This is a genomic window from Streptomyces sp. NPDC058307 (genome assembly GCF_042880295.1).
Lineage (GTDB): Bacteria > Actinomycetota > Actinomycetes > Streptomycetales > Streptomycetaceae > Streptomyces.
Genome location: NZ_JBHVYZ010000001.1, coordinates 143,295 through 236,785 on the forward strand (window position 1 = coordinate 143,295; position 93,491 = coordinate 236,785).

88 protein-coding genes, 4 pseudogenes and 1 riboswitch are annotated in these 93,491 nt (G+C 71.4%); of the genes and pseudogenes, 47 read left to right on the forward strand and 45 right to left on the reverse strand.

What is annotated here, in order from left to right; translation table 11 throughout:
• Positions 1–126: 126 nt before the first annotated feature.
• Positions 127–2,076 (reverse strand): glycosyltransferase family 2 protein, encoded by a 1,950-nt coding sequence (locus tag ACFVYN_RS00645; RefSeq protein WP_389990548.1) that lies wholly within the window; start codon positions 2,074–2,076, stop codon positions 127–129.
• Between the two features lie 571 nt (positions 2,077–2,647).
• On the opposite strand from ACFVYN_RS00645, the gene ACFVYN_RS00650 reads away from it, so the two are divergent.
• Positions 2,648–3,148: a metallophosphoesterase family protein gene (locus tag ACFVYN_RS00650; protein WP_389990550.1), complete on the forward strand. Its 501-nt coding sequence runs from the start codon at positions 2,648–2,650 to the stop codon at positions 3,146–3,148.
• Positions 3,149–3,471: 323 nt separating this feature from the next.
• On the opposite strand, the gene ACFVYN_RS00655 is transcribed toward ACFVYN_RS00650, so the two are convergent.
• The gene (locus tag ACFVYN_RS00655) at positions 3,472–4,572 is read right to left on the reverse strand and encodes an XdhC family protein (protein WP_389990552.1); all 1,101 of its coding nucleotides are present in this window, start codon (positions 4,570–4,572) and stop codon (positions 3,472–3,474) included.
• A gap of 119 nt (positions 4,573–4,691) precedes the next feature.
• On the opposite strand from ACFVYN_RS00655, the gene ACFVYN_RS00660 reads away from it, so the two are divergent.
• Positions 4,692–6,551, forward strand: coding sequence for an endoglycosylceramidase (locus ACFVYN_RS00660; protein WP_389990554.1), 1,860 nt, complete (start codon positions 4,692–4,694; stop codon positions 6,549–6,551).
• Positions 6,552–6,608: 57 nt separating this feature from the next.
• Here ACFVYN_RS00660 and ACFVYN_RS00665 read toward each other — a convergent pair whose 3' ends face one another.
• The gene (locus tag ACFVYN_RS00665; RefSeq protein ID WP_389990556.1) at positions 6,609–7,853 is read right to left on the reverse strand and encodes a YncE family protein; all 1,245 of its coding nucleotides are present in this window, start codon (positions 7,851–7,853) and stop codon (positions 6,609–6,611) included.
• Between the two features lie 185 nt (positions 7,854–8,038).
• Between ACFVYN_RS00665 and ACFVYN_RS00670 the strand changes: the two genes are divergently transcribed.
• Entirely contained in the window at positions 8,039–8,701 is a 663-nt protein-coding gene (locus ACFVYN_RS00670; protein WP_389990558.1) for a helix-turn-helix domain-containing protein, read from the forward strand.
• 30 nt (positions 8,702–8,731) lie between these two features.
• On the opposite strand, the gene ACFVYN_RS00675 is transcribed toward ACFVYN_RS00670, so the two are convergent.
• From ACFVYN_RS00675 to ACFVYN_RS00685, 3 genes are all read right to left on the reverse strand, one after another.
• Entirely contained in the window at positions 8,732–9,955 is a 1,224-nt protein-coding gene (locus ACFVYN_RS00675; protein ID WP_389990560.1) for a glycosyltransferase, read from the reverse strand.
• 63 nt (positions 9,956–10,018) lie between these two features.
• Entirely contained in the window at positions 10,019–10,909 is an 891-nt protein-coding gene (locus tag ACFVYN_RS00680; protein WP_389990562.1) for a bifunctional 5,10-methylenetetrahydrofolate dehydrogenase/5,10-methenyltetrahydrofolate cyclohydrolase, read from the reverse strand.
• Between the two features lie 22 nt (positions 10,910–10,931).
• Positions 10,932–11,014: riboswitch (ZMP/ZTP riboswitch) on the reverse strand.
• A gap of 102 nt (positions 11,015–11,116) precedes the next feature.
• Complete coding sequence (locus ACFVYN_RS00685; RefSeq protein ID WP_389990564.1) at positions 11,117–11,482, reverse strand: nuclear transport factor 2 family protein; 366 nt, start codon at positions 11,480–11,482, stop codon at positions 11,117–11,119.
• Positions 11,483–11,655: 173 nt separating this feature from the next.
• Here ACFVYN_RS00685 and ACFVYN_RS00690 point away from each other — a divergent pair, with 173 nt between their 5' ends.
• Positions 11,656–11,946 (forward strand): hypothetical protein, encoded by a 291-nt coding sequence (locus ACFVYN_RS00690; RefSeq protein WP_389990566.1) that lies wholly within the window; start codon positions 11,656–11,658, stop codon positions 11,944–11,946.
• A 60-nt stretch (positions 11,947–12,006) separates the two neighbouring features.
• On the opposite strand, the gene ACFVYN_RS00695 is transcribed toward ACFVYN_RS00690, so the two are convergent.
• A complete protein-coding gene (locus tag ACFVYN_RS00695) occupies positions 12,007–13,761 on the reverse strand; it encodes an ABC transporter ATP-binding protein (RefSeq protein ID WP_389990568.1) in 1,755 nt (584 codons plus the stop codon).
• A gap of 189 nt (positions 13,762–13,950) precedes the next feature.
• Here ACFVYN_RS00695 and ACFVYN_RS00700 point away from each other — a divergent pair, with 189 nt between their 5' ends.
• The 3 genes from ACFVYN_RS00700 to ACFVYN_RS00710 all read left to right on the forward strand — a co-directional run bounded on the left by ACFVYN_RS00700 (position 13,951) and on the right by ACFVYN_RS00710 (position 16,674).
• The gene (locus tag ACFVYN_RS00700; RefSeq protein WP_389990570.1) at positions 13,951–15,036 is read left to right on the forward strand and encodes an S-(hydroxymethyl)mycothiol dehydrogenase; all 1,086 of its coding nucleotides are present in this window, start codon (positions 13,951–13,953) and stop codon (positions 15,034–15,036) included.
• Positions 15,036–15,665, forward strand: coding sequence for an MBL fold metallo-hydrolase (locus ACFVYN_RS00705; protein WP_389990572.1), 630 nt, complete (start codon positions 15,036–15,038; stop codon positions 15,663–15,665). Before ACFVYN_RS00700 ends, ACFVYN_RS00705 begins: the two co-directional genes overlap by 1 nt.
• Positions 15,666–15,759: 94 nt before the next feature.
• Positions 15,760–16,674: an SDR family oxidoreductase gene (locus tag ACFVYN_RS00710; RefSeq protein WP_389990574.1), complete on the forward strand. Its 915-nt coding sequence runs from the start codon at positions 15,760–15,762 to the stop codon at positions 16,672–16,674.
• A 148-nt stretch (positions 16,675–16,822) separates the two neighbouring features.
• Here ACFVYN_RS00710 and ACFVYN_RS00715 read toward each other — a convergent pair.
• Positions 16,823–17,056 (reverse strand): annotated as a pseudogene (locus ACFVYN_RS00715) (hypothetical protein); the annotation flags it as partial.
• 49 nt (positions 17,057–17,105) lie between these two features.
• Between ACFVYN_RS00715 and ACFVYN_RS00720 the strand changes: the two are divergent.
• Both ACFVYN_RS00720 and ACFVYN_RS00725 read left to right on the forward strand, forming a co-directional pair.
• A pseudogene (locus ACFVYN_RS00720) lies at positions 17,106–17,908 on the forward strand (SDR family NAD(P)-dependent oxidoreductase).
• Between the two features lie 103 nt (positions 17,909–18,011).
• Positions 18,012–18,707, forward strand: a complete 696-nt coding sequence (locus ACFVYN_RS00725) for a L,D-transpeptidase family protein (RefSeq protein WP_389990576.1) — start codon at positions 18,012–18,014, stop codon at positions 18,705–18,707.
• Positions 18,708–18,736: 29 nt separating this feature from the next.
• Here the strand turns inward: ACFVYN_RS00725 and ACFVYN_RS00730 are convergent, their stop codons facing one another.
• The 4 genes from ACFVYN_RS00730 to ACFVYN_RS00745 are packed head-to-tail and all read right to left on the reverse strand — an operon-like array spanning position 18,737 to position 23,231.
• Entirely contained in the window at positions 18,737–19,939 is a 1,203-nt protein-coding gene (locus ACFVYN_RS00730) for a Gfo/Idh/MocA family protein (RefSeq protein WP_389990578.1), read from the reverse strand.
• 29 nt (positions 19,940–19,968) lie between these two features.
• On the reverse strand, positions 19,969–21,309 hold the full coding sequence (locus ACFVYN_RS00735) for an ABC transporter substrate-binding protein (RefSeq protein ID WP_389990580.1): 1,341 nt from the start codon (positions 21,307–21,309) through the stop codon (positions 19,969–19,971).
• 10 nt (positions 21,310–21,319) lie between these two features.
• A complete protein-coding gene (locus tag ACFVYN_RS00740) occupies positions 21,320–22,249 on the reverse strand; it encodes a carbohydrate ABC transporter permease (RefSeq protein ID WP_389990582.1) in 930 nt (309 codons plus the stop codon).
• A gap of 16 nt (positions 22,250–22,265) precedes the next feature.
• Complete coding sequence (locus ACFVYN_RS00745) at positions 22,266–23,231, reverse strand: carbohydrate ABC transporter permease (protein WP_389990584.1); 966 nt, start codon at positions 23,229–23,231, stop codon at positions 22,266–22,268.
• Positions 23,232–23,397: 166 nt separating this feature from the next.
• On the opposite strand from ACFVYN_RS00745, the gene ACFVYN_RS00750 reads away from it, so the two are divergent.
• Complete coding sequence (locus tag ACFVYN_RS00750) at positions 23,398–24,558, forward strand: ROK family protein (RefSeq protein WP_389990586.1); 1,161 nt, start codon at positions 23,398–23,400, stop codon at positions 24,556–24,558.
• A 135-nt stretch (positions 24,559–24,693) separates the two neighbouring features.
• Entirely contained in the window at positions 24,694–24,879 is a 186-nt protein-coding gene (locus ACFVYN_RS00755; protein WP_007386663.1) for a hypothetical protein, read from the forward strand.
• A 77-nt stretch (positions 24,880–24,956) separates the two neighbouring features.
• On the opposite strand, the gene ACFVYN_RS00760 is transcribed toward ACFVYN_RS00755, so the two are convergent.
• A complete protein-coding gene (locus ACFVYN_RS00760) occupies positions 24,957–25,223 on the reverse strand; it encodes a hypothetical protein (RefSeq protein ID WP_389990588.1) in 267 nt (88 codons plus the stop codon).
• Between the two features lie 259 nt (positions 25,224–25,482).
• Here ACFVYN_RS00760 and ACFVYN_RS00765 point away from each other — a divergent pair, with 259 nt between their 5' ends.
• Complete coding sequence (locus tag ACFVYN_RS00765) at positions 25,483–25,692, forward strand: hypothetical protein (RefSeq protein ID WP_389990590.1); 210 nt, start codon at positions 25,483–25,485, stop codon at positions 25,690–25,692.
• A gap of 11 nt (positions 25,693–25,703) precedes the next feature.
• On the opposite strand, the gene ACFVYN_RS00770 is transcribed toward ACFVYN_RS00765, so the two are convergent.
• Complete coding sequence (locus ACFVYN_RS00770) at positions 25,704–27,074, reverse strand: S1 family peptidase (RefSeq protein ID WP_389990592.1); 1,371 nt, start codon at positions 27,072–27,074, stop codon at positions 25,704–25,706.
• 334 nt (positions 27,075–27,408) lie between these two features.
• Here ACFVYN_RS00770 and ACFVYN_RS00775 point away from each other — a divergent pair, with 334 nt between their 5' ends.
• A complete protein-coding gene (locus ACFVYN_RS00775; protein ID WP_389990594.1) occupies positions 27,409–27,789 on the forward strand; it encodes a PPOX class F420-dependent oxidoreductase in 381 nt (126 codons plus the stop codon).
• A gap of 61 nt (positions 27,790–27,850) precedes the next feature.
• Here ACFVYN_RS00775 and ACFVYN_RS00780 read toward each other — a convergent pair whose 3' ends face one another.
• Positions 27,851–30,595, reverse strand: a complete 2,745-nt coding sequence (locus tag ACFVYN_RS00780) for an alpha/beta hydrolase family protein (protein ID WP_389990984.1) — start codon at positions 30,593–30,595, stop codon at positions 27,851–27,853.
• A 209-nt stretch (positions 30,596–30,804) separates the two neighbouring features.
• Between ACFVYN_RS00780 and ACFVYN_RS00785 the strand changes: the two genes are divergently transcribed.
• Positions 30,805–32,157, forward strand: a complete 1,353-nt coding sequence (locus ACFVYN_RS00785) for a Gfo/Idh/MocA family protein (RefSeq protein WP_389990596.1) — start codon at positions 30,805–30,807, stop codon at positions 32,155–32,157.
• A 51-nt stretch (positions 32,158–32,208) separates the two neighbouring features.
• Here ACFVYN_RS00785 and ACFVYN_RS00790 read toward each other — a convergent pair whose 3' ends face one another.
• Both ACFVYN_RS00790 and ACFVYN_RS00795 read right to left on the reverse strand, forming a co-directional pair.
• Complete coding sequence (locus ACFVYN_RS00790) at positions 32,209–32,622, reverse strand: Zn-ribbon domain-containing OB-fold protein (RefSeq protein ID WP_389990598.1); 414 nt, start codon at positions 32,620–32,622, stop codon at positions 32,209–32,211.
• 170 nt (positions 32,623–32,792) lie between these two features.
• Positions 32,793–33,482, reverse strand: a complete 690-nt coding sequence (locus tag ACFVYN_RS00795) for a TetR family transcriptional regulator (RefSeq protein ID WP_389990600.1) — start codon at positions 33,480–33,482, stop codon at positions 32,793–32,795.
• Between the two features lie 131 nt (positions 33,483–33,613).
• Here ACFVYN_RS00795 and ACFVYN_RS00800 point away from each other — a divergent pair, with 131 nt between their 5' ends.
• From ACFVYN_RS00800 to ACFVYN_RS00810, 3 genes are all read left to right on the forward strand, one after another.
• Positions 33,614–34,456, forward strand: a complete 843-nt coding sequence (locus tag ACFVYN_RS00800) for a hypothetical protein (RefSeq protein ID WP_389990602.1) — start codon at positions 33,614–33,616, stop codon at positions 34,454–34,456.
• Between the two features lie 77 nt (positions 34,457–34,533).
• Complete coding sequence (locus ACFVYN_RS00805; RefSeq protein ID WP_389990604.1) at positions 34,534–35,205, forward strand: peptidoglycan-binding protein; 672 nt, start codon at positions 34,534–34,536, stop codon at positions 35,203–35,205.
• Between the two features lie 9 nt (positions 35,206–35,214).
• Complete coding sequence (locus ACFVYN_RS00810; RefSeq protein ID WP_389990606.1) at positions 35,215–35,706, forward strand: flavin reductase family protein; 492 nt, start codon at positions 35,215–35,217, stop codon at positions 35,704–35,706.
• Between the two features lie 34 nt (positions 35,707–35,740).
• On the opposite strand, the gene ACFVYN_RS00815 is transcribed toward ACFVYN_RS00810, so the two are convergent.
• The 4 genes from ACFVYN_RS00815 to ACFVYN_RS00830 form a co-directional block, all read right to left on the reverse strand.
• Positions 35,741–38,191 carry a SpoIIE family protein phosphatase gene (locus ACFVYN_RS00815; RefSeq protein ID WP_389990986.1) on the reverse strand — a complete coding sequence of 817 codons (2,451 nt, stop codon included), beginning with the start codon at positions 38,189–38,191 and terminating at the stop codon, positions 35,741–35,743.
• A 163-nt stretch (positions 38,192–38,354) separates the two neighbouring features.
• A complete protein-coding gene (locus ACFVYN_RS00820; RefSeq protein ID WP_389990608.1) occupies positions 38,355–38,921 on the reverse strand; it encodes an antibiotic biosynthesis monooxygenase in 567 nt (188 codons plus the stop codon).
• Between the two features lie 49 nt (positions 38,922–38,970).
• A complete protein-coding gene (locus ACFVYN_RS00825; RefSeq protein ID WP_389990610.1) occupies positions 38,971–39,357 on the reverse strand; it encodes a hypothetical protein in 387 nt (128 codons plus the stop codon).
• 353 nt (positions 39,358–39,710) lie between these two features.
• Entirely contained in the window at positions 39,711–40,634 is a 924-nt protein-coding gene (locus ACFVYN_RS00830) for a MurR/RpiR family transcriptional regulator (protein WP_389990989.1), read from the reverse strand.
• A 168-nt stretch (positions 40,635–40,802) separates the two neighbouring features.
• Between ACFVYN_RS00830 and ACFVYN_RS00835 the strand changes: the two genes are divergently transcribed.
• Entirely contained in the window at positions 40,803–40,967 is a 165-nt protein-coding gene (locus ACFVYN_RS00835) for a hypothetical protein (protein ID WP_389990612.1), read from the forward strand.
• A 40-nt stretch (positions 40,968–41,007) separates the two neighbouring features.
• Positions 41,008–41,409: a DUF3662 domain-containing protein gene (locus ACFVYN_RS00840; RefSeq protein WP_389990614.1), complete on the forward strand. Its 402-nt coding sequence runs from the start codon at positions 41,008–41,010 to the stop codon at positions 41,407–41,409.
• Between the two features lie 29 nt (positions 41,410–41,438).
• On the opposite strand, the gene ACFVYN_RS00845 is transcribed toward ACFVYN_RS00840, so the two are convergent.
• The 3 genes from ACFVYN_RS00845 to ACFVYN_RS00855 all read right to left on the reverse strand — a co-directional run bounded on the left by ACFVYN_RS00845 (position 41,439) and on the right by ACFVYN_RS00855 (position 46,238).
• A complete protein-coding gene (locus tag ACFVYN_RS00845) occupies positions 41,439–43,118 on the reverse strand; it encodes an ArnT family glycosyltransferase (protein WP_389990992.1) in 1,680 nt (559 codons plus the stop codon).
• A 93-nt stretch (positions 43,119–43,211) separates the two neighbouring features.
• Positions 43,212–45,143 carry a phosphatase PAP2 family protein gene (locus ACFVYN_RS00850; protein WP_389990616.1) on the reverse strand — a complete coding sequence of 644 codons (1,932 nt, stop codon included), beginning with the start codon at positions 45,141–45,143 and terminating at the stop codon, positions 43,212–43,214.
• 195 nt (positions 45,144–45,338) lie between these two features.
• Positions 45,339–46,238, reverse strand: a complete 900-nt coding sequence (locus tag ACFVYN_RS00855) for an N-acetylglucosamine kinase (RefSeq protein WP_389990618.1) — start codon at positions 46,236–46,238, stop codon at positions 45,339–45,341.
• 319 nt (positions 46,239–46,557) lie between these two features.
• Between ACFVYN_RS00855 and ACFVYN_RS00860 the strand changes: the two genes are divergently transcribed.
• The 6 genes from ACFVYN_RS00860 to ACFVYN_RS00885 all read left to right on the forward strand — a co-directional run bounded on the left by ACFVYN_RS00860 (position 46,558) and on the right by ACFVYN_RS00885 (position 54,794).
• Positions 46,558–47,679 (forward strand): ROK family protein, encoded by a 1,122-nt coding sequence (locus ACFVYN_RS00860; protein WP_389990620.1) that lies wholly within the window; start codon positions 46,558–46,560, stop codon positions 47,677–47,679.
• A gap of 278 nt (positions 47,680–47,957) precedes the next feature.
• The gene (locus tag ACFVYN_RS00865; RefSeq protein WP_389990622.1) at positions 47,958–49,280 is read left to right on the forward strand and encodes an extracellular solute-binding protein; all 1,323 of its coding nucleotides are present in this window, start codon (positions 47,958–47,960) and stop codon (positions 49,278–49,280) included.
• 133 nt (positions 49,281–49,413) lie between these two features.
• A complete protein-coding gene (locus ACFVYN_RS00870) occupies positions 49,414–50,334 on the forward strand; it encodes a carbohydrate ABC transporter permease (RefSeq protein WP_389990624.1) in 921 nt (306 codons plus the stop codon).
• Positions 50,331–51,233 carry a carbohydrate ABC transporter permease gene (locus ACFVYN_RS00875; protein WP_389990626.1) on the forward strand — a complete coding sequence of 301 codons (903 nt, stop codon included), beginning with the start codon at positions 50,331–50,333 and terminating at the stop codon, positions 51,231–51,233. The genes ACFVYN_RS00870 and ACFVYN_RS00875 overlap by 4 nt, the downstream gene beginning before the upstream one ends.
• 2 nt (positions 51,234–51,235) lie before the next feature.
• Positions 51,236–52,945 carry a hypothetical protein gene (locus ACFVYN_RS00880; protein ID WP_389990628.1) on the forward strand — a complete coding sequence of 570 codons (1,710 nt, stop codon included), beginning with the start codon at positions 51,236–51,238 and terminating at the stop codon, positions 52,943–52,945.
• Positions 52,946–52,958: 13 nt separating this feature from the next.
• A complete protein-coding gene (locus ACFVYN_RS00885; protein WP_389990630.1) occupies positions 52,959–54,794 on the forward strand; it encodes a hypothetical protein in 1,836 nt (611 codons plus the stop codon).
• Between the two features lie 31 nt (positions 54,795–54,825).
• On the opposite strand, the gene ACFVYN_RS00890 is transcribed toward ACFVYN_RS00885, so the two are convergent.
• Complete coding sequence (locus ACFVYN_RS00890; RefSeq protein ID WP_389990632.1) at positions 54,826–55,473, reverse strand: nucleoside/nucleotide kinase family protein; 648 nt, start codon at positions 55,471–55,473, stop codon at positions 54,826–54,828.
• A 47-nt stretch (positions 55,474–55,520) separates the two neighbouring features.
• On the opposite strand from ACFVYN_RS00890, the gene ACFVYN_RS00895 reads away from it, so the two are divergent.
• From ACFVYN_RS00895 to ACFVYN_RS00915, 5 genes and pseudogenes are all read left to right on the forward strand, one after another.
• Positions 55,521–55,955, forward strand: coding sequence for a YybH family protein (locus ACFVYN_RS00895; protein WP_389990634.1), 435 nt, complete (start codon positions 55,521–55,523; stop codon positions 55,953–55,955).
• 42 nt (positions 55,956–55,997) lie between these two features.
• Positions 55,998–56,735, forward strand: a complete 738-nt coding sequence (locus tag ACFVYN_RS00900; protein ID WP_389990635.1) for a beta-phosphoglucomutase family hydrolase — start codon at positions 55,998–56,000, stop codon at positions 56,733–56,735.
• Positions 56,732–59,086: a glycoside hydrolase family 65 protein gene (locus ACFVYN_RS00905; RefSeq protein WP_389990637.1), complete on the forward strand. Its 2,355-nt coding sequence runs from the start codon at positions 56,732–56,734 to the stop codon at positions 59,084–59,086. The genes ACFVYN_RS00900 and ACFVYN_RS00905 overlap by 4 nt, the downstream gene beginning before the upstream one ends.
• A gap of 138 nt (positions 59,087–59,224) precedes the next feature.
• Complete coding sequence (locus ACFVYN_RS00910; protein WP_389990639.1) at positions 59,225–60,712, forward strand: hypothetical protein; 1,488 nt, start codon at positions 59,225–59,227, stop codon at positions 60,710–60,712.
• Between the two features lie 112 nt (positions 60,713–60,824).
• A pseudogene (locus ACFVYN_RS00915) lies at positions 60,825–61,450 on the forward strand (proteasome subunit beta).
• Positions 61,451–61,704: 254 nt separating this feature from the next.
• Here the strand turns inward: ACFVYN_RS00915 and ACFVYN_RS00920 are convergent.
• Entirely contained in the window at positions 61,705–62,664 is a 960-nt protein-coding gene (locus ACFVYN_RS00920) for a hypothetical protein (RefSeq protein WP_389990641.1), read from the reverse strand.
• A gap of 11 nt (positions 62,665–62,675) precedes the next feature.
• Positions 62,676–64,148: an APC family permease gene (locus ACFVYN_RS00925; RefSeq protein WP_389990643.1), complete on the reverse strand. Its 1,473-nt coding sequence runs from the start codon at positions 64,146–64,148 to the stop codon at positions 62,676–62,678.
• 359 nt (positions 64,149–64,507) lie between these two features.
• Here ACFVYN_RS00925 and ACFVYN_RS00930 point away from each other — a divergent pair, with 359 nt between their 5' ends.
• On the forward strand, positions 64,508–64,990 hold the full coding sequence (locus tag ACFVYN_RS00930) for a DUF5709 domain-containing protein (protein ID WP_389990645.1): 483 nt from the start codon (positions 64,508–64,510) through the stop codon (positions 64,988–64,990).
• A gap of 6 nt (positions 64,991–64,996) precedes the next feature.
• On the opposite strand, the gene sthA is transcribed toward ACFVYN_RS00930, so the two are convergent.
• Together sthA and ACFVYN_RS00940 are read right to left on the reverse strand one after the other, a co-directional pair.
• On the reverse strand, positions 64,997–66,400 hold the full coding sequence (gene sthA, locus ACFVYN_RS00935) for a Si-specific NAD(P)(+) transhydrogenase (RefSeq protein ID WP_389990647.1): 1,404 nt from the start codon (positions 66,398–66,400) through the stop codon (positions 64,997–64,999).
• Between the two features lie 55 nt (positions 66,401–66,455).
• Positions 66,456–66,662, reverse strand: coding sequence for a hypothetical protein (locus ACFVYN_RS00940; protein ID WP_389990649.1), 207 nt, complete (start codon positions 66,660–66,662; stop codon positions 66,456–66,458).
• A 227-nt stretch (positions 66,663–66,889) separates the two neighbouring features.
• Between ACFVYN_RS00940 and ACFVYN_RS00945 the strand changes: the two genes are divergently transcribed.
• Entirely contained in the window at positions 66,890–69,139 is a 2,250-nt protein-coding gene (locus tag ACFVYN_RS00945) for an MMPL family transporter (protein WP_389990651.1), read from the forward strand.
• Here the strand turns inward: ACFVYN_RS00945 and ACFVYN_RS00950 are convergent.
• On the reverse strand, positions 69,096–70,175 hold the full coding sequence (locus ACFVYN_RS00950) for a PP2C family protein-serine/threonine phosphatase (protein WP_389990995.1): 1,080 nt from the start codon (positions 70,173–70,175) through the stop codon (positions 69,096–69,098). The genes ACFVYN_RS00945 and ACFVYN_RS00950 overlap by 44 nt on opposite strands.
• 56 nt (positions 70,176–70,231) lie before the next feature.
• Positions 70,232–71,422, reverse strand: coding sequence for a glycoside hydrolase family 64 protein (locus ACFVYN_RS00955; RefSeq protein WP_389990653.1), 1,191 nt, complete (start codon positions 71,420–71,422; stop codon positions 70,232–70,234).
• Between the two features lie 333 nt (positions 71,423–71,755).
• Between ACFVYN_RS00955 and ACFVYN_RS00960 the strand changes: the two genes are divergently transcribed.
• A complete protein-coding gene (locus ACFVYN_RS00960; protein ID WP_389990655.1) occupies positions 71,756–72,652 on the forward strand; it encodes a GNAT family N-acetyltransferase in 897 nt (298 codons plus the stop codon).
• Positions 72,653–72,755: 103 nt separating this feature from the next.
• Here the strand turns inward: ACFVYN_RS00960 and ACFVYN_RS00965 are convergent, their stop codons facing one another.
• Entirely contained in the window at positions 72,756–73,655 is a 900-nt protein-coding gene (locus ACFVYN_RS00965) for a Gfo/Idh/MocA family protein (protein ID WP_389990657.1), read from the reverse strand.
• A gap of 259 nt (positions 73,656–73,914) precedes the next feature.
• On the opposite strand from ACFVYN_RS00965, the gene ACFVYN_RS00970 reads away from it, so the two are divergent.
• The 3 genes from ACFVYN_RS00970 to ACFVYN_RS00980 all read left to right on the forward strand — a co-directional run bounded on the left by ACFVYN_RS00970 (position 73,915) and on the right by ACFVYN_RS00980 (position 76,567).
• Positions 73,915–74,772 carry an aldo/keto reductase gene (locus tag ACFVYN_RS00970; protein ID WP_389990659.1) on the forward strand — a complete coding sequence of 286 codons (858 nt, stop codon included), beginning with the start codon at positions 73,915–73,917 and terminating at the stop codon, positions 74,770–74,772.
• 102 nt (positions 74,773–74,874) lie between these two features.
• Positions 74,875–75,693 (forward strand): SAM-dependent methyltransferase, encoded by an 819-nt coding sequence (locus ACFVYN_RS00975; RefSeq protein ID WP_389990662.1) that lies wholly within the window; start codon positions 74,875–74,877, stop codon positions 75,691–75,693.
• A 148-nt stretch (positions 75,694–75,841) separates the two neighbouring features.
• Entirely contained in the window at positions 75,842–76,567 is a 726-nt protein-coding gene (locus ACFVYN_RS00980; RefSeq protein WP_389990663.1) for a class I SAM-dependent methyltransferase, read from the forward strand.
• 14 nt (positions 76,568–76,581) lie between these two features.
• Here the strand turns inward: ACFVYN_RS00980 and ACFVYN_RS00985 are convergent, their stop codons facing one another.
• Positions 76,582–77,499, reverse strand: a complete 918-nt coding sequence (locus ACFVYN_RS00985) for a helix-turn-helix domain-containing protein (protein ID WP_389990665.1) — start codon at positions 77,497–77,499, stop codon at positions 76,582–76,584.
• Positions 77,500–77,630: 131 nt separating this feature from the next.
• Complete coding sequence (locus ACFVYN_RS00990; protein WP_389990667.1) at positions 77,631–77,861, reverse strand: DUF397 domain-containing protein; 231 nt, start codon at positions 77,859–77,861, stop codon at positions 77,631–77,633.
• 211 nt (positions 77,862–78,072) lie between these two features.
• Here ACFVYN_RS00990 and ACFVYN_RS00995 point away from each other — a divergent pair, with 211 nt between their 5' ends.
• From ACFVYN_RS00995 to ACFVYN_RS01005, 3 genes and pseudogenes are all read left to right on the forward strand, one after another.
• Positions 78,073–78,624 (forward strand): ATP-binding protein, encoded by a 552-nt coding sequence (locus ACFVYN_RS00995; protein ID WP_389990669.1) that lies wholly within the window; start codon positions 78,073–78,075, stop codon positions 78,622–78,624.
• 25 nt (positions 78,625–78,649) lie between these two features.
• The gene (locus ACFVYN_RS01000) at positions 78,650–79,192 is read left to right on the forward strand and encodes a hypothetical protein (RefSeq protein WP_389990671.1); all 543 of its coding nucleotides are present in this window, start codon (positions 78,650–78,652) and stop codon (positions 79,190–79,192) included.
• Positions 79,193–79,313: 121 nt separating this feature from the next.
• A pseudogene (locus ACFVYN_RS01005) lies at positions 79,314–79,477 on the forward strand (ABC transporter ATP-binding protein); the annotation flags it as partial.
• Between the two features lie 17 nt (positions 79,478–79,494).
• Here ACFVYN_RS01005 and ACFVYN_RS01010 read toward each other — a convergent pair.
• Positions 79,495–79,842, reverse strand: coding sequence for a hypothetical protein (locus ACFVYN_RS01010; protein WP_389990673.1), 348 nt, complete (start codon positions 79,840–79,842; stop codon positions 79,495–79,497).
• Between the two features lie 174 nt (positions 79,843–80,016).
• Between ACFVYN_RS01010 and ACFVYN_RS01015 the strand changes: the two genes are divergently transcribed.
• Positions 80,017–80,259, forward strand: a complete 243-nt coding sequence (locus ACFVYN_RS01015; RefSeq protein ID WP_389990675.1) for a DUF5133 domain-containing protein — start codon at positions 80,017–80,019, stop codon at positions 80,257–80,259.
• Positions 80,260–80,285: 26 nt separating this feature from the next.
• On the opposite strand, the gene ACFVYN_RS01020 is transcribed toward ACFVYN_RS01015, so the two are convergent.
• Positions 80,286–81,260 (reverse strand): GlxA family transcriptional regulator, encoded by a 975-nt coding sequence (locus ACFVYN_RS01020; RefSeq protein ID WP_389990677.1) that lies wholly within the window; start codon positions 81,258–81,260, stop codon positions 80,286–80,288.
• Between the two features lie 177 nt (positions 81,261–81,437).
• Between ACFVYN_RS01020 and ACFVYN_RS01025 the strand changes: the two genes are divergently transcribed.
• A complete protein-coding gene (locus tag ACFVYN_RS01025; protein ID WP_389990679.1) occupies positions 81,438–81,893 on the forward strand; it encodes a hypothetical protein in 456 nt (151 codons plus the stop codon).
• Between the two features lie 117 nt (positions 81,894–82,010).
• Positions 82,011–82,226 (forward strand): hypothetical protein, encoded by a 216-nt coding sequence (locus ACFVYN_RS01030; RefSeq protein WP_389990681.1) that lies wholly within the window; start codon positions 82,011–82,013, stop codon positions 82,224–82,226.
• Positions 82,227–82,233: 7 nt separating this feature from the next.
• On the opposite strand, the gene tgmB is transcribed toward ACFVYN_RS01030, so the two are convergent.
• The 3 genes from tgmB to ACFVYN_RS01045 all read right to left on the reverse strand — a co-directional run bounded on the left by tgmB (position 82,234) and on the right by ACFVYN_RS01045 (position 83,864).
• Positions 82,234–83,208, reverse strand: coding sequence for an ATP-grasp ribosomal peptide maturase (gene tgmB / locus ACFVYN_RS01035; protein WP_389990685.1), 975 nt, complete (start codon positions 83,206–83,208; stop codon positions 82,234–82,236).
• A 16-nt stretch (positions 83,209–83,224) separates the two neighbouring features.
• Positions 83,225–83,416, reverse strand: coding sequence for a putative ATP-grasp-modified RiPP (gene tgmA, locus ACFVYN_RS01040; protein WP_352385061.1), 192 nt, complete (start codon positions 83,414–83,416; stop codon positions 83,225–83,227).
• A 130-nt stretch (positions 83,417–83,546) separates the two neighbouring features.
• Complete coding sequence (locus ACFVYN_RS01045) at positions 83,547–83,864, reverse strand: YkvA family protein (RefSeq protein WP_389990688.1); 318 nt, start codon at positions 83,862–83,864, stop codon at positions 83,547–83,549.
• Between the two features lie 213 nt (positions 83,865–84,077).
• On the opposite strand from ACFVYN_RS01045, the gene ACFVYN_RS01050 reads away from it, so the two are divergent.
• Complete coding sequence (locus tag ACFVYN_RS01050; protein ID WP_389990690.1) at positions 84,078–85,106, forward strand: hypothetical protein; 1,029 nt, start codon at positions 84,078–84,080, stop codon at positions 85,104–85,106.
• A 6-nt stretch (positions 85,107–85,112) separates the two neighbouring features.
• On the opposite strand, the gene ACFVYN_RS01055 is transcribed toward ACFVYN_RS01050, so the two are convergent.
• Genes ACFVYN_RS01055 through ACFVYN_RS01065 form a run of 3 tightly spaced genes read right to left on the reverse strand, consistent with a single transcriptional unit; the run spans position 85,113 to position 88,766 of the window.
• Positions 85,113–87,230, reverse strand: a complete 2,118-nt coding sequence (locus ACFVYN_RS01055) for a xanthine dehydrogenase family protein molybdopterin-binding subunit (RefSeq protein ID WP_389990692.1) — start codon at positions 87,228–87,230, stop codon at positions 85,113–85,115.
• A gap of 10 nt (positions 87,231–87,240) precedes the next feature.
• On the reverse strand, positions 87,241–88,233 hold the full coding sequence (locus ACFVYN_RS01060) for an FAD binding domain-containing protein (protein ID WP_389990694.1): 993 nt from the start codon (positions 88,231–88,233) through the stop codon (positions 87,241–87,243).
• Complete coding sequence (locus ACFVYN_RS01065; RefSeq protein ID WP_389990696.1) at positions 88,230–88,766, reverse strand: (2Fe-2S)-binding protein; 537 nt, start codon at positions 88,764–88,766, stop codon at positions 88,230–88,232. The genes ACFVYN_RS01060 and ACFVYN_RS01065 overlap by 4 nt, the downstream gene beginning before the upstream one ends.
• Positions 88,767–88,877: 111 nt before the next feature.
• Between ACFVYN_RS01065 and ACFVYN_RS01070 the strand changes: the two genes are divergently transcribed.
• Positions 88,878–89,537, forward strand: a complete 660-nt coding sequence (locus tag ACFVYN_RS01070; protein WP_389990698.1) for a maleylpyruvate isomerase N-terminal domain-containing protein — start codon at positions 88,878–88,880, stop codon at positions 89,535–89,537.
• Here the strand turns inward: ACFVYN_RS01070 and ACFVYN_RS01075 are convergent.
• Complete coding sequence (locus tag ACFVYN_RS01075; RefSeq protein WP_389990700.1) at positions 89,530–90,648, reverse strand: hypothetical protein; 1,119 nt, start codon at positions 90,646–90,648, stop codon at positions 89,530–89,532. The genes ACFVYN_RS01070 and ACFVYN_RS01075 overlap by 8 nt on opposite strands.
• A 553-nt stretch (positions 90,649–91,201) precedes the next feature.
• Here ACFVYN_RS01075 and ACFVYN_RS01080 point away from each other — a divergent pair.
• From ACFVYN_RS01080 to ACFVYN_RS01090, 3 genes are all read left to right on the forward strand, one after another.
• On the forward strand, positions 91,202–91,570 hold the full coding sequence (locus tag ACFVYN_RS01080) for a hypothetical protein (protein ID WP_389990702.1): 369 nt from the start codon (positions 91,202–91,204) through the stop codon (positions 91,568–91,570).
• A 234-nt stretch (positions 91,571–91,804) separates the two neighbouring features.
• On the forward strand, positions 91,805–92,077 hold the full coding sequence (locus ACFVYN_RS01085; RefSeq protein WP_389990704.1) for a PadR family transcriptional regulator: 273 nt from the start codon (positions 91,805–91,807) through the stop codon (positions 92,075–92,077).
• Positions 92,074–92,763: a hypothetical protein gene (locus tag ACFVYN_RS01090; protein WP_389990706.1), complete on the forward strand. Its 690-nt coding sequence runs from the start codon at positions 92,074–92,076 to the stop codon at positions 92,761–92,763. The genes ACFVYN_RS01085 and ACFVYN_RS01090 overlap by 4 nt, the downstream gene beginning before the upstream one ends.
• A gap of 63 nt (positions 92,764–92,826) precedes the next feature.
• Here ACFVYN_RS01090 and ACFVYN_RS01095 read toward each other — a convergent pair whose 3' ends face one another.
• Together ACFVYN_RS01095 and ACFVYN_RS01100 are read right to left on the reverse strand one after the other, a co-directional pair.
• Complete coding sequence (locus ACFVYN_RS01095; protein WP_389990708.1) at positions 92,827–93,318, reverse strand: lamin tail domain-containing protein; 492 nt, start codon at positions 93,316–93,318, stop codon at positions 92,827–92,829.
• Between the two features lie 83 nt (positions 93,319–93,401).
• Positions 93,402–93,491 (reverse strand): AbfB domain-containing protein (locus tag ACFVYN_RS01100; RefSeq protein ID WP_389990997.1); only part of this gene is annotated, 90 nt, incomplete at its 5' end.

The following is a 93,491-nucleotide window of genomic DNA, read 5'->3' on the forward strand; positions in this document are numbered from 1 at the left end:
GCGCGCCTCCACGCGGTCCCGGCGGGGGCCGCCCCGCCCCCCCCGCCAGCCCCACCCCTCCGCGGCGGCCCGCGCGCCGGGGGGGCGGCGGGGCCCCCCGGCCCCCCCCCCCCCCCGGCTCTGTTCCTACCTGCCGCGTGCCCTGAGCCGGGCGGCCAGCTTCCCGGCCAGCCGTCTCGCCCTGCGGACCAGCGGCTTCCCGACGGCGGGCCGGGGCGGGCGCACGGCCACGACCTGGACCCCGCCCCCCTGCACCCGCAGCTCGAACGGCAGCGGATGGAAGCGGGGCTCCTCGGCGTCGGGCGCCGGGCTCAGGGCGACCCGCCAGGCCCCGCCGGTCAGGTCGCCGACCGGCAGCACCGCCTCCAACAGGGCCGCGGAGCCCTGGGGACGCAGCATGCCGGGCACCTTCGCGGGCGCGGCGCCGGAACCACGCGTGAGCTCCAGCAGCACCGGCGTGTCACCGGGCACATGGAACGGCACCGGCACCTCGACGCGGTCACCGGTGATCGTGACCTCCCCGGACGTGATCCGCCCGAGGTCCAGACGCTTGCTCGCGGTGTCCACGTCCAGGGCGAGCGTGCCCTGCTTCGCGGTCCAGTACGGCAGCACGACCCGGCCGCCCGCCACACCGGCGTCCGCGGCCGTACTCCCTCGGAGGGAGACCGGGCCCAGCCGGGACTGCTTGGTCCAGCCGCCGAGCTTGACGCGGACGAACACGTCCCACAGCCCGGCGTCGAGGGGGCCGCCGTCGGCCGCGGTGGCCGGGTCCAGGGCCGCCGTGCCCCGCAGCACCAGCCGCACCCGGCCGTCCTCGCCCGGGACGGTGTCCCGGGTGAACTCCACCGGCTGGAAGTACTGGGCGGAGCTGGCGCGCTCCTGCAGCAGCACTTCGACCGTGGCGCGCTTGAAGCCGGCCACACTGTGGGCGCCGACCCAGTCCACGGCCTGCGCGACGGTGGCCGGCGGCTCGGTGAGCGGAGCGGTGCTGCCCTCGGCGGGGAAGGTCATCGGCGTACCGCGGGAGGCGAGCTCGGCGGACAGGCCGACCCGCAGCACACCGCCGTCCCACTCGACGCCGTCCGGTTCGATGAGGGAAGCGACGGAGGCCTCCCACTCGGCGAACGCGACCAGGTTGTCGAGCCGGCCGTCGGCGATCAGCGCGGCGACGACCTGCTGGGTGGGCTGGAGGCCGGCCGCGACACCGGGCCCGAAGCGCTCGACGACGACCGCGCGGATCTGGGTGAAGAGCTCCTGGCGGTAGTCCTCGGGCGCGGCGAGCAGCCGCCTGCCGCGCATCCGCTCGACCATCTCGTTGCGCAGCCAGCGACGGAACAGCCGGTCGCGGGTGGGGCCCGGCTCGGTGTACTTCTCCACGACGTCGAGCGCCTCGCGCAGGTTCGCGTAGTAGCCCACCGGGTCGAAGCGCTGGAAGCCCGCGTTGGAGGCGTCGTCGCGCTTGAGGTGGTAGTAGCAGACGTAGTCGGAGAGCACGGAGACGTTGTCCGCGCGCAGATACGCCTCCGTGACGAAGACGTGGTCCTCCAGCCGGCGCCTGCCCTCGGGGAAGCGCAGGCCGATCCGGTCGAGGAAGGCCCGCCGGAACATCTTGTGCGGGGTCAGGCTGTCGATCAGCGGGGCGTTGTCGACGGTGGCGTGCGGATGGTTGCGGCGGAACAGCTCCACCGGGACGCCCCGTCCCTTGCCGGCCATCTTGCCGACGACCACGTCGGCGCCGTTGGCGACCGCGTAGTCGTACATCCGCTCCAGGGCCTCGTCGCCGAGGTAGTCGTCGTTGTCGACGAACATGACGAACTCGCCCTGGGAGGCGGCGATCCCGACGTTGCGGGGCTTGCCGGACCAGCCCGAGGCCTCCTGGTGGATGACCGTCATGTTCGCGACCTCGGCGGCCAGCGCGTCGAGCCGGGCCGGCGTGTCGTCGGTCGAACCGTCGTCGACGAAGATCGCCTCGAACTCGTCCGGGGGCAGGGACTGCCTGCGCAGCGAGGCGATGCAGTCCTCGATGTAGTTCCCCGGGTTGTAGACGGGGATGACGACGCTGACCTTGACCGGCATCGGTGTCCGGACTCCTTGGGTGGCTTGTGGCTTGCGTCACGGATCGACGCTTTGTGCGCCGATGTTATCGGCGACGGATAAGTGCCGTGTCAGCAGGCCGTCTTGGCAACGCTCGCCGGGAGGGTCCGGGTGACCGCCGGACGAGTCTTCCATGTGCGGCCCGGGAGCGCCCGCCTCTGCGGCCCGTTCACGCACGGCCCGCCCGCCCCAGGGAGGTCCGGTCGGTCCGGACGGCGGGGGCGATGCCCGGGTTGGCGGCGGCCTGGTTGCCACGGCCGCCCGGCCAGGCGTCGCGGACACGCGCGGGGGTGGGCCACCGAGGAGCTGACCGCCGGCATTGCACCCGTCGAGTGCTTCCGCACTGGGCACTGATGCCCTCGCCACCGCCCCCGCTATGCCCCGGCGCGTCATTCCCCCGTCGGCCACACCCACAGGGTCACTCAGCGTGTCGACCCTGGCGCCCGGGGTGTCCACGTTGACGAGGACGCCGCAACCGGAGTCGTCCAGCTGACCGAGTGGCGCGCCGCCCATGTGGTGCGGGGTCGGCCGCAAGCCCCTCTAGGGTGGTCCTGTGCGCCTGCTGCTGATGTCCGACACCCACCTCCCCAAGCGCGCCAAGCAGCTCCCGGCCCCGCTGCTCGCCGAACTCCCGCACGCCGACGTCGTGGTCCACGCCGGCGACTGGGTCGACACCGCCACCCTCGACCTGCTGGAGAGCCGCAGCGCACGGCTTGTCGCGGTCCACGGCAACAACGACGGACCCGAGCTGCGCGCCAGGCTGCCCGAGGTGGCGTACGCCGAACTGGGCGGCCTGCGCTTCGCCGTCGTACACGAGACCGGCGCCGCCCAGGGGCGCGAGGCCCGCTGCGCCGCCCGCTACCCCGACACCGACGTCCTGGTCTTCGGCCACAGCCACATCCCTTGGGACACCACCGCCCCCGGCGGACTGCGGCTGCTCAACCCCGGCTCGCCGACCGATCGCCGCCGCCAGCCCCACTGCACCTACATGACGGCCACGGTGGCCGACGGGCGCCTCCAGAACGTGGAACTGCACCGGCTGCCCCCGCGCTGACGGCCGTTTCGGCTCGCGCTCCTGGCCCGCGCCGGGACCCATCAGGGTTCGCCGATCTGCTGCCGGCCTTCCTCTGTTGCCGGGCGCGCTCACACCGGCCCACCGGCACTCATGGATCCGGGCCGCTCCGCACAGCGGAAAGCGGCCCGGACGCTGCGAGTGTGCGCTTTCACGGACCTCCTTCCCGATCGGAGGCGGGGTGAGGGTTCGGAAACCCTCTCCGGTTGCTCGCCGCGTACCCGTACGAGCGCGGCTCACACGTGGCGATTCCGCCTTCTTCGTACAGCGACCTTCACCGAGCCGGCACTCCCGCCAGGCGGGCTTCACGAAGGCGGATGGATCGCCCCCGCCGTCGCCGTCAGCGGGGCACCGCTGCCGCCCCAGCGCAGCGCGACGATCTCGGCGGCCACGGACACGGCGACCTCCTCCGGCGTACGGGCCCCGAGGTCGAGGCCGACCGGCGAGCGCAGCCGGGACACCTCGTCCTCGGTCAGCCCCGATTCGGTCAGCCGCTTCATCCGGTCGTCGTGGGTACGGCGGCTGCCCATCGCCCCGATGTACGCGGCGGGCCGGCGCAGCGCCACCTCCAGCAGGGGCACGTCGAACTTCGGGTCGTGGGTCAGGACGCAGATCACGGTGCGTTCGTCGGTGGCGGTGCCGTCGAGGTAGCGGTGCGGCCAGTCCACGACGACCTCGACGCCCTGCGGGAAGCGCTTCGGCGTGGCGAAGACCGGGCGGGCGTCGCAGACGGTGACCCGGTAGCCGAGGAAGGCGCCGATCCGGGCGACCGCGGCCGCGTAGTCGATCGCGCCGAAGACCAGCATGCGGGGCGGCGGGGCGAAGGAGTGCAGAAAGACGGTGACCGCGTCCTCGCGGCGCTCGCCGTGCGGACCGTAGTGCCTCAGCCCCGTCGCTCCCAGGGCGAGTTCGCCGCGCGCGTCGGCGGTGACCGCCACGTCCAGGCCGGTGCTGCCGAGGGTGCCCGCGACGCGGTCCGGCCACACGGCGAGCGTGGCACCGCGGGGTGCGGGGCCGTCGGTCACCGTCGCCACGGTCACCGGGCGGCCCGCGGCGACCGACTCCGCGATCTCGCCGAACGCGGGATCGAGGGCGGCCGTCACGGGCCGTACCAGAAGGGTGATCTCCCCGCCGCAGGTCAGCCCCACCGCGAACGCGTCCTCGTCGCTGTACCCGAAGGTCTCCAGACGGGCCTCGCCGCTCGCCACGACCTCCTGCGCCAGTTCGAAGACGGCCCCCTCGACACAGCCGCCGGACACACTGCCGACGACCTCGTCGTCCGGGCCTACGGCCATGGCGGCGCCGGGGTCGCGCGGCGCGCTGCGGCTCGTCGAGACGACCGTGGCCAGGCCGAACGGTGTCCCCGCCGTGTACCAGCCGTTCAGCACCGGGAGGATGTCACGCATCGTCGGCTCCTCTCACGACCGCCCGCCCCGGTCCCTTATCGGACGACCCCTACCCGAAAAAGCTGAAACTTACTCATCAGTCATAAGTGTTGACGGTGTGCCGGATGAGTCGGACTGTTATGGACATGCCGAATATGCGTGCGCGTCTGCTCGTTGTTCTGGTTGTCCTCTGTGGATTCCTGACGGTCGCGGGTACCCCGTCCGCGTCCGCCGCCACCATCGCCGACTCCCTCTCCTTCGACGACACCCCCCTCACCGTCCAGAACGGACGGTTCGTCGACGGCAACGGCCGCGAGGTCGTGCTGCGCGGCTACAACGTCTCCGGCGAGACCAAGCTCGCCGAGAACAAGGGCCTGCCCTTCGCCTCGGTCGCCGACGCCAGGAAGTCGGCCACCGCGCTGAGAGCCCTCGGCGGCGGCAACTCCGTGCGTTTCCTGCTCTCCTGGGCCTACGCGGAACCGGTGAAGGGCCAGGTCGACACCGCGTACCTGGCGAACGCCACCGCGCAGCTGCGGGCCTTCCTCGACGCGGGCATCCGGGTCTACCCCGACTTCCACCAGGACCTGTACTCCCGCTGGCTGTTCAACTCGGGCAGCTGGTACACCGGCGACGGCGCCCCCGCGTGGGCCGTGGCGCTCGGCAACTACCCCGCCGAGTCCTGCGGGATCTGCTTCACATGGGGCCAGAACATCACGCAGAACGGCGCGGTGAAGGCCGGCCAGTACGACTTCTGGCACAACAACTACGGCATCCAGGACGCCTTCCTGGCCACCACCCAGAAGACCATGGCGTACCTCAAGGCGAACCTCACCTCCGACGAGTTCGCCGGCGTGGTCGGCTTCGACCCCTACAACGAGCCCTACGCCGGCAGCTACGACTCCGGGCAGAACAGCCGCACCTGGGAACGCGACCTGCTGTGGCCCTTCTACGTGAAGTTCCGGGCCCGGATGGACGCGGCGGGCTGGACGGACAAGCCCGCCATGGTCGAACCGAACCTCTTCTGGAACGGCAACGTCAGCAAGGAGGAGGGCGGCCTCCTCGACGTAGGCACGCTCGGTTCCCGGTACGTCTTCAACACCCACTTCTACGACCAGAAGGCCATCTCCGGCATCCTGATGTGGGGCAACGCCTCCGACGGCCAGTACGTCGGCGACTTCGGCACCATCCGCGACCGCGCGGCGGCCACCGGGACGGCGGCCGTGGTCAGCGAGTTCGGGCACCCGCTGAACGGCTCGACGGCCGGCAAGGCGCCGACCGTCCTCAAGGCCATGTACCAGGCCCTCGACTCCCGGGTGAAGGGCGCCAACTGGTGGTCCGCGCCCGCCGGTTCGGGACCGGTGCTCTCCGGCACGCAGTGGCAGTGGGACATCTACAACGGCCGCCACCACGAGCTGATGAACGACAACCCCGACAAGGTCATGACCTCGGGCGACGGCTGGAACGACGAGGACCTCTCGGCCGTGCGGCTCGACGACTCGGGCGCCGCGGTGCTGCGCCAGGACGCCAGGCTCCTCGACCGGATCTACCCGAGCGCCGCCTCGGGTACGACCCTCGCCTTCACCTACGAGGACCGCTCGCGCGACGGTTCCACGACCCTGACCTGGAACCCGGTGCCGAGCAGCCTGCCCAACGTGTCGTCGCTGGTCGGGTCCGGCCAGTACGCGGTGCTGGTGTGGCGCTCGGGAAGCGGCTCGGCGCCCACCGAACTCCACCTGCCCGGCTCTTTCCCGACCGCGACGACCAGGGTGGTCTCCGACCTGGGCACGCTCTACGGCCCGCCGGCGTACACCTCGTCCACACCGGTCGGGACGGCCCTCGAACCGGGCGGTACGGGCAGTCGGCGGCTGCTCCTGACCGACTCGGACTCCGGCGTCCTGCACTACGCGCTGGTGACCAACGGGGCGAGCTCACCCTCGGCGTCCGTGCTGAGCGCGGCCCTGTCCGAGCTGGCCAACTGGGTGAGCCAGAAGATCGGTTGACCGTCCCGGGCGTCGGGGCCGAAGCGGGCCCCGACGCCCGGGCAGGTGCGTGGGCCCCTACGACGAGGGACTCGTCCAGTCGGCGGCCACGTGCCCGAGGCGTACCCGCTGCGGATGGTCGCCCACCGGCACGGACACCGTCTTCTGCCCGGTCGCGAAGTCGATCGCGGTGATCTGGTCGGCACCGCTCTCCGAGATGACACAGCTCTTGCCGTCGCCGCTGACGGTGGCCCAGTAGGGCTTCGAGGCGGGGACGAGCGGGCCCTCCTGCAGGGTGGTGCGGTTCACGACGGTCGCGTAGTCGTCCATCGTGCCCGCGACGCACAGCTTGCTGCCGTCCGGGCTCATCGAGATGCCGTGGTGGCGCGAGTCGTTGACCATGGTGGTGCGGTCGTCGCTGGTCGCCGGGTTCTTCGGCAGGGTCTTCGTGCGGGTGATCTTGTCGGTGGCGACGTCGTACTCGAAGAAGCCGTTGAAGAACGACACCTGGAAGTACAGCTTGGACTGGTCCGGGGAGAACACGGCGGGGCGGACGGCGTCGGAGTAGTCCGTGAGACCGATCGCGTCCAGCTTGTCCCGCATGTCGATGGTCTTGACCTGCTTGTAGGTGGTCGCGTCCACCACCGTGATGTGCCGGTCGCCCTTCGTCCAGTCCAGCCAGGGCGCGTCCGAGTCGGTGTTCACGTCACCGATCGCCATGTTCCAGATGTACTTGCCGTCCTTGGTGAAGATGTTCTCGTGCGGCTTGTCGCCGGTGGCGAACGAGCCGAGCTGCTGCCCCGTGTTGATGTTCAGCACGTGCACGGTGTTCGCGGTCGAGGCCGACACCGCGACCCGGGTGCCGTCGGGGGAGACCGCCATGTGGTCCGCGCGGTAACCCGCGACCGGGAAGCGCCAGTTGACCTTCCCGGTGGCCAGGTCGATCGACACCACGTCCGCGAAGCTCGGCCGTGAGACGACCACCGACTTTCCGTCCGGCGTGGAGTACATGTCGTCGGCGAACTGGTCGTGGCCCTCGCCGACGCTGTTGCGGATCGCCATGAAGTAGATCCACTTGATCGGGTTCGCGTTGATCTCCGCCATCCGCGCGTCCTTGTCGGGGATGACGTTGATCCGGCCGATCTTCGCCAGGTCGCCGGAGGACTTGAGGACGTCGGCGGTGCCGTCCCAGTTGTTGCCCACGAACAGCACCTCGCGCAGCGCGGCGGAGTCCGCGGCGGAGGCGGTGGTCGCGGAGGCGGTGAAGGTCAGGACGACGGCGGCGGCCATGGCACACAGGTGTCTGGGCTTGAGAACAGGCATGACGGATCTCCCTCTGGGCGGCTCATGACGGGGGCATGCCAAGACAAGGCAAAACTGAAGACGCGTACTTTCAGATTGAACTTACTGCAAAGTAAGGAAGGGGGGCCCTTCTCCACAAGACTCCGTACACGACAAAATTGCGCTCATACGGGAGGCCGGACACTCCGGCCCGGGTGGGAGGTGCGGTGACGGGCAGGCTCAAGGCCCCGACCGGTCGCTACGGCGGCAAGACGGCCGCCGAGCGGCAGGCCGAACGACGACGCCGTTTCCTGGACGCGGCACTCCAGCTCTTCGGGGACGCTCCCGGCTACCGCGCCACGACCGTCGCGGCCCTCAGCGAGGCCGCGGGCCTGTCCACCCGCCAGTTCTACGAGGAGTTCCGCACCCTCGAGGACGTCCTGGCCGAGCTTCACCTGGAGGTCAATGACTGGGCGACGGCGGCCGTGGTGGCCGCGGTGGCCGACGCGGACCACCTGCCGCTCGCCGAGCGTGCGGCCGCGATCTTCCGCGCGTACGCGGCGAACGTCACCTCCGACTCCCGCCGGGTGCGGATCACGTTCGTGGAGATCATCGGCGTCAGCGCACGGCTGGAGGAGCAGCGGCTGGCCCGTCGGGCGCACTGGGTCGACCTGGTGTGCGCCGAGGCGAACCGGGCCGTCGCGCGGGGGGAGGCGGCCCCGCGCGACTACCGTCTCGCGGCGACCGGGTTCATCGGCAGTGTGAACGGGCTGCTGCACGACTGGAACGCCGGGTGGGTGGCCGCGACCTTGGACGAGGTGGTGGAGGAGTTGGTACGGCAGTTGCTGGGAATCCTGCGGCCACCCGGGTGGGAGCCGGTTCGCGCGTGAGCGGGGCGATCGAGGGGGCCGGGCGCGGGTTCAGAGCCTGTCCACCGCCTCCAGCACCGGCGTCACGCCGTCCTCCCCGCGGAGGTGCACCCCGAGTGCCCGCGCCCGCTCCCGGTACCCGGCGTCCCGCGTGACCCGGACCAGGGCCGCCTCCAGCGAGTCGGCGGTCAGGTATCTCAGCGGTACGGCACGCGGCGCCACGCCCAGCGCGACCAGCCTCGCCGCCCAGAAGCTCTCGTCGAACTGGATCGGCACCGGGACCGCCGGAACCCCGGCGCGCAGGCCGGCCGCCGTGGTGCCCGCACCGGCGTGGTGGACCACCGCCGCCATCCGCGGGAAGAGCACGGAGTGCGGCACCTCGTCGATGGTCAGCATGTCGTCGCCGGTCGCCGCCAGGCCCGCCCAGCCGCGCTGGATCACACCCCGCAGACCGGCCCGGCGCAGGGCGCCCACGACCTCGGCGCTGACCCGGGCGGGGTCGGGCACGGTCGCGCTGCCCAGGCCCACGAAGACCGGGGGAGGGCCGGCCTCGAGGAAGTCCCGTAGATCGTCGGGGAGCGGCGCGTCCCCGTCGTACGGCCACCAGTAGCCCGCCACGTCGAGTCCGGGCCGCCAGTCGCGGGGCCGGGCGACCACCCGTGGGCTGAAGCCGTGCAGGACCGGCCAGGCCTGCCGTTCGCGGGTGCGCAGTGCCGCGACCGGACCCGTCGGGGGCAGGCCCAGCCGGGCCCGGACCGGTGGGAGAGCCGCGGCGAAGACCTGTTCCACCGCGAGGTTCAGGGCCAGCCCGGCGAGCCGGTTGCCCAGACGGCCCCAGGAGCCCGTGCCCAGCATCGGCGGTGCGAACTCCCGGGTGGCCGCGAGGGGTTGGAGGTTGAGGCCCAGGCTGGGCAGTCTCAGGCCCTCGGCCACGGCATGGCCCAGCGGGGCCACCGATCCGGACAGGAGCAGCGCGTCGCTCGCCCGGGCGGCGGCCACCAGGTCGTCGGCCATCTCCACGGCCAGCGCCCGCGCCATTGTGACCACCCGCGCCAGCTTGCCCACGCCGGTCCTGCTGCGGTGCAGGGCCCGACCGCGCGAGGACTCCAGCTCGGTACGGGGATCCACCGGCAGGGCGTGGAAGCCGATGCCGGCCCGCGCCGCGAGCGGTCCGAAGCGGCCGTGGGTGACCAGGGTGACCTCGTGCCCGGCCTGCGCCAGTCGGTGCCCCAGCCCGGTGAACGGGGCCACATCGCCCCGGGAACCCGCTGTCATGATCGCTACCCGCACGACCCACAGTATGGCGCCGGGTCCTGCCTTCCCGCACGAACGACCCGCTCACACCGGCCGGTTCACGCCTGCCGACGCTGAGCCGGCCCACCCCTGCCGTGCGGCCGCCTCCGCCGCCCGCACGGTCTGTTCCAGCAGCGTGGCGATGGTCATCGGACCGACCCCGCCCGGCACCGGCGTGATCAGCGAGGCCCGCTCCACCGCGGAGTCGAAGTCGACGTCACCGACGTTCCCCGCGTTGTAGCCGGCGTCGACGACGACCGCGCCGGGCTTGATGTCCTGGCCCTTGATCAGCCGGGGCCGGCCCACCGCGGCGACCACGATGTCCGCCTCCCGTACGGCCGCCGACAGGTCCGTCGTCCGGGAGTGGCAGTAGGTCACCGTGGCATCCCGGGCGAGCAGCAGCATGCCGGCCGGCTTGCCGAGGATCGCGCTGCGGCCCACGACCACGGCCCGCTTCCCGGCCGGGTCGACGCCGTACTCGTCGAGCAGCCGCATGATCCCGCCAGGAGTGCACGAGACGAAGCCCGGCAGCCCGAAGCTCATCGTCGCGAAGGAGGCGAAGGTGACCCCGTCGACGTCCTTCTCCGGGGCGATTGCCTCGAACGCGGCCCGCTCGTCGATGTGCGTCCCCATCGGGTGCTGGAGCAGGATGCCGTGCACGGTGGGGTCGTCCGACAGGGCGCGCAGCGCGGCGACCAGTTCCTCGGTGGTGGTGGCCGCGGGCAGCTCCACGTGCCGCGACTCGATGCCTGCCGTGCGGCAGCGGTTGCGCTTCATCCGGACGTAGGTGACGGAGGCGGGGTCCTCGCCGACCAGCACCGTCGCGAGACAGGGCGCCTGTCCGGTGCGCCCGGTGAGGTCGGCCGCCCGCTCGGCGGTGTCCTCGACGATGCGCCGGGCGAGCGCGGTGCCCCCCATGAGCCGTGCCTGAGACATGATCCACTCCTGAGCCGATCGAAGGAATCGCCCAGGCGCACGGCATCGGGTGTGCGGACCGCTCCCCGGTGGTACTCCACCTCAGCGCCAGTCACGGCCCGGACATCACACTAACCGACGTGCCACGTCCCGGTCGGTGCCGGGGAGGTCCAGGTCAGGCAGGGCCAGTCGGGCAGGGCGTGATCTGGACCCTCGGCACCTTTCTCGCTACTCGTCCCAGGCCTGGATCAGGGTCTGTTCGACGATCTTGCCGTCCCGGAGCGTCAGCATGGACTCGGAGAGGACGCGCATCCCGTCGGAGTAACGACAGGACTCGCTGAAGGCGACGTGGTCGCCGTCCATGACGCACTGTTCCAGCTTGTGTGTCATGTCGCGGCTGTAGACGTCGTCCAGCATCGCGCTGATCTCGTCCCTGCCGTGCAGCACGGTGGGGTGGCTGGGCTGGCTGTTGCGGTCCACGACGCGTATCTCGGCGTCGTCCGCGTAGAGCGACAGAACATTCGCCGCAGAGTTTCCTTCGATGCTGTTGCGCAGGGTTTCGGTGGTGAAGCCGGAGCTTGCCGCGGTGCCCATGAAGACCTCCTTCGAAGGCCGCGGCCCGACGAGGAGCGGACCGCGTAGGGCCTGTTTCTTCGAGACTCCTCCGCTCCGGCGGCCGCGGCAAGCGCAGACCGGGCGCTCCGCCTGACGGGTGAGGGGCGTCGGCCGGCCGTGTCCGTGAGGGACCGCCCCGCGTTGCTGAAAACATGATCTCAACTCGACGTATCGTTGCCGCCGTCGGTCTCGCCGTCGGCGTCACCGGCCTCACCGCCCCCCTCGCGAACGCGGCCGACGCGGCCGCCCCGGCCGGCGGGCTCAACCCGGTCACCGTGATCGACTCGCTCGCGGCGAGCAGCATCCCCGCGGAGCACCAGGGCGAGATCCCGTCGGTCTCCCGACAGCTGGCGGGCCTCAACCAGCTCAACGACCTGAACCAGCTGGGCCAGCTCACCGGTCTCGTCGCCCCCGTCACCGGACTGGTGCCGGCCGTCCACTGACCCTCCCGCACAAGAACGAGGGCCGCCCGGATCACCGCGCGGCCCTCGACGCATGTCCGCTCACCCCGCCGTGGAAAGGAACTGTGTCGCCGCGAGTTCGCCGTACAAGGGGTCCCCGGCGACCAGTTCCCGATGGGTCCCCACCGCGCGGACCCGCCCCGCGTCCATGACCACGATCCGGTCGGCCATCGTCACCGTGGACAACCGGTGCGCGACGACCAGCACCGTCGTCGTACGCGCCACATCCGCCACCGTGTCCCGCAGGGCCGCCTCGTTCACCGCGTCCAGCTGGGACGTGGCCTCGTCCAACAGCAGCAGCCGGGGCCGCCGCAGCAACGCACGGGCGATGGCGACCCGTTGCCGCTCCCCACCCGACAGCTTGGTCCCCCGATGTCCGACCAGCGTCTCCAGCCCGCTGGGCAGCTTGGCCACCAGACCGTCGAGCCGGGTCGTCTTCAGCACGCGCGCCACCGCGTCCTCGTCCGCGTCCGGGTTCCCGAGCAGCAGGTTCTCCCGCAGCGACCCGGAAAGGACGGGTGCGTCCTGCTCGACATACCCGATCGCGGAGCGGAGTTGAGGCAGGTCCCACTCCGCCAGGTCGCGCCCGTCCAGGGTCACGACCCCGGCCTCGGGGTCGTAGAACCGCTCGATCAACGAGAACACCGTCGTCTTCCCCGCGCCCGACGGCCCGACGAACGCCGTCATGCCCCGTGCGGGCACGTCGAACGTCACCCCGTGATGGACGTACGGCAGATCGTCGGCATACCGGAACCGAACGTCGGTGAAGGCGACGGAAGCCGGCGCGGCCCCGTCGGCGGGCAACGGCGCGGGCGGCGCGGCCGGTTCGGCGGGCAGCCGCAGCGCCTCCTGGATCCGGGCGAGCGCCGCGGCCCCGGTCTGGTACTGCGTGATCGCCCCGACGACCTGCTGGATCGGCGACATCAGATAGAACACGTACAGCAGGAACGCGACCAGCGTGCCGACCTCGATGGCACCGGTCGCGACCCGCGCGCCGCCCACCGCGAGCACCGTGATGAACGCGATCTGCATCGCCAGTCCCGCCGTATTTCCCGCGGCCGCAGACCACTTGGCGGCCCGTACGCTCTGCCGCCACGACTCCTCGGCCGCCGCGTGCAGCGTCCGCTCCTCCCGGTGCTCGGCGCCGGACGCCTTGACCGTGCGCAGCGCGCCGAGGATGCGTTCCAGTGCGGCGCCCATCACGCCGACCGCGTCCTGGGCCTGCCGGCTCGCCCGGTTGATGCGCGGCACGATCACACCGAGGACGGTTCCCGCGACCAGGATGACCGCCAGCGTGACGCCCAGCAGCACCGGATCGACGAAGCCCATCATCACCACGGTCGCCACCAGCGTGAGGCCGCCGGTCCCGAGGCCCACGAGCGAGTCGGTGGTGACCTCGCGCAGCAGGGTGGTGTCCGAGGTGATGCGGGCCATCAGGTCGCCGGGTTCGGTGCGGTCCACGGCCGTGATGCGCAGGCGCAGCAGATACGACGACAGCGCCCGCCGCGCACCGAGCACCACCGACTCCGCGGTGCGCCGCAGCACATACGAACCCAGCGCGCCCACCGCCGAGTTGCCGACCACGAGCGCCGACATGACGAGCAACGCCCCGGTGATCGTGCGGTCGTGGGACAGGTCGTCGATCAACTCCCGTGCCACCAGCGGGAGCAGCAGACCGGTGGCCCCCGTCAGGAGCGAGAGCAGGGCACCCGCGAGCAGTGTCCACCGGTGCGGCCGTACGTATCCGAGGAGCAGCCGCCAGGTCGGAAGGCCGGTCTCCGTCTCGGTGCTGCTCACGGTGCTCCTTCGGGCCCGACGGCGTGCGGAGCCTTCAGGCTACGTCGGTGTTCTCGCGCGGCGCGGACCGGGGAGCCGGTGCGACGGTGAGGCAGACGGGCTGTCGTTTCCCGGTCTGCGGTGCCGTTACTGATCAGTCGCGCGTAGGGTCGGAAGGAAGTGCACCGGGCGAAAGAAGGGGTCAGGACCATGGCGCAGGAGGTACGCGGAGTGATCGCACCGGGCAAGGACGAGCCGGTGCGGGTGGAGACGATCGTGGTGCCCGATCCGGGGCCGGGGGAGGCCGTCGTCCAGGTGCAGGCCTGCGGGGTGTGTCACACCGACCTGCACTACAAGCAGGGCGGGATCAACGACGACTTCCCGTTTCTGCTCGGCCACGAGGCCGCCGGCGTGGTGGAGTCGGTCGGCGAGGGGGTGACCGATGTCGCGCCCGGCGACTTCGTGATCCTCAACTGGCGTGCCGTGTGCGGGAACTGCCGCGCCTGCCTGCGCGGGCGGCCCTGGTACTGCTTCAACACCCACAACGCGAAGCAGCGGATGACCCTCACCGACGGCACCGAGCTCTCGCCCGCCCTGGGCATCGGCGCCTTCGCCGAGAAGACGCTGGTCGCCGCCGGACAGTGCACCAAGGTCGACCCCTCGGTCTCGGCCGCGGTCGCGGGGCTTCTGGGCTGTGGCGTGATGGCCGGTATCGGCGCCGCGATCAACACGGGGCAGGTCGGCCGGGGCGACACCGTCGCCGTCATCGGCTGCGGCGGCGTCGGGGACGCGGCGATCGCCGGCTCGAACCTCGCGGGCGCGGCGAAGATCATCGCCGTGGACATCGACGACCGGAAGCTGGAGAAGGCCCGCACGATGGGCGCGACCCACACCGTGAACTCCAAGGACACGGACCCGGTCGAGGCGATCCGCGAGCTGACCGGCGGCTTCGGCGCCGACGTCGTCATCGAGGCGGTCGGCCGGCCCGAGACGTACCAGCAGGCCTTCTACGCCCGCGACCTGGCCGGCACGGTCGTGCTCGTCGGCGTGCCCACCCCCGAGATGAAGCTGGAGCTGCCGCTCCTGGACGTCTTCGGGCGCGGCGGGTCGCTCAAGTCGTCCTGGTACGGCGACTGTCTGCCCTCCCGCGACTTCCCCATGCTGATCGACCTGCATCTGCAGGGCCGCCTGGACCTGGAGGCGTTCGTGACCGAGACCATCCAGCTCGACGAGGTGGAGAAGGCGTTCGAGCGCATGCACCACGGTGACGTCCTGCGCTCGGTGGTGGTGCTCTGATGTCCGTCCGTATCGAACGCCTCGTCACCTCCGGGCAGTTCAGCCTCGACGGGGGCACCTGGGACGTCGACAACAACGTCTGGATCGTCGGCGACGACCACGAGGCGATCGTCATCGACGCCGCCCATGACGCCGACGCCATCGTCGAGGCGGTGGGGGATCGCAGGCTGACCGCGATCGTCTGCACCCACGCCCACAACGACCACATCGACGCCGCGCCCGCCCTCGCCGACCGCACCGGCGCCACGATCTGGCTGCACCCCGACGACCTGCCGCTGTGGAAGCAGACCCACCCCGACCGCGATCCCGACGCCCATCTGCGCGACGGCCAGGTCATTGAGGCCGCGGGCGCCGACCTCAGGGTGCTGCACACCCCCGGCCACGCGCCGGGCGCCGTGTGCCTCTACGACCCGGGCCTCGGCACCGTCTTCACCGGCGACACCCTCTTCCAGGGCGGACCCGGCGCCACCGGCCGCTCCTGGTCCCACTTCCCGACGATCATCGACTCGATCCGCGACCGCCTGCTGGCCCTGCCGCCCGAGACGAAGGTCCTCACCGGTCACGGCGACCCGACGACGATCGGCGCCGAGGCCCCGCACCTCCAGGAGTGGATCGACCGCGGCCACTGACGCCGGCCGGGCGACCCGCCCGTAAATCACGACAGAGGTTGTCCGGCTTCCCGGTCATGCTCGAAGCACCATCGGGCACAACGGGAGGTCGGACATGTCACAGCCGCTGCAGGGCAAGGTCGCGCTGGTCGCCGGAGCGACCCGGGGAGCCGGGCGGGGGATCGCCGTGGAGCTCGGGGCGGCGGGCGCCACCGTCTACGTCACCGGACGCAGCACCCGCACCAGCCGCTCCGAGTACGACCGCCCCGAGACCGTCGAGGACACCGCCGACCTCGTCACCGCGGCAGGGGGCCAGGGCATCGCCGTACCCACCGACCACCTGGACCCCGCGCAGGTCCGCTCGCTCGTCGACCGGATCGCCGACGAGCAGGGCCGTCTCGACGTTCTCGTCAACGACATCTGGGGCGGTGAACACCTCTTCGCGTGGGACAGCCCGGTGTGGGAGCACGACCTCGACAACGGTCTGCGGCTGCTCAGGCTCGCGATCGACACCCACGCGATCACCAGCCACCACGCCCTGCCCCTGCTGCTGCGCCGGCCAGGCGGCCTGGTCGTCGAGATGACCGACGGAACCGACGCCTACAACCGCGAGAACTACCGCGTCTCCTTCTTCTACGACCTCGCCAAGACGTCCGTCCTGCGCATGGCGTTCTCCCTCGGCTACGAACTCGGCCCGCGCGGCGCCACCGCCGTCGCCCTGACCCCGGGCTGGCTGCGCTCGGAGATGATGCTCGACCACTTCGGGGTGCGGGAGGACAACTGGCGCGACGCCCTCGACCGTGTCCCCCACTTCGCCGTCTCGGAGACCCCGCGCTATGTCGGCCGCGCCGTGACCGCGCTCGCCGCCGACCCCGACGTGGCCCGCTTCAACGGCGCGTCCCTCGACAGCGGCTCGCTCGCCCGGACCTACGGCTTCACGGACCTCGACGGCAGCCGCCCCGACGCCTGGCGCTACCTGGTCGAGGTCCAGGACGCGGGCAAACCCGCGGACGTGACCGGTTACCGCTGATCCGGGACGACCTGGAGCGTCGGCGACAGGGGCCGGCACGCGGAGTGCCCGGGAGGCAGCGCGAGATCATCCCGCACGGCCAGGTGGTACGGCCAGCAGCTGCAGGGGCCCCGAACCATGAGCTAATTCGACCTCCAGCGCACTTACCTGGGAACAGCTGCCGGTCGTTGCCGTAATGGGCGGCGGCCCGGTGGGCGAGGGTGACGGACTTCTTCAACGTCCTCGCGTAGTCGCCGTAGACGGCGAGCTTGCGCTCCTCCCAGCGGGCCACCCGCTCCCGCTGGAACCGCACCCGCTCTCCCCTCACGACCGCCGCATACGAACCGAGTGCGCCGATGACGACACCGATGAGCGCGGGGAGTTGCTGTATGAACGCGGTTATGGACGCACGGTATCTGCCCCGTTGATCACCCACGGGCTATCTTCGGCCCATGACCCACACCAAGCGCTTCGAGGGACACGTGGCTCTGGTCACGGGCGCAGCCCGCGGGATCGGCGCTGCGGCGGCCCGCCGGCTCGCCGAGGAGGGGGCAGGGGTCGTGCTGGCCGACCGCGACGGGCCGGTGGTCGAGAACACCGCCGCGCGCCTGTGTGCCCAGGTCTCACCGTCCGGGCGGTGGAGTGCGACGTGGCGGACCGTACGGCCGCGGAGGCAGCGGTCGCCCACGCCGTGACGGCGTTCGGATCGCTCGACGTCCTGGTCAACTGCGCCGCCCGGTGCACCCCGGAGACCCCGCTCTTCGAGGACGAATCGGACGACGAGTGGGCGCGGGACCTGGACATCACCCTCGGCGGGCCGTACCGCTGCTCGCGGGCCGCGCTCCCGCACCTGGTCGCCTCAGGGCGCGGTGCGATCGTCAACATCGGCTCCGTCAACGGCCTCCAGGACTTCGGCAACCACGCCTACAGCGCCGCCAAGGCGGGCCTCGGCTCCCTGACCCGTACCCTCGCCGGGCACGCGGCCGCCCGTGGGGTGCGCGTCAACCTGGTCGTCCCGGGCACGGTCCGCACCTCCGCCTGGGAAGGGCGGGAGGGCGAGCTCGCCGAGATGCGGCGGCTGTACCCTCTCGGGAGGGTCGGCGAACCCGAGGACGTCGCCGCCGCGGTCGCCTTCCTCGCCTCCTCGGACGCGGCGTGGATCACCGGCACGACACTGGTCGTCGACGGCGGTCTCACGGCGGTCAACACCGGCTTCCACGCGGCGGTCCATCCGGGCCGGGGGTCTTCGTCATGAGATTTGTCACCGTTCCGTCCCAGCACGCCCCGGGGTACAACGAAGTGGCTCGAAGACCTGTCTAGAGGTAAGAGATCGCAGGACCTATGAAGGGGACAGGGCCATGGGGGACATACGCAGACGGGGTGCCGTCGCACTCGGGATCACCGGACTCGTCGCACCGCTGACCATCGCGCTGGGCGCCGTGCCCGCGCAGGCGGCCAGCTGCACCACGCAGGCGGGGCCGTACCAGAAGCAGGTCGAGAAGTTCCTCGGCCGACCGGTCGACGGCACGCAGTCCGCCGCCGACTGCAAGGCGATCAGGGCCTTCCAGACCAAGCACGGCATCACGCCGAACATCGGCTACGCCGGGTCCGTCACCTGGGGCGTGATGGACCTGATGAACAAGCAGAAGGCCGTCGGCACCAACCCCAACCGGGACGGCAAGTGCCCGGTGAACAAGGGCCGCATCGCCTGCGTGAACCTCACCCTCCAGCTGAGCTGGATCCAGGACGGCGACCGGCTGGTCTACGGCCCCGTCCCGGTCCGCACCGGCCGCGACGGCTACGAGACCCGCACCGGCCTGAAGAAGATCTACTGGCGTGACATCGACCACGTGTCGAACATCTACAACGTGCCGATGCCCTACAGCCAGTTCTTCGACGGCGGCCAGGCCTTCCACTCGGTGAACCTCAGCATGTGGAACCCGCCGGGCTCGCACGGCTGCACCAACATGACCCCCAAGGACGCCAAGAAGTACTGGTCGCTCCTGAAGAAGGGCGACGACGTCTTCGTGTACGGCCGCAAGCCGGGCACCTGAGACACCAGGCGCCCGGCGCGACGCCGCGGTCACGCGTCCGGCGCGTCCCCGAAGTCCGGGATCTCCAGCCTCGCCCCGCCCTGCCGCGCGGAGTCGTGCGCGATGACCCCCGGCAGGGTGTAGCGGGCCGCCACCCAGGCGTTCACCGACGGCAGGGTACGGGTGTTGACCGCGGTCACGAAGTCGTCCACCAGGAAGTGGTGGCTGCCCTCGTGGCCGTTGTGCAGGTTGTCGAACTCCCGAGGCAGCCGCGCCCGGTCGTGCACCGGCGCCGACCCGGACGTGAACGCGGCCCGCAGGTCCGGCGCGATGTGCTGGAGTGACGGGTCGTCAGGAGCCATGGTGGGCTTGGGCTCCAGGAGTTCACTGATGTCCTTGACGCCCTTCTTGTCCTGCCAGAGGGCGACCGTCGCGAGCTGCTCCATGCTCGCCTCGGTCCCGAAGAACCGGAAACGCGACTCCCGGATGTGGGAGGGGTAGCCCACCCGCCGGAACTCGTTCGTACGGAACGACCCGCCGCCCGCCACCTCGAACAGCGCGGTCGCGTTGGAGAAGTCGTTGCCGAACTGGCTGACGTCCTTGTCGAACACGCCGTCCCCGCGGTCGTCGACCACACCGATCGCCGACACGCTCACCGCGTGCGTCTGCCAGGCGCCCAGCACCCCGCCCACCGAGTGCGTGGGGTAGAGCAGCGGGGGATAGCTGGCGGTCTCCTTCCACGTCTCGCCGCCGCTGTACTGGTACGCCTCGTAGAACCCGAGGTCCATGTCGTGGACGTAGTCGCCCTCGGCGTAGAAGAGCCGCCCGAAGGCGCCCTCGGCGATCTGGTTGCGGGCGTGCACGGTCGCCGGGTTGTACTGGCTCGTCTCGCCCATCATGTACGTCAGCCCGGTCGCCCGGACCGCGTCGATGATCGCCGCTATCTCGTCGGTGGTGATGGCCATGGGCACCGCGGAGTACACGTGCTTGCCGGCGTTCAGGCCCTGGAGCACCAGGGGGCCGTGCGTCCAGCGCTGGGTGAAGATCGCGACCGCGTCGACCTCCTTCGACTCCAGCATGGCCTCGTACGTGGGGAAGGTGCCGGCCAGGCCCTGCGCCGAGGCGAGCTGCTCGGCCCGTTCGGGCAGCAGATCGGTGACGTAGACGTCGCCGACACCGGGGTGGGCCTGGAACAGCGTGGCGAACTGGCCGGAGAACTGGCCGGCGCCGACGATGCCGAGGGAGAACGTCATGCGGGGTGTGTCCTTCACTGGTCGCGGGATCACTGCGAGAGGATCAGGTTGATCTGGTCGTTGGTCTGGTCGAGGCCGGCCACGGACCTGCCGTTGCCGAAGATGTCCTGCATGGCGGGATGCATCAACGCGTAGACGTCCGCGGCGTAGTTGGTGATGGGGTAGGAGAAGGTCGTGAAGTCCTTCTTGTCGGCGACCGGCTTGGTGAAGGCCGTGACGTCGATTCCCTTCTTCTTGTAGGCGGCCACGGCGGCCGCGGTGCCGTCAGGGGTGGCGGGGAAGACAATGCCGTAACCGCCCACCGTCTTCTGGCACTCGTCCGAGGAGAGGTACTTCACCCACTTGCGGGCGCCTTCCTTGTTGCGGGCGTTCTTGGTGATGGAGTCGGCGAGGCCGTTCATCATGGTGGCGCGCTTGCCGGTGGGGCCTTCGGGGGTGACGGCGGTGCGCATGTCGAGGCCCTTGAAGCCGGCGTACGTCGAGATCATCCAGGCCCCGTCGAAGGCGGTCGCCGCCTTTCCCGCCGCTACCTGGGTGTTGGCCTGGTTGGACTGGGAGTTGTAGTCGGTGAAGGGTGCCATGTAGCCCTTCTTCGCCAGTCCGAAGTACCACTTGACGGCCGACTGGAAGGCCGGGCTGTCGTACCGGTACTTCGTGCCCCACCGCTTCTTGTCGGTGTAGCTCCAGCCGGCGGAGGCGGTGAAGGTGCTCCACTGGGTCTGGCCGTCGCCGTCCCCGCCGCCGTTGGTGGCGAGGCCGTACACCTTGACGTTGTTCTTGTCGAAGCCCGGCTCGTCGCCCCGCTTGCCGTTCCTGTCGACGGTGAGGTGGGCGATGGCCTTCTCGAAGGTGCCGCCGTCCTCGGGGTTCCAGGCGAGGTCGTTCAGCTGGGCCGCCGTGAGCCCGGCCGCGTCGGTCAGCTTCTTGTTGTAGAAGAGGGCGACGGTGTCCCAGTCCTTGGGGGCACCGTAGCGGTGGCCGTCCTGGCCCATCCAGTTGGCCGCGAGACCGGGCTGGTAGGCGGACTCGTCGATGCCCAGGTCGTCGAGGGGTTCGAGGACCTTGAGGTCGGCGAACTGGCCGAACTTCTGGATGTGGTCGGTGAACACGTCCGGCTCGGTGCCCGCGATGAAGCTCGCGGTGAGCTTGGTCCAGTAGTCGTCCCAGCCCAACTGGGTGATCTTCACGTGCAGTCCGGGGTTCTGCTTCTCGAAGTCCTTGGCGCAGGCCTGGTAGGCGGGCTGCTGGTTGGCGTCCCACAGCCAGTACGTCACCGTGTTCGAGGAGGACCCGGCGGAGCCGCTCCGCGCACACCCCGTCAGACAGAGGGCCAGTGCGCCGGCCAGTGCGGTCAGCGTACGAAGTCGCATCACAAGTCCCTCACTTGATCCCGGTGAAGCTGATGGTGGACACGATGCGGCGCGCGAAGAACCCGAACAGCGCCAGCATCGGCAGCGCGGCGATGAGCGTCGCCGCCATGAGGCCCGACCAGTCGACACCCGACTGCGGGGTCTGGGCCCGGAAGATGGCCAGCGCGACGGTCAGCACGCGTGAGCTGTCGCTGTAGGACACCATCAGCGGCCAGAAGTAGTCGTTCCAGGACGTGATGTACGTCAGCACGGCCAGAGTCAGGACCGGAGCTGACGCCATCGGCAGCAGCACCCGGAAGAAGATCCGCACCTTCCCGGCGCCGTCCAGCAGGGCCGCCTCCTCGACCTCGCGGGGCACGTTCATGAAGAACTGCCGCAGGAAGAACACCGCGAACGGCGTCATGAACATCGTCGGCAGCGCGATGCCCAACAGGTTGTCGATCAGGCCGAGTTCCTTGATGAGCACGAAGTTCGGCAGCAGGGTGAAGATGGTCGGCACCATCAGCCCGCCCAGGAACAGCGCGAACACCTTGTCGCGGCCCCGCCAGCGCAGCCGGGCGAAGGCGTACGCGGCCATCGCGGAGAAGAAGATCTGGCAGACCGTCACCAGGGTGGAGACGATCACCGAGTTGAGCAGATAGCGCCAGAACTTCAGTCCGCCGCCCGCGCCGCCCTGCGCGATCGCGTCCTTCGTGGACTCCAGTCCCAGGGCGCGGGCGAATCCGGTGCCGGTCGGGTCCACCGGCAGCGGGTCGGAGGCGTGAGCGGCCAGTCCCGAGTTGGTGGACAGGGCGGTGCGCAGGATCCAGTAGAAGGGCAGCAGGGTCACGAGCACGATCGCGCCCATCGCCGTCCAGGCCAGGACCCGGCCGGGGGAGAGGGGACGGCGTCCGGTGGGCCGTATCCGTGTCGTGGTCGCGGTGGTGGTCACGGCGGTCATGTCGACTCCTTCCGGTTCAGCCGAGATCGGTCTGGCCGGCCCGGGTGAGCCGGTACTGCAGGACGGTGATCGCGCTCATCACGACCAGGAGGGCCACCGACATCGCGGACGCGTAGCCGAACTGGAAGCGGCCGAAGGCCGATTGGTAGATGTAGAACTGGAGGACGTTGGTGGCGTTCGCCGGGCCGCCCGCGGTGGTCACGGCGACCGTGTCGAACACCTGGAACGAACCGATCACCGTCATGATCAGCACGACCGCCAGGACGGGTCTGAGCAGCGGCATGGTGATCCGCCAGAACATCCGCCACTCGCTCGCGCCGTCCACCTTCGCCGCCTCGTACATGTCGTTCGGGATGGCCATGAGCCCCGCGAACAGCAGCAGCGCGGTGTAGCCGACGTGCCGCCACACGTTGATCAGGGCGATCGTCGGGATCGCCCAGGTCTCGTCAGCCAGGAAGGGGATCCGGTCGAAGCCGAGCCCGGCGATGATCTCGTTGCCGATGCCGAGCTGGTTGTCGAGGATCCACAGCCACACCAGACCCGCGACGACGTTCGACATCAGATACGGCGTGAGCACGATCCCGCGCAGCAGCGGCGACTGCGTCAGGCGCTGCAGGAGCACGGCGATGGCGAGGGCGGACACCGTCTGGACACCGATGTTGATGACCACGTACTCGACGGTGACCTTCAGCGACTCCCAGAAGATGGGATCGTGGATCATCCGGTTGTAGTTGGCGAGGCCCACCCACTCCGCCGGGGTCAGCAGGTTGAAGCGGGTGAAGCTCAGATAGATGCCCCGCAGCGTCGGCCAGAGCAGGAAGACCACGAAGCCCACCAGGGCCGGGGCGATGAACACCGCGGCCAGGCGTCCGTCGCCCCCCTTCGACCCGCCTGAGCTCCGGTCCGTGCCCGGTTCGGTCCGTGGCCCCTCGGCGCCGCCGAGCGGCAGTCGCGACGGAGGGCTGCTGGAGGCGATGGTCATCGGGAGACTCCCTCGTCTTCGGTGGCTCGTCCTCGGCCACTTACTTTTGTCGCGAAAGAATCCATGCGTCAAGAGCCCTGCCAACATCTTTTCAGGCCGCCCGAGGCGCCATAGTCTGACCGTGTTGCTTTTACGGCGAAAGAAATTATGTGGGAGTCTGAGCTTCATGACCGCAGTTGCCGCCAGCTGGCTACCCCTGAGCACCGGTGAGCGCTCGGTGGCGATCGAGGTGCTCGTCCACGGCCCGCTGTCGCGCACCGAAATCGCCCGCCGCCTCGACCTCTCCGCGGGCAGCCTCACCCGCCTGACCAAACCGCTCATCGAGTCGGGCCTGCTGATCGAGGTCCCCGAGGCGGGCACCCCGGCCGAGGTGCGCCAGGGCCGCCCCTCGCAGCCCCTCGACGTGGTCGCCGAGTCCCGCTCCTTCATCGGCTTCAAGATCACCGAGGACATGGTCTACGGCGTCGTCACCACCCTCAGGAGCGAGATCGTCGCCCGCCACGACCGCCCCCTCGCCAGCCATGACCCCGCCGAAGTCGCCGACCTGCTCGCGGAGATGACGAGCGAACTGGCCCGCGCCTACCCACGGCTGGCCGGCATCGGCATCGGCGTCGGCGGCTTCGTCCAGGAGCGTGCCGTGGTCGGTGAGTCCCCCTTCCTGCACTGGCGGGACGTCCCCCTCGGTGAACTCGTCGAGGAACGCACGGGGTTGCCGGTGGTCGTCGAGAACGACGTCTCCGCCCTCGTCGAGGCCGAGACCTGGTTCGGGGCGGGACGCGGCCTCGACCGCTTCGTCGTCCTCACCATCGGCGCCGGCATCGGCTACGGCCTGGTCCTCGGTGGCCGACGCGTCCCCTACGCCGAGGAGGACCGGGGCTTCGGACGGCACTGGATCATCGACCCCAACGGGCCGTTGACGCCCGACGGCAACCGCGGCAGCGCCGTCTCCCTGCTCACCATCCCCAACATCCGCTACCAGGTGCAGGCCGCCACGGGCCGCGACCACACCTACGAGGAGATCCTCGCCCTCGCCGCTGCGGGCGACCCCATGCCCGCCCGCGTGATCGACGAGGCCGGGCGTGCCCTCGGTGTCCTGGTCGCCCAGATCGCCAACTTCGCCATGCCGCAGAAGATCATGCTCGCGGGAGAGGGGGTCGGGCTGATGGACGTGGCGGCCAAGACCGTCGAGGACACCATTCGTTCCCATCGCCATCCCCTGGCCGCCCCGATCGACCTGGAGACCAGGGTGTCCGACTTCCACGACTGGGCCCGCGGAGCCGCCGTACTGGCGATCCAGGTCCTCGTCCTGGGTGTGGCCGAAGTGTGAACCTGATCACCAAGTATGAATCTGGTCCGTTCCCTTGACAGCAGGCGCCTTGACAGGGGGACGTGATCAGTAACACGGTCCCGGTATGTCCGTCTCTGATGTGATTACTCACGTCGCCTTCACTTTGGGGGCCGTATGCTTCACACCATGTCCACCACTGTTGAACCCGTGACCGATCGATCGGCCGACGAGGTCAACGAGGAGATCCGGGCCCTGTGGCGCCGGGCGGGCGGGACACTGAGCGGCGAGCAGCGTGAGGAATACCAGCGCCTCGTCCTGGAGTGGGCCGCCGCCGCTCCGCAGCCGGTCCGGGCGGCCTGACCCCGCGCACCGCGCGGGGCACCACCGCCCCGTCCCTGGGCACCCCTGACGGGACGGGCCCTCTCCTCGCACTGGCCTCAGCGGTCTGCTACGGCATCGTCGTCCCCCAACTCTCGACTGCGCTCGAGCCGGGAGGTGCCCCCGCCCCCGGCGGTCTGCTGTCGCGCCGCGTCCGCTCCGCCGCCGTCACCTTCCTCGGACAGGTCGGCGGCCTGATCTTGGCTACCTGCGCCGCGCTCTTCCTCCCCGCCGACGCCGTGCGCCCCGCCGACCTCCTGTGGGGCGTGCTCTCCGGTGTCGGAAGCGGCGCCGCCATGCAGGTCCTCGACCGGGGCCTCAGCCACGGCGCGATGAGCGTGGTCGTACCCGTCAGCGCCGTCTCCGGGGCCGGCCGATCCGTGGTGTGCGGGGTGGCGCTCGGCGACCGGCCGAGCCCCGTGGCCTGGCTGGGTATCGCCCTCTCGGCGCCCACGCTCCGGATGGTCTGCGGCGGCGGCACCGACGAGGGCGGAGGAGTCCCCGACGGGCTGCTGGCCAGTCCCGGTGTCGCGCTCCAGTACATCGCCCTGGCGCGGGCCGCTGCCTCCAGCGGGGCTGTGGCCGGTGGCCGCGGGGCGGGCGGCCGCCGTGCTCGTACTGCTGCCCGCGGCGGTCCGGCACCCCCGGCGTCTGCGCCTGCCGCCGGTACGAGCGGTTCAGGCGCTGCTCGTCGGAGCGGGCGCAGCCCTCGGGCTCATCCTGCGGCTGGGCCGCAGGCAAGTGGTGGGCCTGGTGGGCGCGGGAGGCGCGACGGTCCTGCTCAGCCTGGGATGAGAAGACCGGTCTCAGCCCCAAGTCGCCGAGTAGTACCGCTGGTACGCCTTGCGGTCCTGCTCCGAGCGGATGTACCGCGTCGCCACCAGCGCGATCAGACTGCCCCCGACGACCAGCAGACCGGGCCCGACGTTCCGGGTGTCCGTGATCCGGCTCAGCAGAGGCGTGCCCGGGGTCCCCTGCACCGCCGCCGAGGAACCGGGAGAGGCGGCGCCGGGAGCGATCGAGCCCTGCGCGGAGGTGGCGGACGGCGCGGGAGAGGACCCGCCCGCGGTGGCGGCCGGGTTCGACACGATCAACTGCATGCCGAGCGCCGTGAGCGCCTTCGTCACCGGCTGGAAGAAGGTCGTACCGCCCTGGGTGCAGTCACCGCTGCCGCCCGAGGTGATGCCGAGCGCGATCCCCTCGGAGAACATCGGGCCGCCGCTGTCCCCGGGCTCGGCGCACACGTTCGTCTCGATCAGCCCGGTGACCGTGCCCTCCGGGTAGTTCACCGTCGAGTTGACCCCCGTCACCTGACCGTCGCGCAGGCCGCTCGTGCTGCCGCTGCGGAACACCCGCTGCCCGATGGACGGATCGCCCGCGCCGGTGATCTGCACGCCCTTGCCGTTGCCGATGAACACGACCCCGGCGCCGTCGCCCGCCTTCCCGTTGGCGTACTGCACCAGCGAGAAGTCGTTGCCGGGGAAGCTCTGGGTGACCGTCCTGCCGAGCTGGTTGGTGCCCCCGGTGTCCGCGAACCAGACCGATCCGGTGGGGCCGCAGTGCCCGGCCGTGAGGATGAAGTCGCTCTGGCCGTTGGTCACGTTGAAGCCGGCCGAACAGCGGCCGCCGGTCGACAGGATCGGCTGCGCGCCGTTCAGGCGGGGAGTGAAGGTGCCCTCGGTGCGCTCCATGCGGACGAAGCCGCCGATACCGTCCGCGACCTGTGTCATCGCGGCCCAGTCGGACGCCGAGACCGTGCTGTCGCCCTGCACCACCACCTCGTTGGTCCGGTAGTCCATGGACCAGGCGGTCCCGGCGACCCGGGGCGCCGAACGCAGCGTCTTCGCCGCCGACTTGAGCTCGTCCATGCTGTGCCCGACCATCTTCGCCCTGGCACCCGCCGCGCGTACCTCGGCCGCCGCCTGCTCGTCGGTGACCGCGACGACGGCCTTGCCGTCGGCGCCGATCCAGGTGCCGGCGGTACGGGAGCTGCCGAGCCGCGACACGAGAGCCGCGCCCGTCTGCCCTGCCTTCATGGCGTAGGTGTGCGGCACGGCGGCGGTCGCGGGAGGCTCGCTCGCGACGGCTCGCGTGACCATCACACCTCCCAGGAGGAGTCCGCCGACTGCCGCCAGCCGTGTCACTCGCCGGACGGCCCGTCGTCGTGCGTGCCTCATGCATGGCTCCCGAACCCGAACAAGCGATGCCTGGCACCGCAGGGCCCTCCGGTCGTTGAGTGCCCTCCTTCCATACGCGCCCCGGCCCGGGCGCGTTCACGACAGCGGGTGATCCTGTCCGACGGAATCGTCCCGAGGCACGTCAACCGGCCACGCGCGGGCCGGTGTTGGCGGGTTCCATGCGCCTCCGGGCTCCGGATTCCGGAGAGTACGGCGGCCACCCGCACCCGGGCGGCGCGCAGGCCTGACGGCCTCCGCGAACCGCACTCCACCACCAGGAAACCGCACCGCACCTTCGCGCGGGGATCGAACTTCCATTCCCTAGACTTCCGTCATGGATGACACGCAGCTGGAGCGGCTCGGTGCGGGCAAGTACCTGCTGCTCACCAGCTTTCGCAAGAACGGCACCCCGGTCGCCACTCCCGTGTGGGTGGTCCGCGACGGGGACGCACTCGGCGTGTGGTCGGCCGCCGACGCCTGGAAGGTGAAGCGGATCCGGGCGCGCCAGGACGTTCTCGTCGGCCCCTGCGACGTGCGCGGCAACCCGACCGGCGACCAGATCCCGGCCACGGCGGAGATCTGCGACGCGGCGACCACCGCCCGCTACCGGCAGCTCCTGGCCCGCAAGTACGGCATCGTGGGGCGGCTCACGCTCTTCGGCAGCAGGCTGCGCCGCGGAGCGGACGGGACGGTCGGGATCCGCGTGACCCTGTGACGAACGGGGCCCGGTCGGTCCGGGCCCCGCGCATCACAAGGTCAACCATGCGAGAACGGACTCACGGCCGGTCGAGCACCGTTCCGGTCAGCGCCGGCCTGTCGGGCAGCGGATCGGCGTTGCGGTCGGTCAGCGCGACGCGTACCGACTCGGTCGGCTCGGCCAGCTGGTCCCGCAGGGTCGGCACGATGAAGTCCACGCTGGTGCTGCCGGGAGGGATGTTCAGCCACACCCACAGGTTCGCGTCGGACAGCGGCCGCTCCGGGTCGGGCACGTCACCGGACCAGTCCTGGAGCCACTGCGGGTCCACGTCCTTGGTGGACAGCTCGGTGCCCTCGGTGACCGGAATGACCCGCACCGGCTGCCAGACGTCCACGGCCACGGGCGCGTCCACGGACATCCGCCAGGTCAGCGTCTCTCCCTCGGTCACCCGGTCCGCGACCGGCGTCAGGGTGATCACCGGCTCGGGGTCGTCGTTCTCGGCGGTGACCCCGCCCCGGTGCTTGCCGACGACGGCGCCCCGGACGGCCTTGACGGCGATGTCGTGCTGCACGTCGTAGCCGTACTGCGTGTCGCCCTTCACCTTGACCGGGACGTCGATCGCGTGGCTGCCGGGCCGTACCGTCACGAGCCTGTTCTCGGCCCGGCCGCTGTCCGGCTCGAGGACGTACACGCGGACCTGACCGCTGCCGTGCCCGGAGATCTTGACCGGGACGCGGTAGGTGCGGGTGCCCGAGTCGCCCTCCTTGACGATCGTGCGGCCCACGTCGACGCGCGGCAGTGCGGCCGCCTTGACCGCGGGCGTACCGGGCGCCCAGCCCCACGCGTCCATCAGCCAGGCCCGCCCGGAGTGCGAACGGGGTGTCAGCTCAAGGGACTTGATGTGCCGCAGATCGAGCCCGGCGCGGGTCGCCGCGGTCAGCGGGACACGCAGCTCCTGCGCCCAGTAGGACGCGGTGCTCGCTGAGCCCGGCAGGCCCGCCACCTGGACGCGGCCCAGCGTCACCCGCCGGTTCGCGGAGTCGGTGACGGACACGTCGAACTTCGTGCCGGTCGTGTTCGGCGGGACGAAGACCCGCAGCGCGAGCTTCTGGGAGCCCCGCAGGGAGAGCGGCTTGGCCGGGGTGACGCGCGCGGCGCTGCCCGGCGCGGACCACTTCAGGGCCACCGCGCTGCGGCCGGCCTCCTTCTCCGTCTCCCAGGACGCGAAGTGCGGGGACGAGCCTGGGGTCTCCGGGTCCAGACAGGCCACGGCCGGGTTCGGGTCGATCGCGGAACACACCCGGGCACCGGTCACCCTGGCCCCGGCGTCCGGCAGGAAGCCACCGCTGCGGCGACCGCCGACCGCGTGGGTCAGCACCCGCGCCGGATCGGCGGACGGGGCCCGCCTGCCGGACCCGTCGAGCAGTGGACGCACCCGGTCGTCACCGGCGAGGAAGAGCCGGGCCGCCGCGGCGATGTAGGTGGAGCCCGCCTTGTGCTGCTGGGCGGCGGTCAGCCGGGTCGCGGCGCCCGGAGAGCACACCGGGTCCGGCTGCTCGGGGTCGGACGAGAAGTCGTCCGAGGCCGGTGCCTCGGCCACGCCCGGGGTCCACTCGCTGTTGAAGTAGTTGTGGTTGGCGCCGACGATGTAGACCGCGCTGTGCAGCGCGGTGCCCCGGCTGATCCCGCGGGTCCCGTCGACGAAGTCCTCGCCCTGGAGGTCCGACACATCGCCGTCGCAGCCCGGCAGGAGCGTCACGTTCGGCACGTCGGCGACCGGATTCTGGCCGAAGATCGTCGGTCCGACGAGCACGGTCCCGCGCACCTTCCAGCGCACCGGCCCCCGGTAACCGTCCTCCGCGGCGGGCGGCGGGTAGAGGCTGTCCATGGCGGCCCGGTTGACGCCCTCGCCGCCCCGCGAGTGGCCGACGAGCAGGACCCGGGAGAGGTCGGCCTTCGGGGCTTCGCGTACGACGGCGGGGGCGGTGGAGCGGTGGGCGGCCCAGTCGGCCCAGCGGGCGAGGTGCTGCCGTACCAGCGAGGAGCGCGCCTGGGCGCCGGCGTCCTCGGCCTGCCAGTCCTGGGCGTTGATGCCGTTCGCCGAGATCGACACCGTCACATAGCCCTGGGAGGCCAGCAGCCGCTGGTCGGCCAGGTAGCCCTTGTCGCTGGGGATCGGCTTGTAGCCGTCCGCGCAGGGCCAGTCGATGCTCACGTCGTCCTCGCTGCCCGGCTTGTAGCAGGTCGCGTGACGGCCGTGCAGGAACAGCGCGAGCGGCCGGCTGCCGGTGGCACCCTTCGGCGCCACCACCTGGGCACGCATCTCGACCGGGGTGGCGAACCCCGGCAGACGCACGGGGGCGAGGTCGTACTCGCCGGAGGTCGTGCGGTACGAGCCGGGCTTCCCGGGATCGACACTGTTCGCCGGTGCCTGCGCGGGCAGTCGCGCCCCTCGCGCGTCGGGGGTGCGCGGCTCATCGGCCGCCGCGTCCAGGCGGCGTCCGGCGGCGGTGACGTGAAGGTCCGTCAGCCCGGTGGTCCCGGCCCTGTCGAGGGCGAGCCGGAAGGTCCGTCCGTCCTTCGCCGGCTTCGGCACCCCGAGCAGCCGGTCCCCGGTACGGAACTCGACACGCGCGTTCCCCATGGGCACGGTCTTCGGCGCGTGCCAGACCAGCTCCCGCGCCCCGCTCCTGCCGTCGATCCGCCACCCCGGCGGCAGTCCGCTGTCGTCCGCCGCTCCCAACATCCTCGGATGGGGCGGCTGTTGGGCTTGTGCCAGTCCGGGCGAGGCCGCAAGGGCCGCCAGTACCGCCACGGCGGTCACACATATTCGCCGGGCACGGATCAATGGTTCTCTCCTCAACACCCCGTACGCAGGCGTCCCGTCGGTCCCAGGCGCCTCTCGCGTCACGTAGGACGTGACACGGGCGTCTGTGGGTTGTCTGTGCGCGGCCGTGGATCGAGAGAGCCGACGGGAACCAGCCAGGGATGTCACGGGGACTAGCGGATCACAGGATGGGGGAAGCGCTTTCCATGAGCCGAACTTCCCACCTCCGCGCAGCAGTCGTCGGCACCGGTCACCGCGCCCAGCTGTTCACCCGCGCCCTGGCCGCACGCCCCGGTCACCGGGTCGCCGCCCTGTGTGATCCCAGCCCCACCCGCATGGCCTTCCACAACCGCCTGCTCGCCGAGGCCGGCGAACCCGCCGCCGCCCAGTGGGAGCCCGAGCGCTTCGCCGGGCTGCTCGCCAAGGAGGACATCGACGAGGTCGTCGTCACCACCGTCGACGCCGCACACGACCGCTACATCGTCCCCGCGCTCCAGGCCGGTTGCAGGGTCGTCACCGAGAAGCCGATGACGGTGGACGCCGACCGCTGCGCCCGCATCCTGGACACGGTCAGGGCCACCGGCAACTCCCTCACCGTCGCCTTCAACTACCGCTTCAACCCCGTCCACGCGAAGGTCCGCGCCCTGCTCGCCGACGGCGCGATCGGCGAGATCCTCTCCGTGCACTTCGAATGGCTCCTCGACACCCGGCACGGAGCGGACTACTTCCGCCGCTGGCACCGCGAGAAGCGGCACAGCGGCGGCCTGATGGTCCACAAGGCGAGCCACCACTTCGACCTGGTCAACTGGTGGCTCGCCGACGAGCCGCAGGAGGTCTTCGGCTACGGACGGCTCGGCTTCTACGGCCGTGCGGCCGGCGAACGCCATAACCTGCGCCGCGAATACACCCGGGCCCACGGGGCGGACCCGGCCGCCGACGACCCCTTCGCCCTCGACCTCGCGGCCGACGACACCCTGCGCGCCCTGTACCTCGACGCGGAGCAGGACGACGGCTACCTCCGCGACCGCAACGTCTTCGACGGGCCCGTCACCATCGAGGACGACATGGCGCTCCTGGTCCGGCACGCCCGGGGCGCGACGATGACGTACCACCTCACCGCCTACTCTCCGTGGGAGGGCTACCGGGTCATGTTCAACGGCAGCGCGGGCCGGCTGGAACTGGAGGTCGAGGAGAGCCGCTGGCAGGCATCCCGCACCAGGATCAGCTCGGCGAGCGGCGCGCTGCACGGGGACACCGCGGCCGACCACGCGGGCGGCGCGCGTCTGACCCTGAGGCCGCTGTGGCAGCCCCCGGTCGACGTGCCGCTCGTCACCGCCCACGAGGCGCACGGCGGGGGAGACCCGCGCATGCTCGACGCGCTCTTCGGACCCGTGGACCCCGGTGCGGGACCCGTGCGCGAGGACGCCGGTGCCGCGGGGCACCCGACGGCCACCGAACGGGACGGAGCCCTGGCGCTGGGCGTGGGTATCGCCGCCAACCGGTGCTTCGAGACGGGACAGCCGGTGCGGGTGCGGGATCTGATCCCCGGGGCCTGGTGAGAGCCCGTGCGGTCACCAGAAGTTGATGGCGCGTCAGCTCCAGGCCGCGCGTCAGCTCCAGGCGCGGTACGGCTCGTCGAGCAGCTGGAAGACGGGCTCGCCGCGGACCGGGTCCTTGGCCGTCGACATCCGCACCCGGTCTCCGCTGTGGATCGCGGCGGGCGGCCCCATGACCCGGCCCCGGACGACGAATCCCTCGGCCAGCTCGATCAGCGACACATTGCGGGCGGCGGGGGTGTTGCGGTGGACCACCGTGGAGTGGCGGACCGTGCCCACGCCCTCGCTGCGCTCCGTGCGCAGGTCGCCGCCCTGACAGACCGGGCACAACAGCCGGTGGTACATCGCCGTACCGCACCAGGTGCAGCGCTGGAAGAGGATCGCGTCCGTGGCCGGGGCGGCGGGTTCGAGCAGGCCCGTCCCGGAGCCGGCTGCCTGACGAGCCATGTTTCCTGAGTGGTGGTACACGCTGGTCAACTCCCTGCGCTCGGCCGGAATCCCACGTGCTCGGGTAACCGTGCACGGACGTGCGCGGCTCCCTGTGCCGCCGTGCACGCCGTCAGCGTATGGCACTCAGTGTCGCCCGTAAAGGTACTGCGTACCCTCTTTTTGAACGGGCGGTAGGCGGGCGGTACGGCTCAGTCCCGGTCGAGCGTGGACTCGATCTCCTGGACCACCCGCCACAGCGGGGCACCGCGACGGGAGACGATCACCACCACGTCCTCGGCCGGCTCGTCGGCGGACGGCGAGCCGGGCTCCCCGAAGGCGGCCTGCACGTAGCCGAGCGCGTGCTCAACGGCCTGCTCGGCGTCGCCGTGCCCGTCCGAGCGCAGCCAGGAGCGCAGGGCGTTGTTGTGCGCCGCGGCCACGGCGGCGGCGATCACGTCGGCCCGGAGCGTGCCGTCGTGCAGCCCCTTCAGGCGCCCGCGCAGGTACTCGGCGAAGGCGCGCTCGTAGCGCCACACCACGGACAGCTCGTAGGCGCGCAGGCCGGGCACCTGCTTGGTGAGGCGGTAGCGCTGCACGGAGAACGTCGGGTTCTCGGTGTACATGCGCAGCACGAGGCGCACCGCCTCGCAGACCCGTTCCAGCGGGTCGCACCCGGGGTCGCTCGCGGCCAGGAAGGCCGTCATGTCGGTCAGACACCGCTCGTGGTCGGGGAAGACCACGTCCTCCTTGGACGGGAAGTACCGGAAGAACGAGCGGCGTCCGACTCCGGCGAGCGCGACGATGTCGTCGACGGTGGTCTGCTCGTAACCCCGTTCCAGGAACAGCTGGAAGGCGGCCGCGACCAGCGCGTCCCGCATGGCGGGCTTGGTGGAGCTCATGGTCGCGAACGTAGCACCTGAACCGCCGCTGTGGCACTGGGTGCAAGCCCAGGAGGGAACTGAGTGCCCTTTGCGTTGCCCGGTGGGGTCGCGCCGCATACGATCGGTGCCCGCCCGCCGAGGAGCCCCGCATGTCCCGCCGCCCCACCCTCCTGTACGTCACCGACCTGGCCTACCAGGCCCGGGGGCGCCGCTACTGCGACGAGGACATCTTCCTCACCTCGCACCTCAGGGAGGACTTCGACCTCGCCCTGTGCCACCCCCTGGACGCCGCCGCGCTGGCGGACGGCTTCGAGGCCGTCGTCGTCCGCAACAGCGGCCCCGTCCTGGCGTACCAGGAGGCGTACGACGCCTTCCGCGAGCAGGCGCTGCGACACCGCACTCGCGTGTACAACCCGCTGACCGGCAAGGCCGACATGGCCGGCAAGCAGTACCTGCTCGACCTCACGGCCGCGGGACACCCCGTCATCCCGACCGTCGACCGCGCCGAGGACCTGCACCGGCTGCCCGCGACGGACCGGTACGTCGTCAAGCCCAGGCTCGGCGCCGACTCCATCGGCCTGCGCATCGTGTCCGCCGGCGAGGTGCGCGACCACATCGACGGGCAGGTCCTCGTCCAGCCGTGCGTCGACTTCGCCTACGAGGTGTCCTTCTACTTCGTCGACCACGACTTCCAGTACGCCCTGTACGCCCCGCACGCCGACCGGCGCTGGGACCTTCAGCCGTACCGGCCCACCCCGGACGACCTGGAGTTCGCCCGGCGCTTCATCGACTGGAACGGCCTCGGTCACGGCATCCAGCGCGTGGACGCCTGCCGGGCCCCGGGCGGCGGACTCCTGCTGGTCGAGCTGGAGGACCTCAACCCCTATCTCTCCCTGGACGCCCTGGACGATTCGGGCAGGGACGCCTTCGTCGCGGCCATGAAGACGTCCCTGCACGGGTTTCTCGCCCTGGGTACGGAGCGCGAGCGCTGAACTCCCGGGCCCGCGCCGCCGTATCACTCGCTGGGGGACGGCCCAGACCCGTGAGCGCGGGACGGAAGGAGACCAGGATGCCGACACCGTCCGACCGAGGGGCGCCGCCGGACCGCACGCCCCTCGAACCCATCCGGGTGCTGCGTCCGCGCCGTACCGACGCGCTCGCGGAACTGATGAAGGACCTGCCGCCCCGAGCGCCCGTCCGATACGAGTCCTTCGCGCTGCCCGGCCGGCCGTCGGGAACCGAGGACGCGACCGAGGAACTGCCGCCCGTCAGGGACGACCGCGACCGCGCCCGGAGCTCCCGTGACGTCCCCCGCGGACGGGTCCCCGGACTGCGCCGCACGGCGATCGCGGCGGCCGTCACCGCCGCCGCGGTGATCGGCTTCGGCGGTGCCCTCCTGCTCGCCGGCCGCGCGGAGAACACAGCGGCGGCGGCCCCGCAGCCGACCTCGACCACCGCCGCGACGCCCACGCCCACCCCGACGGCCTCCGGCGCCGCCGACCCCGACGGCCCCGGCACCCTCCGTCAGGGGGACAGCGGCCCCGAGGTCACGGACCTGCAGGAACGCCTGCGACACATCCCGAACGTCTACGACAACGGCTCCACCGACGGTACCTATGACACGACCCTGACCGCCGCAGTCGCCCGCTTCCAGCTCTGGTACGGCATCCGCGGCGACGAGGACGGTGTGTACGGCGACGACACACGACGGGACCTGGAGTCCCGCACGGGCGGCGGCTGATCGACGAGGATGGCGGGCATGGACGCGTTCATCGACCGGCTCGACCCCGACATGTGCGTCGTGACCGCCGCCGCGGACGGCGACCGCGCGGGCTGTCTCGTCGGATTCGCCTCACAGTGCTCGATCGAGCCCGTGCGGTATGTGGTGTGGCTGTCGAAGGCCAACCGCACCTACCGGGTGGCCCGCACCGCGAACCGCCTTGCGGTCCATCTGCTCACCCGCGAACAACGCGGCCTCGCCGAGCTGTTCGGCGGGGAGACGGGGGACCGGACCGACAAGTTCGCCCAGGTCCCTTGGCGGAAGGAGGCCGGCGGGGCCGTCGTACTGGAGGAGGCTGCGGCGTGGTTCGTCGGCAGGGTCGTGCAGCGCGTCGAGGGGGGTGACCATGTCGGGTTCGTCCTGGAACCGGAGGCGTGGGGCGAGCGCGAGGACACCGGGGGCGCGAAGCTTCTGCGGCTGTCCGACGCGGTCTCCATCTCGCCCGGCCACCCGGCGGACTGAGCCCGGCCGGTCGCCTCGCGCGGGTCCCGGCAGCTCACTCCCGCCCGGACGGCACCCGGATGTCCACGACACAGACGTCGTCGCGCCGCTCGCCCTCCAGCACGGAGGCCAGCAGCGGGGCCAGGGAACCGGACTCGTCCGCGGGATGGGCCGCGGCGGCCGCGGCGAGCCGGTCCAGGCCGTGGTCGATGCCCTCCGCGGGCCTCTCGACCAGGCCGTCGGTGTAGAGCAGGACGCGGTCACCCGGCTCCAGGACGCAGCGCGCCTCCTGGAAGTCCGGATCGGAACTCGCCCCCAGCAGCATCCCGAACGGCCGGTCCAGATAGCGCGCTTGTCCGCCGCGCACCAGCAGCGGTGGCGGATGGCCGGCCTGGGCCCACATCAGGCAGTGCTCGTCGGGGTCGTAGCGGGCCAGGACCATGGTCGCGGTGCCGTGGGAGTCGCGCGAGTGCAGCAGCAGGGTGTTGAGCCGGGCGAGCGCACCGGTCAGCGACGAGCCCGTGATGACCATGCCCTTGGCGGTGAAGCGCAGTTGGGCCATCGTGGCCACGGCGTCGATGCCGTGCCCTGCGACGTCACCGACCACGAACAGGGCGTTCCCGTCGGGCAGTTCGATGGCGCTGAACCAGTCGCCGCCGACGTGGATCCCCGACTGGGCGGGCAGATAGGCCACTTCGACCCGCAGTCCGGCGAGGCGGACCGGCCGGGTGGGCAGAGGCAGCAGCGCGTGCTGGAGGCGGGCGGCCATGGCCCGCTCGGCGTGCAGTACCCCGTCCTGTGTCACGATCGCCTGCTCGCTCTCGACGAGGGCCAGTTCGGCGCTGCGCTGCGCGGTGAGGTCCTGGACGAAGCCGTGCACCTCGACGGGCTCGTTCCCGGTGTCCGTCACGACCTCGGCGACCATCCGCAGATGGCGGACCTGGTTCCCGGCCCGGATCCGGAACGGGACGTCGAACTGAAGGCCGGAGCGCACGAGTTCCCGCACGGCGTGGGCCAGTACCGGCCCGTCCTCGGGCAGCGCGAGCCGCGGAAGGTCGGCCAGCCGGACCGGTCCGAGCGCGGGGTCCCGGTTCATGACGAGGAAGGTCTGGGAGGACCAGCTGCCCTCGCCGGTGACCAGGTTCCAGTTCGCCCAGCCCAGGTTCCCCAGCCGCTGCACGTCCGCCAGGCGCTGTTCCTGCCGGTCGGAGGAGCCGTGGCGGACCCAGGTGACGACCAGGGCACCGCCGAGACGGGCCGCGCGCAGCGCGTACGTGGACAGTTCGGCGGCGCCGTCCACGACCTCCTGGTAGGCGAACGGCTCGCCCTCGAACGGCTCTCCGGTGGTCAGCGTGCGCAGCAGGCCGTGCCACACCGCCTCCTCCGCCATGCTCGGGAAGCACTCCAGGATCCGCAGGCCGAGCAGCTGCCCGCCGGTGCGGCCCGCGCCCTCGGCCGCCTCCTTGGTGGCGGCGTCGATACGGTAGTCCGCGACCTCTCCGGAGGGGCCGCGCAGCGGCGTGAGCAGCATCGCCGAGCCCGGCAGCGAGTCGAGCACGGGCTGGACGGCCGCGACCGCGGCGGCGGCACCGGGCTCCGGCCGGGCGCCGAAGGACCGCAGCCAGCCTGCACACAGCCGCACGACGGCCCGCAGGAGCTGCCGGTCCTGCGAGGAGAACGGCCCGCTGCGCGCGCGAAGTACTCCGACGCAGACCTCGGCCTCCTCGCCGGTCGGCACCGGCAGCCAGGCGCGGGACAGCCAGCGCTCGGGCGGATCCCCTATGAGCAGGTGCCGTGTCCGGTCCGTCGCGAAGTCCTCCAGCCAGCGGGGCTCCCGGGCCCGGAGCGCTTCGAGCGCGACGATGCCGCTCAGCGGGGGAACCCGCGCCCACTGGCCGGCCAGGGCGGCGTCGACACCGGCGTGGCCGATCAGTTCGAGCCCTCCGGCCGGCAGCGACCGGAAGAGCAGGACCGCGTCGGCGTCGACGTCCGCCCTGAGCTCCTCCAGGAGACAGTCGGCCAGGTCCTGCGGTGTGGCCACGTGGACGAGGGCCTTGCCGAGGCGGCCGAGCGCGGTGAAGCCGTCGTCCAGGTCGCTGGTGTCCCGACCGGCGGGGACGGCGGTGCCTGGCAGAACGGACGGCAGAACGGACGGCGGACCGGACGGCAGAAGGGACGGCGGACCGGACGGCAGAACGGACGGCGGACCGGACGGCCCGGGCACAGCGGGCAAGGGCGCGCCGGGCATGTCGTCGCCGACGCGGGGCTGTGTGGCGGCGCCGAGCGGGGGCAGGGAGCCGAGGGTGATCCAGCACTCCTCCAGCAGCGTGCGGTTGCCGGCCTTGGCGCGCTGGAGCAGGTCCTCGCCGGCCGCGTCCGGGGTGCACCCGGTCAGCGCCATGATCACGCCCTTGGCCCGCTCCAGCACCGCCGACGTGGCGATCTGGTCCCGCAACCGGTCCATCTCGGCACGTTGTCTGGCCACGACCCTGGCCAGCGCCGCCATGTCGGGCGCGGTACCGGTGTGCGTAGGGCCGGTTGACTCGCTCGTCACGGGTTGAGCATCGCACATGCGCCTCGGGGTGTTCACACTCTCGTGAACACGCATCCCACACACCGGTGACACCGCCGGTTGACGAAACCGGCCGGGCTCCCGGTCCGTCGTGGGGTCAGTGGTCGGGCGGCGGGTAGAGCCACCGCCGCAGCAGCCGGCTCAGCAGTGGCATGACCAGATACGTGAGCAGGGGCAGCAGGACCACCGGGAACACCGCGGACCGCAGCGGCAGGGGCCAGGCGGCGGTGCGGGGCGTGACCAGCCACTGGATCACCAGGGTGCACGGGAAGGCGCCGAGGAACGTGGTCAGCACCATCTTCCAGCGGACCGGGGGCCGCACGGTGGTGCCGGGCAGACTGAACCAGGTCTCAAGGCCGGTCGTCGACTGCCGTTCGCTGCCCAGTTCCGTGGCGATGTCGTCGATCCGCGTGTGCCAGGCCGCTCGCTCGTCCGACTCCAGCCAGGCGGTGAGCCGGTGCGCGTCGGACCAGCGCAGCACCGCGTGGAAGCGGTGACCGTCCTCGGGCCGCAGCCAGGAGACGCCCTCGTTGCCGGGGAAGCGTCGGGCGCAGCGGGTGATCCCCCGCGTCCAGCGCTCGAACTCCCGCTCCCGGCCGGGTCGCACCTCCCAGGTGAGGACGGTGGTGACCGGATCGCCGTGCCGTACGTCGGTGGTGCTCATGCTCATCACGGGTGCCACGTACGGCGCGGGTCATGCCCTGCGGGACGGGTCAGCGCCCGTGGTGGTGGTCGACCAGGGCCTGGGTGACCGCGCGGATGCTGCGGGCGATGTGCTGGAGCTGGAGCACCTCGGCCGCGTACAGCTTGATGGTGTGTTCGATGACCGACTCCGGCAGCCCGAGCGCCGGCAGGTCGGCCCGGGCGGTCTGCAGCGCGGTGCGGGCGACCCTGATCTCGTGCTGGACCTGGATCTGCGCGTGCCGGGCGAGGAGCACGGTGTGCCGGATCAGGGCCGGATAGCTCGCGTACCGCGTCGGTACCAGCTCGCGCAGCCACTTGGCAGCGGAGCGCTCCCAGTCGTAGCTGCCGGGCGTCTTGACCTGGCAGGGCCAGTCAGGGCCGGGACGGGTGGTGGTCCGCGTGGTCGTCAGGGGCATGGTGATCGCTTCCGGGTGTGCGGCGTCGTGTGGGTGTTCCGACGGATTGGGCGGCCCCGGCCTAGGGGATGACCGGGGCCGCCATGGGCTCGCGTGCAGGCGAGGCCCTACCGAACATCCCGGGCGCCGACGCGGGTAGGTGACGACGGCTCGGGATGTCCGCGAAGGAGCCCTTTCGGGCAGCGTGGGGTGAGGACGGGGACAGGGGTGCGGACGGTCCGGGAGTGATCCCGGGGTGATCCGTGAGCAGTATTTATATATGCCGTCCGCTTGGCAAGGCGTATGAAAACATTCATGCTCGACTTATTGCGGATGGTCCCGGTGTGAAGGCGTATGACCGGGGGTGGGCGGGGTCAGTCCCTGAGGAAGAACTGGTGCTGGTCGGAGATCTGCTCGTACTCCTCCAGCCGGGCCTGGGTGCGCTCGGGGTCGGCGTCGGTCATGGCCTGGAGCAGGGCGGCGGCGATCACACCGGGCGCGGCGTAGGAGTCGAAGACCAGCCGGGAGCCGGTGCCGGTGGAGAAGAGGACGTCCGCCTCGTCGGCCACGTGTCCGAGCGCCAGGTCCGTGACGAGGGCGACCTTCAGGCCGGCGCTGCGGGCGACCCGCAGGGCGGTGAGGGTCTCCTGGGCGTGGCGCGGCATCGAGAACGCGAGGACCCAGGTGCCGCCCGCCTCACGGGACTGCAGGAGAGCGTCGTAGGCGACGCTGCCACCGCGCGTGACCGGCCGTACGTCGGGATGGACACGGCGGGCCGCGTAGGTGAAGTACTCGGCCAGGGACGCCGAGATACGCAGGCCCAGGACGGTCAGCGGGGTCGACTCCGACAGCTTGCGGCCGAGTTCGATCACCTGGTCGGGGTCGGCGAAGTCGCGGCGCAGGTTCTCGAGGTTCTCGATCTCCGCGTCGACCGCTGCCTGGAGTTCGTTGCCGCGTGACTCGTCGTCGGCGACCGGTCCGCCGGCGAGCGTGCCGAGCGCGATGGACTGGAGCTTCTCCCGCAGGGCGGGGTAGCCGCTGAAGCCCACGGCCGCGGCGAACCGCGTCACCGAGGGCTGGCTCACGCCCACCCGCTCCGCCAGATCGGTGATGGAGAGGAACGCCGCCTCGGTGATGTGCTCGATCAGGTACTGCGCGATGCGTCGCTGCCCGGGGGAGAGCCGGGGCCTGTCGAAGAGCGTCCTGAGCTGGGAGGCCGGGGCCGCCTCCGTCTCCGGCGTGGTCTTGCCCGAGGTGATCGCGGATGCCTGAGCGCGTGCCTGCTGCGGCGATGACACCGAGGCGCCTCCTTTGTCTGCCACGGGGAGTCAACATAGCCCACACCCCCTGGTGACCAGCGCTTGTGCGAAAGCATCCGGCAACCGCCGATCGGGATGGGTACGCCGGGCCCGAGCGGGAACCCGCCGCTGGGCAAGACGTTCGACGACACCTGAGGAGCAGCCCGTATGACGGTCCCCGAGGAGAACCGGCCCAAGACCGACACCACCGACGAGCTGCTGCGGCACCGGCACGAGGAGGGCGAGACCCCCGACCCCGGCGGCAGCGGGCGCACCCTGCGCGAGGCGTTCGAGGAGGCGCAGGTGAAGCCTGACGACTTCGCCAAGGAATGACACCGCACACGAAACCAGAGGGTCGGCAGGTGAAGAGGGCATGGGTGCGCTGAGCGCGCTGGAACGGGCAATGGAGCACGGGTGGGAGTCGCTGTGGGCGCGGGTCGTCGACAGGGAACCCGTCGAACTCCTCGACGCGCTGCGGCGTGAGTGCGACAGCAAAGTGGTCGTGTGCAGTGAGAACAGGGTGGTGGTCCCGAACGCGTACGACGTCGAGCTCGCGGACTTCGCCTACGACGAACTGGTGCGCCGGGGCAGCGATGTGGGCCAGGACCTCACGGACAGCCTGGCCCTGCACGGCGAGCGGCAGGGCTACGAATGGGCGGGCCCGCTCACCGTGCACATCTCCAGGTCCGACCAGGTGCCCAACGGCCGTTACCGCGTGACGAGCGGGGCGATGCCGCACGTGAGCGCCGAGGCGTTCCAGAACGCGGTCCGCTGAGCGGACGCGGGGCACGCTCGCCGCGGTGGTCATCGGCGATAGATCGTGATGGAGTGACCGACCTCGTCGACCGGACGGCTGCTGTCGATCAACTCGGCCAGCCGGCCCTTCGCCTTGGCGACCGAGGAGTCCGACACCACCAGCAGCCCGCGCACGTCGTCCACCGGCACCTCGCGCGGATCGGCCGCCTCGATGCCGTACGCGGACGGCACCCCGCTGCCCTTGTAGACGAGCCAGATCCGCTCGTCCGGGTAGCGCTCGCGCAGCCGGTCGGCGAGCCGGCCCAGGTCCTGGCCCCAGTCGACGTTGGAGTCGTGCAGCCGCAGATGGGTCCGGGCCGGTCCGCCGAACGCCTCGTTGGAGTACGGAAGATAGTAGGGAAAGGTCAGCACGGAGCTGACCGCGACGAACAGCACCAGCGCCCCGGTCGCGATCGTCGCCCGGCGTCGGCGGACCGCCAGGACGCATCCGGCGGCCACCGTCAGGAACATGGGCAGGAAGAGGGCGTACCGGGTGCCGAAGTCGCGTGACCCCGTCATGGCCGAGGCCAGCAGCACCCCGGCGGGCACGAGCAGATACGGCGCCGCGGGCCGCAGCCGCCGTACCGCCACCAGCACCACCGCACCGGCGGCCCACAGCGCGAGCAGGCCCAGCGGGGTCTTCACCAGGAGCGCCGCCGGCAGGTAGTACCAGAGGTGCCCGGTGTACAGCCGCCCGAACAGGAAGCCCTCCCACGGGTGGTTCTCGAAGCGGAACTGCAGACGCATCCCGTCCGCGTAGGCCTGCGGGAACGGCAGCAGATCGGCGAGGGTCCCCCGCAGTCCGCGCACCACCGGCACCGGGTCCTGGGACGTCCACCGCAGCTGCGGATCGACCACGAGGTAGGACGCCCATACGACGGCGACCGCGGCCAGCGTCAGGACCGCGGCCCAGGCGAGCACGCGCAGCAGCCGTCGGCGCGTCCCGTCGTCGCGAGACGCGGTCCACACCGACAAGGCGGCCAGTCCCAGCAGGACCGGCACGGCAGGCAGCGCGCTCATCTTCGTCGCCAGCGCCGCCCCGAGCGCCAGACCGGCGAGCGGCACGTACACCCGTGGCCGTGCGCGGGCCCGCCACAGCAGCCACACCGAGGTGAGCAGGAACCCGGCCATGGGCACGTCGAGCGTGGCCAGCGAACCGTGCGCGACGACGTCGGGGGAGAAGGAGTACAGGGCGAGCGCCGCAAGGCCCGCCGCCGGTCCGGCGAGTTCCCGGGCGAAGGCGAACACGACCAGCCCGAACAGCAGCGTCAGCACGATCACCGGGAGCCGGGCCCAGAACATCAGCTGCCAGGGGTCGTTGCCCGACTCGTACAGCAGATGGGGGCCCAGACCGATCTGGGGCCCGTGGAACGCCGTGTCCACGTGCGGGTCGGCGATCGCCACCCCGGCGGCGATGACCAGTTTGCCGAGCGGCGGGTGCTCGGGGTTGTAGCGGATGCCCTGACCGTGCAGGTACTCGGCGGCCGTGGCCACGTAGACCGGTTCGTCGATCGTGGGGGTCTGCTGCACGGCGGTCGTGACCATGACGGCCGCCATCTGGGCGAGCAGCACGACGACGAGGAGCGGCACCAGCCACCGTCGGACCGGTCGCGGCTGCCGTACCTCGTCGTCGCGGGACCCGGACCCGGGGACCGGGTCAAGCACCGTCTGCTGCTCGCTCGCCATCATCCGCCCCGCGGTGGGACCGGCCGGGCGGTGGCGGGAGCGATCCGCGGGCACCTCATGAGGGCCACTCTCGCATCAGCTCCCGCCCCGCGGGCCTCACCGCTTCAGAAGTCGTACCGACAGACCTTCCGTCGTGTAGACGGGTACGGCCCGCAGGGTGTCGGAGTTCAGTTCGACGCGGTCGAACTGGCCGCGCAGTCCGTGGGAGCCGAGGACGCGGACCGTGTGCCCGGCCGTCGGAGGCTTGTCCGCGTCCAGCTTCAGCGAGAGCACGCTGCCCGTGCCGAGCACCGCGCGCCGCGTCACCTCCAGGACCGGTTCCTGGCCCGAGCGCAGGGTCAGCTCCAGCGCGCCGCCCTCCTGGCTGTACGTGCCGTGCACCTGAAGCGACTTGCCGCCCAGCGCCAGCGTCCCGCCCTGCACCCGTACGTCGCCGTGGCCGAGGGCGTGGGCCGAACCGGCGACCAGCGCGCCCTCCTTCAGGACGGTTCCGCCGGTGTACCGGTTGTGGCCTGTCAGGGTGAGCGTGCCGCTGCCCCGCTTGGTCAGAGAGCCACAGCCGTCGATGTCGTTGCGCCAGGCGTCGGCCGCGTGGAAACCGCCCGAGGCGGCGTCCAGGGTGACGGAGACGTCGGAGTCGAAGGAGCCGTAACCGTCCGCCGCGGCGAACAGGTTGAGCCGGCCCCACTGCTCGAAGCCGTCCAGCAGGACATAGCCCGAGGGCAGCCCCGTGGTCCGCAGCACCTCACGGCGCTGGGCCGCGTCCAGGTACGGCAGCCGCGTCTCCAGCAGCACCTCCGCGCCCTTGGGCACGGTGAACGGCTCGTTGCCGCCGTCCCGGTGCAGCACATAGGTCAACCGGGGCCCTACCGAACGGGCGTTGGTGTCCCGGTCCGCGTACGCGTCGGCGGCGTCCGAGTGCGCGTAGGCGAAGAGCGTGTCGGCCGTGGTGCCGGTCTGCTCCGTGAAGTACTTCAGCGCCTGGGCCCGTGCCGCGGCCTTGAGGTCGGCGTTCGCGGAGTCGGCCAGCGTGGCGGCGGCCAGCGCGGTGGCCATGATGCGGCCGCCCATGACGTCGACCGTCGAGTGCATACCGGACATGATCCGGGTGTGGCTCAGCTCGAAGGCACGCGTCACGAGCTCCTGGAAGCGCTCGGGTACGGCGTACGCGTATGCCAGGCCCGCCAGGTGGAAGGCGTTGGTGTGACCGCTGGGGAAGCCGCCGTCGTCGACCGGGGAGGTGCTGCGCTGGCGCAGCAGCTGGGGGGCGACGACCACCTCGGAGTCGTAGACCGGGTAGCCGAGCGCGTCCTTGGCGCCGGTGTCGACGACCTCGCTGTCCTCGTTCATGCGCCACGGGCGGGGGTACTGGAAGGCGTACTTGCCGGGGTTGCCGGAGGCGTACGGGCCGCGCACGGCGTCGACCAGCTTGGCCACCAGGCCGAGCGAGGAGTCGTAGGAGCCCGCGCCCAGCGCCGAGCCCGCCGGGGCGTCGGCCGGGACGGCGTCGCTGATCGTGGTCGCCGGGGTGGTGTCGGGCGCGCTGGTGATCGAGGTGACCGCCTTGGCGCCGGACCGGTAGAGGCCGGCGAGCGGGCCGAGGCCGCCGATCATGGCGTAGCTCTGGTGCTGGCGGTCGTAGAGGAAGGCCTCCTTGGCCTGTGCCTCGGTGCGCGCCTGGGTGAGGCGCGCGCAGTAGCGCATGTTGGCGCGCAGGATCTCGGGCCTGAGCGGTGTGCCGGTGTTCCAGGCGGCGCCGGTCTTCCACACCTGGGAGAAGCCGCCGAGTATCCGCACCACCGCGTTGGTCTCGGGCGTCAGGTTCGCCATGACGTTGGACTTGTAGTCGTCCGCGAACGCGAGCGCGGCGGTGGCGGCCTTGGCGTCCGCGGCACTCAGCCAGGAGGCGAAGGTGGGCGCGGCCAGGACACCGGCCGAGGCGCCCAGGGAGGTCTTGAGGAACCCCCTTCGCTTCATGGCTCGTTGGGTGAGCGGCGCGGGGGAGTGCTGCCCGGCGGATGACGGCATGGGTCTGCCTCTCTTTGAAGTTCTGCGGCCGTGCGGCCGGGGGAGGAGGTGGTGCGGATGCGACTCATGATGCGGCAGTCGACAGGTGCGACGAATGCGCTTTCTGAATCGCACGAGCTTCGTACGAGCCTCGTACGAGCGAAGATCTACGGGCGAGTCATGTCGGACCGGAGGAGACCCGGCGTCCGGCGGATGTCACAGAAGTGAACGGGCCATCGCCACGGCGCCGTCCACCGGGGGCGCGCGCAGGGGACGCGGCCGTGCCGACGGCACCGCGTCGGCCAGCGCCGACACGAACGCGTCGTACAGCGACGGCTGGGCGAGGACGGTACTGCCTGCGACCACGACGTCGTCGACCACCACCCCGCGGGCGGCGAGCCGCTCCACGAGCGCGGCCAGGGCGCGGCCCGCCTCGGCGATCACGGTGCGGGCGAGCGCGGATCCGGCCTCGGCGGCGGCGAAGACGGCCGGGGCGTGCCGGCCCCAGTCGGCGGAGGCGGCCGTGGCGTGCTCCAGCGCGGCGCCCAGCGCGGGCACTTCGGGAACGTCGAACCCGGAGAGCAGACCGTCCGCCAGCGCGTCGGGCTCCTCGCCGCGATCGTGAGCCGCCCATACGGCGCGTACGGCCTCGCGGACCAGTCCGGCGGCGCCGCCCTCGTCACCGAGGAGCGCGCCCCAGCCGCCGACCTGGACCGGTGTGCCGTCGGCGAACCGGCCCACGGCGACCGAACCGGTGCCGGCGACCAGGCCGACCCCCTTGTCCAGCCCCGCCGCGGGAACGAGCAGTTCGGCATCGCCCACGACCAGCGCGGGCACGTCGAAGTGCAGTTGGAGAGCGGTGCGGATCTGTGCGCACTGGCGCGGGGTCTCGCAGGCGTGCCCGCCGACGGCGAGCGCGGACGGGCGGGCGCCCGCGGGAAGCGCGTCGGCGGCCAGTGCGGCCAGCCATCCGGCGGCGGCCACCGGGTCGTGGGGCCGCCAGCCGCTGCTGGACCGGATGTGATCGGCGACGGGAGCGTCGCCCGCGAACGCGCGGAAGTGTGTCTTGGTGCCGCCCACGTCGATGCCGACAACCAGGGGTGCGGTGTCCTGCACGGAACCTCTTTCGTCGTTGCGCTGTGTGCTGCGACGGTGGGCGAACCGTGCCTGGGGGCAAGGCAGTTGGAGAGCTTTGAAGATCTGGCGAAGCCCCGGGACGGGCCTCTGGCGGACCACGGCAGGCGAGTACCGTGACGTTCGTTAGGAAGTTAACTAACGAAGTACAGTGCGTGTCAATAGGCGTCACGCACTCGACTTCCCGGGCCCCCCGACCCGGACGGGTACGCAAGACGCCGGAGCAACCCATCGCCGCCTCACGCCGAGCCGCTCGGCCCGGGAGAGCGGCCTGTGACCTGGGGGAAGAGTGGAACACGACGTGGCTGGAGCCCCCCGTCTGACCGAAAGCGCCGGCGCTGTATTCGCCGTGCTCGCACAAGCCGGTACGGCGACGCGGCCGCAGTTGGCGAGCCTGGCGCGGCTGTCCAAGCCGACGGTCTCCTCCGCCGTGGCCGAACTGGAGGGCGTCCAACTCGCGGCCCACTCCGGCACCTCCTCCGGCACCACGGGCCGCAGCGCCGCCGTGTACCGGCTCGGCCCCGCCGCCGGCGCCGTGCTCGCCGTCGACCTCGGCCCCGCCCTCACCCGGGTCCGCGGCTGCGCCCTGGACGGCACCCTGCTCGCCGAGGCCACCGGACCCCGCGAGGAGGCCGTCGACGTGGTCCGCGACGCCCTGTCCGCGCTGCCCCCCGACGCCCCGCTGCGCACCATCGTCGTGGCCGTCGGTGACGTCACCGCCCCGCAGAGGATGCGCCCCGCCACGGCCAAGGCCGGCCCCCTCTTCGACGCCGTGACTGTCGCACTGCCGCCCGGAGTCCCCGTCCACCTGGAGAACAACGTCAACTGCGCCGCCCTCGCCGAACTCCACGAGGGCGCGGCCCGCGGCCGTCACACCTTCGGCTACCTGCGGATCGGCGTCGGCATCGGTCTCGGCATCGTCGTCGGGGGGCACGTGCTGGCCGGGGCCAACGGCGCCGCCGGAGAGCTCGCCCGGCTGCCCTACCCCTGGGACGACGACCAGGAGCCCCGCCACGAGGCCCTGGAGGAGTACATCGGTTCCCGCTCCCTGCTGCGCCGGGCCGCCGAGGACTGGCCCGCGTCCGACGGCGTCTGCCCCCGCACGGCCGAGCGGCTCTTCGCCCTGGCCGCACAGGGCAGCGCCACGGCCCGCACGGTCGTCGCCAGGCATGCCGTCGACGTGGGCCGGCTGGCCGCCGCCGTGACCGCCGTACTCGACCCCGGGCTGCTCGTGCTCGGCGGCAGCACCGGCGCGTATCCGCAGCTCCTGCCCGGTGTGCGGGCCGAGCTGGAGCGGCTCAGCTGGCCCACCGAGGTGGTCAGCAGCCAGGTCGGTGATCTCGGCACCGTCGTGGGCGCCGCACGGCTCGCGGTTGCCCGAGGAGTCCAAACCGTGACCCAGGCCGCGCGGACGAAGGATTGACGGGTTCGGACTCGGTCTGCCAATGTCCGGACAAGCGCTTTCTAAGTCGGCCGGGACGCCGGCTTGGGCGAGCGTCCCGCCCGTACTCGACGTACGGCAACCGCACGAGGGCGTGCCCGTGCGGTGACGGCCACAGCGGCCGGGGACCCTCGCCCGTCAGGATGACGCGGCCGGGCGAGGCCGCGCCCTCGGAAAGCAGACCTCTCCTGCACAATGCACCCGTGCCGCCTCGGTCGGCGCCGTGCTCCGTCCCCTACGACGAAAAAAAGGGATCGAAGATGACCACTGTGGGTGTGCGGCACTCTCGCCGTCTCGGCCGCGGCGGCACGCGCCGCCTGGTTTCCCTCGCTGCCGCCGCCTCGGCGGGTGCCCTGCTGCTCACCGCCTGCGGATCGGGGGGCGACTCGGGCGGGACCTCCAAGTCCCTGACGTTCTGGATCTCCACGGTTCCGGGGCAGGACGCGGGCTGGAAGAAGATGGTGGCGCAGTACAAGAAGGAAACCGGCGTCAACGTCAAGCTCGTCAACATCCCTTACGACGGCTACACGACGAAGCTGCACAACGCCGCGCAGGCGAACTCCCTGCCGGACGTTGCGACCGTGCCGGCGCTGGACCCGATCTGGTCGAGCAAGCTGATCGACCTCAAGTCCATCGCCGACAACAAGACCAACAAGATCAACGCCAACTTCGTCGCCAAGGACTCGTCGGGGAAGGTGCTGGCCATCCCCTCGGACGTCACCGCGTCCGGCCTGTACATCAACAAGTCGCTGTTCGAGAAGGCCGGCGTCTCCTTCCCGGCCTCGCCGTCGAAGACCTGGACCTGGACCGACTTCATCGCGGCGGCGAACAAGGTCCGCGAGAAGACCGGCGCCAAGTACTCCCTGACCTTCGACCAGTCGCCGTCCCGGCTGCGCGCCATGGTGTACGAGATGGGCGGCAAGTACGTCCACGCGGACTCCTCCGGCAAGTTCTCGGCGGACGCGGCGACCAAGAAGGCCGTGAACACCTTCGTCGGATGGAACGACGACAAGACCATGCCGAAGTCGGTGTGGACGAGCGGCGCCGACCCGTCGGCCATGTTCCAGAGCGGTGACGTCGTCGCCTACTGGTCCGGCGTGTGGCAGGTGCCCGCCTTCGCGGACAGCATCAAGAAGTTCGAGTGGGCGAGCGTCCCGACCCCCGCGCAGCCGGTGCAGGCCAGCGACGTCAACAGCGGCGGCCTGACGGTGGGCTTCAACAACAACGGCGACGCGTCCAAGGCCGCGACGAAGTTCCTGTCCTGGCTGTACGAGCCGGCCCACTACCAGGCGCTGTGCGAGGCGTCCGGTTTCCTGCCGGTCGAGAGCGGTCTGAGCCCGAAGTACCCCTTCAAGTCGGAGGCGGCGCAGGCGGCGTTCAAGCTCTACAACGAGTCGATCCCGCTCTACGCCCCGATCTCCGGCTACTTCAACACCGCGCAGACGAACTGGGTGCTGAAGGGCAAGAGCCTCACCGAGGACCCGACCAAGACGGAGCTCGGCAAGGCGATCAACGGTCAGCAGACCGCAGACAAGGCCCTGCAGAACATCGTGGACGGCTACAACCAGCAGGTCGGCGGCTGAGCGTAGACCGGCAGGCCCGGGCGGTGGCGTCTCGACCCCGCCGCCCGGCCCCGGGCCCCCAGTGGTGCCGGGCTCAGGGCCTCTCGTGGCGTGAGCCCCTCGCAATCCATTTCACCAGCACGGAGTCAGGAAGATGACAAAACGCGCCTCGGACGTGTCCGCCGTGTCCGCGAGCCCGCCCAGGAGACGCAGTAAGTACACCCTTGCGCCGCTCGTCCTCATCGCGGCCAACGTCGTGCTCTTCGCGCTGTTCTTCGTCTGGCCGGCGGTGATCGGGCTCGTCTACTCCTTCACGAACTACACGGGGGTGGGGGTCTTCCAGTGGGTCGGGCTGGACAACTACCACAACCTGTTCGGGGACTCCACGTTCTACGACGCGCTGAGCCGGACCCTGCTGTACGCCGTTCTCTTCGTCCCGCTGAACTTCGTGGTCTCGCTGCTCGCCGCCAACCTGGTGGTGAGCAAGCACGCCAAGGGCGGGTCGGTCGCCCGTGTCCTCTTCTTCATCCCGTGGCTCCTGTCGCCCATCGTCGTGGGTGTCCTGTGGCGGTGGATGTTCGGCGAGAACTTCGGACTGGTCAACTACGTCATCGAGAAGTTCGGCGGAGACGCCGTTCCGTGGCAGTCGAACGCGGACCTCTCGTTGCTCGTCGTGGTGATGGCGGCGGCCTGGGCCTGGACGGGTTTCACGATGCTGCTGTTCATCGCGGCGATCAAGAACGTACCGGTGTCGTACTACGAGGCCGCCTCGCTCGACGGCGCCGGCCCCTGGCGCCAGTTCTTCAGCATCACCCTGCCGAGCATCGCGCCCACCTCGTTCATCGTCATCCTGCTCAACACGATCAACGCGATGAAGGAGTACCCGGTGTTCGTCGCCCTCAACAACGGCGGACCCGGCACGTCGAACAACCTGATGGTCCAGTACATCTACGAGACCGGCTTCAAACGGGGCCAGATCGGCTACGCGAGCGCCGCGTCATTCGTGCTCATGCTCATCCTGATGGCCGTCGCGGTCGTCCAGCTGATGGTCAACCGGCGGGTGGAGAACCGATGACAACCACAGACATCCCGCGCCCGGCCGACGTCGACTCCGGACGGCGAATCTCCAAGAAGCGGCCCCGCAAGACGGCCACCGGTGGGCTCCGGCAGGCGGTGTCCGCGACGACACTGCTGTGGATCATGGCGTGCCTGTACGGGTTTCCGGTGCTGTGGTTCGTCCTCAGCTCCCTCAAGCCGGCCAGCGACCTGTTCTCCTATCCGCTGACGCTGGTCCCGCACAACCCCACTCTGTCGGGATTCAAGGCAGCGTGGGACAGCGCCAACTTCTCCCAGTACTTCGTCAACACGGCCATCGTGTGCGTGATCACAACGATCCTCACGGTGGGTGTCAGCTGCTGCACGGGGTACGCGCTGGCCAAGTACGACAACAGATGGCTCAAGGCGTTCTTCCTCTGCATCCTGGCCACCACGATGCTGCCGTCCGAGGTCATGCTCGCCCCTGAGTTCCTGGTGGTCCGCAACCTCGGCCTCTACAACTCGTTCGCCGGCATCATCCTCCCGGCCGTGCTCACCGCGACCGGATGCTTCATGTTCCGTCAGTTCTTCCTGACGGTTCCCGACGAACTCGTGGAAGCCGCCCGCATCGACGGCGCCCGCGAACTGTCGATCTTCCTGCGGATCATGGTGCCGCTCTCCCGGCCCATCATGCTGACCCTCGCCATCCTGTCCTTCCAGTGGCGGTGGAACGACTACATCTGGCCGCTTCTGATGCTGAACGATCCCAACAAGTTCACCGTGCAGATCGGCATCCAGAGCATTGTCGGCGCCCAGAACATCAACTGGTCGGTACTGCTCGGCGCATCGGTCATTTCCATGATCCCGCTGATCGCCATCTTCCTGGTCTTCCAGCGCTACGTCATGAGCGCCGACATCAACGCCGGACTGAAGGACTGACCGTGTCCAGCCCGCTCGACGACGAGTTCGTCCGCGCGGCGGCCCGCGCCGCCGACCGGCAGGCCGTTCCGCTGGTGGCCGGCCCGGACCAGGACCTTGCCGGTGTGCCGCATCGCGATCTGGCCCGCCGGGTGAAGACTCTGGTCGCGGCATACCGTTCCCCGCACTCGGCCCTGCACGGCAGCGGGCAGGCCGTCGCCGCCGCGACGACCCACCTCCGCGCCCTGCGGACCGTGCAGACGCCCTCCGGTCTCTTCGCGGGCGGCGACAACGTCCAGTCACCGCCCGACTCCGCGTTCACCGTCAACGACGTGTGCGACGCGTACGTCCTCGCCGCCGACGCGGGACCGGAACTGGGCGACGTGACGGCCGCGCTCGCCGAGATCGCCGGCGCCGCCACGGGCGCTCTCCTGACCGGCGGGGTGCACACCCCCAACCACCGCTGGGAGCTGAGCGCAGCGCTCGCCCGGCTGCACCGGTCGTTCCCCGACGACCGGCTGCTCGCTCGCGTCGAGGAGTGGCTGGCCGAGGGCGTCGACATCGACGCGGAGGGTCTGTACTCGGAGCGCAGCGCCGTCTACGCGGCCCTCGTGACCAACCCGTCGCTGCTGTTGCTGGCCGAGGTGCTCGGGCGTACCGAGCTGCTGGACACCGTCGAACGCAACCTCGCCACGACCCTGGACCTGATCCGGCCGGACGGCACGGTGGAGACCGTCCACTCGCGCCGCCAGGACCAGAAGCTCTCGTTCCCGCTGTGGCCGTACCTGCCGCACTACCGGCTGCTGGCGATCCGCAGCGGCCGGGGCGACTTCGCCCGCGCGGCCCGCCTGGCGGCCGTCGACGGCATCGACGACTCCGACCTCCTCGCCCAGACCTTCCTCACCCCGGATCTGTGCCGCGCCCTGCCGGCCCCGGACGCGGAGAAGCTCCCGCGCGAGCGGTACCTGACCACCGCACGCCTCGCCGCACACGCCTCGGCCACCGCGCACACCGTGGTGTACGGCGGCTCCGACGTGCCCGAGCACCGGCGCATCCGCTCGGGCCTCGCCTGCAACCCCACCTTCCTGCGCATGTTCGCCGGCGCCGCCGTCCTCGACGCGGTCCGCCTCTCGCGGGCGTTCTTCGACCTGGGCCCGTTCCGTGCCGCCGACATGGAACAGCTCGCCGAGAACCGGTACCGGCTCACCCAGACCCTCACCACCGCCTACTACCAGCCGCTCCCGAAGGACCGCAGGCGAGACGACGGCGCCTACCGCCTGGTGGACGAGGGCCGCTTCTCCGCGGCGATGGCCTTCCCCGACCGCCCTCAGGACGAGGTCTCCCACACGACCCGGGTCGAGGTCGACCTGCGGGAGGACGGGGCCGACCTGCGGATCGACATCAGCGGCCCATCGGTGCCCTGGGCCCTCGAACTGACCTTCCGGCCGGGCGGCGAGCCACAGGGTGCCGTACCGCTCGGCGACGGAAGCTGGTGCCTGACGAGCGGGCCGATGTCCTACCGCGTCGGCGACGACGAGATCCGGGTCGAGGCCGCCGTCGAGACGGGCGGACCGCTCGCCGGACCGGACCGCAGCGACGTACTGCGCTACGACCCCGGGCAGGACTACACCGTGGCCGGCGGCACCGACGCGACGACCGGAAACCGCGTCTACCTCGGTGGGCACGGACCGCAGACACTGACCCTCACACTGCGCGCCACCGCTCAGGCATGAAGGACTGATCCCCGTGCACCTCACGCACCAGCGCGGCCCGCTGCACGACCTCCCGGACACCCCGGAGGCGTACGACGCCGTCCTCGCCGACGTCGTCGAGCAGGCCCTCGCCCGGCTGACGCCCGAGGGCAACCTCGAACACCCCGACTGCGTGGACGACATCGGCGACACCTCGCTCGGCATCACCTCGCTGCTGGCGTTCGCCTGGCAGCGGAGCAAGGACCCGAGGCTGCCGGAGGCGGTCGGCCGCAGTCTCGCCTTCCATCTGCGCGAGCGGGTGTACACCGAGGACAACCCGGGCTACCCGAACCTGAGGGTACGCAACTCCGGTCTGCCGTACGCCCGTTACACCCTGGCAGCGGGTGCGCACCCCATCGGTGACTGGCCGAGCACGGTGTGGGCGCTGCTCCAGGCGGTCAACGTGCTGGACGCGGCCGAGGGACTCGTCGACGACGGCCGTCGCGCCGAACTCCTCGACGTGGCCCGCGGATACTGGCGCCGGCTGACCGAGGCGACCTTCTTCAACCCGCAGGAAGCCGGCAACCAGGCGATCGGCTGTGTGGTCGGCGGCCTGATGCTGGCGGCCCATCTGCCGGGTCCGGAGGCAAAGTCGGTCCGTGCGCGGGCACTTGGGCTGTACCGGGACGAGATCCGCGCGCACCGGGTCGAGGACCGTGGCGCGGCCCTGCCCCCCGAGCACGGCGGTGCCTACGACAACAACTACGGCCCGATCTCGCTGTCCTTCCTCGCCCAGGCCCACCGGATCAGCGGCGAGGGGATCTTCGCCGAGGACGGCGACACCCTGGCCCGCTACATCGACGCCCGGCTGACGGGCGGCGGTTACGACAACGGCGGCCCGCGCTACAGCGAGCAGCACTCGGCGTTCGAGTCGGTCCTCGGCCTGCGCTACTTCGGTGCCCGCATCGGCGCCGACCTCGGCCGCTACCGGGGCGACGCCCGCTGGGCCCGGCACGCGGTCAAGGCGGACGGGGGAGTGGACGGTCACTTCGCCTGGATGCTGGTCTGGCAGATCCAGGACACCACCCGCTGGCACCGGGAGCCGTCCACGGCGACCGCCCGCCACCAACTGCGGGCCGGCGGCGTCTCGGTGGCCTTCGACTCCCGGATGACACCGGCGGTCGTGGAGGCGGCGGGGACCTACTACCTGCCCGCGGCCGTCAACCGCCAACACGGCTTCGGTCCGGTCGTCGACGGCTTCCTGCTCTGCCGTCCGATGGGCGAGGTGCGGGTGCGCGACGTGCGCACCGACGGCCTCACGGCCAAGCTCGTCACCAAGCCGGTCGTCGGCCGCGACCACGTCCTGCGCCACCTCCAGTCCCTGTACGTCACCGACGGCACGAGTCTGTGGACCACGGTCACCGTGGAACGCCTCCCCGGCACGCCCTACCTCCTGGCGGGGCTGCCGTACGCCGAGGACGACGGCGACAGGGTGCGCCGGACGGCCGAGGGCGAGGTGAGCGCCGTGGGCGCCCTGCGGCTGACGCACCCCGAGGCCGAGGGCATCGACCATTTCGACGCCCGTTCGGAGACGACCCAGGAGCAGGCGGCCTTCGCCCTGGCCGCAGACCCGCGCGGCTACGGCAACCCCGACGAGGGCTGGAGCCACCTGGTCAGCTCCACGGCCCTGGAAGCGGACCCCGTCCCGGACGCACCGGAGGACCTGCACGCCTTCGCCGTGCGCTACGGCCCCGGGACCGCCCCTCTCACGGCGGCTTTCGCACGTGACGGCGCCGGGCTGACGGTACGCACCGAGGCGTTCACGGCGAGGATCGGCGACCCGGCGGGCGACGCCCACGGCGAGCCGGAACTGACGCTGTCGGCCTGTTGAGGGATGAGGGGAGAGGCCGTAGCCCCTCCCCTCACATCCCCACGTCCAGGCACGGCACCACCAGGTCGGCCCGCTCCCGGGTGCCCGCCACCAGCTCCGCGTTGCGCTGGTCCGAGCGCTCCACCCAGGCCACCGCGTCCTCGTGGCTCTTGCCGAACTCCTCGTGCCGGGCGACCAGCCGGCGCACCCGCTCGTCCTCGTCGAGTGCGCAGAACCACACCTCGTCCAGGGCGGGCCGGACCCGCGCCCACGCCCCGGTGCCGAGCAGCAGGTAGTTCCCCTCGGTCACCACCAGCCGGGCCGTCGGCGGCACCGGGATCGCCCCGGCGATCGGCTGCTCCAGCACCCGCTCGAAGCCCGGCGCGTACACGACGTCCCCGTCCGGCTCCTCGCGCAGCCGCCGCAACAGCGCCGCGTACCCGGCGGCGTCGAAGGTCTCGGGCGCACCCTTGCGGTCGCGCAGGCCGAGCCGGTCCAGCTCCACGTCGGCGAGGTGGAAGCCGTCCATGGGGACGTGCGCCACCCAGGGCTCCCCGGAGCCGTTGAGCGCCCGGACCAGATGCTCGGCGAGGGTCGTCTTGCCCGCCCCGGGGGAGCCGGAGATGCCGAGGACGGCCCGTCCCCCGTGCTCGGCGAGGGAGCGGGCGCGGGTCACGAGGTCGTCGAAGGTCAGCGGCACACGACGAGTCTGCCATTCGGCGAAGCCGGACCGGCCAGGCACCCTGGATGCGGAAGGGGGAGAAAGGAGGTCAGCCCGTGCCCCAGGACTCCGACGACGAGGCGCAGATCCGCGCCCTCATCACCGGGTGGGCCGCGGCCGTCCACCGCGGGGACCTCGCGGGGGTGATCGCCGGCCACGCCCAGGACCTCGTGATGTTCAACGTGCCCGCGCCCCACCACGGCATCCGGGGCCTCGCCGCCTACCGTGCGGCCTGGCCGCCGTTCTTCGCGTGGCAGGCCCAGGGCGCCTGCTTCGACATCGAGTCCCTGCACGTCACCGCGGGCACGGACGTCGCCTACGCGCACGCCCTGGTGCGCTGCGCCACCCCGGAGGAACTCGCCGCCCACCCCGGCTTCCGGCTCCGGCTCACCTTCGGTCTGCGCAAGGAGCACGGCCGCTGGCTGGTGGCCCACGAGCACCACTCCTTCCCGCACGACTGAATCCACCTGTTGGCCGAGCGCCTGGCAGGGAACGGGTTCTGTATGAAGGAGCTCGGTCTGCCAGAAGAGATCAAGGCCTGCCTGTTCGACCTCGACGGGGTCGTCACCAGGACCGCCGTCGTGCACGCGGCCGCATGGAAGGAGATGTTCGACGCGTTCCTGCGTGAACGCGAGGGCGAGCATTTCCGGCCGTTCGACGACCACGACTACGACAAGTACGTCGACGGTCTGCCGCGGGCCGAAGGGGTGCGCACCTTCCTGGCCTCCCGCGACATCGAACTGCCGGACGGCGCTCCGGACGATCCACCGGGCGCGGAGACGGTCCACGGCCTCGGCAACCGCAAGAACGCCCTCGTCCTGGAGAAGATCCGCACGGACGGCGTCGAGGCCTACGACGACACGCTGACCTACATCCGGGCCGCCCGCGCCCAGGGCCTGCGCACCGCGATCGTCTCCTCCAGCGCGAACTGCCGTGACGTGCTGCACGCGATCGACGCCGAGGACCTCTTCGACGTACGCATCGACGGCGTGGTCGCGGCCGAGCGGCACCTGCCGGGCAAGCCCCACCCCGACACCTTCCTCGCCGCCGCCGAGGACCTGGGCCTGGACGCCCCCCGCTCCGCCGTCTTCGAGGACGCCCTCGCCGGCATGGACGCGGGCCGCGCCGGAGGCTTCGGATACGTCGTCGGCCTCGACCGCGTCGGACAGGCCGACGCCCTCTACGAGCACGGCGCTGACATCGTCGTGAAGGGCCTCGCCGAGCTGGGAGGACACGCGTGATCACCCAGCGCTCCTACACCGTCGAGCCCTGGGCCGTCCGCGAGACCGACCTGAACCTCGACGTCCTGGCCCAGAGCGAGTCCGTGTTCGCCCTGTCCAACGGCCACGTCGGCTGGCGCGGCAACCTCGACGAGGGCGAACCGCACGGCCTGCCCGGCTCCTACCTCAACGGCGTCCACGAACTGCACCCGCTGCCGTACGCCGAGGCCGGATACGGCTACCCGGAGTCCGGCCAGAGCGTCATCGACGTCACCAACGGCAAGATCCTGCGGCTCCTCGTCGACGACGAGCCCTTCGACCTGCGCTACGGCCGTCTGGTGGCCCACGAACGCACCCTCGACCTGCGCCGGGGCGTCCTCGAGCGGTCCTGCGAGTGGATCTCGCCGGCCGGATCGCGGATCCGGGTGCGCTCGACCCGGCTCGTCTCGCTCACCCAGCGGGCGGTAGCCGCCGTGTCCTACGAGGTGGAGCCCGTCGACAGCCGCACCCGTGTGGTGATCCAGTCCGAGCTGGTCACCAACGAGAGCCTGCCCGGGCCCAACGGGGACCCGCGCGCCTCCAAGGCCCTGAAGTCGCCGCTGGAGCACGAGGAGGGCTACGCCGAGGGCACCCGGCTGCGGCTGGTGCACCGCACCCGGCACAGCAAACTGAGGGTCGCCGTGGCCGCCGACCACGTGATCGAAGGACCCGAGCGCACCACCACGAGCAGCGAGGAGACGGTCGACCTGGCGCGGCTCACCGTCACCTCCGTCCTGGAGCCCGGACAGCGGCTGCGGGTGCGGAAGATGGTCGCCCACGGCTGGTCCGGGGTCCGCTCCCGGCCGGCTATGAGCGACCAGGTCGACGCGGCGCTCGCGGCCGCGGCGCACAGCGGCTGGGACGGACTCCTGGACGAGCAGCGGTCCTTCCTCGACGACTTCTGGGCCCGCGCCGACGTCGAGGTCGGCGGCGACGAGGAGATCCAGCAGGCGGTCCGCTTCGCCCTCTTCCATGTGCTCCAGGCAGGCGCCCGCTCGGAGGAACGGGCCATTCCCGCCAAGGGACTGACCGGCTCCGGCTACGACGGACACGCCTTCTGGGACACCGAGACCTTCGTCCTGCCCCTGCTCACCTACACCGAGCCCCGGGCCGTGTCCGAGGCCCTGCGCTGGCGGCAGAAGACACTGCCCGCAGCCCGCGAGCGCGCCGCACAGCTCGGCCTGAACGGCGCCGCCTTCCCGTGGCGGACCATCGACGGCTCGGAAGGATCGGCCTACTGGCCCGCGGGCACCGCCGCCTTCCACATCAACGCCGCCGTCGCGGACGCCGTCGTGCGCTACACCGAGGCCACCGGGGACACCGACTTCGAGCGCGACACCGGCCTCGAACTCCTCGTGGAGACGGCCCGTCTGTGGCGCTCGCTGGGCCACCACGACCACCACGGCGTGTTCCACATCGACGGCGTCACCGGGCCCGACGAGTACAGTGCCGTCGTCGACGACAACACCTACACCAACCTCATGGCCCGCGCGAACCTCCTCGCGGCAGCCGAGGTCTGCGGCCGGTATCCGGAGCGGGCCGCCGAGCTCGGCGTCGACGAGGAGGAGAGCGCCGCCTGGCGGGACGCCGCCGAGACCGTCCACATCCCCTACAACCACGAGCTCGGGGTGCACGAACAGGACGCGGGCTTCACCCGCCACCAGCGCTGGGACTTCGGCGGCACCCGCGCCGACCAGTACCCGCTGATGCTGCACTTCCCCTACTTCGACATCTACCGCAAACAGGTCGTCAAGCAGGCGGACCTGGTGCTGGCGATGTACGTGTGCAGCGGCTGGTTCGAGGAGTTCCACGACGAGGAGCAGATCGCCCGCAACTTCGCCTACTACGAACCCCTGACCGTCCGGGACTCCTCCCTGTCGGCCTGCGTCCAGGCGGTCGTCGCCGCCCGTGCCGGACACCTGGCCCTCGCCTACGCCTACACGGGCGAGGCGGCGCTGATGGACCTCGCCGACCTGGAGAACAACACCCGCGACGGACTCCACATCGCCTCCCTCGCCGGCACCTGGACGGCCCTGGTCGCGGGGTTCGGCGGGCTGCGGCGCGACGGCGCTTCCCTCCGCTTCGCGCCCCGGCTGCCGGAGCGGCTCAGCCGTCTCGCCTTCAACCTCCAGCTTCTCGGCCGCTGTCTGCGGGTGGAGATCGGCCCGGACAAGGCGACGTACACCCTGATGTCGGGAGCTCCCCTGACGATCCGTCACCACGGCGCCCAGCTCACCGTGGACGGCGACGGTCCGGTCGTCCGTCCCATTCCGGCGCCGCGGGACCGACCGGCCCCGGGCCAGCCCCCGCACCGCGCTCCGCACGCCCGCTGACCCGGCCGGGCGACCCGGCGGGGCACCGCTTGGCCGAACCCGGCCCTGCACCCCTGCGTACCGCGGGTTACGTTGTCCCTGCCCATGTGGATTGGACCAAGTCCCCGCGGCGTACGGGGTGAGGGGTGGACGAGGACGATGGCCCACGGCGACAGCGCCCTGATGGTCGGAGGCAACCGGGGCACACGGCCGGTTGCCTCCGAGGTGTCCCTGGGGGCGCGGGGCAACCGGCTGATCGCGGCGGTGGCCGCCGCCTTCACCCTGGCCCAACTGGTCCTGGTCCGGCCCGGCATGGGCCTCGGCTGGGACGAGACCGTGTACGTCAGCCAGGTCGGTGCCCAGGCCCCGGCCGCGTTCTTCAGCGCCCCGCGCGCCCGCGGCGTCTCGCTTCTGGTGGCGCCGATCGCGAGCTGGTCGACCTCGACGGAACTCCTGCGCGTCTATCTCGCCGTACTGTCCGGCCTCGGCCTGTACCTGGCCCTGCGCGCCTGGCGCGGCCTCTTCCCGGCCCGCGTCCTCGCGGTCGGCGGCGCCCTGTTCGCCTCCCTGTGGATCACCCTGTTCTACGGCCCCCAGGCCATGCCCAACTACTGGGTCGCCGTCGGCGGCCTGGGCGCGGTCGGCTGCTTCCTGCGAGCCCGTGAGCATCCGAGGGCCCTGTGGGGAGTCGCGGCGGGCGCCTGCCTCATGGCGTGGATGCGGCCCACCGACGCGGTGTGGGTCACCCTCCCGCTGCTCGTCACCGCCGCCGTCGGCCGCCGTCCGCGGGCCGCCCTCGCCCTCGTGGCCGGACTGGTGGCGGGCGGTGCGCAGTGGGTGATCGAGGCGTACGTCAGCTACGGCGGCCTGGCCGAGCGCCTGCACGAGGGTTCCCGGATCCAGGGCGGACTCGGCCCGCAGTTCGCCGTCGACGACCAACTGCGCAGCCTGGGCGGCCGGGCTCTGTGCCGCCCCTGCACCGGGCCGCTGCCCGACCCCGCCGTCATGGCCTGGTGGGTCGTCCTCCCGCTGCTGGCCGCCGTGGGACTGGTGGTCGCGGTCCGGGCCCGGCGCACGCGCGTCACCCTCGTCACGCTGGCCTGCGCCACGACGGCCGCCGTGCCCTACCTCTTCCTGATCGGGTACGCGGCCCCGCGCTTCCTGCTGCCCGCCTACGCCCTGGTGGCGATCCCGGTCGCCGACGCGCTGTTCCACCTCGCGACCACTCCGGCCGGCCGGTGGCGTCCGGTCGCGGCGGTGCTGCTCGCGATCGGTCTCGCGGGCCACCTCGCGGTGCAGTACGCCGTGCTGGAGCGCACGGTGGACCGCACCACGGGCCACCACCGCGACTGGGCCGACACCGCGGCCGAGCTGAACCGCCTCGGGGTGCGCCCGCCCTGTCTGCTCACCGGCCACCTGTCGGTCCCGGTCGCGTTCTACGCCGGGTGCACCTCGGCGGCGGCGCTCGGCCCCAACACCAACACCACCGAGTCCAGGATCGTCGCGGCGTCCCGCCGTATGCCCGTCGCCGTCCTCACCCGGCACGGTGGCGCGCCGCCCGCCTACGCCCGCGACTGGCGCACCCTGCCCGCCGCCGGGATGGACATCCACGTCGCGCCGAACGTGAGCGAACACGGACCGGCCTGACACCCGGGCAGGTCACCGTCGCGGCGCCTGCTGCCCGCAGGGCTGTCAGCGTTTCCGTTCCCCGTGCGTCTGGTAGGACTTCGGATGTCGGACGAAGGCAAGGGGGAGTGCCATGACGTGGAACGAGAACGGTGGACGGTTGGGGGAGGAGTTCTTCACCCCGGGGTCCTCGTCCTTCACCGAGTTCCTGGCGGCCCACCGTCCCGAACTGCTCAGCACCCGGCGCGTCCTGCCCGACGGCTTACGCGCCGCACCCGGTCAAGTGCCGCACGGCACGACGGTGTTGGCCCTCGCCTACCGCGACGGCGTGCTCCTCGCGGGAGACCGACGGGCCACCATGGGCAACCTCATCGCCCAGCGCGACCTGGAGAAGGTCCACCCCGCCGACGACTACACGGCGGTGGCCTTCGCCGGCACCGTCGGACTCTCTACGAGAAGACCGACTTCCACGCCGAGGGCTCCGGATCGCCGTACGCCAGAGGCGCGTTGAAGAAGCTGATCCGCAAGGGGCTCGACCGTCGCGAGGCCGCCCTCGCCGCGCTCCAGGCGCTCTACGACGCGGCCGACGACGACTCCGCGACCGGCGGCCCCGACATCAGCCGCCGGATCTACCCCATCGTCTCCGTCATCACCGAGGACGGCTTCGAGCGGCTGCCCGAACCGGAGACCGAGGAGCTCAGCCGCGAGATGGTCGAGCAGCGCGGCAACCGGCCGGACGGGCCGGGCGCCACGCCCTGACCGGGGACTTTCCCCAGCCGTGGAAGAGACCTGTCACGGGCTTTACTGCAGGTGGCTTGCAGGTGAGGGACGGATGGCACAAGGCTGCTGAGTGCGGCCGTACCCGCTGAAAAGGATCCTCCGCCCGATGGCGGCCGCCCCTGACCCCGCTCCGCCTCTCCTCCCCGCCACCGTCCCCGCGAGGGCTCGGCACGGCACCGCGTCCGTGGCTCCTGACGCGGCAGGAGTGGGTCAGGGCGGGCGGCACGCCCGGTTCAGGCGCGCACCTTGAACTCCTTGCGCCACTTGGTGAACTGCTGCTCCGGATCGCCGGTGTACGACCACGGGGCGCGGGTGCCCCGGCGGTCAAGCAGGCGCAGGAGCGGGGCGGCGACCTCCGGGAGGCCCGCGTGGCAGGCCGCGTGGGCCAGGTAGTTGAAATCGCGCAGCTCTCCCGGCGCCACCGTGTGCTCGGCGCGGCCCGCGATCCAGCGCTGCCAGGTGCGCCGTACGTCACTGATGGCCCCGTCGTTCTTCCAGTGCTGCCCCAGGCCGACGGAGGTCCGCCTGTCCTCGGCGGCGTCCTTGGCGGTCCGGTACTCCTCGACCCGCGCGTACTGCACCAGCACCGGCAGCGCGGAACCCGGCGGCGCCACCCCGGCCGCGTCGCGGGCGAAGTCGTACATCAGACCGTTCGACCCGTGCCAGCGGGCCGAGTAGTAGTGCAGCACCTGGAGGTGGCCCTCGACGCTGTACGGGTCGCGGCTGTGCAACTCGTCCCACCAGCGGCCCAGTTCCTGGCGCCGCACCCCGGCCGGGTACAGCCTGGCCACCGAGATCAGGGAGATCCACGGCGTCGGGTCGTCCACGAACGCCTCGGCCGCGTGGAGACAGGCCATCACCGCGGCGTCGACGCGCCGGTGGTCGATCGGCACACCCCGGCCCGCGGCGATGGCCAGGTTGAACGCCCTGGCCGTCTCGGTGGCCGCCCGCAGCACCAGTGCGTCCCCGTTGTGCGGCTCGGCCGCGAGCCACGACTCCACCGTCGAACTGCCCGCGCAGGCCTGGGCGAGCATCCGCACCCGGTGGCCCCGCGAGAGCCAGTCCGGCCCGGTGGCGCGCAGCAGTTCACGCAGGCCCTGCCAGCGGCCGATGACGATGTCCTGGCGGGCGCTGGTGAGGGGGAAGTCCCCGCAGTCGGGATCGAATTCGGGGGCGAAACGGTCTCTCGCCATCGCGCAGCCCCTCAGAAGTCGGTGGGGAGACCGTCGTGGACGAGTGAAGGCCCGGATGCCCCGCTGTCGGGAACGTAGTCCGCCTCGACAGTACGGCTCGCGTCAAGCCGCGCGGGCCGGTAGTAGTCGCTGCCCCGCCTCCAGTACCAGAGCATCGGGACCAGCCCCACGGCCAGCCCGCCGACGCCGATCGAGATCGCGGCGGTGCTCAGCTCGCTCAGCGACTCGACGAAGATCCAGAACATGAACAGGGCGCCCAGCAGCGGCCACAGCCCGCCGAGCAGGAAGTCTGTCGCGGACTTCAGCAGCATCTTGCGGTACGCGACGACGACCGCGAGGCCGCTGAGGCCGTAGTAGACGGCGATCTGCAGGCCGATGGCCGAGATGGCGTCGGAGAGGATGTCGCCCACCGAGCCCAGGGCGTTGGAGGCGATGAACATCAGCAGCGCCACGCCGCCGACCACCACGATCGCCACCCACGGGGTGTTCCAGCGGCGGTGCACCCTGCCCAGCGCGGACGGCATCGTACGGTCCCGGCCCATCGCGAACAGCGAGCGCGTGACCTGGATCAGCGTGGTCTCCAGGGTGGCGATGGTCGACAGCATCACCGCGACGATCAGCAGCTTGCCGCCCCAGCCCGGCCAGATCTCCTCACCGAGCACGGCAAGGACGTTGGCGTCGTTCTCATCGATCTGCTTGGAGGTGAGGATGACGTTGACCGCGATGGTGAACACCTCGAACAGCAGGAACACGATGCCGACGCCGATGAGCCCCGCGAGCCCCGTCGTACGGCGGCTGTTGCGGGTCTCCTCGCTCAGGTTGCTGGTGACGTCCCAGCCCCAGTAGTAGAACGCGGCGATCAGCGCTCCCGACGCGAAGCCGGCCATGCCGTCGAAATGGCCGAAGCCCAGCCAGGACCACTCGAAGGCGCGCGCGTTGCCCGTGTGGAAGAGGGCGAGCACCGCGAACAGGGCCAGTATCGCGAGCTCGACACCGGACATGACGAGCTGGGCGCGCACGGTCAGCCGGGCACCGCCGAGCACCACGAGCAGCATCAGCACGAACCAGGCCGCGCCCACGACGGTCGACAGCGCGGTGTTGTCCGCGAGGTCCTGGTCGAAGAGGGCCAGCGTCATCGAACCGGCGGGCAGCGAACCGGCCACCATGAAGATGGTCGCCGAGATCACCAGCGCCCAGCCGGAGACGAACCCCAGAAAGGGATGGAGCGTACGGCCCACCCAGGAGTAACTGGCCCCCGCGTTCACGTCGATCCGGCTGAGATAGCTGAACGCGAGCGCGATGCCCAGCATCGGAATCGCGCAGTACAGCAGAGCCGCCGGACTGGCCAGGCCCACCGAGCCGACCAGCACCGCGGTGGTCGCGGCGATCGAGTACGCCGGCGCGCTGCCCGCGACGGCCATCACCACGGTGTCGAAGGTACCGAGGGCATTGGCCTGCAGCCCTCTGCCCCTGCTGATGCTCATGGTTGCGCTGCTTTCCGTAGGGCACGACGCACGGGGGAGGGGACCGCACGGCGCAAAGGGGGTGGGGGGTGGCTCCGCCCCGGACCGCGAGAGGGATGGCCTCGGGCAGGGGTCGGTGAAGAGAGGTACCAAGGGGGTGTGGTGCGGGGGACCGTACGGTCGCTGCGTCGACGACCGGTCACTCCGTGTATGCGAGTGATGATAGCTCTATTCCTTGACCCTTCAAGATTAACTGGGGGGTAACCTTCCGGCTGTGGAATGCCTTACTCCGGCGATCTTTTGAGGTTGGGGAGCGCATACGGGGAAACGCGGATCAGGACACGCACCGAACCGCACGCGACGCGCGAGGGAGGCAGCCCATGGGCACCGAACCGACATCTGCCGAGCCGATGGCCGACGACGCCTACCAGCCCACCGGAACCAACGAGGAGCAGGAGGACGCGTCCCCGCTCGACCTCCAGGACGCCGTCGACGAACGGACCTACGACGACATCCTCGACGAGGGCTACTCGCCGCCGGAGAAGCCCCTGGGCGTCACCCGGCACGGCACCACCGCGGCCGAACAGCACGACGGGGAGACCCTCGACGAACGCCTCGCCCAGGAGATCCCCGAGGCGACCGCGCCTCTCGGCGACGAGATCGGCGACCTGCCCGGCGGGGAGGGTGAACCGGTGGACCCCGAGGCCGGTGCCGACCGCGCCGGACGCCTCGTCGCCCCCGACGAGGGCGCCCACACCACGACCACGAAGGACGAGGTCGCCACCGACGTGGGCATCGACGCGGGCGCGGCCGGCGCGGAGGAGGCCGCCGTGCACGTGATCGAGGACCCCGACGAACTCTGACGAGAGTCAGTCCCCGATCCGGTCGATCTGACGGAGCTTGTTCGTGGCGTCCAGGGCCGCGACCTTGTAGGACTCGGCGAGCGTCGGGTAGTTGAACACCGCGTCGACCAGATAGTCGACCGTGCCGCCGCAGCCCATCACGGTCTGCCCGATGTGGATCAGTTCGGTGGCCCCGGTGCCGAAGCAGTGCACGCCCAGCAGGGTGCGGTCCGCCGGGGACACCAGCAGCTTCAGCATGCCGTGGGAGTCCCCGATGATCTGGCCGCGGGCGAGCTCGCGGTAGCGGGAGATGCCGACCTCGAAGGGCACGCTGTCCTCGGTGAGTTGGTCCTCGGTGCGTCCGACGAAGCTGATCTCCGGAATCGTGTAGATGCCGATGGGCTGCAGGTGGTGCATCTGCCCGACCGGCTCGCCGAACGCGTGGTAGGCGGCCGACCTGCCCTGTTCCATGGCGGTCGCCGCCAGCGCCGGGAAGCCGATCACGTCTCCGACGGCGTAGATGTGCGCCACCTCGGTGCGGTAGTTCTCGTCGACCGTGATCCGGCCGCGCCGGTCGGCGCTCAACCCGGCCTTGTCCAGGTCGAGTTCGTCGGTCAGGCCCTGCCGGCCCGCCGAGTACATCACGGCGTCGGCCGGGATCTTCTTGCCGCTCTCCAGGACGGTCAGCGTGCCGCGCGGGTGGCGTTCGACCGCGGCGACGGTCTCACCGAAGCGGAACGTCACCGCCAGGTCGCGCAGGTGGTACTTCAGCGCCTCGATGACCTCGACGTCGCAGATGTCGAGCATCCCGGGCCGCTTCTCGACCACCGTCACCTTGCTGCCGAGGGCGGCGAACATGGAGGCGTACTCCATCCCGATGACCCCGGCGCCGACGATGACCATGGAGCGCGGGACGCGTTCGAGGGCGAGGACGTTGTCGGAGTCCATGATCGTGCGGCCGTCGAACTCGACGCTGTCCGGCCGTGCCGGGCGGGTGCCGGTGGCGATGACGATGTTCTCCGCGCTGAGCAGGCGTTCGTGTCCGGTGACCTCGCGCAGGGCGACGGTGTGCGGGTCGACGAAGCGGCCGGTGCCGGCGTGGAGGGCGATGTGGTTGCGGGAGAGCTGGCTGCGGATCACGTCGACCTCGCGGCCGACCACGTGCTGGGTGCGCGCGGTCAGGTCGGAGACGGTGATGTCCTCCTTGAGCCGGTAGCTCTGGCCGTACAGGTCGCGCTGGGTGAGGCCGGTCAGGTACAGCACCGCCTCGCGCAGGGTCTTGGAGGGGATGGTGCCGGTGTGGATGGAGACCCCGCCGACCATGTCGGGGCGGTCGACGACGGCGACCCGGCGGCCCAGCTTGGCCGCTGCGATGGCGGCCTTCTGGCCACCCGGACCTGATCCGATGACAAGCATGTCGAAGTCGGGCACCCTCGGCAGTCTGGCAGCCGCTGGGCCTGTTTCGATAGGGCGCGGACGACGACGGTCAGGGCAGCAGTTTGTCGAGCGCCGCCGGGCCCTCCGCCGCCAGCTTGCGCCGGGCCCATTCGAGACTGTGCGGGGTGATGTCCTTGCCCGAGGCAAGGATGAGGTCCTCCGGCGAGACTTCGGTGCCGGTACGGGCGTGGAGCAGGTCGTCCGGGGTGGTGCGGTCCTCGGACGGCCCGGACACGTCGGGCTGTGACGTCGGCATGATCTGTGCTCCTCGGATCCGGAGTCGCTGTACGGTCCCGGTGCTGTCAACGGGTCCGATATCACCATTCAACGCCCGGGCCGACCCTGCATCCCGAAGCGCCGGAGCGGACCCCGGTCCGGTGGCATCGACCCCAGGGGCGCCGGGGGTTCCCGGGATGCCCGAATGATCGAAAAGGCGTGTAATGGGACTATTGTCCTCCCGGGTTCGGCAGGAAAGACGATGCCATGTCCCGTACGCGAAACAGCCCCAAGGGCGCCCTGCGCAGACTGGGCGAGTGGTGCGCCCGGCACTTCGTGATCGTCCTGGTGGCCTGGCTCGTGGCCCTGGTCGCCCTGCAGACCCTGAACCGGTCCTTCGGCGGGGAGTACTCCGACAACTTCTCCCTGCCCGGCGTCCAGTCCCAGCAGGGCCTCGACGTCCTGAAGAAGCACGATCCGGCGGCCGGAGGGTACGGCAGCCAGATCGTTCTCCACGACGGTGACAAGGCGCTCACCTCGCTCGGCTCACAGGTCTCCACGACCGTCACCGACCTGCAGAAGCTGCCGCACGTCCTGTCGGCGCAGAACCCGTTGTCCGCGCCCGCCTCGAAGACCGGCCCGCTGTCGTCGGACGGGAAGACGGCGTACATCACCGTCCGCTTCGACGTCCAGCCCTCCACCCTGGGCGACGGCTACCTCCACGGGATCGACGACGCCGTAAAGCCCCTGCGGGCGGCCGGAGTCGACGTCGAGTACGGCGGCCCGCTCGGCGAACTCGCCCGGCCCGCCGCCGACGACCGGGTGAGCGAACTGATCGGGTTCGCCGTGGCGATCGTCGTGCTGCTCGTCGGCTTCGGCAGTGTGATCGCCGCCGGGATTCCCCTGGTCACCGCGTTGATCAGTGTGATCGGGGGACTGGCGTGCCTGGGTCTGCTGGCCGCGGCGTTCACCTTCGCGACCGTTTCGCCCACTCTGGCCACGATGATCGGACTCGGCGTCGGCATCGACTACGCGCTCTTCCAGCTCACGAGGCACCGGCAGAGCCTGATGGACGGGAAGGATCCGGTGCGCGCGGCGGGCGGGGCCACCGCCACCAGCGGCCGGGCCGTCCTGGTCTCCGGCTGCACGGTGATCATCGCCCTGGCGGGGCTGTCCGTGTCCGGGGTCTCGTTCATCGCGAAACTCGGGCTCGCCGCCGCCGTCACGGTCGTCTCCGCCGTCCTGGGCGCCCTGACCCTGGTCCCGGCCCTGCTGGGACTGATCGGCACCCGGATCGACCGCTACCGGGTGCGCCGTCCGGTCGCCGAGACCGACGCCGCCGGGGGCGAGACGGCACAGGGGACATGGCACCGCTACGCCCAGCGGGTCGAGCGGCGGCCGTGGCGATACCTGGCCGCCGGTGTGACGGCCGTCGTCGTCCTCGCCATCCCGGTCCTCTCCCTTCAGCTGGGCCACATCGGCGACGGCGCCGACCCCACCTCCTTCACCGACCGGCGGGCCTACGACCTGATGACCGACGCCTTCGGTCCCGGCTCCAACGGCCCGCTCACCGTCGTCATCGACCAGACGTCCGTACCGTCCTCCCAGCGCTCGGCCCTGACCTCCCAGGCGCAGAAGACCCTCGGCGGCGTGTCCGGCGCCGCCGCGGTGACCTCGCTGACGCCCACCAAGGACGGGGACGTGCTGCTCGCCACCGTCTACTCCAAGCAGTCCCCGCAGAGCGCCGGCACCACGGATCTCACCAACCGCCTCGTGGACAGCACCCTGCCCGCCGCGGTCTCCGGCACCGACGCCAAGGGGTACGTCACCGGCACCACCGCCGCCCAGGTCGACTTCCGCGACATCGTCTCCAGCCGGCTGCCGCTGATCATCGGTGTGGTCGTCGCCTTGGCGTTCCTCATCATCCTCGCGGTCTTCCGCGGGCTGCTCGTCGCCCTGAAGGCCGCCGTCCTCAACGTCCTGTCGATCGCCGCCTCCTACGGCGTCGTCGTCGCCGTCTTCCAGTGGGGCTGGGGCGGCCCCGCGCTCGGCGTCTCCGGCAAGGTGCCCATCGAGAGCTATGTGCCGATGATGATGTTCGCGATCATCTTCGGGCTGAGTATGGACTACGAGATCTTCCTGCTCTCCCGGGTGCACGAGGCCTGGCTGCGCACCGGGGACGCCAAGGCCTCCGTGGCCCACGCCCTGGAGATCACCGCCCGGGTCATCACCTGCGCGGCACTGATCATGGTGAGCGTCTTCGCCGCCTTCGTCATCAGCGACAACATCGTGGTCAAGATGCTCGGACTGGGCCTCGCGGTGAGCGTGCTGATCGACGCGACCGTCGTACGGCTGCTCATGGTCCCCGCCGTCATGACCCTGCTGGGCCGGCACGCCTGGTGGACACCCCACTGGCTCGACCGGATGCTCCCGCACATCGACGCCGAGGGGGAGCAGGAGGCGGACGGGGCGGTCAGCGGGAGTGCGGGGCGGCGGGCGCGAGAACGAGCATCGTGACGTCGTCCTCGAGCGTCGGGGCATAGCGGACGAGGTCGGCCCAGACCCGCTCGACGAGATCCGGGAGGTCGTCCGCGAAACCGGTGATCCGGTCGAGCAGCGGGTAGAACACCCCGGCGGCGTTCCGGGCCTCCCACACCCCGTCTGAGGCCAGGAAGAGCCGGTCGCCGGGGTGCAGGGCGACCGTGATCCCGGTCGGCGGCGAGGCGTCGGACAGGCCCAGGCCGAGCGGGGTGCCCACCGGGACGTCGAGTTCCACGGCCCGCCCGTCGCGCAGCAGGACCGGGCCGGGCTGCCCGCACGCCACGATCCTTACGGCCGTGGCGCCGGCGCCGAACTCCAGCACCACCGCCGTCGCGAACAGCTCCGAGTGCCGTACGGCCGCGGAGTCCACCGCCAGCCTGCGGTCCAGCCGCGCGGCCACCGACTCCGGGTCCGGCCGGTCCAGCACCGCCTCCCGGAAGGACCCCAGCAGCGAGGCGACGGTCGAGACGGCCGACAGCCCGTGCCCCTGCACATCGCCCATCACCGCCCGCACCCCGCAGGGCCCCTCCCGTACGTCGAAGAAGTCACCTCCGACCAGCGTCCCGCGCTGCGCGGCGCGGTACAGCCCCGCACACCGCACGCCTCCCACCCGCTCGGGCAGCGGCGGCACGACGGCCCGCTGCGCTGCCTCCGCGACCGCGCGCTCGGTCACCAGCTGGGCGTCACGCCGGCTGCGGACGTACGACACGACCACACTGAGCGCCGCGACGAAACCCACGGTCAGCACATCCGTGCTGCCCGGATCGTTCAGCTGGAAGGCCGGCACGTTCAGCACGACCAGGACGGACACGCCGAGCACCGCGGTCGCCGCCGGTCCGTACGACAGCACGGCCATCGGCGGAATGGCGCCCAGCAGGAACCCGATGTCGAGCGGATGGGGGCTCACGAGGGTCGCCACGCACACCCCCGCCAGCAGCGCGGCGGGCAGTGCCCGTACCCAGCCCGGCGGCGGCGCGCCGCGCAGCCAGCTCCGCCGGTCCCGGTCGCGCAGTCCGCTCACACCACCACGCTGCTACGACCCGCCGGTCCCCGCACCCCGAACCGTCTCTAGAAGGGGGTGAGCGTGAGCCGGATCCCGGTCGGCGCCGTGTCCTGGACGTAGGAGGCGAAGTCGGCCACGTCGTCGAAGGCGAAGCCGTACGCCTTGCCGTCCGCCGTGGCCGCGTGCACGGCCCTGGCGTAGTGGTTGGTGAGCGCCGTCCGGTAGAAGGAGGCGGGGTCGGTGGTCGGCTGGGCGGCGGAACTCACCAGCGTCGACCGGTTGAACCCGGCACCGAGCACCGCCGCGACCGGCCCGGTCGTGCCGTCGTTGGGAGCGGCGAGCGAGCCGTCGCAGAACAGGACGTCCCGGGTCGACGGCCGGGCGAAGGAGACCTGCGCGGGGCCGGTGAACACGAGCCGGTCCGCGCGCACCCGGCCGGTGAAGGCGCCCGCGTTCGTGGTGACGGTCAGGTCCCTGCCGGTGTACGTGCTCCACACCTCGTCGATGTACGCCGCGAAGTAGTCCGCCGGGAACAGGCCGGCGTCCAGACCGTGACCGGGCGAGATGACCCGCGTGTCGTCCACGACGAGCGGCGCGAACTCCTGGACCTGGCGTACGGCGGCGAAGGCGCCGGCCCGCCCGGAGGCGCGCAGGGTGCCCGTCGTCTGGTCCCGTGTCCCGGTCAGCCGGATGCTCAGCGGCACGCTGAACATGTCCACCATGGTGGTGTTGCAGAACATGCCGGCCGAGTTGTACGTGAACTCGGCGCAGTCGTGCAGGACCAGGTAGTTGGGGTCCGAGGTCACCCAGCCGGCCGGGTACTGGAGGGCGGGGTCGCCGTTGCCGTCGGTAACGACCTTGAACTTCAGCTTCGCGCCCAGGGACACGTAGATCCGGCCGGACAGGTAGGGGATGGACAGCCTGGTCTCGCCGCTGCCGGCCAGAGTTATCGCGTAGTCGGTGTAACCGTCGGCGCCGTTGTCGGAGAGGGCGACCGGGGCGAGGGTGCCGTCCGGCGTGACACGGACCTGCCGGCCGTCCTGGTTGCCCACGATGTAGACGTGGACGTTGGCGTTGTCGAAGGCGCCGGTGTTGTTGACGACGGTCAGGGGCAGGGCACCGGCGGCTGTTATGCCGTTGCCCTGGGCGAGGGCGTGGGGGGCCAGTGCGGCGACGGCGGGCGCGGCCGCCATCGCCCCGCCGAGGGCGAAGAGGACCTTGCGGCGCCCGAGGTGGCGTTGGTGACGAGGTGTCATGTGGGGGGTCTCCTCGGAGAATTGAGAGCGCTCTCACGATGTGGACGAGGCCCGATGGTACGGACCACAGGCTCTGCGGCATACAGAGCGGACGGCGGTTAATCCGGCCTTAAGGACCGTTTAAGCGGAGGCCCGGGACCGGACGTGCGCCGCGAAAAGCGATGGACGCCGCTCGCGAAGATCCCGTAGCGTGAGCGGCCACGCCCCGAGACCAGCGGAAGGAGGCGAGTGCCGTGCAGTTCGCCACCCCTCAGCGCTCCCTCTCCGTCGTCCCGGCGTGTCTCGTCTGACCGGGAGCGCTCCCCGCAGTACGCCTCCCGGAGGAATCCACCCATGACCGATCTGGTCATCCGCGCGCTCGACGAGCGCACAGCCCCTGACTTCGACATCCTTCCCGACCCCCTCGGCGCCCGTGAGTCCCACCGGCGCACCCGGCACCGCCCCGACTGGAAGCGTGTGGCCCTGCGCGATGGCAAGGTCGTGGCCCGCGGCGCCTGGTGGGGCGGTCCCGACGACACCGCCCCCGTCAACATCAACTGGTTCGACGTGGCCGAAGGGGAGGAGGATGCCGGCGCCGAACTCCTGCGCACCGCCCCCTGGCAGGTCGAACTCGAAATGGACCTGCCCACGGGCTGGCGCGACGACCCGGGGCTGCGGGCCGCCGCGGAGACCCGCTTCACCGCCGTACAGAAGGCCGGGTACGAGCTTCTGGTCGAGCGGTTCCTGTACCGGTGGACACCGGAGCACGGGCTGCCCGAGCGGCCCGGACGCCTGGAGTTCCGTCCCGAACCGGACGACGCGGTCTTCTTCGACCTGCTGCGCCGCATCCACTCCGCCACCCTCGACGCGCACGCCCTCACCGCCATCGAGGAGGGCGGACTCGACCGGGCCGCCCAGGAGGAACTCGACTTCTTCCACTGGTGCCCCTCGCCCCGCGGGTGGTGGCAGATCGCCCACACCCCGCAGGGAGAGGTCGCCGGGATCCATATTCCGGCCCACAACCCGTCGGGACCCTGCATCGGATTCATCGGCGTGGTGCCGGAACAGCGCGGACACGGCTACGCCTACGACCTGCTCGCCGAGTGCACCCGTTATCTGGTCGAGCGCGGCGCCGAGTTCGTCGCCGGCGCGACGGACCGGGGCAACTTCCCCATGGCCGCGAACTTCACCAAGGCGGGCTATCCCGTCGTACGGGAACGCCTGAACTACCGGCCCACGTCGACTGGCTGAGACGCGTCGGCACCGGCAGCCGGTCCGGCCCGGATGTCGGTGTCACGTATGCCCGAGCTCTTCGCACGCGAACTCGCCTCACGGAGGAGACTGAGCCGCCGGCCTACGCGGTCGGCACGCCGGTTCCGGCGTCCAGCAGGGTCTCGGCCTCGACGAGGATCTCGGTGACCCGCAGACCGAACGCGGCGTCGCACGGATGGGCCTGTCCGGTGCGGGCGGCGGCGAGCAGTCCGTCGGCGGCCCGGAGCACGGCGGGTACGACGTCCTCCGACGACTCCGGGAGCAGGGCGACTCCGCCCGCGCCCCGCAGTTCCAGCCCGACCCCCGCGGCAGCCGGCGGAGCCGTGAGACTCAGCGTCAGGGTGCTCGACGCGCCGCCGGTGTGCCTGAGGACCAGGTGGACGGTGTCCCCGGGCCCGTGCGCGGCCGCCGCCACCTGACGCACCTCGCCCAGCACCGGCAGCAGCACCGACAGGGCGTGTGGACCCACGTCCCACAGGGCGCCCTTCTCCCGCCGCCACGGTGAGTCGGCGAAGGGGCTGTCGTCGGTGAACACCGACCCCAGCCATTCCGCACGTGCCGTGAACCAGCCCTCCACGCCCGCCTGTTCGCCGATCCACGCCTCGGTCTCGGCGAGAAAACGCGAGGTGAAGAACACCACCGAGGCGACATGGGACTCCCGGACGGCGTCAACCACAGCCCGCCCCTGCTCGACCGTCGTCGCGAGGGGCTTGTCCAGCAGCAGATGGCACCCCGCCCGCGCGGCCCGCGCCGCGAGACCGGCCTGCACGGCGGGCGGCAGGGCGACGGCGACGGCGTCCACGTCGGCGAGCAGCGCGTCCACACCGTTGTAGGCGCGCGTACCGTACTCGTCCGCCAGCTCCTTGGCGGCCTCGGTACGACGGCCCCACACCCCGGCGAAGTCGAGCTCCGGATGCGCGCCGAGCGCGGGGGCGTGAGCCATCCTGGCCCAGGGACCGGTACCGAGCAGTCCGATGCGCATACCGCCGCCTCTCTCGCCGTACTGCCGAACCTCACGACGACCGGTCTGGACCAGCCGCCGGTCCAGGTGAGGGTTTCACACGGGCACCGCGGACACGCAACCCCGTCCCGCCACCCGGTCGGCTCGGCGGCGGCACGGTCCCGGATTCAGCACTCCCGTCGCTGAATGCGTTCTCGTTCTTCTATTGGACCTACGGCGGGTGCGGGGCCAGGCTGATGAGGGCCCAGATCCGCGTGACAGGCGAAAGAGGTCCAAGGTCATGCACACGCGCCGCATCGGTGATGTCGAAGTGAGCTCGATCGGGCTGGGCGCCATGCCCATGTCCATCGAAGGGCGGCCGGACGAGGAACGCTCCGTCGCCACCATCCACGCCGCGCTCGACGCCGGCGTGACCCTGATCGACACCGCCGACGCCTATCACCGGGACGCCGACGAGGTCGGTCACAACGAGACCCTGATCGCCAAGGCCCTCGCCTCCCACGAGCGGGGCGATGACGTTCTCGTGGCCACGAAGGGCGGGCATCTGCGTCCCGGGGACGGCAGCTGGACGCTCGACGGCAGCCCCCGGCACCTCAAGGAGGCCTGCGAGGCCTCGCTGAGCCGGCTGGGTGTGGAGGCGATCGGGCTCTACCAGTTCCACCGCCCCGACCCCAACGTCCCTTACGAGGAGTCCGTCGGCGCCGTGCGCGACCTCCTCGACGAGGGCAAGATCCTCCGGGCGGGCATCTCCAACGCGAACCCCGACCAGATCCGACTGGCCAACGAGATCCTCGGCGGCCGACTGGTCTCCGTGCAGAACCAGTTCTCCCCGGCCTTCCGCTCCAGCGAACCGGAACTGCGCCTGTGCGACGAGCTCGGCATCGCCTTCCTGCCCTGGAGCCCCCTCGGCGGCATCTCCCGGGCCGGGGAACTGGGCTCGGCACACGCCCCGTTCGCGCGGATCGCCGAGAAGCACGGGGTGAGCCCGCAGCAGGTCTGCCTGGCGTGGATGCTCGCCAAGTCGCCGGTGGTCGTGCCGATCCCGGGGGCGAGCCGCCCGCAGACGATCCGCGACTCGCTCGCCGCGGCCACTCTCGTGCTCGACGCGGACGAACTCACGGAGCTGGACGCCGCCTGACCCCTCGTTCACCCCCCGGTGGACTGGCACCGGCAATCGCGGTGTCCCTAGGATGGACTCCCTGTCCTGCCGGGCCAGTTGGCGGCACAAGCTGGGGGAATCATGAGCACCGGTAAGAACCTGTCCACGTCGATCGACGCCTCGGTACCCACGGCCGCGCGCATGTACGACCACTACCTCGGCGGCAAGGACAACTACGCGGCCGACCGTGCCGCCTGCGAGCAGCTCGACAAGGTCGTCCCGAGCACCCGCAGGCTCGCCGTCAACAACCGGCGCTTCCTCCAGCGGGTGGTGCGCACCCTCTCGGCCGAGCACGGCATCCGCCAGTACCTGGACCACGGCTCGGGCCTGCCCACGCAGGACAACGTCCATCAGGTCGCCCAGCGCATCGACCCCACCACGCATGTCGTCTACGTCGACAACGACCCGATGGTCCTCGTCCACGGCCGGGCGCTGCTGCAGCAGGACGAGCGGACCACCGTCATCCATGCCGACATGCGGGAGACCGACGCGATCTTCGCCCACGAGGACACCCAGCGGCTGATCGACTTCTCGCAGCCCGTCGCCGTGCTGTTCAACTCCGTCATGCACTGCATCCCGGACAGTGAGACGGACGGACCGGCCGCCGTGGCCCGACGGGTGCGCGAGCGGCTCGCGCCCGGCAGCTTCATGGTGATGTGCCAGCTCGTCAGCGAGGACCCCGAGGTCCGCGAGTTCGTCACCGACTTCATGGACAAGGCGACCCAGGGCCACTGGGGCCGGGTCCGCCAGGAGAAGGACGTCGCCGAGTGGTTCGAGGGTCTGGAGATCCTCGAACCGGGTCTCGTGGAGGTCTCCACCTGGCGCCCCGACACCGACGTGGCCCCCCGCCAGCTCACCCACGAGTGGATCGAGTTCGGCGGCGTGGGCCGGCTGAGCTGACCCGGCCGCCAACGCCTGTATCCGGCCACCAACGCCCCTGGCGCGACCGCGGAGGTCCCGTGCCGGAGGCCTACCCACGTCGGCGGCAATCCGACCCGGGCCCTCGCGCCGGTCGGCCTACGATCCACGCAGTCGGGAAGGGATGCCAGTGGACCGCACCATACGCACGGTGGAGGACGTACTCCAGCTCCTCGACACACTGTTCGCGCCCCAGGCCGACCGCTGGACCGCGGACGCCGGTTCCTGGTGGGACGGCTTCTACGCGGACCGCGCCAAGCCGGTTCCCTTCTTCGTGGCGAAGCCGGACGAGAACCTGGTGTCGTACCTCGACCGCGACCTGGTCACCGTCGGCCGCGCCCTCGATCTGGGCTGCGGCCCGGGCCGCAACGCGCTGCACCTCGCCTCCCGAGGCTTCGAGGTCGACGCCGTCGATCTCTCACCGGCCGCCGTCGCCTGGGCCGAGGAGCGTGCGCGTGACGCGGGGGCCGACGTCCGTTTCGTGTGCGGCGACGCCTTCACCCTGTCGGGCACCGAACTGCGCGGCACCTACGACCTGATCTACGACTCCGGCTGCTTCCACCATCTGCCGCCGCACCGCCGGATCAGCCATCTCGCGCTCCTCGAACGGCACCTGGCGCCCGGCGGCCGCTTCGGCATCGCCTGCTTCGCCGACGTGGGATCGGACCTGCCGGACGCGGAGTTGTACCGGCAGGGCCGGCTCGAGGGCGGTCTCGCCTACACGGCCGAGTCCCTGCGCGGGATCTTTAGCGACCTGACCGAGATCGAACTGCGCCGCATGCGCGACGAGCCGCCCGAGTCACCCTGCTTCGGGGAACCCTTCCTGTGGGCAGGCCTGTTCGGCCGCGACGACTGACCGGGGCCCCGCCCTCAGCCGCCGTAACGCTGCTCCATCGTCTCCTGCAACAGCTGCAGCGACGCCCGCGGTTCGAGCGCGTCGTCCGCCAGCCGGTCCAGGGCGAGCCGGTACTCCTCCGTCTCGTCCCGGTCCTCCAGGAAGTTGGCGCTCTTGATGTGCTCCAGGTAGACGACGTCCGGCAGATCGAGCCCGCCGAAGCGCAGATACGTGATCGGGATGGCGGGAGCGGAGGCGTTCGTCACGTCCAGGGGGATGACCTGCACCGTCACATTGGGGCGCTGGGCCATCGCGATGAGGTGGGTCAGCTGCTCCCGCATGATCTCCCGGCTGCCCAGCACCCGCAGCAGCACCGACTCGTCGATGACCGCCCACAGCTGCGGGGCGTCCTCGCGCAGCAGCAACTGCGCGCGCCGCATACGCAGTTCGACGCGGCGCGCCACCTCGCTCGACGCCGCGGCGGGCAGACCGCGCTCCACGACCGCACGGGTGTAGTCCGGGGTCTGCAGCAGACCGGGGACGTACTGGATCTCGAAGGTACGGATGGCCGCGGCCGCCTCCTGGAGTCCGACCAGCCGGTCGAACCACTCGGGCATCAGCCGCTTGTCGTACCGCTGCCACCAGCCCGGGTCACCGGCGCGCTGGAGCAGCTTGATCAGCACCGAGGACTCGTGGTCCCCGGTGCCGTACAGCTCGAGGAGGGCGCGGACGTCGCTCTCCGACGGGGGCTTGCGGCCCTTGCCCGACTCGATGCGGGACAGCTTGGCGGGACTGAACCCGAGGGCCCGCGCCGCCTGGTCCTGGGCGAGCCCGGCATCCTCGCGGAATCCCGCCAACTGCACGCCGACCAGCATCTTCAGCAGCGTGGGAGCCGGCTCGGTCCGGTCCAGATACGGTTCCAGGCGGGAGATGCGGTGGGACGCGGCAGACATCCTGACTCCCAGTAAACCGGCACAGAGACGACTCACACTATCGCACGCAGCGTGGCCGTAGCGCACCATTCCGTAGATGCCGGTGGCGGCCCGGGAGTTCGGGCCGCCGTCGCCCCGGGGGGCCCGGCACCTCACAGGAGGTGGTCGAACTCCCCGTCCTTCGCGCCGGCGAGGAACGCCGCGACCTCGGCCGGTGTGTAGACCAGCGCGGGGCCGTCGGGATCACGGGAGTTGCGCAGCGCGACGCCGCCGCCCGCCAGTGAGGCCACTTCGACGCAGTTGCCCTCGGCGTTGCTGTGACGGCTCTTGACCCAGCGGGCGTCGAGCGAACTCGCCCGCACTCCGTTCTGCACTGGTGGCACCGCAGTCTCCTTGCTGTTCACGATCTGTGCCGGGCGCCGTGCCCGGCCGTGCGGGGCGGGACGGGGGCGCGCAACCGCAACCCCCGTGGCCCCACCCAATCTTCGCGCAATTTCTCGTGCAATTGCACGCGGACGCCTTCAGCGTGGATAATAGCCGTGGCGTCAACCCCCGCGGTTGCGCCCCGTCTTGACGTCGCATCAAGGAGATGCCGTGTCGTCACCTGCGAATCACGTGCTCCGGCCGCCGAGCCAGGCTGTGCCGGAGGTGGGTGATGCGGGCCCGGCCGGTGCGACCTCGGGGCGGCCCGGCTCCGCCCACCCGCAGCGGCGGCCACCGGTGCTGGGCCCCTTCGTCTCCGCCGCGCTGCTCGTCCGATGCAGTGCGGAGGGGTTCGCCCGGGCCCGCGCCTTCACCCGCGAGACGCTGAGCGGCTGGTCCCTGGACCACCGCAGCGACGACGCCACCCTCGTGATCACCGAACTCGCGGCCAACGCCGTGGCCCACGCGGTCCTCAGACCCGCGGCGGGCGGTGCCCCCGAGGTGTGGCTGGGGTTGTCCTTCGGCCCCGCCCATCTGCTGGTGACCGTCTCCGACCCCGGTGACGAGCCGCCCGCGTACACCCCCTGCGACGCCTCCGCCCTGCGGGAGCACGGCCGGGGCCTGTACATCGTCGACGCCCTGGCCCAGGAGTGGGGCTGGACCTCACGGCCCCCCGCCGGCAAGACCGTCTGGGCCAGGCTGTCGACCTCCCCTCCTCCCTGACATGACCGCGGAAAGGTTTCACGCCATGCGCACCGCTCCGGACCAGCCGAGCAACGAGCGCACCAGCTGCCCCGTGCCCACGACCGGGGTGGCGCGGACCACGCCCCTCGCGGCGCTGAGCCGGGTGCCCTGGGGCGAGATCCAGGACTCCACCGGCTGCGCCGCGGCCATCCCCCTGCTCCTCAACAGCGTGGCCTGGGGGGATCCCGAGACCGCCGGCGCCGCCCTCGGCGACCTGCGCAGGCGCATCTGCCAGTACGGCTTCGTCGTCGAGCAGGCCACCGCCGCCACCGTCCCCTTCCTCTGGGAGCTGGCCCAACTGCCCCAGGTGACCTGCCGGGCAGAGATCATCCAGCTGCTCAGGAGCATCGCCGGCGCCCGCCAGTGGGAGAGCACGGCGGCCGTCTATCCCAAGCTGCTCAACCACCGGGAGAACCCGGTGGTGTGGGAGCGCCGGGCCCGCCAGGCCGTCCGCGCCAAGAGCGGCGCCCTCGAGCGGCTGATGGCCGACGACGACAGTGAGATCGCCCACGCCACCACGGAACTCGCCCGCACCCTGGACGAGTAGGAGTGCTCGTGGTCGAGCGGTCCTGCCGGCGACGAGGCCGTCGTCGGTGGGCCTTCCGGCTGCCGAGTCGAGGGCAAGCGCTTTCCCCCCTCGTCGCCAAGGAGTACACCAGGCGGCGGCGATGTGCGGACGGACCACCTTCGTGGTCGCGCACCGACTGTCGACCGTGCGAAGCGCCGACCGGATCGTGGTGATGTGGAGGTCCGGATCCTGGAGACGGCACCTACGAGGAACTCCTGCGCCGCGGCGGCCTACACCGCGCTGCACGCCGGACAGGTCGCCTGAGACCCGCCCGCCGAACCTCAGGCCACGCTGCTCCGAGGCACCCGGCGAGGGCAGGTCGAGTCGTGGTCGGTGCCGCAGCTGGTCCACCAGCGTTCACAGCACGCGGTGTCGAGCTCGGCACGGACGATGTCGTCGGCAGCCCCCGTACCGGGGCCGTCGGCCCTTACGCGCATTTCGGCCAGAGTGCGCCGCTGGTCCTGGAGCACGCTCTCGCGCACGACCGCGATGACCGGGACCAGGCTCGCGGCGGCGAACAGACACGCGGCCCACGACGGGCCCTGGCGCAGCGCCAGGAGCGCGGTCCAGGCGAGTCCGGTGCTCGTCGCGAGATAGAGGGCACTGAGGAGACCTGCGGAGCGGTTCATGGGCGTATACCGTTCATGGTGCGAGGGATGCCCCTTGTTCAACGGTTTGCGGCTCTTGGGGAAGCGGGTCCGCCCGCACGGTATTGCGCCAATCGCGTGCCGGGGAGCGGCGGACGGGATTGGGCCGGTGCAGAGGGGGCATACGCAGCGAAAAATTCTAGAGAGGGGCGCTTCGTGCTCGTTCCGGACCCGAAGACCGTCAGAACCCTGCTGACCCGCTATGCGTCACTGAGGATCGCCCAGGCGGAGAGGGAGAGTCAGGCGAGGGCTCGTGAGCTGGCGGACGTCAGTTACACACTGTGCGTGATGATGTGCACCACCGACGTACGGGAAGCGGTCGCCAGGGCCGACGCACTGCTGCCGGCCGCCGACTGCGCGGACCCGCACGGTGAGGGCACCCTGCCGCTGGCGGGGTGAGAGACCACGCCGGACCCGGCGGGCGGTCAGGAGCGTGCCGCCGCCGGGACGGCGTCCTTCGCGTGGAAGGCCGCGCGGTACGCCTGCGGGGTGGTGCCGACGACCCGGCGGAACCGTTCCCGGAACGCCGTGGGGGAGCCGAACCCCGCCTGCCGCGCGATCCGTTCGACCGGGTGGCCGCTGTTCTCCAGCAGGTACTGGGCCCGCCGCACCCGGGCCCGCAGCAGCCACTGCAGAGGCGTGCTGCCCGTCTGCTCCCGGAAACGACGGCTGAAGGTGCGCTCGCTCATCCCCGAACGGGCCGCCATCGCCCCGAGGGTGATCTCGTGGGCCAGGTTGTCCTCGATCCACTCCAGCAGCGGCTCCAGCGTCGAACCCCGGGGCACGGGCGGATGGTCGTACACGATGAACTGGGCCTGTCCGCCCTCCCGTTCGAGCGGCATCACCGACATCCGGGCGGCATGCGCGGCGACCGCCGAGCCCAGGTCCCGGCGGATCATGTGCAGACACATGTCGAGGGCCGCGGCCGCGCCCGCGGAGGTCAGGATCCGACCGTTGTCGACGTAGAGCACGTCCGGCTGGACCTCGACGGCGGGGAAGCGGCGCGCCAGGTCGTCCGCGGCCACCCAGTGGGTGGTGGCGCGCAGCCCGTCCAGGAGTCCGGCCTCCGCCAGGACGAACGCGCCCACGCACACGGACGCGATGCGGGTGCCGGCCGCCGCGGCCGTCCGCAGCGCCGAAAGGACCCGCAGTGAGGGCGGTGCGGCGGTGGGGGAGCAGCCCGGCACGATGATGGTGTCCGCCTCCGCGAGGGCTTCCAGTCCGTGTTCGACCCGCAGGGTGAAGCCGCCGTCCGCGCGGACCTCCGGTGACTCGGCGCACAGCCGGACCCGGTAGGCGGGACGGCCGTCAGGCAGCCGCGTCCAGTCGAACACCTGCATGGGCGCCGCCATGTCGAACGGCACCACATCGTCGAGGACCAGGATCGCCACGGAGTGCATGAACGCCACGATAGGCGGATTCCCGCCACCGTCACGACCAGGAGATGAGACAGAAGTCACTGCCGGGAGCGTTGGCGGGAATCCGTTGGAAGCTGTCGTTTCAGCCCCTGTGTGATCATCCGGCGGGTTCCTAGGGTGGGCGGGCACCGACCTCACCGGAGAAGGACACGCCACCCCATGACCAAGTTCCTGCTGGCTCTGCACGTCCTCGTCGCCATCGTCGCCGTGGGGCCGGTGACCGTCGCGGCCAGCATGTTCCCGCCCGCGGCCCGCCGGGCCCACGCGGAGGACGCCGGCGTCGGCACGGTACGGCTGCTGCACCGCATCTGCCGGGTCTACGCGGGCATCGGCGTCGCGGTCCCCGTCCTCGGGATCGCCACGGGAGCCGCGATGGGGGTCCTGGGCGACGCGTGGCTGACCACGTCCATGGCCCTGACGGCCGCGGCCGCCGGGATCCTCGCCGCCTTCGTCCTGCCCCGGCAGGGTGAACTGCTGGAGGAGTTGACCGGACGGGGCAGCATCGAACGCGGCGCCACCGTCCAACTGGCCATGTTCACCGGCATCTTCAACCTTCTGTGGGCGACCGTGACCATCCTGATGATCGTGCGTCCGGGGTCCACCACCGGAGCCTGACCGCCCGCGAGCCGTCAAGCCCGACGCCGGAATTCGTACGTCGGTGCGTTCGGGCGCCTAGACTCGGCAGCTGTGCCCATGCGCGTGGGCCCGCGAAAACGAAAGGCGCGTTGACGGGTGTTCCAGGATTCCCCCATCTACGACCGACTCGTCGCCGAGCGCGGCGACGTCCCCGCTCTAGCCCGCAGGGAGGCCGAGCGCGTACGCAGGGAACTGGAGTACGTCATGCGGCCGCTGCAGTCCTTCATGCCGCCACCCGTCCCCGACCGCCCGGCGCAGCCCGGTCAGGGATGGGTGCCCGCCCTTCCGCCCGCCGCCCCGCGGCCCTACTGACCCGGCCTCAGGACACCGTGGTGTCCGCGCCGTTGACACGTGCGCGCGGGTCCGCACCGGGCCGGGCCAGCCATTCGGCGATGGCTCCTGCGATCGGCTGGCCCGTGTCCACCTCGACGAAGCCGAACTGCCCCGACTGGTTGCACTCCAGGAACCACCAGGTCCCGTCCCCGTCCTCGGCGAAGTCGAAGGCCCCGTAGGCCAGTTCCGCCGCCCGGAGATAGTCCCGGACGGCCGCGGCCACCCGCGGCGGGACATCGGCGGGCTCCCAGGAGGAGGTGGACGGGGCGAAACGGACATCCACCTCGTCGTCGGCGCCTGTGGGCTTGCGGGCGGCCAGCATCGTCTCGCCCACGACGGTCAGGCGGATGTCGGCCCGTTTGGCCACCCGCCGTTGCAGCAGGGTCGGGCCGAACGCGACGGCCGCGAAATCGGCGTCGGGTGCGACCCGGCTGGTCGGGACCGCCCGCGGCGGATCCTGCGGGTGCGCGCCGGAGACCGGCTTGACCACCAGGTCGGGATAGCGCTCGGCGAACTCGCGGGCGGCCTGCGGGAACGTCGTCACGATCGTGGCCGGGACGGGCAGGCCGCAGCGCTGGGCGAGCCGCAGCTGCCAGGGCTTGTGACGGGCCCTGCGGGCCGCGTCGGGGTGGTTCATCCAGCGGGCGTCGCTGCCCCGGAGCATGCCGTACAGCGCCTGGGCGGACTCCTCGCTCAGCCAGTCGGAGGGCGCGGCCGCCCGTGCCGCGGGGGTGCCCGGACGGCGGACCCAGATCGAGCGCAGCCCGGAGATGCCCACCAGGCGGCCGCCGACCGACAGATGGCCGCGGAAGGTGCCGTGGACGTACTCCCCGGACAGTGCGACACCGTCGGTCAGGTCGGCAGGGTCGAGCCGGACCACCGGTACCCCCGTGGCGTTGAGGTGCACGACGACCATGTCGGCCGTCACGTCCTCTTCGCAGGTGAGAATCAACACGGTCATCGGACGCGGGCCGTGTTCAGTCGTCGAAGTGGGTCTTGGATCCCGCCGTGCTCGTGGTGGTCCCCAGTTCCCTCATCAGCGCGTGGTCGCGAGCCGCGACCCGGCCGTCCCTGAGCACGTTCAACTGCAGCCCGGAGTCGTAGACGTACGGAGTGGTCGCCTCCAACGTCGCTGCCGGACGTGCGTAGTTGAGCGCGAACGGTTGCATCGTCTCTCCCTCGCCGGTACTGCTCTCGCCGACGGCCTCTCCCCACGACGCCGTCAGGTCAGCCGACTTCCTTCGGCTTCCAGAGACTTATACGAATCGAACGAGTGATTGGTTTCCTTACACTGCGTAATCACGGTCGGCGGGACGTCTCCCGCTCCCGCCCGTCGAGCCGCAGCGCCGCCCGGTCGGCAGGGGAACCGCGCAGCGTGCGCAGGGCGAGCAGCAGGACACCGATGTCGTCGAGGTACACCGGGTCCGGCACCAGATCGGTGGGCAGTACGAAGTACAACAGGGCGCCCCAGAAGACCCAGCGGGGCCCGGTGGGCAGTCCCGCCCGCCGCAGACCGCGACGGGTTCTCACGAGCCGCACCAGCAGCCCCACGGCCACCGCGAGCGCCAGCGCCGCGAGCACCGCGGCGACGACGATCAGTGCTGTGGTCGAATCCACGGGCCGACCTCCTCCTCCGGGCGCCGAACGGCCCGCTCTCTGACGGATTCCCGTATCCGGTCCCCCTATGGCTCGCCGAGGGGCCGCACTCACACCCGTGGCTCATCCGAGTGGCACGCCGTCGGGTACCCGCTTACGAATGGGTCATCTCAATATCGCGGTCGCACGACGGGGGCGCGTAGGAGCGACCGCACTCTTTGTCTGGAGCAGAGCATGACCACCGGCCCGACAGCAGCTCACCCGAACGAACCCGCCATACCGATGGACCGGTCGTACGGCGATCCCGTCGGCGACCTGGTACGTGCCGCCGTGGCCGACCGCCCCCTGGAGGACGTCGTCCACCTGATCACCCTGATGGAACAGTCGCCCCAGTACGCGCATGCCACCGTGGCGGCCCTGCGTACCGTCGGCGTGGACCGGTCCGTGGAGGACGTCACCCGGCTGGTCGCCCTGCTGACCCGGCCGCCACGGGACGCGGACAGCGCCGACGAGGCGATCCGGGCCGCCGCCGAGTCCCGTCCCGTCGAGGACGTGACCCGTCTGGTGGCCCTGCTGAACCGGTCCGAACTCCAGCCGCACTGCGGGCAGGAGGCGGTGCGCGCGGCGGCGACCGGCCGACCCGTCGAGGAACTCGTCGAACTCATAGGGCGGTTGGCGGCGGAGACACCCCCGCAACCGTCGTACGAGGCGCACGATCCGTACGGCGAGGATTGGCGGACCGAACCGGAACTGCCGGGGCCGGGCGCCTTCCCGGCCCCGCCACCGCATCCGCCCGCGTCGGCGCTGACCCGCAGGACACCGGCCTGGCCGGGCTGGATCACCGCCCTGGCACTGCTGGTCTGCGGTGCCCTGTGCTTCCCGGCGCACCGGGACGGGACATCGCCGCAGGTGTACGGGTTCGCGCTCGGGGTGTCGGCCCTGTGCGTCCTGCTCGCCCTGCTGACGCTCCGGCCCGTCCTTCCGGTGCTGGCCCTCGCGGTCGTCGTACCGGCCGGGATCGCCGCGGGCCAGCTGCTCGACGGACGGTTCCGCTCGGCCGGTCTCGCCCGGGCCCTGGAACTTCCGCTCGCGCCGGCCTGGCTCGCGGGGACGGCGGCCGTGTGCGCCTCGCTGGCCGCGCTGACCGCGCTGGTGGTCCACCTCGCGTCCCCGGCACCTGCGAGGAGCGGCCCGACGGAGCGGCGGATCGTGGAGGCGCTCCGCGAGACGGCCGACGCTCCGCTGTCCCCGCAGCGTCCCTGAGAGCCGCTAGGAGCTGTCGCTTGCCCGCAGGCCGCTCAGTACGCGATCCGGTGTGAGGGGCAGCTCGCGCAGGCGTACGCCGGTGGCGTGGAAGACGGCGTTGCCGATCGCGGCGGCCGTTCCCACGATGCCGATCTCGCCGATGCCCTTGCTGCCCATGGGGTTGAGGCGGGTGTCGTCCTCGTCGATCCAGTGCGCCTCGATGTCGGGCACGTCGGCGTGCGTGGGCACGTGGTACGCGGCCAGATCCGACTCGGTGAAGTCGCCGAACGCGGCGTCCATCGTGCTGCCCTCGGTCAGTGCCATGCCGAGTCCCATGGTCATGCCGCCGACGAACTGGGAGCGCGCGGTACGGGCGTTCAGGATGTGCCCGGCCGCGTACACCCCGAGCAGCCGGCGCACCCGGGTCTCGCCGGTGACCGTGTCGACGGCGACCTCCGCGAAGTGGGCGCCGAAGGCGTGCCGGGCGAAAGGGCTGTCGGCGTCGGCCCGCCCGGCCGTGTCGGCACGGACCTCGATGCCCTCCGCGGGCAGCGGCCCTTCGGCCAGGCGCTCCGCGAGCCGGGCGCACGCCTCGTGCACCGCCCAGCCCCAGGACGCGGTGCCCGACGAGCCGCCGGCCAGTGACGCCGGGGGCAGTTCGCTGCTGCCCACCTCGGTCCGTACGCGGGCGACGGGCACGGCGAGCGCGTCCGCGGCGATCTGCGCGAGCACGGTCCGGGCGCCGGTGCCGATGTCGGTGGCGTTGATCCGGACGAGGAAGGTCCCGTCGGGCAGCGCCTGCGCCGCTGCCGTGGACGGCTGCGCCATGACGGGATAGACGGCGGCCGCCACCCCGGATCCCATCAGCAGCGGACCCTCGGCGCGGGAGCGCGGACGCGGGTCCCGTTCGGCCCAGCCAAAGCGCCGGGCGCCCTCGCGCAGACACTCGACCAGGTGCCTGCTGCTGAAGGGCTTGCCGCTGTCGGGCTCGGTGCCCGGCTCGTTGACGATCCTCAACTCCACCGGGTCCATGCCGAGTTCGGTGGCCAGCTCGTCCATCGCGGACTCCAGGGCGTACATGCCCGGAGCCTCGCCTGGGGCCCGCATCCAGGACGGAGTGGGCACGTCGAGCGGCGCCACTCGGTGCGCCGTACGGGAGTCGGGGGCGGCGTACATCACGCGTGCGGGCACCGCGGCCTGCTCCACGAACTCCTTGACGCGCGAGGTGTGGGTGGTGACCTCGTGGATCAGGGAGGTGAGCCGTCCGTCGGGGTGGGCACCGAGGCGCAGCCGGTGCAGGGTCGGGGCGCGGTGACCGACGACGGCGGGCAGGAAACGGCGGGGGAGCGCCAGGGTGACGGGCCGTCCGGTGTGCCGGGCCGCCATCGCGGCGAGCACCACGTCCGGGCGGGGCGTGCCCTTGGAGCCGAAACCGCCGCCCACGTGCTCGGCGCGAACGGTGACCTGGTCCTCCGGGAGGCCGAACAGCTGGGCCACGACGGAGCGTACGACCGTGGAGCCCTGGGTGGAGGTGTGCACGGTGAGCCGGCCGTCGTGCCACTCGGCCGTGGTCGCATGCGGTTCCATCGGGTGGTTGTGCAGCGGGGGCACCCGGTAGTCGGCGTCGATCCGGACCTGAGCGGACGCGAACGCGCCCTCGGGGTCGCCGTGTTCACGGCTTCCCGGGTATCCGCCGTTGGCCTGCTCGGGGGCGTACGCCTGCGGGTGCGTGGTGGTCAGGGTGACGTCGTGGTCCTCCACGGCGTAGTCGACGCAGACGGCGGCGGCACCGGCACGGGCGGCCTCCAGGGTCTCGCCCACCACCAGGGCGACGAACCAACCCCGGTGCGGGACACGGGTATCGCGCAGCACGGCGAGCGTGGGGTCCTCCGGCTCGGACAGCCTCGCCGCGTTCTCGTGGGTGAGCACGGCCAGGACCCCGGGCACGTCCAGAGCGGCCGCGGTGTCGATGCCGGTGACCCGGCCCCGTGCGATCGAGGCGGGCACGGGCCAGGCGTGCGCGCGGCCGGGAGCGGGCTGTTCGGCGGCGTAGCGGGCGGTGCCGGTGACCTTCTCCCGGCCCTCGCGGCGCTCGACGGGAGCACCCAGGGCGGTGGCGGCGGCTTGCACAGGGGCGTCCATTACGTCCTCCTCAGATCCTGTCGGCCGCGGTGAGACGGGTCAGGACGTCCAGGGCGAGCGAGCGCGCCAGGGGCACCTTGTAGCCGTTGTCCCGCAACGGCTCGGCGGCGGAGAGCTCCAGGTCGACCGCGTGCTCGAACGCGGCCGCCGTGGGCGCGGCGCCCAGCAGCGCCTGCTCGGCCCGCCGGGCCCGCCACGGCCGGTGCGCCAGCGCGCCGAAGGCGATCCCGGCATGGTCGACCACCCCGTCCGTCACCCGCACCACGGCGGCCACCGAGGCGAGGGCGAAGGCGTACGACGCCCGGTCCCTGGCCTTGCGATAGGCGGACGGCAGGCCGGCCGGCGCCGCGGGCAGCAGCACTGCGGTGACGAGTTCTCCGGGGAGGATCTCGGTGTCCCGCTCGGGGTGGTCCCCCGGCAGCCGGTGGAGGTCGGCCACGGGCACGCTCCGGGCGCCCTCGGTGCCGTACAGCTCCACGCGGGCGTCCAGCGCGGCGAGCGCGACGGCCATGTCCGAGGGGTGCGTGGCGATGCAGTGCGGGGAGTGCCCGAGCACCGCGTGGTCCCGGTGCACGCCCTCGCGTGCGCCGCAACCGCTGCCCGGTGCGCGTTTGTTGCAGGGTTTGGACAGGTCCTGGAAGTAGGGGCAGCGGGTGCGCTGGAGCAGGTTGCCGCCCGTGGTGGCCGCGTTGCGCAGCTGCCCCGAGGCGCCCGCGAGCAGGGCCTGGGAGAGGGCGGGGTAGCGGGTGCGGACGGCCGGATGGGCCGCCAGGTCGCTGTTGCGGACCGTCGCGCCGACGCGCAGTGAGCCGTCCGGGAGCTCGTGGACCTCGTCCAGGGGCAGCCGGCTGACGTCGACGAGCACGTCCGGCTGTTCGACGCCGAGCTTCATCAGGTCGACCAGGTTGGTGCCGCCGCCGAGGTAGCGGGCGCCGGGGCGGGCGGCGAAGAGCTCCGCCGCCTCTTCGGGGCTGGAGGCCCGTACGTAGTCGAAGGTCTTCACCGGATCACGTCCTCGACCGCGTCGACGATGCGTGGATAGGCGCCGCAGCGGCACAGGTTGCCGCTGAGCCGCTCGCGGATCTCGTCCCGGTCCAGCGGTACGGAACGGCCGGCGGGCGCGTCGCCGGTGACGTGCGAGGGGTGGCCCGCCGCGGCCTCGTCGAGCATGCCGAGCGCCGAGCAGAGCTGGCCGGGGGTGCAGTAGCCGCACTGGAAGGCGTCGCGGTCCAGGAAGGCCCGCTGCAGGGGATGCAGTTCCTCCCCGTCGGCGAGGCCCTCGACGGTGCGGACCTCGCTGCCGTCCAGGGCGACCGCGAGCAGCAGACAGCTGTTGACGCGGCGCCCGTCCACCAGGACCGTGCAGGCGCCGCACTGACCGTGGTCGCAGCCCTTCCTGGCACCCCACAGGTCCAGGTCCTCGCGCAGGACGTCGAGCAGGACACGCCGGTGGTCGACGAGGAGGGTGTGGGGTGTGCCGTTGACCGTGAGCTTCGTCTCCGAGCAGGTGGCACTGTCGTTGTTCTCGCCGCTCATGATGACGGTGACCTTCCGGACGGACCGAGGGGCTGTCCCCCTCGCGTATCCACAGCGGGCGCTCCGACACCTCCCGCCACCCAGGGAAAGGGCTCCGCCTAGGCTGGTGTCATGAACACCGACGTGCTGCGCGCCGCCTACGAGGCCTTCGCGGCCGTGGTACGCCCGCTCGACGACGAGGAGTCCTGGCGGCCCACCGGCTGCACGGGCTGGGCGGTGCGCGACCTGGTCTTCCACTGTGCCGGAGACGCCCAGCGGGCCCTGGTCGCCCTGCACACGCCCGCGTCCGGGCCGCCCGACCGGGACGCGGTGACCTACTGGCGGGACTGGGCGCCGGACCCGGTCGGCGCGGCGAACGGCCGGCGCTTCAACCGGGTGAGCGCCGGCATGTTCCTCGACTTCCGCCAGCTGCGCGACCTGTACCTGGAGACCGCCGCGGCCACCGTGCACGCCGCCGCCGGCACCCGGCCGGATCTGCGGGTCGCCACGCAGGGGCACGTGCTGACGGCCGGGGACCTCGTGCACACCCTGGTCGTCGAGGCCACCGTCCACCACCTCGACCTCGTCATCGACCTGCCGGCCGCGCCGGGCCCCTCACCTGCCGGGCTGGCCGTGGTGCGTGCCACCCTCGACGGTCTTCTCGGGCGGCCCGTTCCGCTCGACTGGAGCGACGAGCACTACGCCCGCGCCGCCACCGGACGCACGCCGCTCACGGACCCCGAACGCCGTGCCCTCGGCGCGGACGCGGACCGCTTCCCGCTCTTCAGCTGATCTGCCGGTCCTGGTCCTGGTCCTCGTCACGGGCCGGGGGCCGCAGGGTGCCCTTCCAGCGCCCGAACGTCCTGGACAGCTGCTGCAACGGCGAGGTGGCCTCCGGATCCGTCCGGGGCTCCGGTGCCGGGGCGTTCTCGCGGTAGATCGCCAGGGCCTCGTTCGCCCGCTCGGCGGCCTCCCGGTACAGGTCCCGGGACTTCGTCATGGCCTCCAGCGCCTCGGCGTACATCGCCACGAGCGCCCGTTCGCGTGCGAGTTCCTCCTCCAGCGTCAAGAGCTGCCACTGCTCCCGCAGCGCGGTCACGGCCGCCTCGGCGCCCTTGGGGAGCGGCTTGGGCATCGCGGCGTACCGCGTCACGGTCGCGATCAGCTCGGTGGGCTCCGAGCCGTCGAGGAACACATTGCGTACGGAGAAGTCCTGGCCGTCGTAGCCGGATGGCACCGGCGTCCCGGGCAGCACCACGGCGCCGCCGCGCGGCACCTCCACGCCGAACTCCTTCACCGCCCAGTTCAGGACCCGCAGCTGGTGCGGCTGCGCCCGGTGCTCGACGATCCGGTGGCGCAGGCTCGGCGGCAGCATGTCCGCCAGCGGGCGGCGGCCGCTCGCGCCGGGGGTCATGGCCTCGTGGACGACGACATGCACCGCCCAGCTGCCGCGCACGGCCTGGCGGAGCACCCGCCGTACGTCCTTGTCCTCCTCGGGCAGCATGCTCAGGTCCCTCAGGCGCAGCCCCGTGGCGGCGTCCCGGTCCCAGAAGACGTCGTCGCCGTCGGGCCAGAACATGGTCGCGGGCGAGGGCCATCGCAGGTCCCACGGCTGCTCGGCCTCGGCCGCCAGCACCCACTCCTGTCCGCCGCTGGACACGGGGGCGAGCGAGAGACGGGCCCGGACGGTCACCTCGTCGGCGACCCGCCAGCGGACCTCGAAGATCCGCTCCGGGGCGTCCCCGGTCTCGGACGGCTCCTGGAAGTCGTCGAGGGTCGCGCTCTCCTTCAGTCGCTCCAGGTTTCGGCGCAGGACGTCGGCCGCATCGGATCCGAGGTGGCGGCCGTGGGCCAGCCAGACGGTGGAAGGTGCCGTGGGGTCTGCCGTGGGAGTGCTTGACATGGGTCCATCTGTGAGAAGGAGTGGTGCGTGCCAGGTCCAAGTATCGTCGTCGCCGGCCCGTACGGGCCAGGCGGGTCCGGCAGGCGGACACGCCCGGCGTGCGGCGCCCGCCGACACGGCCCACTCACCGTGATCTGCCCGCGCACACGGGGCGCACAAGCTCCGCACAGAGCAACCGCGGTTCACTCGTGCCCGGTTCGCGGTCCGGCACGCCAAAATGACCTCTCGAACAGGGCCCGCCCACCATCCGCATTGGGGCGAGCCCTGTTCGCCGTTCCGCGCACTCCCGCGATTTCGGCCAGGAGGCCTTCGTGCCGTGACCGCATAGCTTCGCCGGGGTGGTGGATGGAGCGGTTGGATGGGCGGGGACGTCCGTTCCGATCGTTGGAGGTGTAGTGGCCGAGCCTGTGCGGGCGCAGCCGCCAGCGCGGAATCCGACCGCTGGGCGGAGGGCCGAAACGCTTTGCTTGATCAATCCCGCCACGTCTATCGTGCCGACGATCGGAGCGGGCGTCCCTCGAATGGCGCCTGGAGCGTAGGGGGAGCGATCGTCGTGGGTGTCCTCGTCAGGATCAGGGGTTGGCTGGAGTGCGATGATCGGCAGCTTGCCCAAGTCAGGGAGATCGTTGAATCGGACGATCCTGATCGGACGTACAGCGGTGGCTGGGCTTTTCCCCCGGGGCAGTACAACTTCGTCAACTGGGTCTTCTTCGGGGCCGAAATGCGCGCTCAGTCCGTCGACTGGTTTCTGGAGCGACTACGGAGCGTGGCGCGCATTCCAGCCTCCGATGACGACAATGACCTGATCACCGGTCTGTTCATCGTCAGCCACGAGGTCGACGGCATGAGTGAGTGGCAGGTCCGCGACGGCATCGTGGTGATCCGAGCCGCGAGTGGGGCGTATCAGTTCCTCGACGAGTAGGGCTGGCGGTCTGCTGGTGAGAAGCCATTCTCACTTCCACACGCCTGGGCCCCTCCGCCTCTTCAGTGGACCGGCGGCCCTGATCTCCTGGCAGGCACCGCGGCCACTCCAAGCGTCCCTGCATCCAACCAGAGCGGGAGCTATCGGCGCGGCCCAACCCGGCAGACCATCCCGGTCACATGACTAGGGCGTCCCGCGCGAGGTCGAGGACCTCTCCGAGGGGTCCGTGCAGATGTGCGTCGGCACCTCTACGGCGTACTGGACCGGCTCACCGCCGACGGACTGATCGTGCTGGACCGCGAGGAGGTGCAGTCGGGCAGGCCCCGGCGCTACTACCGTCTCACCGACGGGGGTACCGCGGCCCTGGCCGCCGAGGCGGAGCGGCCGGCCGCCGGAGCGAGCGCCGCCAAGAAGAGGATCGCCGAGGGACGCCGTACCTCCGAAGGCGGTCCCGGAACGACCGACGTGCCCGCCGCGGGGCCCGGACTCGCCGGAGGTCTGGCATGACGACGCTGCTCGAAGCCTGTTACCGCGCCGTCCGGCTACAGGCGGTGTCCGCCGTGGTCGACCGGGTCCTGGGGTTGACCTGGGCGTCGACCCGTGGCGGGAGTGAGTGGGACAAGTTCACGGACGGTTTTGCGGGCCACGGAGTGTGGGCCGGTGCCGGTGCGGTCGCCCAGTGGTTCCTGCCGCTGCTGTGGACAGTCGCCTACTTCGCCCTCCTCCGCGACCACCGCCGCCTCGCCCAGGTCTCCGCGCTCGTCGCGGCCCTGCCGACCCTCTGGCCGCCGGCCGATCTCCGGGCCCGTGACTTCGTGCCCTCGGACTCCGCCTACGTCGTCGCGGCCGCCGTGCTGGCCTGGGCGCCGGCGCGCGTCGCGGCCCACCACCGCGACGCGCCCGCAGCGGCTCTCCCCGCGGGCGCGCCCGGTCTGGTCCTCGCCGCCTGCTGTGTGCTGATGGGCGGCTCCGTCGTGGCGCTGCCCGGCGGGATCGACACTGTCTGGGCGCTCGTCACGTGCCACCCCGTGACGGCCCTCGCCTGGCTGCTGTACCGCGCGCGGGGCGAGCACCGCGTCCCCGCCGAAGAGGCCGCCGCTCTCGCGGCCCTGGGGCTGCTCCTGCTGGCCGTCCGGCCGCGGTCTGCCCGTGGCTCGACGTCCTGCCCGGGGCGCTGCGTGTGGGTGTCCTGACCCAGGCGGCGGCCCTGGTCGCCCTGACCGCCGCGCTGGCCGCCGTGAGCGGACGTGACCTGGTCAGCCGTGGTACGTGATGTACCCGTTGCCGTCCCGGTCGTCGGCGCTCGCGGTGTACGCGTGGGTGTCGGCGTGCGCGCCCGAGGGCTTGTAGAGGTAGATCGTGTCCTTGTCGTTGTTCCAGATGAAGTTGCAGTTGTTGCGGTAGACGACGTTGTTCCCGTCGGAGTCGGTGCCGTGGCCGCCGCGCAGCTTCACATAGTCGCCGGGCTGGAGCGTGTGGTTCTTCGTGAACGTGAACTTGTTGCCGGTGGCGTCCTTGACCACGTAGCCCTTGAGGTTCACCGTCGCGGTCCTCGAGTAGTTCTTGATCGTCAGGTACTCCTCGTCGGTGTTGCCGGTGGTGCAGCTGTTGGAGTCCCGGCCCGGGGCGTCGTACTGGACGCCCTTGATCTTCAGCGCCGACGAGTACTCGGCGGCGTGGGCCGGGACCGCGGTCAGCACGGTCAGCGCACCTGCGGCCGCGACGACGGCTATGTGTCCTCTGCGCATGGAAAAGCCCCCCTGTGAAGGTCTGGTGAAGAGGACCTGGAGCGTATACAACGCGGAGCACCAAGGGGGGCTTTTCGGTTGAATCAGTAACCTACTCGGAATGTGGCGTCCTGCTTTTCCGTCGTCGTGGACACCGGGTCGATGCGCAGGACGTAGTTGGAGTGGCGGATGTA

Excerpts from the sequence above, each read along its gene's own strand:
- ACFVYN_RS00645 (WP_389990548.1), bottom strand. The coding sequence starts at position 2,076 with ATGCCGGTCAAGGTCAGCGTCGTCATCCCCGTCTACAACCCGGGGAAC.
- ACFVYN_RS00655 (WP_389990552.1), bottom strand. The coding sequence starts at position 4,572 with ATGCGTGACATCCTCCCGGTGCTGAACGGCTGGTACACGGCGGGGACA.
- ACFVYN_RS00660 (WP_389990554.1), top strand. The coding sequence starts at position 4,692 with ATGGACATGCCGAATATGCGTGCGCGTCTGCTCGTTGTTCTGGTTGTC.
- ACFVYN_RS00665 (WP_389990556.1), bottom strand. The coding sequence starts at position 7,853 with ATGCCTGTTCTCAAGCCCAGACACCTGTGTGCCATGGCCGCCGCCGTC.
- ACFVYN_RS00675 (WP_389990560.1), bottom strand. The coding sequence starts at position 9,955 with ATGACAGCGGGTTCCCGGGGCGATGTGGCCCCGTTCACCGGGCTGGGG.
- ACFVYN_RS00680 (WP_389990562.1), bottom strand. The coding sequence starts at position 10,909 with ATGTCTCAGGCACGGCTCATGGGGGGCACCGCGCTCGCCCGGCGCATC.
- ACFVYN_RS00685 (WP_389990564.1), bottom strand. The coding sequence starts at position 11,482 with ATGGGCACCGCGGCAAGCTCCGGCTTCACCACCGAAACCCTGCGCAAC.
- ACFVYN_RS00690 (WP_389990566.1), top strand. The coding sequence starts at position 11,656 with ATGATCTCAACTCGACGTATCGTTGCCGCCGTCGGTCTCGCCGTCGGC.
- ACFVYN_RS00700 (WP_389990570.1), top strand. The coding sequence starts at position 13,951 with ATGGCGCAGGAGGTACGCGGAGTGATCGCACCGGGCAAGGACGAGCCG.
- ACFVYN_RS00705 (WP_389990572.1), top strand. The coding sequence starts at position 15,036 with ATGTCCGTCCGTATCGAACGCCTCGTCACCTCCGGGCAGTTCAGCCTC.
- ACFVYN_RS00710 (WP_389990574.1), top strand. The coding sequence starts at position 15,760 with ATGTCACAGCCGCTGCAGGGCAAGGTCGCGCTGGTCGCCGGAGCGACC.
- ACFVYN_RS00725 (WP_389990576.1), top strand. The coding sequence starts at position 18,012 with ATGGGGGACATACGCAGACGGGGTGCCGTCGCACTCGGGATCACCGGA.
- ACFVYN_RS00730 (WP_389990578.1), bottom strand. The coding sequence starts at position 19,939 with ATGACGTTCTCCCTCGGCATCGTCGGCGCCGGCCAGTTCTCCGGCCAG.
- ACFVYN_RS00735 (WP_389990580.1), bottom strand. The coding sequence starts at position 21,309 with ATGCGACTTCGTACGCTGACCGCACTGGCCGGCGCACTGGCCCTCTGT.
- ACFVYN_RS00740 (WP_389990582.1), bottom strand. The coding sequence starts at position 22,249 with ATGACCGCCGTGACCACCACCGCGACCACGACACGGATACGGCCCACC.
- ACFVYN_RS00745 (WP_389990584.1), bottom strand. The coding sequence starts at position 23,231 with ATGACCATCGCCTCCAGCAGCCCTCCGTCGCGACTGCCGCTCGGCGGC.
- ACFVYN_RS00750 (WP_389990586.1), top strand. The coding sequence starts at position 23,398 with ATGACCGCAGTTGCCGCCAGCTGGCTACCCCTGAGCACCGGTGAGCGC.
- ACFVYN_RS00755 (WP_007386663.1), top strand. The coding sequence starts at position 24,694 with ATGCTTCACACCATGTCCACCACTGTTGAACCCGTGACCGATCGATCG.
- ACFVYN_RS00770 (WP_389990592.1), bottom strand. The coding sequence starts at position 27,074 with ATGAGGCACGCACGACGACGGGCCGTCCGGCGAGTGACACGGCTGGCG.
- ACFVYN_RS00775 (WP_389990594.1), top strand. The coding sequence starts at position 27,409 with ATGGATGACACGCAGCTGGAGCGGCTCGGTGCGGGCAAGTACCTGCTG.
- ACFVYN_RS00785 (WP_389990596.1), top strand. The coding sequence starts at position 30,805 with ATGAGCCGAACTTCCCACCTCCGCGCAGCAGTCGTCGGCACCGGTCAC.
- ACFVYN_RS00795 (WP_389990600.1), bottom strand. The coding sequence starts at position 33,482 with ATGAGCTCCACCAAGCCCGCCATGCGGGACGCGCTGGTCGCGGCCGCC.
- ACFVYN_RS00800 (WP_389990602.1), top strand. The coding sequence starts at position 33,614 with ATGTCCCGCCGCCCCACCCTCCTGTACGTCACCGACCTGGCCTACCAG.
- ACFVYN_RS00805 (WP_389990604.1), top strand. The coding sequence starts at position 34,534 with ATGCCGACACCGTCCGACCGAGGGGCGCCGCCGGACCGCACGCCCCTC.
- ACFVYN_RS00810 (WP_389990606.1), top strand. The coding sequence starts at position 35,215 with ATGGCGGGCATGGACGCGTTCATCGACCGGCTCGACCCCGACATGTGC.
- ACFVYN_RS00815 (WP_389990986.1), bottom strand. The coding sequence starts at position 38,191 with ATGGCGGCGCTGGCCAGGGTCGTGGCCAGACAACGTGCCGAGATGGAC.
- ACFVYN_RS00820 (WP_389990608.1), bottom strand. The coding sequence starts at position 38,921 with ATGAGCACCACCGACGTACGGCACGGCGATCCGGTCACCACCGTCCTC.
- ACFVYN_RS00825 (WP_389990610.1), bottom strand. The coding sequence starts at position 39,357 with ATGCCCCTGACGACCACGCGGACCACCACCCGTCCCGGCCCTGACTGG.
- ACFVYN_RS00835 (WP_389990612.1), top strand. The coding sequence starts at position 40,803 with ATGACGGTCCCCGAGGAGAACCGGCCCAAGACCGACACCACCGACGAG.
- ACFVYN_RS00840 (WP_389990614.1), top strand. The coding sequence starts at position 41,008 with ATGGGTGCGCTGAGCGCGCTGGAACGGGCAATGGAGCACGGGTGGGAG.
- ACFVYN_RS00845 (WP_389990992.1), bottom strand. The coding sequence starts at position 43,118 with ATGATGGCGAGCGAGCAGCAGACGGTGCTTGACCCGGTCCCCGGGTCC.
- ACFVYN_RS00850 (WP_389990616.1), bottom strand. The coding sequence starts at position 45,143 with ATGCCGTCATCCGCCGGGCAGCACTCCCCCGCGCCGCTCACCCAACGA.
- ACFVYN_RS00865 (WP_389990622.1), top strand. The coding sequence starts at position 47,958 with ATGACCACTGTGGGTGTGCGGCACTCTCGCCGTCTCGGCCGCGGCGGC.
- ACFVYN_RS00870 (WP_389990624.1), top strand. The coding sequence starts at position 49,414 with ATGACAAAACGCGCCTCGGACGTGTCCGCCGTGTCCGCGAGCCCGCCC.
- ACFVYN_RS00875 (WP_389990626.1), top strand. The coding sequence starts at position 50,331 with ATGACAACCACAGACATCCCGCGCCCGGCCGACGTCGACTCCGGACGG.
- ACFVYN_RS00895 (WP_389990634.1), top strand. The coding sequence starts at position 55,521 with ATGCGGAAGGGGGAGAAAGGAGGTCAGCCCGTGCCCCAGGACTCCGAC.
- ACFVYN_RS00900 (WP_389990635.1), top strand. The coding sequence starts at position 55,998 with ATGAAGGAGCTCGGTCTGCCAGAAGAGATCAAGGCCTGCCTGTTCGAC.
- ACFVYN_RS00910 (WP_389990639.1), top strand. The coding sequence starts at position 59,225 with ATGGCCCACGGCGACAGCGCCCTGATGGTCGGAGGCAACCGGGGCACA.
- ACFVYN_RS00920 (WP_389990641.1), bottom strand. The coding sequence starts at position 62,664 with ATGGCGAGAGACCGTTTCGCCCCCGAATTCGATCCCGACTGCGGGGAC.
- ACFVYN_RS00925 (WP_389990643.1), bottom strand. The coding sequence starts at position 64,148 with ATGAGCATCAGCAGGGGCAGAGGGCTGCAGGCCAATGCCCTCGGTACC.
- ACFVYN_RS00930 (WP_389990645.1), top strand. The coding sequence starts at position 64,508 with ATGGGCACCGAACCGACATCTGCCGAGCCGATGGCCGACGACGCCTAC.
- ACFVYN_RS00940 (WP_389990649.1), bottom strand. The coding sequence starts at position 66,662 with ATGCCGACGTCACAGCCCGACGTGTCCGGGCCGTCCGAGGACCGCACC.
- ACFVYN_RS00945 (WP_389990651.1), top strand. The coding sequence starts at position 66,890 with ATGTCCCGTACGCGAAACAGCCCCAAGGGCGCCCTGCGCAGACTGGGC.
- ACFVYN_RS00955 (WP_389990653.1), bottom strand. The coding sequence starts at position 71,422 with ATGACACCTCGTCACCAACGCCACCTCGGGCGCCGCAAGGTCCTCTTC.
- ACFVYN_RS00960 (WP_389990655.1), top strand. The coding sequence starts at position 71,756 with ATGACCGATCTGGTCATCCGCGCGCTCGACGAGCGCACAGCCCCTGAC.
- ACFVYN_RS00965 (WP_389990657.1), bottom strand. The coding sequence starts at position 73,655 with ATGCGCATCGGACTGCTCGGTACCGGTCCCTGGGCCAGGATGGCTCAC.
- ACFVYN_RS00970 (WP_389990659.1), top strand. The coding sequence starts at position 73,915 with ATGCACACGCGCCGCATCGGTGATGTCGAAGTGAGCTCGATCGGGCTG.
- ACFVYN_RS00975 (WP_389990662.1), top strand. The coding sequence starts at position 74,875 with ATGAGCACCGGTAAGAACCTGTCCACGTCGATCGACGCCTCGGTACCC.
- ACFVYN_RS00985 (WP_389990665.1), bottom strand. The coding sequence starts at position 77,499 with ATGTCTGCCGCGTCCCACCGCATCTCCCGCCTGGAACCGTATCTGGAC.
- ACFVYN_RS01000 (WP_389990671.1), top strand. The coding sequence starts at position 78,650 with ATGCGCACCGCTCCGGACCAGCCGAGCAACGAGCGCACCAGCTGCCCC.
- ACFVYN_RS01010 (WP_389990673.1), bottom strand. The coding sequence starts at position 79,842 with ATGAACCGCTCCGCAGGTCTCCTCAGTGCCCTCTATCTCGCGACGAGC.
- ACFVYN_RS01020 (WP_389990677.1), bottom strand. The coding sequence starts at position 81,260 with ATGCACTCCGTGGCGATCCTGGTCCTCGACGATGTGGTGCCGTTCGAC.
- ACFVYN_RS01025 (WP_389990679.1), top strand. The coding sequence starts at position 81,438 with ATGACCAAGTTCCTGCTGGCTCTGCACGTCCTCGTCGCCATCGTCGCC.
- tgmB (WP_389990685.1), bottom strand. The coding sequence starts at position 83,208 with ATGACCGTGTTGATTCTCACCTGCGAAGAGGACGTGACGGCCGACATG.
- tgmA (WP_352385061.1), bottom strand. The coding sequence starts at position 83,416 with ATGCAACCGTTCGCGCTCAACTACGCACGTCCGGCAGCGACGTTGGAG.
- ACFVYN_RS01050 (WP_389990690.1), top strand. The coding sequence starts at position 84,078 with ATGACCACCGGCCCGACAGCAGCTCACCCGAACGAACCCGCCATACCG.
- ACFVYN_RS01055 (WP_389990692.1), bottom strand. The coding sequence starts at position 87,230 with ATGGACGCCCCTGTGCAAGCCGCCGCCACCGCCCTGGGTGCTCCCGTC.
- ACFVYN_RS01065 (WP_389990696.1), bottom strand. The coding sequence starts at position 88,766 with ATGAGCGGCGAGAACAACGACAGTGCCACCTGCTCGGAGACGAAGCTC.
- ACFVYN_RS01070 (WP_389990698.1), top strand. The coding sequence starts at position 88,878 with ATGAACACCGACGTGCTGCGCGCCGCCTACGAGGCCTTCGCGGCCGTG.
- ACFVYN_RS01075 (WP_389990700.1), bottom strand. The coding sequence starts at position 90,648 with ATGTCAAGCACTCCCACGGCAGACCCCACGGCACCTTCCACCGTCTGG.
- ACFVYN_RS01090 (WP_389990706.1), top strand. The coding sequence starts at position 92,074 with ATGACGACGCTGCTCGAAGCCTGTTACCGCGCCGTCCGGCTACAGGCG.
- ACFVYN_RS01095 (WP_389990708.1), bottom strand. The coding sequence starts at position 93,318 with ATGCGCAGAGGACACATAGCCGTCGTCGCGGCCGCAGGTGCGCTGACC.